General features: G+C 63.9%; 107 protein-coding genes, 1 tRNA gene, 1 other RNA gene and 2 pseudogenes (2 of these 111 only partly in view). 72 read left to right on the forward strand and 39 right to left on the reverse strand.

What is annotated here, in order from left to right; translation table 11 throughout:
• The 7 genes from murG to lpxC all read left to right on the forward strand — a co-directional run.
• A protein-coding gene (gene murG, locus AB1286_RS14870) for an undecaprenyldiphospho-muramoylpentapeptide beta-N-acetylglucosaminyltransferase (protein ID WP_430363985.1) crosses the window boundary here: on the forward strand, positions 1-1065 show its 3' portion. 42 nt of this gene lie to the left of the window's left edge; 1065 of the gene's 1107 nt are visible here — the last part of the coding sequence; its start codon lies beyond the left edge, outside the window; its stop codon occupies positions 1063-1065.
• Positions 1062-2459 (forward strand): UDP-N-acetylmuramate--L-alanine ligase, encoded by a 1398-nt coding sequence (murC, locus tag AB1286_RS14875; RefSeq protein ID WP_430363986.1) that lies wholly within the window; start codon positions 1062-1064, stop codon positions 2457-2459. The genes murG and murC overlap by 4 nt, the downstream gene beginning before the upstream one ends.
• Before the next feature lie 9 nt (positions 2460-2468).
• Positions 2469-3410 (forward strand): D-alanine--D-alanine ligase, encoded by a 942-nt coding sequence (locus AB1286_RS14880; RefSeq protein WP_430363987.1) that lies wholly within the window; start codon positions 2469-2471, stop codon positions 3408-3410.
• Between the two features lie 9 nt (positions 3411-3419).
• Positions 3420-4181: a cell division protein FtsQ/DivIB gene (locus tag AB1286_RS14885; protein ID WP_430363988.1), complete on the forward strand. Its 762-nt coding sequence runs from the start codon at positions 3420-3422 to the stop codon at positions 4179-4181.
• Positions 4182-4201: 20 nt separating this feature from the next.
• Entirely contained in the window at positions 4202-5434 is a 1233-nt protein-coding gene (gene ftsA / locus AB1286_RS14890; RefSeq protein ID WP_102643969.1) for a cell division protein FtsA, read from the forward strand.
• A gap of 150 nt (positions 5435-5584) precedes the next feature.
• Entirely contained in the window at positions 5585-6787 is a 1203-nt protein-coding gene (ftsZ, locus tag AB1286_RS14895; RefSeq protein WP_430363989.1) for a cell division protein FtsZ, read from the forward strand.
• Between the two features lie 652 nt (positions 6788-7439).
• Positions 7440-8357 (forward strand): UDP-3-O-acyl-N-acetylglucosamine deacetylase, encoded by a 918-nt coding sequence (lpxC, locus tag AB1286_RS14900; protein ID WP_430363990.1) that lies wholly within the window; start codon positions 7440-7442, stop codon positions 8355-8357.
• A 149-nt stretch (positions 8358-8506) separates the two neighbouring features.
• Here the strand turns inward: lpxC and AB1286_RS14905 are convergent, their stop codons facing one another.
• On the reverse strand, positions 8507-8989 hold the full coding sequence (locus tag AB1286_RS14905) for a DciA family protein (RefSeq protein WP_430363991.1): 483 nt from the start codon (positions 8987-8989) through the stop codon (positions 8507-8509).
• 207 nt (positions 8990-9196) lie between these two features.
• Between AB1286_RS14905 and secA the strand changes: the two genes are divergently transcribed.
• From secA to AB1286_RS14925, 4 genes are all read left to right on the forward strand, one after another.
• The gene (gene secA, locus AB1286_RS14910) at positions 9197-12022 is read left to right on the forward strand and encodes a preprotein translocase subunit SecA (RefSeq protein WP_430363992.1); all 2826 of its coding nucleotides are present in this window, start codon (positions 9197-9199) and stop codon (positions 12020-12022) included.
• A 15-nt stretch (positions 12023-12037) separates the two neighbouring features.
• Positions 12038-13285 carry a bifunctional glutamate N-acetyltransferase/amino-acid acetyltransferase ArgJ gene (argJ, locus tag AB1286_RS14915; RefSeq protein ID WP_430363993.1) on the forward strand — a complete coding sequence of 416 codons (1248 nt, stop codon included), beginning with the start codon at positions 12038-12040 and terminating at the stop codon, positions 13283-13285.
• A 100-nt stretch (positions 13286-13385) separates the two neighbouring features.
• Positions 13386-14255, forward strand: a complete 870-nt coding sequence (locus tag AB1286_RS14920) for an ATP-binding protein (protein WP_430363994.1) — start codon at positions 13386-13388, stop codon at positions 14253-14255.
• Positions 14252-14689: an NUDIX domain-containing protein gene (locus tag AB1286_RS14925; protein WP_430363995.1), complete on the forward strand. Its 438-nt coding sequence runs from the start codon at positions 14252-14254 to the stop codon at positions 14687-14689. Before AB1286_RS14920 ends, AB1286_RS14925 begins: the two co-directional genes overlap by 4 nt.
• Before the next feature lie 59 nt (positions 14690-14748).
• On the opposite strand, the gene yacG is transcribed toward AB1286_RS14925, so the two are convergent.
• From yacG to AB1286_RS14960, 7 genes are all read right to left on the reverse strand, one after another.
• Positions 14749-14940, reverse strand: a complete 192-nt coding sequence (gene yacG, locus AB1286_RS14930; protein WP_430363996.1) for a DNA gyrase inhibitor YacG — start codon at positions 14938-14940, stop codon at positions 14749-14751.
• Positions 14941-15023: 83 nt separating this feature from the next.
• Complete coding sequence (gene zapD, locus AB1286_RS14935; RefSeq protein WP_430363997.1) at positions 15024-15779, reverse strand: cell division protein ZapD; 756 nt, start codon at positions 15777-15779, stop codon at positions 15024-15026.
• A 198-nt stretch (positions 15780-15977) separates the two neighbouring features.
• Entirely contained in the window at positions 15978-16589 is a 612-nt protein-coding gene (gene coaE / locus AB1286_RS14940) for a dephospho-CoA kinase (RefSeq protein ID WP_430365074.1), read from the reverse strand.
• 5 nt (positions 16590-16594) lie between these two features.
• Positions 16595-17545, reverse strand: a complete 951-nt coding sequence (locus tag AB1286_RS14945; protein ID WP_430363998.1) for a prepilin peptidase — start codon at positions 17543-17545, stop codon at positions 16595-16597.
• A gap of 1 nt (position 17546) precedes the next feature.
• On the reverse strand, positions 17547-18626 hold the full coding sequence (locus AB1286_RS14950; protein WP_430363999.1) for a type II secretion system F family protein: 1080 nt from the start codon (positions 18624-18626) through the stop codon (positions 17547-17549).
• A complete protein-coding gene (locus tag AB1286_RS14955; RefSeq protein ID WP_430364000.1) occupies positions 18623-19840 on the reverse strand; it encodes a GspE/PulE family protein in 1218 nt (405 codons plus the stop codon). The genes AB1286_RS14950 and AB1286_RS14955 overlap by 4 nt, the downstream gene beginning before the upstream one ends.
• 114 nt (positions 19841-19954) lie before the next feature.
• Positions 19955-21247, reverse strand: a complete 1293-nt coding sequence (locus AB1286_RS14960) for an HlyC/CorC family transporter (protein WP_430364001.1) — start codon at positions 21245-21247, stop codon at positions 19955-19957.
• A gap of 253 nt (positions 21248-21500) precedes the next feature.
• Here AB1286_RS14960 and AB1286_RS14965 point away from each other — a divergent pair, with 253 nt between their 5' ends.
• Positions 21501-21779: a CopG family ribbon-helix-helix protein gene (locus AB1286_RS14965; RefSeq protein ID WP_430364002.1), complete on the forward strand. Its 279-nt coding sequence runs from the start codon at positions 21501-21503 to the stop codon at positions 21777-21779.
• Between the two features lie 26 nt (positions 21780-21805).
• Positions 21806-22060, forward strand: coding sequence for a type II toxin-antitoxin system RelE/ParE family toxin (locus tag AB1286_RS14970; RefSeq protein WP_430365075.1), 255 nt, complete (start codon positions 21806-21808; stop codon positions 22058-22060).
• 148 nt (positions 22061-22208) lie between these two features.
• Here the strand turns inward: AB1286_RS14970 and AB1286_RS14975 are convergent.
• Positions 22209-22285, reverse strand: a tRNA-Pro gene (locus tag AB1286_RS14975).
• Between the two features lie 41 nt (positions 22286-22326).
• Positions 22327-23319 carry a polyprenyl synthetase family protein gene (locus tag AB1286_RS14980; protein WP_430364003.1) on the reverse strand — a complete coding sequence of 331 codons (993 nt, stop codon included), beginning with the start codon at positions 23317-23319 and terminating at the stop codon, positions 22327-22329.
• Between the two features lie 275 nt (positions 23320-23594).
• Between AB1286_RS14980 and rplU the strand changes: the two genes are divergently transcribed.
• The 4 genes from rplU (at position 23595) to proB (ending at position 26662) form a co-directional block, all read left to right on the forward strand.
• Positions 23595-23906: a 50S ribosomal protein L21 gene (gene rplU, locus AB1286_RS14985; protein ID WP_102643954.1), complete on the forward strand. Its 312-nt coding sequence runs from the start codon at positions 23595-23597 to the stop codon at positions 23904-23906.
• A 24-nt stretch (positions 23907-23930) separates the two neighbouring features.
• Positions 23931-24194 (forward strand): 50S ribosomal protein L27, encoded by a 264-nt coding sequence (rpmA, locus tag AB1286_RS14990; RefSeq protein WP_430364004.1) that lies wholly within the window; start codon positions 23931-23933, stop codon positions 24192-24194.
• Between the two features lie 149 nt (positions 24195-24343).
• A complete protein-coding gene (gene cgtA, locus AB1286_RS14995) occupies positions 24344-25450 on the forward strand; it encodes an Obg family GTPase CgtA (RefSeq protein WP_430364005.1) in 1107 nt (368 codons plus the stop codon).
• A 93-nt stretch (positions 25451-25543) separates the two neighbouring features.
• Positions 25544-26662 (forward strand): glutamate 5-kinase, encoded by a 1119-nt coding sequence (gene proB / locus AB1286_RS15000; RefSeq protein WP_430364006.1) that lies wholly within the window; start codon positions 25544-25546, stop codon positions 26660-26662.
• 97 nt (positions 26663-26759) lie between these two features.
• Here proB and AB1286_RS15005 read toward each other — a convergent pair whose 3' ends face one another.
• Both AB1286_RS15005 and AB1286_RS15010 read right to left on the reverse strand, forming a co-directional pair.
• Positions 26760-27314 (reverse strand): CNP1-like family protein, encoded by a 555-nt coding sequence (locus AB1286_RS15005; protein WP_430364007.1) that lies wholly within the window; start codon positions 27312-27314, stop codon positions 26760-26762.
• A 109-nt stretch (positions 27315-27423) separates the two neighbouring features.
• A complete protein-coding gene (locus AB1286_RS15010) occupies positions 27424-28056 on the reverse strand; it encodes an RNA pyrophosphohydrolase (protein ID WP_430365076.1) in 633 nt (210 codons plus the stop codon).
• Between the two features lie 255 nt (positions 28057-28311).
• Here AB1286_RS15010 and AB1286_RS15015 point away from each other — a divergent pair, with 255 nt between their 5' ends.
• Positions 28312-30048: a proline--tRNA ligase gene (locus AB1286_RS15015; protein WP_430364008.1), complete on the forward strand. Its 1737-nt coding sequence runs from the start codon at positions 28312-28314 to the stop codon at positions 30046-30048.
• Between the two features lie 53 nt (positions 30049-30101).
• Here the strand turns inward: AB1286_RS15015 and AB1286_RS15020 are convergent, their stop codons facing one another.
• Both AB1286_RS15020 and ffh read right to left on the reverse strand, forming a co-directional pair.
• Complete coding sequence (locus tag AB1286_RS15020; protein WP_430364009.1) at positions 30102-30653, reverse strand: hypoxanthine-guanine phosphoribosyltransferase; 552 nt, start codon at positions 30651-30653, stop codon at positions 30102-30104.
• Positions 30654-30736: 83 nt separating this feature from the next.
• Positions 30737-32104, reverse strand: a complete 1368-nt coding sequence (gene ffh, locus AB1286_RS15025) for a signal recognition particle protein (protein WP_116137496.1) — start codon at positions 32102-32104, stop codon at positions 30737-30739.
• Between the two features lie 90 nt (positions 32105-32194).
• Here ffh and AB1286_RS15030 point away from each other — a divergent pair, with 90 nt between their 5' ends.
• The 7 genes from AB1286_RS15030 to AB1286_RS15060 all read left to right on the forward strand — a co-directional run bounded on the left by AB1286_RS15030 (position 32195) and on the right by AB1286_RS15060 (position 40708).
• Positions 32195-33097 carry a cytochrome C assembly family protein gene (locus AB1286_RS15030; RefSeq protein WP_430364010.1) on the forward strand — a complete coding sequence of 301 codons (903 nt, stop codon included), beginning with the start codon at positions 32195-32197 and terminating at the stop codon, positions 33095-33097.
• A 5-nt stretch (positions 33098-33102) separates the two neighbouring features.
• Positions 33103-33429 (forward strand): PP0621 family protein, encoded by a 327-nt coding sequence (locus AB1286_RS15035; RefSeq protein WP_430364011.1) that lies wholly within the window; start codon positions 33103-33105, stop codon positions 33427-33429.
• Entirely contained in the window at positions 33426-34013 is a 588-nt protein-coding gene (gene ampD / locus AB1286_RS15040) for a 1,6-anhydro-N-acetylmuramyl-L-alanine amidase AmpD (protein WP_430364012.1), read from the forward strand. Before AB1286_RS15035 ends, ampD begins: the two co-directional genes overlap by 4 nt.
• A gap of 511 nt (positions 34014-34524) precedes the next feature.
• The gene (locus AB1286_RS15045) at positions 34525-37521 is read left to right on the forward strand and encodes a ribonucleoside-diphosphate reductase subunit alpha (protein WP_430364013.1); all 2997 of its coding nucleotides are present in this window, start codon (positions 34525-34527) and stop codon (positions 37519-37521) included.
• Between the two features lie 872 nt (positions 37522-38393).
• Positions 38394-39620, forward strand: a complete 1227-nt coding sequence (locus tag AB1286_RS15050; protein WP_430364014.1) for a ribonucleotide-diphosphate reductase subunit beta — start codon at positions 38394-38396, stop codon at positions 39618-39620.
• A gap of 90 nt (positions 39621-39710) precedes the next feature.
• A complete protein-coding gene (locus tag AB1286_RS15055; RefSeq protein WP_430364015.1) occupies positions 39711-40064 on the forward strand; it encodes a hypothetical protein in 354 nt (117 codons plus the stop codon).
• A gap of 11 nt (positions 40065-40075) precedes the next feature.
• Positions 40076-40708 (forward strand): histone H1-like DNA-binding protein, encoded by a 633-nt coding sequence (locus AB1286_RS15060; RefSeq protein ID WP_430364016.1) that lies wholly within the window; start codon positions 40076-40078, stop codon positions 40706-40708.
• Positions 40709-40853: 145 nt separating this feature from the next.
• Here the strand turns inward: AB1286_RS15060 and AB1286_RS15065 are convergent, their stop codons facing one another.
• The 4 genes from AB1286_RS15065 to AB1286_RS15080 all read right to left on the reverse strand — a co-directional run bounded on the left by AB1286_RS15065 (position 40854) and on the right by AB1286_RS15080 (position 43488).
• Positions 40854-41330, reverse strand: a complete 477-nt coding sequence (locus AB1286_RS15065) for a glycine zipper 2TM domain-containing protein (RefSeq protein ID WP_430364017.1) — start codon at positions 41328-41330, stop codon at positions 40854-40856.
• A 22-nt stretch (positions 41331-41352) separates the two neighbouring features.
• Entirely contained in the window at positions 41353-42291 is a 939-nt protein-coding gene (locus AB1286_RS15070) for a carbohydrate kinase family protein (RefSeq protein WP_430364018.1), read from the reverse strand.
• Between the two features lie 100 nt (positions 42292-42391).
• Positions 42392-42892, reverse strand: coding sequence for a thiol peroxidase (tpx, locus tag AB1286_RS15075; RefSeq protein ID WP_430364019.1), 501 nt, complete (start codon positions 42890-42892; stop codon positions 42392-42394).
• An 83-nt stretch (positions 42893-42975) separates the two neighbouring features.
• Complete coding sequence (locus tag AB1286_RS15080) at positions 42976-43488, reverse strand: DUF3426 domain-containing protein (protein WP_430365077.1); 513 nt, start codon at positions 43486-43488, stop codon at positions 42976-42978.
• A 15-nt stretch (positions 43489-43503) separates the two neighbouring features.
• Between AB1286_RS15080 and AB1286_RS15085 the strand changes: the two genes are divergently transcribed.
• Positions 43504-43767 (forward strand): hypothetical protein, encoded by a 264-nt coding sequence (locus tag AB1286_RS15085; protein WP_430365143.1) that lies wholly within the window; start codon positions 43504-43506, stop codon positions 43765-43767.
• 972 nt (positions 43768-44739) lie between these two features.
• Here the strand turns inward: AB1286_RS15085 and AB1286_RS15090 are convergent.
• From AB1286_RS15090 to AB1286_RS15120, 7 genes and pseudogenes are all read right to left on the reverse strand, one after another.
• Positions 44740-44808: pseudogene (locus AB1286_RS15090) on the reverse strand (MJ0042-type zinc finger domain-containing protein); the annotation flags it as partial.
• Between the two features lie 85 nt (positions 44809-44893).
• Positions 44894-45796, reverse strand: coding sequence for a 50S ribosomal protein L11 methyltransferase (gene prmA / locus AB1286_RS15095; protein ID WP_430364020.1), 903 nt, complete (start codon positions 45794-45796; stop codon positions 44894-44896).
• 9 nt (positions 45797-45805) lie between these two features.
• Positions 45806-47173: an acetyl-CoA carboxylase biotin carboxylase subunit gene (gene accC / locus AB1286_RS15100; RefSeq protein WP_430364021.1), complete on the reverse strand. Its 1368-nt coding sequence runs from the start codon at positions 47171-47173 to the stop codon at positions 45806-45808.
• Between the two features lie 123 nt (positions 47174-47296).
• A complete protein-coding gene (accB, locus tag AB1286_RS15105) occupies positions 47297-47764 on the reverse strand; it encodes an acetyl-CoA carboxylase biotin carboxyl carrier protein (RefSeq protein ID WP_430364022.1) in 468 nt (155 codons plus the stop codon).
• Between the two features lie 65 nt (positions 47765-47829).
• Positions 47830-48285: a type II 3-dehydroquinate dehydratase gene (gene aroQ / locus AB1286_RS15110; RefSeq protein ID WP_430364023.1), complete on the reverse strand. Its 456-nt coding sequence runs from the start codon at positions 48283-48285 to the stop codon at positions 47830-47832.
• Between the two features lie 195 nt (positions 48286-48480).
• On the reverse strand, positions 48481-49053 hold the full coding sequence (locus tag AB1286_RS15115) for a TlpA family protein disulfide reductase (RefSeq protein WP_430364024.1): 573 nt from the start codon (positions 49051-49053) through the stop codon (positions 48481-48483).
• A 42-nt stretch (positions 49054-49095) separates the two neighbouring features.
• Positions 49096-49740 (reverse strand): UDP-N-acetylmuramate--alanine ligase, encoded by a 645-nt coding sequence (locus AB1286_RS15120; protein WP_430364025.1) that lies wholly within the window; start codon positions 49738-49740, stop codon positions 49096-49098.
• A 114-nt stretch (positions 49741-49854) separates the two neighbouring features.
• Here AB1286_RS15120 and mpl point away from each other — a divergent pair, with 114 nt between their 5' ends.
• From mpl to mtgA, 5 genes are all read left to right on the forward strand, one after another.
• Positions 49855-51291 (forward strand): UDP-N-acetylmuramate:L-alanyl-gamma-D-glutamyl-meso-diaminopimelate ligase, encoded by a 1437-nt coding sequence (gene mpl / locus AB1286_RS15125; RefSeq protein ID WP_430364026.1) that lies wholly within the window; start codon positions 49855-49857, stop codon positions 51289-51291.
• Positions 51288-51872, forward strand: a complete 585-nt coding sequence (locus AB1286_RS15130) for a YqiA/YcfP family alpha/beta fold hydrolase (RefSeq protein WP_430364027.1) — start codon at positions 51288-51290, stop codon at positions 51870-51872. Before mpl ends, AB1286_RS15130 begins: the two co-directional genes overlap by 4 nt.
• 127 nt (positions 51873-51999) lie before the next feature.
• Positions 52000-54096, forward strand: a complete 2097-nt coding sequence (locus AB1286_RS15135; RefSeq protein WP_430364028.1) for a ribonuclease catalytic domain-containing protein — start codon at positions 52000-52002, stop codon at positions 54094-54096.
• Entirely contained in the window at positions 54093-54995 is a 903-nt protein-coding gene (gene aroE / locus AB1286_RS15140) for a shikimate dehydrogenase (RefSeq protein WP_430364029.1), read from the forward strand. Before AB1286_RS15135 ends, aroE begins: the two co-directional genes overlap by 4 nt.
• Before the next feature lie 52 nt (positions 54996-55047).
• Complete coding sequence (gene mtgA / locus AB1286_RS15145; RefSeq protein WP_430364030.1) at positions 55048-55770, forward strand: monofunctional biosynthetic peptidoglycan transglycosylase; 723 nt, start codon at positions 55048-55050, stop codon at positions 55768-55770.
• A gap of 22 nt (positions 55771-55792) precedes the next feature.
• On the opposite strand, the gene AB1286_RS15150 is transcribed toward mtgA, so the two are convergent.
• Entirely contained in the window at positions 55793-56308 is a 516-nt protein-coding gene (locus AB1286_RS15150) for a cupin domain-containing protein (protein ID WP_430364031.1), read from the reverse strand.
• Positions 56309-56622: 314 nt separating this feature from the next.
• Between AB1286_RS15150 and AB1286_RS15155 the strand changes: the two genes are divergently transcribed.
• The 11 genes from AB1286_RS15155 (at position 56623) to pyrF (ending at position 67735) form a co-directional block, all read left to right on the forward strand.
• Positions 56623-57531 carry an IclR family transcriptional regulator gene (locus tag AB1286_RS15155; protein ID WP_430364032.1) on the forward strand — a complete coding sequence of 303 codons (909 nt, stop codon included), beginning with the start codon at positions 56623-56625 and terminating at the stop codon, positions 57529-57531.
• Positions 57528-58520 carry a 2-dehydro-3-deoxygalactonokinase gene (locus tag AB1286_RS15160; RefSeq protein ID WP_430364033.1) on the forward strand — a complete coding sequence of 331 codons (993 nt, stop codon included), beginning with the start codon at positions 57528-57530 and terminating at the stop codon, positions 58518-58520. The genes AB1286_RS15155 and AB1286_RS15160 overlap by 4 nt, the downstream gene beginning before the upstream one ends.
• A 59-nt stretch (positions 58521-58579) precedes the next feature.
• Complete coding sequence (locus tag AB1286_RS15165) at positions 58580-59260, forward strand: 2-dehydro-3-deoxy-6-phosphogalactonate aldolase (protein ID WP_430364034.1); 681 nt, start codon at positions 58580-58582, stop codon at positions 59258-59260.
• A complete protein-coding gene (locus AB1286_RS15170) occupies positions 59257-60036 on the forward strand; it encodes an SDR family oxidoreductase (protein ID WP_430364035.1) in 780 nt (259 codons plus the stop codon). Before AB1286_RS15165 ends, AB1286_RS15170 begins: the two co-directional genes overlap by 4 nt.
• Positions 60037-60177: 141 nt before the next feature.
• On the forward strand, positions 60178-61179 hold the full coding sequence (locus tag AB1286_RS15175) for an arabinose ABC transporter substrate-binding protein (protein ID WP_430364036.1): 1002 nt from the start codon (positions 60178-60180) through the stop codon (positions 61177-61179).
• 72 nt (positions 61180-61251) lie between these two features.
• Positions 61252-62769, forward strand: a complete 1518-nt coding sequence (araG, locus tag AB1286_RS15180) for an L-arabinose ABC transporter ATP-binding protein AraG (protein ID WP_430364037.1) — start codon at positions 61252-61254, stop codon at positions 62767-62769.
• Between the two features lie 97 nt (positions 62770-62866).
• Positions 62867-63883: an L-arabinose ABC transporter permease AraH gene (araH, locus tag AB1286_RS15185; RefSeq protein WP_430364038.1), complete on the forward strand. Its 1017-nt coding sequence runs from the start codon at positions 62867-62869 to the stop codon at positions 63881-63883.
• 73 nt (positions 63884-63956) lie between these two features.
• Positions 63957-64745 carry an SDR family NAD(P)-dependent oxidoreductase gene (locus tag AB1286_RS15190; RefSeq protein WP_430364039.1) on the forward strand — a complete coding sequence of 263 codons (789 nt, stop codon included), beginning with the start codon at positions 63957-63959 and terminating at the stop codon, positions 64743-64745.
• The gene (locus AB1286_RS15195) at positions 64742-65638 is read left to right on the forward strand and encodes an SMP-30/gluconolactonase/LRE family protein (RefSeq protein ID WP_430364040.1); all 897 of its coding nucleotides are present in this window, start codon (positions 64742-64744) and stop codon (positions 65636-65638) included. The genes AB1286_RS15190 and AB1286_RS15195 overlap by 4 nt, the downstream gene beginning before the upstream one ends.
• A gap of 117 nt (positions 65639-65755) precedes the next feature.
• Entirely contained in the window at positions 65756-66823 is a 1068-nt protein-coding gene (locus AB1286_RS15200) for an aldose 1-epimerase (RefSeq protein WP_430364041.1), read from the forward strand.
• Positions 66824-66910: 87 nt separating this feature from the next.
• The gene (pyrF, locus tag AB1286_RS15205) at positions 66911-67735 is read left to right on the forward strand and encodes an orotidine-5'-phosphate decarboxylase (protein WP_430364042.1); all 825 of its coding nucleotides are present in this window, start codon (positions 66911-66913) and stop codon (positions 67733-67735) included.
• A 31-nt stretch (positions 67736-67766) separates the two neighbouring features.
• Here the strand turns inward: pyrF and AB1286_RS15210 are convergent, their stop codons facing one another.
• Genes AB1286_RS15210 through thiL form a run of 3 tightly spaced genes read right to left on the reverse strand, consistent with a single transcriptional unit; the run spans position 67767 to position 69855 of the window.
• On the reverse strand, positions 67767-68267 hold the full coding sequence (locus AB1286_RS15210) for a CinA family protein (protein ID WP_430364043.1): 501 nt from the start codon (positions 68265-68267) through the stop codon (positions 67767-67769).
• Positions 68268-68318: 51 nt separating this feature from the next.
• A complete protein-coding gene (locus AB1286_RS15215; protein ID WP_430364044.1) occupies positions 68319-68864 on the reverse strand; it encodes a phosphatidylglycerophosphatase A family protein in 546 nt (181 codons plus the stop codon).
• Positions 68854-69855, reverse strand: coding sequence for a thiamine-phosphate kinase (gene thiL / locus AB1286_RS15220; protein WP_430364045.1), 1002 nt, complete (start codon positions 69853-69855; stop codon positions 68854-68856). The genes AB1286_RS15215 and thiL overlap by 11 nt, the downstream gene beginning before the upstream one ends.
• Before the next feature lie 162 nt (positions 69856-70017).
• Here thiL and AB1286_RS15225 point away from each other — a divergent pair, with 162 nt between their 5' ends.
• The 3 genes from AB1286_RS15225 (at position 70018) to AB1286_RS15235 (ending at position 73691) form a co-directional block, all read left to right on the forward strand.
• Positions 70018-72324: an NADP-dependent malic enzyme gene (locus AB1286_RS15225; protein ID WP_430364046.1), complete on the forward strand. Its 2307-nt coding sequence runs from the start codon at positions 70018-70020 to the stop codon at positions 72322-72324.
• A gap of 337 nt (positions 72325-72661) precedes the next feature.
• Entirely contained in the window at positions 72662-73114 is a 453-nt protein-coding gene (locus AB1286_RS15230; RefSeq protein WP_430364047.1) for a ribonuclease, read from the forward strand.
• A 16-nt stretch (positions 73115-73130) separates the two neighbouring features.
• Positions 73131-73691 (forward strand): barstar family protein, encoded by a 561-nt coding sequence (locus AB1286_RS15235; protein WP_430364048.1) that lies wholly within the window; start codon positions 73131-73133, stop codon positions 73689-73691.
• A 125-nt stretch (positions 73692-73816) separates the two neighbouring features.
• Here AB1286_RS15235 and AB1286_RS15240 read toward each other — a convergent pair whose 3' ends face one another.
• On the reverse strand, positions 73817-74557 hold the full coding sequence (locus AB1286_RS15240) for a 16S rRNA (uracil(1498)-N(3))-methyltransferase (protein ID WP_430364049.1): 741 nt from the start codon (positions 74555-74557) through the stop codon (positions 73817-73819).
• Positions 74558-74610: 53 nt separating this feature from the next.
• On the reverse strand, positions 74611-75471 hold the full coding sequence (gene speE / locus AB1286_RS15245; protein WP_430364050.1) for a polyamine aminopropyltransferase: 861 nt from the start codon (positions 75469-75471) through the stop codon (positions 74611-74613).
• A 255-nt stretch (positions 75472-75726) separates the two neighbouring features.
• Between speE and tkt the strand changes: the two genes are divergently transcribed.
• Positions 75727-77748, forward strand: a complete 2022-nt coding sequence (gene tkt, locus AB1286_RS15250) for a transketolase (RefSeq protein ID WP_430364051.1) — start codon at positions 75727-75729, stop codon at positions 77746-77748.
• Positions 77749-77874: 126 nt separating this feature from the next.
• On the forward strand, positions 77875-78885 hold the full coding sequence (gap, locus tag AB1286_RS15255; protein WP_430364052.1) for a type I glyceraldehyde-3-phosphate dehydrogenase: 1011 nt from the start codon (positions 77875-77877) through the stop codon (positions 78883-78885).
• A 119-nt stretch (positions 78886-79004) separates the two neighbouring features.
• Here the strand turns inward: gap and fur are convergent, their stop codons facing one another.
• Positions 79005-79433: a ferric iron uptake transcriptional regulator gene (fur, locus tag AB1286_RS15260; protein ID WP_116136726.1), complete on the reverse strand. Its 429-nt coding sequence runs from the start codon at positions 79431-79433 to the stop codon at positions 79005-79007.
• Between the two features lie 124 nt (positions 79434-79557).
• Between fur and AB1286_RS15265 the strand changes: the two genes are divergently transcribed.
• The 9 genes and pseudogenes from AB1286_RS15265 to AB1286_RS15305 all read left to right on the forward strand — a co-directional run bounded on the left by AB1286_RS15265 (position 79558) and on the right by AB1286_RS15305 (position 88993).
• Positions 79558-80301, forward strand: coding sequence for an outer membrane protein assembly factor BamE (locus AB1286_RS15265; RefSeq protein ID WP_430364053.1), 744 nt, complete (start codon positions 79558-79560; stop codon positions 80299-80301).
• Between the two features lie 209 nt (positions 80302-80510).
• A pseudogene (gene dapB, locus AB1286_RS15270) lies at positions 80511-81318 on the forward strand (4-hydroxy-tetrahydrodipicolinate reductase).
• A 41-nt stretch (positions 81319-81359) separates the two neighbouring features.
• Positions 81360-82106 (forward strand): MotA/TolQ/ExbB proton channel family protein, encoded by a 747-nt coding sequence (locus AB1286_RS15275; protein ID WP_430364054.1) that lies wholly within the window; start codon positions 81360-81362, stop codon positions 82104-82106.
• Between the two features lie 40 nt (positions 82107-82146).
• Positions 82147-82620 carry an ExbD/TolR family protein gene (locus tag AB1286_RS15280; protein WP_430364055.1) on the forward strand — a complete coding sequence of 158 codons (474 nt, stop codon included), beginning with the start codon at positions 82147-82149 and terminating at the stop codon, positions 82618-82620.
• A 141-nt stretch (positions 82621-82761) separates the two neighbouring features.
• The gene (leuS, locus tag AB1286_RS15285; protein WP_430364056.1) at positions 82762-85356 is read left to right on the forward strand and encodes a leucine--tRNA ligase; all 2595 of its coding nucleotides are present in this window, start codon (positions 82762-82764) and stop codon (positions 85354-85356) included.
• 55 nt (positions 85357-85411) lie between these two features.
• Positions 85412-85963 (forward strand): LPS assembly lipoprotein LptE, encoded by a 552-nt coding sequence (gene lptE, locus AB1286_RS15290; protein ID WP_430364057.1) that lies wholly within the window; start codon positions 85412-85414, stop codon positions 85961-85963.
• A gap of 34 nt (positions 85964-85997) precedes the next feature.
• On the forward strand, positions 85998-87086 hold the full coding sequence (gene holA, locus AB1286_RS15295) for a DNA polymerase III subunit delta (protein ID WP_430364058.1): 1089 nt from the start codon (positions 85998-86000) through the stop codon (positions 87084-87086).
• Between the two features lie 89 nt (positions 87087-87175).
• Positions 87176-88465: a glutamate-5-semialdehyde dehydrogenase gene (locus tag AB1286_RS15300; RefSeq protein WP_430365078.1), complete on the forward strand. Its 1290-nt coding sequence runs from the start codon at positions 87176-87178 to the stop codon at positions 88463-88465.
• A 111-nt stretch (positions 88466-88576) separates the two neighbouring features.
• Positions 88577-88993, forward strand: coding sequence for a CopD family protein (locus AB1286_RS15305; RefSeq protein WP_430364059.1), 417 nt, complete (start codon positions 88577-88579; stop codon positions 88991-88993).
• Here the strand turns inward: AB1286_RS15305 and AB1286_RS15310 are convergent.
• Complete coding sequence (locus tag AB1286_RS15310; protein WP_430364060.1) at positions 88990-89850, reverse strand: MurR/RpiR family transcriptional regulator; 861 nt, start codon at positions 89848-89850, stop codon at positions 88990-88992. The two genes, AB1286_RS15305 and AB1286_RS15310, sit on opposite strands and share 4 nt — an antisense overlap.
• Positions 89851-90132: 282 nt before the next feature.
• On the opposite strand from AB1286_RS15310, the gene edd reads away from it, so the two are divergent.
• The 4 genes from edd to AB1286_RS15330 all read left to right on the forward strand — a co-directional run bounded on the left by edd (position 90133) and on the right by AB1286_RS15330 (position 94759).
• On the forward strand, positions 90133-92010 hold the full coding sequence (gene edd, locus AB1286_RS15315; protein WP_430364061.1) for a phosphogluconate dehydratase: 1878 nt from the start codon (positions 90133-90135) through the stop codon (positions 92008-92010).
• A gap of 11 nt (positions 92011-92021) precedes the next feature.
• Positions 92022-92657 (forward strand): bifunctional 4-hydroxy-2-oxoglutarate aldolase/2-dehydro-3-deoxy-phosphogluconate aldolase, encoded by a 636-nt coding sequence (gene eda / locus AB1286_RS15320; protein WP_430364062.1) that lies wholly within the window; start codon positions 92022-92024, stop codon positions 92655-92657.
• Between the two features lie 217 nt (positions 92658-92874).
• Positions 92875-94242: a gluconate:H+ symporter gene (locus tag AB1286_RS15325; RefSeq protein WP_430364063.1), complete on the forward strand. Its 1368-nt coding sequence runs from the start codon at positions 92875-92877 to the stop codon at positions 94240-94242.
• A 19-nt stretch (positions 94243-94261) separates the two neighbouring features.
• Complete coding sequence (locus AB1286_RS15330) at positions 94262-94759, forward strand: gluconokinase (RefSeq protein WP_430364064.1); 498 nt, start codon at positions 94262-94264, stop codon at positions 94757-94759.
• A 75-nt stretch (positions 94760-94834) separates the two neighbouring features.
• Here AB1286_RS15330 and purB read toward each other — a convergent pair whose 3' ends face one another.
• Complete coding sequence (gene purB, locus AB1286_RS15335) at positions 94835-96223, reverse strand: adenylosuccinate lyase (RefSeq protein WP_430364065.1); 1389 nt, start codon at positions 96221-96223, stop codon at positions 94835-94837.
• A 130-nt stretch (positions 96224-96353) separates the two neighbouring features.
• The gene (locus AB1286_RS15340) at positions 96354-97754 is read right to left on the reverse strand and encodes an MFS transporter (RefSeq protein WP_430364066.1); all 1401 of its coding nucleotides are present in this window, start codon (positions 97752-97754) and stop codon (positions 96354-96356) included.
• A 433-nt stretch (positions 97755-98187) separates the two neighbouring features.
• Here AB1286_RS15340 and AB1286_RS15345 point away from each other — a divergent pair, with 433 nt between their 5' ends.
• From AB1286_RS15345 to AB1286_RS15355, 3 genes are all read left to right on the forward strand, one after another.
• On the forward strand, positions 98188-99147 hold the full coding sequence (locus AB1286_RS15345; RefSeq protein ID WP_430364067.1) for a LysR family transcriptional regulator: 960 nt from the start codon (positions 98188-98190) through the stop codon (positions 99145-99147).
• A gap of 168 nt (positions 99148-99315) precedes the next feature.
• Entirely contained in the window at positions 99316-100620 is a 1305-nt protein-coding gene (locus AB1286_RS15350) for a Glu/Leu/Phe/Val family dehydrogenase (protein ID WP_430364068.1), read from the forward strand.
• A gap of 192 nt (positions 100621-100812) precedes the next feature.
• Positions 100813-101538: an amino acid ABC transporter ATP-binding protein gene (locus AB1286_RS15355; RefSeq protein ID WP_430364069.1), complete on the forward strand. Its 726-nt coding sequence runs from the start codon at positions 100813-100815 to the stop codon at positions 101536-101538.
• 34 nt (positions 101539-101572) lie between these two features.
• On the opposite strand, the gene AB1286_RS15360 is transcribed toward AB1286_RS15355, so the two are convergent.
• Complete coding sequence (locus AB1286_RS15360) at positions 101573-102478, reverse strand: class II glutamine amidotransferase (RefSeq protein ID WP_430364070.1); 906 nt, start codon at positions 102476-102478, stop codon at positions 101573-101575.
• 226 nt (positions 102479-102704) lie between these two features.
• Between AB1286_RS15360 and pyrC the strand changes: the two genes are divergently transcribed.
• The 3 genes from pyrC to rnpB all read left to right on the forward strand — a co-directional run bounded on the left by pyrC (position 102705) and on the right by rnpB (position 105092).
• Complete coding sequence (gene pyrC, locus AB1286_RS15365; protein ID WP_430364071.1) at positions 102705-103775, forward strand: dihydroorotase; 1071 nt, start codon at positions 102705-102707, stop codon at positions 103773-103775.
• A gap of 28 nt (positions 103776-103803) precedes the next feature.
• The gene (locus AB1286_RS15370; RefSeq protein ID WP_430364072.1) at positions 103804-104652 is read left to right on the forward strand and encodes a DUF3025 domain-containing protein; all 849 of its coding nucleotides are present in this window, start codon (positions 103804-103806) and stop codon (positions 104650-104652) included.
• Between the two features lie 28 nt (positions 104653-104680).
• Positions 104681-105092, forward strand: an RNA gene (rnpB, locus tag AB1286_RS15375) — RNase P RNA component class A.
• A gap of 61 nt (positions 105093-105153) precedes the next feature.
• Here rnpB and AB1286_RS15380 read toward each other — a convergent pair.
• Positions 105154-105576, reverse strand: coding sequence for an OsmC family protein (locus tag AB1286_RS15380; RefSeq protein ID WP_430364073.1), 423 nt, complete (start codon positions 105574-105576; stop codon positions 105154-105156).
• Positions 105577-106118: 542 nt separating this feature from the next.
• Between AB1286_RS15380 and rplM the strand changes: the two genes are divergently transcribed.
• From rplM to erpA, 3 genes are all read left to right on the forward strand, one after another.
• Complete coding sequence (gene rplM / locus AB1286_RS15385) at positions 106119-106547, forward strand: 50S ribosomal protein L13 (RefSeq protein WP_102609495.1); 429 nt, start codon at positions 106119-106121, stop codon at positions 106545-106547.
• A gap of 11 nt (positions 106548-106558) precedes the next feature.
• Positions 106559-106951: a 30S ribosomal protein S9 gene (gene rpsI / locus AB1286_RS15390; protein ID WP_102643874.1), complete on the forward strand. Its 393-nt coding sequence runs from the start codon at positions 106559-106561 to the stop codon at positions 106949-106951.
• 240 nt (positions 106952-107191) lie between these two features.
• Complete coding sequence (gene erpA / locus AB1286_RS15395; protein WP_430364074.1) at positions 107192-107557, forward strand: iron-sulfur cluster insertion protein ErpA; 366 nt, start codon at positions 107192-107194, stop codon at positions 107555-107557.
• A 189-nt stretch (positions 107558-107746) separates the two neighbouring features.
• Here erpA and AB1286_RS15400 read toward each other — a convergent pair whose 3' ends face one another.
• Positions 107747-108943: an anhydro-N-acetylmuramic acid kinase gene (locus AB1286_RS15400; protein WP_430364075.1), complete on the reverse strand. Its 1197-nt coding sequence runs from the start codon at positions 108941-108943 to the stop codon at positions 107747-107749.
• A gap of 207 nt (positions 108944-109150) precedes the next feature.
• Here AB1286_RS15400 and tyrS point away from each other — a divergent pair, with 207 nt between their 5' ends.
• The 3 genes from tyrS to AB1286_RS15415 all read left to right on the forward strand — a co-directional run bounded on the left by tyrS (position 109151) and on the right by AB1286_RS15415 (position 111615).
• Positions 109151-110398: a tyrosine--tRNA ligase gene (tyrS, locus tag AB1286_RS15405; protein WP_430364076.1), complete on the forward strand. Its 1248-nt coding sequence runs from the start codon at positions 109151-109153 to the stop codon at positions 110396-110398.
• Positions 110399-110465: 67 nt separating this feature from the next.
• Positions 110466-110924, forward strand: coding sequence for a D-aminoacyl-tRNA deacylase (gene dtd / locus AB1286_RS15410; RefSeq protein ID WP_430364077.1), 459 nt, complete (start codon positions 110466-110468; stop codon positions 110922-110924).
• Positions 110925-110946: 22 nt separating this feature from the next.
• Positions 110947-111615 (forward strand): histidine phosphatase family protein, encoded by a 669-nt coding sequence (locus AB1286_RS15415; RefSeq protein ID WP_430364078.1) that lies wholly within the window; start codon positions 110947-110949, stop codon positions 111613-111615.
• Here AB1286_RS15415 and AB1286_RS15420 read toward each other — a convergent pair.
• Positions 111612-111716, reverse strand: the end of a protein-coding gene (locus AB1286_RS15420; protein WP_430364079.1) for an oxygenase MpaB family protein. The gene runs 837 nt beyond the window's last position; the window shows 105 of its 942 coding nt (coding positions 838-942); its start codon lies beyond the right edge, outside the window — the gene reads right to left on this strand; it ends in the stop codon at positions 111612-111614. The two genes, AB1286_RS15415 and AB1286_RS15420, sit on opposite strands and share 4 nt — an antisense overlap.

Genomic DNA, 111716 nt, shown 5'->3' on the forward strand with positions numbered 1-111716 from the left:
GGCACCGGGGGACACGTGTTCCCGGGGCTCGCGGTGGCTCACCGTATGCGCGCATGGGGCTGGCGCGTGGTTTGGCTCGGCAATCCGACCGGCATGGAAGCGTCGCTCGTGCCGAAACACGGCGTGCCGATCGAGTACGTTCGCTTCGGCGGGCTGCGCGGCAAAGGGCTCAAGACCAAGTTGATGCTGCCTTTGAACTTGCTGCGCGCATGTCTAGAAAGCGCTCGCGTGCTGAAGCGCGTCAAGCCCGATGTCGTACTCGGGATGGGCGGCTACATCACGTTCCCGGCCGGCGTCATGACGGCGCTGACCGGCCGTCCGCTCGTACTGCACGAACAGAATTCCGTCGCGGGGCTTGCCAACAAGGTGCTCGCGAAGCTCGCGCGTCGCGTGCTCGTTGCGTTCCCCGACACGCTGCCCGGGGCCGAATGGACCGGCAACCCGTTGCGCGACGAGCTTTGCCATGCACAAGAGCCCAAGGCGCGCTATGCGAGCCGCACCGGTCCGCTGCGTGTGCTTATCGTCGGCGGCAGCTTGGGCGCCGCGGCACTGAACGAGTGCGTGCCGCGCGCGCTGGCGCTGCTTGCGCCGAACGAGCGCCCGCACGTCATCCATCAAGCCGGTGCGAAGCATATCGACGCGTTGCAGGCGAACTACGCGCAAGCCGGCTTCGAACCCGGCGAGGCGCTGCGTCTCGTGCCGTTCATCGACGACATGGCCGCGGCATACGGCGAAGCCGACCTCGTGATCTGCCGCTCCGGCGCGATGACGGTGGCCGAGGTGGCCGCCGTGGGCGTGGCGGCATTGTTCGTGCCGTTCCCGTATGCGGTGGACGACCATCAAAGCACGAACGCCCAATTCTTAGCTTCGCAAAATGCGGCCGTCCTGGTGCAGCAACGCGACTTGTCGCCGGAAAACCTGGCGGAGTGGCTGCGCAGCCAGACGCGCGAGACGCTCGCCGAGATGGCCGAGCGCGCGCGCTTGCTCGCCAAGCCCGAAGCTACCGATCGCGTCGCGCAGGTATGCGCGGCGGTGGCGCTCGCGCGCCAAGAAGGAAAGTCATGAAACACATCGTCAAACATATTCACTTCGTCGGGATCGGCGGCGCCGGCATGAGCGGGATCGCCGAGGTGCTCGTCACGCTCGGCTATCGCGTCAGCGGGTCGGACCTGGCTCGTAGCGCCTCGACCGACCGCCTCGCATCGCTCGGCGCACGCATCGAGATCGGGCACGACGCCGAGCACATCGGCGACGCCGACGCCGTCGTAGTCTCCACGGCCGTACGTAGCGACAACCCCGAGGTCTTGGCAGCGCGCCGCAAGCGCGTGCCGATCGTGCCGCGCGCCGTGATGCTGGCGGAACTGATGCGTTTGAAGCAGGGCATCGCGATCGCCGGGACGCACGGCAAGACCACGACGACGAGTCTCGTGGCGAGCGTGCTCGCGGCGGGCGGGCTCGATCCGACGTTCGTGATCGGCGGGCGGCTGACGAGCGCGGGCGTCAATGCGCGCCTGGGCACGGGCGACTTCATCGTCGCCGAGGCCGACGAATCGGACGCCTCGTTCCTGAATCTGTTGCCCGTGATCGAAGTCGTCACGAACATCGACGAAGATCACATGGACACCTACGGGCACGACTTCGCCCGGCTCAAGCAGGCGTTCATCGAATTCACGCATCGGTTGCCGTTCTACGGTATCGCCGTGCTGTGCGTCGATTGCACGAACGTGCGCGAGATTCTGCCGTTTGTCTCGAAGCCGGTGATTCGTTACGGCTTCGCGCCCGATGCGCAAGTGCGTGCGATCAACGTGTTCGCGCGCGAGGGCAAGATGCATTTCACGGCGGTGCGCGAAGGCGCGACGCCGATCGACATCGTGTTGAACATGCCGGGCACGCACAACGTGCAAAACGCGCTGGCTGCGATTGCGATCGCCACCGAACTCGAGATCGCCGATGCCGACATTCAACGGGCGTTGGCCGAGTTCACCGGTGTCGGACGGCGGTTCCAGCGCTACGGCCAGATGCGCGCGGCGGAAGGCGGAACGTACACGCTGATCGATGACTACGGTCATCACCCGGTAGAGATGGCGGCGACGATCGCCGCCGCGCGCGGGGCGTTCCCAGGTCAAAGGCTCGTGCTTGCGTTCCAGCCGCATCGATATACGCGCACGCGCGATTGCTTCGAAGATTTCGTCGGCGTGCTATCGAGCGTCGACGCGCTCGTGCTGACGGAAGTGTATGCTGCCGGCGAATCGCCGATCGTTGCCGCCGACGGCAATGCGCTCGCACGCGCCGTTCGTGCGACGGGCAAGGTGGATCCGGTATTCGTCGCGACGGTCGAAGAGGTGCCGGCGGCGCTGTCGACGCTCGTGCGTGACGGCGACGTGGTGATCACGATGGGCGCGGGCTCGATCGGCACGGTGCCGGGACGCCTCGCAAACGAACTCAAGGTTAGGGATTAAAGGTCAGAGATGAGTAGCATCGATCCGAAACGTTTCGGCAAAGTGGCCGTCTTGCTCGGTGGGCAATCCGCCGAGCGCGAGGTGTCGCTCAAGTCGGGCTCGCTCGTGCTCAAGGCATTGCGCGACGCCGGTGTCGACGCCCACCCGTTCGATCCTGCCGAGCGGCCGCTGTCGGCGCTCAAGGACGAGGGCTTCGCGCGCGCGTTCATCGCGCTGCACGGCGGCTACGGCGAGAACGGCCAAATCCAGGGCGCACTCGACTTTTACGGTATCCGTTATACGGGCCCCGGCGTGCTCGGGTCTGCACTCGGCCTCGACAAATTCCGTACGAAGCTCGTCTGGCAGCAACTCGGCGTGCCCACGCCGCCGTTCGAGGCAGTGATGCGCGGCGACGACTACGCCGCGCGCGCAGCCGACATCGTCGCCAAGCTCGGCTTGCCGCTGTTCGTGAAGCCCGCGAGCGAGGGTTCGAGCGTCGCCGTCACGAAAGTGAAAACGGCCGAAGCACTGCCGGCCGCGCTTGAGGAAGCGGCGAAATTCGACAAGATCGTCGTCGTCGAAAAGAGCATCGAGGGCGGCGGCGAGTACACCGCATGCATCGCGGGCGATCTCGATTTGCCGATCATCAAGATCGTGCCGGCCGGCGAGTTCTACGACTACCACGCGAAGTACATCGCGGACGACACGCAGTACCTGATTCCCTGCGGCCTTCCCGCCGACGAAGAGAAGCGCTTGAAGGCGGTGTCGCGCCGTGCGTTCGAGGTGCTCGGCTGCACCGACTGGGGCCGGGCCGATTTCATGCTCGATGCGAACGGCAACGCCTACTTTCTCGAGGTGAATACGGCGCCGGGCATGACCGATCACTCGTTGCCCCCGAAGGCCGCGCGCGCGGTGGGCATCAGCTATCAGGACCTCGTCGTCGGCGTACTCGCCCTGACGCTTTCGGATTGAACGCCGCCCATGTGGAATAACGTACGCCAACTGAACCTCGCCGCCAACGCGCTCTATGCGCTGTGGGCGCTGGTGCTATTGGCGGCCGGCGCGTACTGGCTGATGCAACGTCCGGCGTTCGCGCTGCATACGATCGCGATCGGCGGCGACACCGAGCACATCAACGCGCCGACGGTGCGCGCAGGTGTAGTGGGGCATTTGAAGGGCAACTTCTTCACGGTCGATTTGGATAGCGCTCGGGCGGCGTTCGAGCAGATGCCGTGGGTGCGCCGCGCGAGCGTGCGGCGCGTTTGGCCCAACGCGCTCGCGGTCACGCTCGAAGAATACAAGCCGCTCGGCACGTGGGGTAGCGATCAGCTCGTCAGTGTCGACGGCGAACTGTTCACGGCGAACCAAGGCGAGCTCGATCAGGATCTGCCCGCGTTCGACGGACCGAACGGGACGGAAAAGGAAGTCGTCGCGCGCTACTTCGATTTCAAGAAGTGGCTGGCGCCGCTCGGGGCGACGCCCGACGAAGTGACGCTGTCGCCGCGCTATGCGTGGACGGTGAAGCTTTCGAACGGCACGCAGATCGAGTACGGCCGGGAGCGCAACCCGCAAACGCTCGCCGATCGCAGCCATCGGCTGAGCGCGGCTTGGGGCGCGGTCACGGCGCGTTGGGGGAACGATATCGAATACGCTGATTTGCGTTATCCGAACGGCTTTGCGATTCGCGCCGCGGGGATGCGCTTCATCAGCAATGCGACCGCGGGCAAACCCGCGGCGAAGTAATCACACGCAATGAGCACGCTATGAGTAAAGACTACAAGGATCTGCTGGTTGCCCTGGACATCGGCACGGCCAAGGTCGTCGCGGTCGTCGCCGAGTTGCGCGGCGAGGGCCACTACGAGGTGATCGGGCTCGGGCAAAGCGAATCGAAGGGTCTGAAAAAGGGCGTCGTGGTGAACATCGAGGCCACGGTGCAGTCTATTCAGCGCGCGCTCGAGGAAGCCGAGTTGATGGCCGACTGCAAGATCACGAACGTTTTCACCGGGATCGCGGGCAGCCACATTCGCAGCTTCAATTCGAGCGGCATGGTGGCGATCAAGGACAAAGAGGTGACGCAGGCCGACGTCGCTCGCGTGATCGAGACCGCGAAGGCGATCAACATCCCGACCGATCAGCAGGTACTGCACATTCTGACCCAGGAATTCATCATCGACGGGCAAGAAGATGTGCGCGAACCGATCGGGATGAGCGGCATCCGCCTCGAGGTGAAAGTGCACATCGTGACGGGCGCCGTGTCGGCCGCTCAGAACATCGTCAAGTGCGTGCGCCGTTGCGGGCTCGAGGTCAACGACCTGATCTTGCAGCCGCTCGCCTCGTCGTTGGCCGTGTTGACGGAAGACGAAAAAGAGCTGGGCGTCGTACTCGTCGACATCGGCGGCGGCACGACCGATATCGCGATCTTCAGCGAAGGCGCGATTCGCCACACCGCCGTGATTCCGATCGCGGGCGACCAGATTACGAGCGACATCGCGATGGCGTTGCGCACGCCGACGCCCGATGCCGAGGACATCAAGGTGAGCTATGGGATCGCCAAGCAGGCGCTGGCCGATCCCGACGAAATGATCGAAGTGCCGGGCCTTGGCGAACGCGGTCCGCGCACGCTTTCGCGTCAGGCGCTCGCGGCGGTGATCGAGCCGCGCGTCGAAGAGCTGTTTTCGCTCGTGCATCAAGTCGTGCGCGAGTCGGGTTATGAGGAACTCTTGAGCTCGGGGATCGTTCTGACCGGCGGTGCTTCGATGATGCCGGGCATGGTCGAACTCGGCGAAGACATTTTTCTGAAGCCGGTGCGCATCGGCGTGCCGGAATACGCGGGCGGTCTTGCCGACGTCGTGCGCAATCCGCGCTACTCGACGGCGATGGGCTTGCTCGTGGAAGGGTCGTCGCAGCGTATGCGCGGCCGCAAGGTCGCGGTGCAGGCCGGCTCGATGGGGCAGGTCTTCTCGCGAATGAAGGACTGGTTCTTGGGCAATTTTTAACGATCGAAACGGCCCAACGCGCGTCATGATTGATGCGCTTCGGGCGGGCAGTGAAAGCGCGGGTGCCGGCGGCCCGCGTGCGGCGTGGGGTTGCCCGACTCCCCGTCGAATAACGGCCGATCAGCAGGATTATTTCTTGACGGAGGCAATATGGAATTCCAGATGTTGGAAACGGAAACCAACGGCACCATCATCAAGGTGGTGGGTGTTGGCGGTGCGGGCGGCAATGCCGTCGCGCACATGATCAGCAAAGGGGTGCAAGGCGTCGATTTCGTCGTCATGAACACCGATGCGCAAGCGTTGTCGCGCTCGCGCGCGCCGAACGTGATTCAACTCGGCAACACCGGTCTCGGCGCGGGCGCAAAGCCTGAGATGGGACGTGCGGCGGCCGAAGAGGCGCGCGAGCGGATCGCCGATGCGTTGCGTGGCGCGCACATGGTGTTCATCACCGCGGGCATGGGCGGCGGCACGGGTACGGGCGCGGCGCCCGTGGTCGCGCAAATCGCCAAGGAAATGGGCATCTTGACCGTCGGCGTCGTGAGCAAGCCTTTCGAATTCGAAGGCGGCAAGCGTATGCGCGTGGCAGAAGCAGGTTCGCAGCAACTGGAGGATCACGTCGACTCGCTGATCGTCGTTCTGAACGACAAGCTGTTCGAGGTGATGGGCGATGACGCCGAGATGGACAAGTGCTTCCAGTGCGCGGACGACGTTCTGAACAACGCGGTTGCCGGCATCGCCGAAATCATCAACGTCGACGGTCTGGTGAACGTCGACTTCGAAGACGTGAAGACGGTGATGGGCGAGCAAGGCAAGGCGATGATGGGCACGGCCACGGTGGCCGGCGTCGATCGTGCCCGTCTGGCGGCCGAGCAAGCCGTGGCGAGCCCGCTGCTCGAAGGCGTCGATCTGTCGGGCGCACGCGGGGTGCTCGTGAACATCACGTCGAGCCGTTCGCTGCGTCTGTCGGAAACGCGCGAAGTGATGAACACGATCAAGAGCTATGCCGCCGAAGACGCAACGGTCATCTTCGGCGCCGTCTACGACGACGCGATGGGCGATGCGTTGCGCGTGACGGTGGTGGCGACGGGTCTCGGCCGCGCGGCGGCGAACGCGGCGAAGAAGCCGCAAGCGGCGCCGATGACGTTGCTGCGCACGGGCACCGACAACCAGCCGGTCATGCAGCATGGCTACGCGCAACCGACGCATGCGAACACAGCCGATTATGGCGCGTTCGATACGCCGGCCGTGTGGCGCAACTCGCGCGAAACGGCGGCTTCGCATGTGCAGGCGTTGCAGGAAAAGGGCGTCGACACGTACGACATCCCCGCGTTCCTGCGTAAGCAGGCCGACTAAGCGAGCGGCGCTTTCGTCCGCGCGTGCTTTGCGCGTAGACGTTGGAAGGCAACATGAACGGCAACGGCGTCAGGCGGCTTCGTCCTGTCGGACGATCGGGCGCGGCCACCACCCGTAGCGCGCAAGCTGCGCGGGTGGAACGGCTGTCGGCGCGCCCGAGACCGGGCGGCGCGGCGCGCGCGAGGACGACGAGTCCCGTGCGCGCATGCGGCCTAACGGTGTGCGACAGACGGAGTTGGCAGCGGGCAAGCCGCTAGGGCGCACCGCGTCACGCTAAGCCGAGCCGCGCGGGAAGTGGCGCCGGCGGATGCGCGGCGGGAGCGGCCGGGCGCTCGGGTCATCGCGGGCAAGATGTCCCGGGCAACGGCTTTCACTGACCCAAGCGATCGATGTCGCTTGGCGAGGAGCTTTCGCGTCGCCTGCCGGGCGTTGCGCGCGGGCAACGCGCGCCGTTTCTTTTTGTGACGGTCCGTTACGGGCCGGTGGCCGGGAATGCCTCCGTTCCGGCCGCCGGCCTTGTTTCGTCGATTGCGGTAACCGCGCGAAACAGATTGATACGTCCGGAGAAATGAACGCTTTCGCCGGATGGAGTATACTTCGCCCTATGGATTAAAAAATACCGATTGAGAATAGCAATCGAACGAACGGAATCATGTTGAAGCAACGCACCATCAAATCGATCGTCAAAACGGTTGGCATCGGCCTGCATTCGGGACGCAAGGTCGAGCTGACGCTGCGCCCGGCTGCCGCGAACACCGGCATCGTCTTCTCGCGTATCGATTTGGCCACGCCTGTGGACATTCCGGCTCGAGCGCTCTCGATCGGCGACACGCGCCTGGCCTCGGTGCTGCAAAAAGACGGCGTTCGGGTCTCGACGGTCGAGCATTTGATGTCGGCCTGCGCGGGCCTCGGCATCGACAATCTCTATGTCGACGTCACGGCCGAGGAAATTCCGATCATGGACGGCAGCGCGGCATCGTTCGTCTTCTTGATTCAATCGGCCGGCATCGAAGAGCAAAACGCGCCCAAGAAGTTCATCAAGGTCATCAAGCCGGTGGAAGTGCGCGAGGGCGACAAATTCGCGCGCCTCGATCCGTATTTCGGTTTCAAGCTCAAGTTCACGATCGATTTCAGTCACCCCGCCGTCGATAAGACCGGGCAAGCGCTCGAAGTCGATTTCGCGACCACCTCGTATGTCCGCGAGATCGCCCGCGCGCGCACATTCGGCTTCGCTCATGAAGTCGAAATGCTGCGTGAGCTCGGGTTGGCGCGCGGCGGTACGTTGGACAACGCGATCGTCCTCGACGACTACCGCATTTTGAACAACGACGGGCTTCGTTACGACGACGAGTTCGTCAAACACAAGATGCTCGATGCGATCGGCGATCTGTACGTCGTCGGCCATCCGTTGCTCGCGTCGTACACCGCATACAAATCGGGGCACGGCTTGAATAACGCGCTGCTGCGCGAATTGCTCGCCCACGAAGACGCGTACGAAGTGCTTAGCTTCGACGACGTGCGGCATGCGCCGCGCGGTTTCGGCTACGAAGCGCAGACGGCGTTCGCCTGACACGCGCCGGCGCGCAGGGCGCCAAGCTAATCGGATATGCAAAATGAGCGGCCTGCGGGCCGCTCATTGTTTTTTGGGAACCGGCATTGGGACGTCGGCGCTTTTTACCGCAGCCCCAACAGAGCATTCCCTACCCGCTCCCGGTCCGCTCAGGACTCGTCGGCCGGTTTTCCGTGACGAGCGGCCATCTTGGCGAGCGCCGCTTGCAGCGGCGAGGGAGCGAGCGAGCGGCTCAGCGCTTGCAGCGCGGCGGCGCCGGCCGGCGTCATGCGCGCTTGCTTAGGCGCGGGCGGCTCCGCCATGGGCCGGGGCCGCACTTTGAGGGCGAGCGCTCGAACCGGCCAGCCGCGCTGTTGCAGCTCCGAGAGCAGCCGCGGCTCGACCTGACGCAAACGCGCCGCCAGCGCACTGTGCGCCGCGAACAGCGTGAGCGTGCCGTCCTTGATGAACCCGGGCTCGACGTTCGTCGACAGGTAATCGGGCAGCAGTCGCGCGAGATCGCGTTCCAGCGCGGAAATCTGCTCGACGCCGGCGCGTAGGGCCGCGAACGCGTCCGTGCGGCCGAGTACTTCCGAGACGGCCTGCGGTCTGCGCGGCGCGGTAAATTTAGAAAATGACGAAAAGCGGCTCATGGCGGGATTGTACCCGGCCGGGGCAGGCCGGCGAATGCGCGCCGACACGCCGCGGACACGGTACGTTAAGGCTCGCGTGCTAAAATGCGCGATTCGAATTCACTCATGGAATAAGCCGCCGAGGCTATCCGAATCCGGGCATCCGTCGCGTCTCCCGAAGAGCCGCGCGACGCTGTCCGACCGAAGCCGCGACGCATACTCGACCCGATGACCACCGGTTTTCTCCAAAAGATCTTTGGCAGCCGCAATCAGCGTCTCGTCAAGCAGTATCAAAAGACCGTCGCGGTGATCAATGCGCTCGAGCCGCAAATCGAGCAATTGACGGACGACCAACTGCGCGCGAAGACGGATGAATTCCGCCAGCGCGTCGCGAGCGGCGAGTCGCTCGACAAGCTGTTGCCCGAAGCGTTCGCCGTCTGCCGCGAGGCAAGCCGCCGCGTGCTGAAGATGCGCCACTTCGACGTGCAGCTGATCGGGGGCATGGTGCTGCACTACGGCAAGATCGCCGAAATGCGCACGGGCGAGGGCAAGACGCTCGTCGCGACGCTGGCCGCCTACCTGAACGCGCTGTCGGGGCGCGGCGTGCACGTCGTGACGGTCAACGACTACCTGGCGCAGCGCGACGCCGAATGGATGGGCAAGCTCTACAACTTCCTCGGTTTGTCCACCGGCATCAACCTGTCGCAGATGGATCACGAGTCGAAGCAGCAGGCGTACGCAGCCGATATCACGTACGGCACGAACAACGAATTCGGCTTCGATTACTTGCGCGACAACATGGTCTATGAGACCACCGCGCGCGTGCAGCGTTCGCTGAACTTCGCGGTCGTCGACGAAGTCGACTCGATCCTTATCGACGAAGCGCGTACGCCGCTGATCATTTCGGGCCAAGCCGAAGATCATACGGAGCTGTACGTTCGAATGAACGCGCTGCCGCCGCTGCTCGAGCGTCAAATCGGCGAGGAAAAGGCCGACGGCACGGGTATCGAAAAGCCGGGCGACTACACGCTCGACGAAAAGGGTCGCCAGGTGTTCCTGACCGAATCGGGTCACGAGAAGGCCGAACGCCTGCTCGCCGAATGGGGCTTGATCGGCGAAGGCGAAAGCCTTTATGCCGCGCAAAACATCACGCTGATGCACCACGTGTACGCCGCGCTGCGCGCGCATACGCTGTTCTTCCGCGATCAGCACTATGTCGTGCAAAACGGCGAAGTCATCATCGTCGACGAATTCACGGGCCGTCTGATGCAGGGCCGCCGCTGGTCGGACGGGCTGCACCAGGCCGTCGAGGCGAAGGAACACGCGAAGATCCAGAGCGAGAATCAAACGCTCGCGTCGATCACGTTCCAGAACTACTTCCGCATGTACGGCAAGCTGTCCGGCATGACCGGCACGGCCGATACGGAAGCCTACGAATTCAACGAAATCTACGGGCTCGAGACCGTCGTTATCCCGACGAACCGTCCGCCGAAGCGGATCGACCGTCAGGATCAGATCTACAAGACGGCCAAGGAGCGCTACGACGCCGTCATCCGCGACATTCGCGAATGCTACGAGCGCAATCAGCCGGTGCTGGTCGGTACGACCTCGATCGAAAACTCCGAACTGCTGTCGGACTTGCTGACCAAAGCGGGCCTGCCGCACGAAGTGCTCAACGCGAAGCAGCACGCGCGGGAAGCGGCGATCGTCGCCGAAGCGGGGCGGCCGAAGCGCATCACGATCGCGACGAACATGGCCGGTCGCGGGACCGACATCGTGCTCGGCGGCAATGCGGAAAAGCAAGCTTCGCTGATCGAAGCCGATCCGGCGATCCCCGACGAGGAAAAGGCACGGCGAGTCCAGGCGTTGCACGACGAATGGCAGACGCTGCACGATCAAGTGAAGGCGGCAGGCGGTTTGCACATCATCGGTACCGAGCGTCACGAGTCGCGCCGGATCGATAACCAATTGCGCGGCCGTGCGGGCCGTCAGGGCGACCCGGGCTCCTCGCGTTTTTATCTGTCGCTCGAAGATCCGCTGCTGCGCATTTTCGCGGGCGATCGCGTGCGCTCGATCATGGACCGCCTGCGCATGCCCGAGGGCGAGGCGATCGAAGCGGGGATCGTCACGCGCTCGATCGAATCGGCGCAGCGCAAGGTCGAAGCGCGCAACTTCGACATTCGTAAGCAACTGCTCGAATACGACGACGTCTCGAACGATCAGCGCAAGGTCATCTATCAGCAGCGCAACGAATTGCTCGAGGCACACGACATCACCGAAACGATCACGGCGATGCGCCATGCCGTCGTCACGGATATCGTGCACGAGCATATCCCGGCGGGCAGCATCGAGGAGCAATGGAACGCGCCCGAGCTCGAGGAAGCGCTGCGTAAGGACTGGCAGCTCGACCTCGCCGTTCAGGAGATGATCAACGAATCGCAATCGCTCGATGCCGACGATATCGTCGAAGCCGTGATTACGGCGTCGGACGAAACGTATGAGGCGAAGGTCGCGCTCGTCGGTCGCGAGGCGTTCAGCGCATTCGAACGCTCGATCATGCTGCAAACGCTCGACCGCTGCTGGCGCGAGCACCTGGCCGCGCTCGATCACCTGCGCCAGGGCATCCATCTGCGCGGCTATGCGCAGCAAAACCCGAAGCAAGAGTACAAGCGCGAAGCGTTCGAGCTGTTCGAGGCGCTGCTCAATGTCGTGAAGACGGAAGTGACGCGTATCGTCATGAACGTCCAGATTCAATCGCCCGAGCAACTCGAAGAGGCCACCGAGCAGTACGAGGAGCAGGGAAGCCATCTCGAGAACGTGGAGTTCCGCCACGCGGAGTTTGCGGAAGCCGGCGCGGCGGGTGCCGCCGAGTCGACGGACGCCGCGGCGGCCGATATGGTCGGCCAGGCCATGAGCCATGGCACGCGCGCGGCTACTGCCGCCGCTTCGGCGGCCGTGGCCGGCACGAGCGGCGTGCCGAAGGTCGGCCGCAACGATCCGTGCCCGTGCGGCAGCGGCAAGAAGTACAAGCAGTGTCACGGCAAGCTCGCTTAACCGGAACTCCAGACCATGGCCGTCAACTTTCCCACGATCGATCCCGCTCAACTTCATCCGGTCCCCGGCGTGACGCTCGGCTTTGCCGAAGCGAATATCCGCAAACCGAATCGTAAGGATGTGCTCGTCATTTCCGTCGACGAAGGCGCGACGGTAGCGGGTGTGTTTACGTCGAATCGCTTTTGCGCGGCCCCGGTCACGGTCTGCCGCGAGCATTTGGCCTTGGCGCGCGAAGCGCGAGGCGCCAAGGGCATTCGCGCGCTCGTCGTCAACACGGGAAACGCGAACGCCGGCACGGGCGAGCCCGGCCTTGCGCACGCGCGCGAGACCTGCGACGAGTTGGCGCGCTTAGCCGGCATCGCGCCCGAGCAGGTGCTGCCGTTCTCGACGGGCGTGATTCTCGAACCGCTACCGATCGACCGGCTCAAGGCCGGCTTGCCGGCGGCGCTCGAGCGTCGCGCGCAGGCGCACTGGTATGAAGCGGCGCAAGCGATCATGACCACCGATACGCTGCCGAAAGCCGCCTCGGCGCAGGTGTCGATCGAGGGCCACACGGTCACGCTGACCGGCATCAGCAAGGGCGCGGGCATGATCAAGCCGAATATGGCGACGATGCTCGGCTTCCTCGCGTTCGACGCCGCACTCGCGCAAGACGTGCTCGACAAGCTCGTCAAGGACGTCGCCGATCGCTCGTTCAATTGCATCACGATCGACGGCGATACGTCGACGAACGACTCGTTCATTCTGATCGCAACGGGCAAGTCGAGCCTGCCCGCGATTACGTCGGTCGACACGCCCGCCTACGCGGCGCTGCGCGATGCCGTCGTGCGCCTCGCGCAGACGCTCGCGCAACTGATCGTGCGCGACGGCGAAGGCGCGACGAAGTTCATGACCGTGCGAGTCGAGGGCGGCACGGACGAAGCGGAGTGCCGGAAGATCGCCTATGCCATCGGGCACTCGCCGCTCGTCAAGACGGCGTTCTATGCATCCGACCCGAACCTCGGGCGAATTCTGGCCGCGATCGGCTATGCAGGCGTCGACGATCTCGATGTCGCGAAGATCGATCTGTATCTCGGCGACGTTCACGTCGCGAAGGCCGGCGGCCGTCATCCCGCTTATCGCGAGGAGGACGGGCAGCGCGTGATGAAGGAAAGCGAAATTACGATCCGCGTCTTACTCGGCCGCGGCGCCGCTCAAGCTACGATCTGGACTTGCGATCTATCGCACGACTACGTGTCGATCAACGCCGATTACCGCTCTTGATTGACGAGCGGCTGCCTTGCCGGCGGCCGCTTGCACTCCTCGATCGCTCGCCGCGCCGCGCGGTGCGCCTCGGCGCCTGGTGCTTCATCGCTCATCGCTCATGGACAAACTCGAACAGTTTTTGACGCGCGCCGAAGCGTTGCTCGGCCGTCTTGAAGGCATGCTTCCGCCGGCGGCGCCCGACGTCGATTGGTCGGCCGCCGTCGCCTTTCGTTGGCGTAAGCGGCAGGGCCGCGGCTATCTGCAACCGGTGCCTGCGATCTCGTCGATCTCCCTTGCCGACTTGCAGAATATCGATCGCCAAAAGGCCTTGATCGAGCAGAACACGCGTCAGTTCGTCGGCAAGCTGCCGGCGAACAACGTGCTGCTGACGGGCGCGCGCGGTACGGGCAAGTCGTCGTTGATCAAAGCCTGTCTAAACGCCTTCGCAAAAGACGGGTTGCGTTTGATCGAAGTCGATAAGGACGATCTGCACGACTTGGGCGACATCACCGAACTCATCGCCTCGCGGCCCGAACGGTTCATCGTGTTTTGCGACGATCTTTCGTTCGAAGAAGGCGAATCGGGCTACAAGGCATTGAAGGTCGCGCTCGACGGCTCGGTATCGGCTCAATCCGATAACGTGCTGATTTACGCGACGTCGAACCGCCGCCATTTGTTGCCCGAGTACATGAGCGACAACGAGACGTACAAGCATACGTCCGACGGCGAGATCCATCCCGGCGAGGTCGTCGAGGAGAAGATCTCGTTGTCCGAGCGCTTTGGCCTTTGGGTCAGCTTTTATCCGTTCAAGCAAGACGATTACCTGACGATCGTGGGCCACTGGCTGCGGCATTTCGGCTGTAGCGACGAGGACGTCGCGAATGCGCGCGGCGATGCGCTCGTTTGGGCGCTCGAACGCGGCTCGCGTTCGGGGCGCGTGGCTTGGCAATTTGCCCGCGATTGGTCGGGCCGCAGGACACCGGCATGACGACGAAGCCAAGCGGCGCGGACGCCGCAAATCTTTCTCCCACTGGACGGCCCGTGACGGAGGTTGCCGTCGGCGTGCTCGTTCAGCCCGATGGGCGATACCTGCTCGCGCAGCGGCCCGCCGGCAAGCCGTATGAAGGGTATTGGGAGTTTCCGGGCGGCAAGCTCGAGGCGGGCGAAACGGTCGAAGCCGCGCTGTCGCGCGAACTGCACGAGGAACTCGGCATCACGCTGACGGCCTGCCATCGGTGGCATACGCTCGAGCACGATTACCCGCACGCCTACGTGCGGCTGCATTTCTGCAAGGTGACGGCGTGGACGGGCGAGCCGCACGGCCGCGAGGGCCAAGCGTTTAGCTGGCAACGTCTACCCGTGGACGTCGCGCCGCTATTGCCCGCGGCTATTCCCGTCTTGGAATTGCTCGCCGCCGACTGACGAGCGCCGTTGGACCGACGCCGTTGGACCGATACTGGCGGGGCCGATGGGCCCGGCGGTCAGTTCAAATCGCCGTGTTTGTCGTCGTCCGAGGGCGGATCTTCGTCCGTGCCGCCGATGCGATATTTTTCATTGGCCCATGCGCCGAGATCGATCTGTTTGCATCGTTCCGAGCAGAACGGACGGAAGCGGTTTTCGGGCGTCCAGCGGACGTCTTTCCCGCAAGCGGGGCATTTGACGACGGTAACCATACTGTCAAGCGATCAAGAGTAGGCCGCCGCGCGCCGGCGCGGCAGCGACGAATGTTGCGCGTCGGAGCGGACCGCGCATTCGATCAAAGGCTGCACAGCGTCAATTGGAACGGTACGTCCACATCGACGGCTCGCGGACGCAAATCGCCATCTTGCACCGTAAAGCGCACCCACAGCATGTACTTATTGGCGCTGGCTTCGGGGATCACACGCAATTCGGGCGATACGCGTACCTGCATCAGCTGATAGGTACGGCCCGACAACATTTGCTGGTAGCTACCCTGCATCGCCATGACTTTCGACGCCTGGCCCGACTCGCGAGCGAGCCTCAGTACGATCGAGGCGGCGTCGCGCAGCGGTAGCAGCGGCGTGATCCACTTGGCGATGTCTTGCCGTCGCTGGTCGGGATGCAGTTGCTGCCATGCGTAGTACGAGGGCAGATCGAACTCGCAGGTACCGCCTGGGATGATCGCACGGCTACGAATGCTGGCGAGCCACTCGTTATCGGAAAGATGCTGACCTGTCTTGCCTTGCATTTGCGCCAGGCCCGCGAGCGTCTGCTCGATTTCGCCTAGGACCGCCTCCAAGGCGTTTTGCTCAATCCCGGGATTGCCGCGGAACGGCGCGAGGGTTTGCCGCTGCCGCTCGAGTTCCTTCATCAAGTCCGACTTCAAATCCGCGCGGCCGGTAACTTCGGCGATTTCGAACAGCGTCGTCAGCGCGACGTGGTGCTCTCGCGGGTCGTCTTGATTCAAAAAGAACGTAAAGCGCTCGAACAAATCTTCGAGACGCAGCAGTGTGCGAATTCGCTCGTTGAACGGATACTCGTAAAGAATCAAGCGGGCTCGCCCCTGACGTCGTGGGTGGTGGGATTGCAGCACATTCTAATGCCCCAGATTGGCCCCGGCAATCACGGAATCGGGCACTTTTTACTGGATTTTCGTTAGATCGAACGTCCGGCGAACGTGTACGGTCAATCGTGCTGCGCGTTCGACATCTTGGGTTAGGACGACCTTCTCACATCATTTCGCCGATGTTTAGCGCGGCGCGGCGCCTGCCAGTGCCAAATACCGTCGATGCAACGTGCGCACTTCCCGTGCCAGCTCGTCGAGCGGCTTGGCGTCGTTTACGATGACGTCGTCGGCGGCCGCGAGGCGCGCTTCGCGCGTTGCCTGGCGCGCGATGATGGCGAGGACCTGTTCGCGCGAAAAAGCATTGCGGCGCATCACGCGCGCGATTTGCGTCTCCACGTCGCAGTCGATCACGAGCACACGATCGACTCGCGAGCGCCAAGTACCCGATTCGATCAACAGCGGCACGACGACGATAACGTATGGGCCGATCGCCTCTGCGCGTTCGCGCTCGGTTTCCGAGCGGATCAGTGGGTGGGTGATCGCCTCGAGCCGGGCTCTGGCCGTGTCGTCGGAAAACACGAGCGCACGCATCTTCGCGCGATCGAGCGAGCCGTCGGGTGCGACGAATTGCGGCCCGAACGTTTGTTCGATCGGCGCGATCGCCGGACCGCCCGGCGCCGTGATGCGATGTGCGATCGCATCGGTGTCGACGATCGCGACACCGTACGTGGCGAACAGATCGGCGATTGTCGATTTGCCGCTACCGATCCCACCTGTGAGCCCCACGGCGAACATGTCTGTCATCCCCCGAGCAGATGAAAAATCGGCGTACCGGCGAACAATGTGACGACGCCGCCCAGCGCCAGGAACGGGCCGAACGGTAGCGGCTCCTCGAACCGCAAACGTCCGGACCACATGGCCAGAAGACCGGCGAGCGCCCCCGTTACCGCGGCAATCAAGACGACTTGCGGAAGAGCCGCCCAGCCGAGCCACGCGCCGAGTGCCGCCAGCAGCTTGAAGTCGCCGTAGCCCATGCCTTCGACGCCCCGGGCGAACCGGAATAGCCAGTAAATCGACCATAGGAAGACGTAGCCTGCGATAGCGCCCGCAACGGCTGCCCGCAACGTCGTGAAGCCGCCGTCGAAGTTGACGATGAGACCCGCCCACAAGAGCGGCAGTGTCAGCGCGTCCGGCAGCAAGCGGGTCTCGGCGTCGATCGCGCTCATCGCGAGTAGCGCGGCGGTGAATCCGAATGCCGCGAGCGCTTGCCCGGTGGGGCCGTAGACGACGAGCGAGGCTGCGGCGAGGGCCGCGCCGGCCACTTCGACGAGCGGATAGCGCGGGCTGATCGGCGCCCGGCACGCCGAGCAGCGGCCGCGCAGCAACAGATAGCTGAGGACGGGAATGTTTTCGTGGGCGCGGAGCACGTGTCCGCAATGCGGACAGGCGCTACGCGGCAGGCAAAGGTTATAGCGCGCCGGGAGCGCATCGCTCGGTGCGGTTTGCCCGGTCGCCTCGCTGATTTCCAAGCGCCAGGCCCGCTCCAGCATGATCGGCAAGCGGTGTGCGACCACATTGACGAAGCTGCCCACGGCTAGGCCGAACGCGACCGCGAACACGAACTGCAAGGCGGGCGGCAGGGCGCCGAACGTTGCGCCGATGCCGAGAGATAGACGCGAAATCGGGTCGCTGAAGACAGAGGCGTACACGGAAGATGGATTGAGCATGGCCGAGTGGCGAATGGGGGGCATGCTACACCACGTTGCCCAGTTCGATGACGGGTAGATAGAGGGCGATCACGAGCGCTCCGACGGCGAGCCCCAACACGATGACGATGATGGGTTCGGCACACGCGCTTGCGAGTGCGAGCTTTTCGTCGACTTCGCGTTCGGCCAGCGTCGCGCAATCGAGCAGCATCGTCTCGAGTGCGCTCGACTCCTCCGCGACTGCGATTGTCTCGACCAAAGCCGACGGAAAGCAGCCGACCCCTCGCATTGCACATGCAAGCCGTTCGCCGCGACGCAGGCGGGCTTCGATGTGTGCACTGGCACCATCGAATACCGCGTTTCCCGTCGCGCGCGAGAGGGCATGCAAGGTGTCGGCGAGTGGGATGCCTGCGGCGAGCAGCGTGCCGAGCGCGCGCGACCAACGCGCGGCGGCGGCAGCTCGTGCGAGCTGGCCCACGAACGGAATAGACAGGAGCGATCGGTCGAGCGCCGCGCGCGCTGCCGGCGAGCGCCGTATAAGCCGAAACGCGGCGAGCGACGCCGCTGCGTTTGCGGCTAGAACGAGCGGGCCCCACTTTACGACGAACGTAGACATCGTCATGACCGCGCGCGTGGGGCCCGGAAGCGTGGCACCGAAACCGTCGAAGACATGTGCAAACGTCGGCACCACGAATGCGAGTAAAGCTGCCGTCACGGCCAAGGCAAGCAGCATCACGGCACATGGATAGGCCAGGGCGGAGCGCAGTTTGCCGCGCTGGGCGCTGGCGCGTTCGCGCTGCTCGACGATGCGGGTGAGCGCGGGCGCAAGCGACCCGGTAGCCTCGCCGATGGCGGACAGCTCCCGGTAGAGCCGATCGAATTGCACCGGATAAGCGGCGAGCGCGACGGCGAATCCTTCGCCGTTCGAAATGCGCCGGGCGAGCGCGCGGGCGATGGAAGGTATGGCATCGCGCCGCTCCGAATGCGCGATCAGATCGAGCGCTTGGACCAGTGCCAGCCCGGCATGGAGCAAGCTCGCCAATTGACGCGTGAATGCCGTCACGGCGCGCGGCGTCGTTCGGCGCGATCTACGCTTGGTCAGTTGAGCAAGCGCGCCGCCGCTCATGGCGCGTCCGTGCAAGCAATGGCTTCGGCCATACTCGTCGTTCCGTCGCGCACGCGCGCAAGCGCCGACTCGCGCAACGACGTCGCGCCGTCGGCCCGTGCTTGTTCGGCAATGGCTTGTCCGCTCGCCTTCGCATTCACGAGCTCGCGCAAGGCGGACGATACCGGCATCACTTGATGTACGCCCACGCGCCCGCGATAGCCGGCGCCATGGCAAGCCGAGCAGCCGGCGGCGGCGTAGGCTGCCCAGCCCGATGCCGACTCGCGTGCGAACCCGGCTGCCTCAAGCGCGGCGCGCGACATGCGCTCCGGCGTTCGGCATGCCGGGCACAAGCGCCGCACGAGCCGCTGGGCAGTGACGAGCCGCAGCGCCGACGATAAGTTGTACGGCGCGGCGCCGATATCGATGAGGCGCCCGATTGCGCTGGGGGCGTCGTTGGTGTGCAGTGTCGCGAGCACGAGATGCCCCGTTTGCGCCGCCTTTAGTGCGACGTCGGCTGTCTCTCCATCGCGAATTTCCCCGACCATGATGACGTCCGGATCTTGCCGAAGCAGCGCGCGCAACGCCGCTGCGAACGTCAGTCCCGTTTTTTCCCGGACACTGACCTGGTTGATGCCAGCAAGCTGGATCTCCGCCGGGTCCTCGACCGTGCAGATATTGCGCGACGGCGCGTTGAGCATATGCAGGAACGCGTAAAGCGAAAGCGTTTTGCCGCTGCCGGTGGGGCCCGTGACGAGTACGAGTCCGTGCGGCGCACGAATGGCGGCTTCGACGAGCAGACGTTGCCGACCGTCGAAACCGAGCGAGGTCAGCGATAAGTCGGCCGGGAGCGCTTCGAGGCGGCGCAGCGCGAGCTTCTCCCCATGCACCGTGGGCAAGGCGCTCACACGATAGTCTTCGATCCTGCCCGGTGCGACCGCAAGCCGCAATCGACCGTCTTGCGGGACCCGTCGTTCGGCGATGTCGAGCCGCGCGAGCACTTTGACGCGCGTGACGAATGCGTCGCGCAGGGACGGCGGAACGCTGGGCATCTCGTGCAGTATCCCGTCCACGCGCAAGCGAATGCGCCAACCGTGTTCACTCGGCTCGATGTGAATGTCGGAGGCCCCGCGTGCGACCGCTTGCTCGAGGGTTGCGGCAAATAGCCGCGCGGCGGGGCCGTCGTCGGCAACGGCGGGTTCGGTGAAGGAGGGAGACGATGAGGACGCTGGCATCGAAAAGCGGCGAGACGCCGATGTGGTACACGATGCCGCAATCATTGCCCAGAGGGACTCGGCGCTCCATTCGTCCGATCGGCCAACGAGACCGATGCGGCCGGCTTCTTACGATTACGCTTGCGATTTCGCCGTGGCCCGCGTCCGCGGCTTGAAGAGCTTGACCGTGCGCACGGCCTGGTCGTCGCTCTGAAGCACTTCGAGTTGCACGTCCCCGATTTGAAGGCAGACATCGCCTTCGGGAATTTCTTCGAGCGTCTCGAGAATGAGCCCGTTCAACGTTTTGGGGCCGTCCGTCGGCAAGGCCAGTTGCAGCCAGCGGTTCAACTCGCGCAGCGGCATGCTGCCCGCGACGATGCAGTCGCCGTTCTCCGTCCAGCCCTTGCGGCTGCCGGCGCTCCGTGGGATCGACGTGGTGAACTCGCCGATCAACTCTTCGATGATGTCCTCGGGCGTGACGAGCCCTTCGAGTTCGCCGTATTCGTTGACGACGAGCGCGGTGCGATGCCGCGTTTCCTGGAAGTACTGCAACTGCTGGAATACGGGCGTGCCCGAGGGCACGAAGTAGGGATCGGTCAACAGCTCGTTCAACGTCTCGCGCGTGAGCTCCTGCTTATGCAGCGCGGCGAGCGTTTTACGCACGTGCAAGACGCCGACCACGCGATCGATGTCGCCTTGATAGACGATGAGCTTGTTGTGATAGCAGGTTTCGAGCTGGTGGAGAATGTCTTCGAACGGCGCGTCGAGATCGAGCGATTCGATTCGGCGGCGCGGAATCATGACGTCGTCGACCGAAATGTTTTCGAGGTCGAATAGATTGAGCAAGATGCTTCGGTGCTTGGTCGGCATGAAGCTGCCCGACTCGAGCACGATCGCCCGCACCTCTTCGGTGGTGAGGCGTTGCTCGCGCCCGCCCTTCGTGTTGATGTGCAGTACGTACAAGATCGCGTTGGAGAACAAGTTCACGAGCCATACGGCCGGTTTGAGCACGCGCATGAGCGGGGCGATGACGACGCTCGCGGGCAACGCGATTTTTTCGGGGTAGGTCGCGCCCACGATCTTCGGCGTGATTTCGGCGAAAACGATGATGAGGAAAGCGACGATACCCGTGGCGATCGATAGGACGAGGTTGTCGCGTCCGAACGTGCGCAGCGCGATCGACGTCGTCAGCACGGGGATGATCGTGTTCAGCAGGTTATTGCCGATGAGCACGACGCCGAGCAACTGATCGGTGCGCGCAAGCAAGCCTTGAGTCGTCTTCGCGCCGAATGCCCCCTTGTCGGCCAGGTACTTCAACCGGTGCCGGTTGAGAGCCATCATCGCCGTCTCGGAAATCGAGAAAAAGCCGGAGCAGAGGAGGAGAACGAAAACGGCGCCGATTTGCGCCCACAAGGGAATTTGGTCCACGCGTCGTGCTGAAGTGGTAATGAAAGGGATGGCAAGAATATAGCAGAGCGGGTAGGCGAGCCTCGGATGCCGGGCGGCCTTCGGCGCTGCCGGCGAAACGAAGACACAAATGCGCGGTGATGGAGCGTGCTGCGCCGGAGGAGGGCGTTTGGGTTCGCGATAGGCCGATCCAAATATTGGGGCAGCATGGACGCCGCCCGCGCTTCTGTCTATAGTAGTCTTCGGTATTACCTTTTGCTACGGAGGCCGTCTCATGGTTACGGCAACGTCCATCAAACTTGATGATGAACTGAAAGGGCGGGTTCAGCACTTGGCCGAAACTCGTCGACGTACCCCGCATTGGATCATGCGCGAAGCCATTGAGCAGTACGTCGATCGTGAGGAAAAGCGCGAGGCGTTGAACCGGGATACGCTCAAGGCGTGGGATGAATTTCAGGCAACTGGCCTGCACGCGACTGCTGAGGAAGTGGATAAGTGGCTAGCGAGCTGGGGAACTGAAAACGAACTACCGCGGCCAGAATGCCACAAGTGATCTTTGCGCCGGCGGCAATCGGGGATATGCAACGGTTGCGCGAGTTCCTGAAGTCGAAGAACCCCGACGCCGCGAGGCGAGCTGGCGAAGCGATCAGGCAGGGCGTCCAGGCTCTCGGCGCCCACCCTCGAATGGGGCGTCTCGTGGAAGATTTGCCCGAGGAATATCGGGAGTGGCCTATCGATTTCGGGGATAGTGGTTACTTGGCTCGCTACCGACTCGATGGCAGTACCGTTACGATCTTAGCCATCCGACACCAAAAGGAAGCGGGATACCGATAAACGCCGACGGCGAGGCTAAATCGCCGATTGAGGTACTTCACGACGCGCGGCAGCCATTCTGAGCTAGGGGAAATTGCCCAAACGGACCGCCAAAACAAAAACCGCCCGGCGAAGCGGGCGGTTGTGCCTTGATTGCTCAAGAAAATTCTGGTCGGGGTGAGAGGATTCGAACCTCCGGCCTCTACGTCCCGAACGTAGCGCTCTACCAGGCTAAGCTACACCCCGAATTTGACACTGCTTGGACTCTTCCGGCTAATCAGTCTCGTTTAAGACTGGCGGGCCGTCGAGTAAAAACATAATTCTAGCAGGCTTTCTTTGTAAATGGAATCGGGAAACGAAGAAATTGCTTCGGCAGCCGCTTGCGCCTCGCGCTTCGCGCATTCGAGCGTGTGATCGAGCGCGCCCGAGCTCGAGATCGCCTGGAAGATCGTCTCGAAACGGTCCGTGCCGCCCTGCTCGATCGCCTCGCGCGCGAGCGCAGATTGCTCCGGCGTGCCGCGCTCGATCAAATAGATCAGCGGCAGCGTCGGTTTGCCTTCGCGCAGATCGTCGCCCGCATTCTTGCCCATCGATTCGGCCGTGCCCGTGTAGTCGAGCCAATCGTCCATGATTTGGAACGCCGTGCCGATGCGCCGGCCGAACTCGGCGGCGGCGGCTTCCGTCTTCGCATCGGAGCCCGAGATCACGGCGCCCAATTGAGCGGCCGCCTCGAACAGCTTGGCCGTCTTGTAGCGAATGACCTGCATGTAGCGCGCTTCGTCCACATCGGCGTCGTGCATGTTGAGCAGTTGCAGCACCTCGCCTTCGGAGATGACGTTCGTCGCTTCGGCGAGAATTTCCATGATGCGCATCTTGCCGATGCCGACCATCATCTGGAACGAGCGCGAATAGAGGAAGTCGCCGACAAGCACGCTCGCGGCATTGCCGAATAGCGCATTGGCGGTTTGGCGTCCGCGCCGCAGGTCCGATTCGTCGACGACGTCGTCGTGCAGCAGCGTCGCCGTATGGATGAACTCGACGATCGCCGCGAGCTCATGCCGATGGCCGGTCGTGTCGCCGAGCGCGCGCGCGACGAGCAAGAGCAGCGCGGGGCGCAGCCGCTTGCCGCCGGCGCCGATGATGTATTCCGAGATCTGATTGATGAGCATCACCTCGGAGGCCAAACGTTGCCGAATGACGCGATTGACTTGCTCCATGTCCTCCGAAATCGGGGCGAGCAAGTTGGCGGCGCTGGGGGAAGAGGTGGCGGTCGACGACATGATGAAAAATTGGTGTGATGCCGCGGATTATAAAGGTTATGCGGCTCTCCGAGGGGGGCGGCCGGCGCGCCGGCGCTCACGCACGGGCGGGCGGCGCGCGCGGCGGACCGATCCGCGCTTTGACCGCGCCGCTAACTCCATGTATAATCACGCGTTTTCACGCACGGTGCGTGGAGAAAAGAAGCGAAGCGAAAGCAGAGCGAAGAAGCAGTAGGTAGGTTTGAAAAAAGCGTCGGCGCAAGGGTGCGTCCGGCGCACACAGAGTGAGGTTCTCAATGTACGCGGTCATAAAAACCGGCGGCAAGCAGTATAAGGTTGCTGTCGGCGAAAAATTGAAAGTAGAACAGATACCGGCAGACATTGACGCTGAAATCACGCTCGACCAGGTTCTCGCGGTAGGCGAAGGCGAATCGATTCAGTTCGGTACGCCGCTGGTGAGTGGGGCTTCCGTCAAGGCTACCGTCGTATCGCATGGGCGGCACGCCAAAGTGACGATCTTCAAGATGCGTCGCCGGAAGCACTACCAGAAGCACCAAGGTCACCGCCAGAACTATACCGAACTGCGCATCGACGCGATCAACGCGTAAGCGCACCGGTTAAGGAGCTATCAGATGGCACACAAAAAAGCAGGCGGGTCTTCCCGCAACGGCCGCGACTCCGAGTCGAAGCGCCTCGGCGTCAAGGTGTACGGCGGCCAAGCGATCAACGCCGGCGGCATTATCGTGCGCCAGCGCGGCACGCGTATGCACCCGGGCGATAACGTCGGCATGGGCAAGGACCACACGCTGTTCGCGTTGGTCGACGGCCACGTCAGGTTCACGACGAAGGGCGCCGACAAGAAGCACATGGTCACCGTCGTCCCGGCCGCGGTCTGAGATCGATCAGACACGGGAGCGACACAGCAAAAAGGCCCCGCGTAGTTGGCGGGGCCTTTTTTCTTCTGTGCGCCGGTTTTAGGCGTCGCCATGGTGCGAACGCATGAGCCAAGCGGCAAAATATCGGAAAACACGGGACGGAGCGATAGATGAAGTTCATTGACGAAGCGCGGATCGAGGTGATCGCCGGCGACGGCGGCGACGGCAGCGCGTCGATGCGCCGCGAAAAGTTCGTTCCGTTCGGTGGCCCCGACGGCGGCGATGGCGGCCGAGGGGGGAGCGTCTATGCGGTAGCCGACCGCAACATCAATACCCTCATCGACTACCGGTACGCGAAGAAGCACCAAGCGCGCAACGGCGAAAACGGCCGCGGGTCGGATTGCTACGGCAAGGGCGGCGACGACATCGTCCTGCGCATGCCGGTGGGCACGGTGATTAACGATCTCGACACCGGCGAGCTGATCGCCGATTTGACCGAACACGAGCAGCGGGTGCTGATCGCTCAAGGCGGCGCCGGCGGCCTGGGTAACTTGCATTTCAAGTCGAGCACGAACCGCGCGCCGCGTCAGAAGACCGAGGGCAAGCCCGGCGAGCGCCGGATGCTGCGCTTGGAATTGAAGGTGTTGGCCGACGTCGGCTTGCTCGGCATGCCGAACGCGGGCAAATCGACGTTCATTTCGTCGGTCTCGAACGCGAAACCGAAGATCGCCGATTACCCGTTCACGACGCTCGCTCCGAATCTCGGGGTCGTACGCGTGGGACCCAGCAAAAGCTTTGTGATCGCCGACATCCCCGGTCTCATCGAAGGCGCGGCGGAAGGCGCGGGTCTCGGGCACCAATTTTTGCGGCATTTGCAGCGCACCGGCTTGCTCCTGCATCTTGTCGACCTCGCACCGTTCGACGAAAGCGTCGATCCCGTCGCCGAGGCGAAAGCGATCGTGGCCGAATTGCGCAAATATGACGAGGCGCTGTTCCAAAAGCCGCGCTGGCTCGTGCTCAACAAGCTCGACATGATCGCCGAGGACGAGCGCGAGGCGCGCGTCGCCGATTTCCTCGCGCGGTTCGAATGGACGGGCCCGGTTTTCCAGATCTCCGCCCTGACGGGGCTCGGTTGCGAGAACCTGTGCTACGCGGTCTACGATTACCTGTCCGAGCATTCGGATGCGCATCGCGCCGAGCAGGCCGAGGATCTGGCAGCCGACGTTCGCTTTCGCGAGGGGCTGCCGTCCGGCGATACGCCCGGGCACGAGGCCTGAGCGTTTTGCCATGGGCGCCGGTCGCGGCCGACGCCCACCGCCGGCCAATTGTTGACGGCGGACTCACCGATCATTCATGGAGACTTTCGGACGATGCGCTCTGTCATCGCGGATTCGAAGCGCTTGGTTGTCAAGGTGGGATCCAGCCTCGTCACCAACGAGGGGCGCGGCCTCGATCAAGCGGCGATCGGCCGCTGGGCTGCGCAGATCGCGCAGTTGCGCGAGCGCGGCAAGGAGGTCGTGCTCGTGAGTTCGGGCGCGATCGCCGAGGGCATGCAGCGTCTGGGCTGGACCAAGCGCCCGCGTGAAATCGACGAATTGCAGGCGGCGGCCGCGGTGGGGCAAATGGGGCTCGCTCAGGTGTACGAGAGCCGCTTCGCGGAATATGGGATCCGCACGGCTCAGATTCTCCTCACGCATGCCGACTTGGCCGACAGGGAGCGGTATCTGAATGCGCGCTCGACGCTACTGACGTTGCTGCGCTTGGGCGTCGTGCCGATCATCAACGAGAACGACACGGTGGTGACCGACGAAATCAAGTTCGGCGACAACGACACGCTAGGCGCGTTGGTCGCGAACTTGATCGAAGGCGATGCGCTCATCATTCTTACCGACCAATCGGGCTTGTTCACGGCCGATCCGCGCAAGGATCCGTCGGCCGAACTCGTGCGCGAGGCCGATGCCGGTCTGCCCGAGCTCGAGGCCATGGCCGGCGGCGCCGGCTCGGCGATCGGACGTGGCGGCATGCTGACGAAAATCCTCGCCGCCAAGCGCGCGGCCGGCAGCGGCGCGAACACCGTCATCGCCAGCGGACGGGAGCCCGACGTGTTGACGCGTCTGGCCGCGGGGGAGGCAATCGGAACGCAGCTCGTCGCGCGCACGGCGCGGCTCGCGGCGCGCAAGCAATGGATGGCCGATCACCTGCAAGTGCGTGGACACGTCGTGATCGACGACGGCGCAGTGGAAAAGGTGACTGTCGGCGGCAAGAGCTTGCTGCCGATCGGCGTAGTCGACGTGCAAGGCGCGTTCGCGCGCGGCGAGGTCATCGCTTGCGTGAGCTTGACCGGGCGCGAAGTGGCACGGGGGATCACGAATTACAGCAGCGCCGAGACCAAGCTGATCCGGCGCCGCGCCAGCGCCGATATCGACTCGATCCTCGGCTACATGCTTGAGCCGGAGCTGATTCACCGCGACAATTTGGTCGTCGTCTGACGCGTCATTTTCGCGGCGATACGAATAAGGCCCGCATCCTCGTACGAGGATGCGGGCCTTTGCTTTGAGTGTGACTTGCGCGCAATGCGCGTAATCGCTACTGCTTGAGCGAGTTGGCGGTCCGATTCAATCGCATGTTGTTTACGATCGTCTTCGCGTTGCCCACCACCATCTTGCTCGTGCAGAAGTAGTCTTGATACAGCGACGCCTGATAGGCGTTCAGGTTGCCGTTTTCGATTCGCGTCCAGTCGTTAGCCACGGTCCGATCCCAACCGTCATGATCGGCGTTCAGTCCCGCATAGAGCCGCCAATCGTACGTCTCGCAGCGAATACCCTCGTAGTTGACGTTGCGCGCGCCGCTCGGGCTCGTGATGACGACGGTATAACGGACGACGCCGTCAGTGCCGACGCTGAGCGATTTGGCGTCGAGCGCATAGTGCAGCGGCGTATTGTTGGATACGTCGAACGGGATCAAATCGCGCTCGCTCGGCAGCGGCGGTAGCGACTCGACCTTGTTTTCCGTCCATTCCGACTTGCGGTCGAGCAAGTACTGGAACGTGGAGTCGTCTTTGGGATTGGTCGGCATGTGCGAGCAGCCGGCCAGGATGCCGCTGCCGGCCACGCAGGCCAGTGCGAGAACGATCGCTTTCAATGTGGGTACCTCGGTGATCGGGCACAAAGATTGGGAGACCGAATGATAGCGCCCGCGCGTACGCTCGCGCGAGCGATATCCGGGCGCGCCGCTTGCGCGGCGGATCCGGTCAGTCAGGCAGGATGAAACTCGGTGTGGAGTAGGACGAGGCGTCCGCGCCACCGCTTGACGGCGGACCGCCGGCCGCCGGCATCTGCGCCGATGGCGACATGCGCGGATAACGACCCCCGTGCTGCGGCCCGCGCGGTTGCTTTTCCGTGCGCGGTACGGCGCGGCGCAGGAAGCGCGACAGTTCCGTCAGCGCCAATTGATAGACATCCCGCTTGAACTCGATCACGGCGTCGAGCGGCACCCAATACTCGTTCCAACGCCAAGCATCGAATTCCGGGTGGTCGGTGGCGCGCAAGCAAATGTCGCAGTCGCGGCCAACCATCCGAAGCAAGAACCAGATCTGTTTCTGGCCGCGGTAGTGGCCGCGTACTTCGCGCTTGATGAACTTATCGGGCACCTCATAACGCAACCAGTCGCGCGTGCGACCGATGATCTTGACGTGCTCGGGCCGCAAGCCGGTCTCTTCGTGTAACTCCCGATACATCGCTTGCAAGGGGGTCTCGCCATATTTGATGCCCCCTTGCGGAAACTGCCAGGAATGTTCACGCAGCCGCTTGCCCCAAAACACCTCGTTGTGCGCGTTCAAGAGGATGATGCCGACGTTCGGGCGAAAGCCTTCGCGATCAAGCATACAACCACCTTCGAATCCTTTAAAATTGCTTTGATTATAAACAGATAACGAGCCTTTGGCATCGGCATGCACCATAAGGGTTCCGGACATCGCAACAATCGTGCTCCCACGCCTCGATGACTTGTCTGACGAATCGCACCGCTTCGCGTAGGCTACGACGCTCGCGCGCGCCGCGGTTCTCGCTGATGTCCTAAAATCACTCGTTCCCTTCTTTTGGCGGCTCGCTGCGGGCTGTCGCTTTTGGAAAATCCTTGAATGAAAGCCTCACGTTTCTTTATCGGCACCCTGAAGGAAGCTCCGGCGGACGCGGAAGTCGTCAGCCACAAGTTGATGTTGCGCGCAGGCATGATCCGTCGCGTGGCTGGCGGCATCTACAGCTACCTGCCCGTCGGGCTGCGCTCGATCCGCAAGGTCGAGGCGATCGTGCGCGAAGAAATGAACCGCGCCGGGGCGCTGGAACTCTTGATGCCCGCAGTGCAGCCGGCCGAGTTGTGGCAGGAGTCGGGGCGCTGGGAGCAATACGGGCCGGAGCTGCTGCGCTTTAAGGACCGCAAGCAAAGCGAGTTCGTGATCGGGCCGACGCACGAAGAAGTGGTGACGGACATCGCGCGTAATCAGATCAAGAGCTATCGCCAGATGCCGGTGAACTTCTATCAGATCCAGACGAAGTTCCGCGATGAGATTCGTCCGCGATTCGGCGTGATGCGCGGCCGCGAATTCACGATGAAGGACGCGTACTCGTTCGACAAGGATCAAGCCGGGCTACAGGAGTCGTATCAGAAGATGTTCGACGCCTACGTACGCATCTTCACGCGCATCGGGCTCGAGTTCCGCGCCGTCAACGCGGATAGTGGCTCGATCGGTGGCAATCGTTCGCAGGAGTTTCATGTGATCGCGGCGACGGGCGAGGACGATATCGCCTACTGTCCGGCGTCCGAGTTCGCGGCCAACGTCGAGGCAGCCGAGGCGCTGCCGCTTTACGCCGAGCGCGCCGCACCGCGCGAGACGATGCAAAAGACGGCGACGCCCGGCAAGGCCAAGTGCGAAGCCGTCGCCGAGCTTCTCAATATTCCGCTCGAGCGGACGATCAAGTCGATTATCCTTGCGACCGATAACGAAGGCGCCGAGCCGACGATTTGGTTGTTGATGCTGCGCGGCGATCACGACCTGAACGAAGTGAAGGTCGGCAAGCTGCCGGGGCTGGCGGGCTTTCGCTTCGCCACCGAGGCCGAGATCGTGGAATGGTTCGGCACGCCGCCGGGTTACCTCGGGCCGATCGGCACGAAGAAGCCCGTGAAGGTCGTCGCCGATCGGACCGTCGCGAACATGAGCGACTTCGTCGTCGGCTCGAACGAAGTGGATTACCACACGACGGGCGTCAACTGGGGTCGCGACCTACCGGAGCCCGAAGTAGCGGATATTCGTAACGTGCGGCCCGGCGATCCGTCGCCGGACGGCAAGGGGCAGATCGAAATTTGCCGCGGCATCGAAGTGGGGCACGTATTCCAGCTCGGGACGAAGTATTCCGAGGCGATGGGCGCGACGTTCCTCGACGAAACCGGCAAGCCGCAGCCGATGGTGATGGGCTGCTACGGCATCGGGATCACGCGGATTCTCGGCGCCGCGATCGAGCAGAACTTCGACGAGCGCGGCATCATTTGGCCTGAGGCGATCGCGCCGTTCGAGCTCGTACTGTGCCCGATGGGTTACGATCGCAGCGAAAGCGTGCGCGAGCAAACCGATAGGCTTTACGCGCAATTGAGCGAAGCCGGCGTCGACGTGATTCTCGACGATCGCGGCGAGCGCCCCGGTGTGATGTTCGCCGATTGGGAGTTGATCGGCGTGCCGCATCGCCTCGTGATCGGCGATCGCGGGCTCAAAGAAGGGAAGGTCGAGTATCAGGGCCGTCGCGATGCGGAGCCCACGCTCGTCGTCGTCGAGCAGGCGGCGGATTTCGTCTCCGAGAAAATCCGCGCCGCGCTCGCGCGCTAAGTCAGTAAGGGGCGAACCGGAAGGGCTTGCGCCGACCCAAGGGGCGGCTCGGCTCAAGCCCCTTCGGTCAGCGCGCGGATCGTCGGCAGATTGCGCCAGTAGCCCTTCGCATCCATGCCGCACCCGAAGACGTAACGGTCCGGCACTTCGAAACCGCAGAAATCGGGATGTAGCGGCTTGGCCTTCGGGATCTTTTTCTCGCAAAGCACCGCGCTCAAGAACCGCTTGGCCCCCATGGCCAGAATGCGGTCGCGGATCGCGGCCATCGTCTCGCCTTCGTCGAGGATGTCGTCGAGTACGAGCACGACACGGTCCTTGACCGATTCCGCCGGCGCCACGCGCCATTGCATGTCGGCGCTGCCCTGAGTCGTATTGCGGTAGCGCGTCAGGTGGATGTAGTCGAACTCGAGCGGAAAATCGAGATGCGGCAACAGCATGCCCGTGAAGACGGCTGCGCCGCCCATCACCGACAACAGCAACGGAAAGTCTTCGCCGATCTGCGCTCGGATGGCTTTGGCCATCCCTTCGATCGATGCGTTGACTTCGGAGGCCGAGACGATTTCCTCGGAGTGGCGAAAGATGTGAAGAGCTTCTTCGCGATTCATGGCGTTGTGCCTGCGATGACTGACTGTATACAAAAGAGTGTGAAGCGGCGCGCGCCGGCGCGCCACGGCATAAACCCCCGCGCTTAACGCATGCCCGGGAGCATGCCCTTCATGCCGCGCATCATTTTCTGCAAATTGCCGCCCTTGAGCTTCTTCATCATCGTGCGCATCTGCTCGTACTGATTGAGCATCCGGTTCACTTCCTGCACTTGCACACCCGCGCCCGCGGCGATGCGGCGCTTGCGCGTCGCTTTGATGAGTTCGGGTTTCGCGCGTTCGGCCGGCGTCATCGAGTTGATGATGCCTTCCATCCGGCGCATTTGCTTTTCGGCCTGGCTCATGTCGGCACCGGCCGCCGCTTGCTGAAACTGGGCCGGCAACTTGTCCATGAGCGTGGACAAGCCGCCCATGTTCTTCATCTGCGAAAGCTGCGCGCGGAAATCGTTCAAATCGAAATCGCCGCCTTTCTTGACCTTGTCGGCAAGCTTTTGCGCCGCTTTGACGTCGACGTTGCGCTGCGCTTCCTCCACGAGTGCGAGGATGTCGCCCATGCCGAGAATACGGTTCGCCATCCGCTCGGGGTAGAACACCTCGAGCCCGTCGAGCTTCTCGGCCACGCCGACGAACTTGATCGGCTTGCCCGTCACATGGCGCACCGATAGCGCCGCGCCGCCTCGCGAGTCGCCGTCGAGCTTGGTCAGCACGACGCCCGTCAACGGCAGGGCGTCGTTGAACGCCTTCGCGGTGTTCACGGCGTCTTGCCCGAGCATCGCGTCGACGACGAACAGTGTCTCAACGGGTTTGACCGCCGCGTGCAGCGCGGCGATCTCTTGCATCATCGCCTCGTCGATACCGAGCCGGCCGGCCGTGTCGACGATCAGGACGTCGTGATAATGGCGCTTGGCCCAGTCGAGCGCGGCAAGCGCGATGTCCACGGGCTTTTGGTTCGGCTCCGACGGGAAGAAGTCGGCGCCTACTTGCTCCGTCACGGTTTTGAGCTGTGCGATTGCGGCGGGGCGATAAACGTCGCACGAGACGGTCAGTACTTTCTTCTTGTACTTCTCGCGCAAGAGTTTCGCGAGCTTGCCCGACGTCGTAGTCTTACCCGCGCCTTGCAGACCGGCCATGAGGATCACGGCGGGCGGCGTGACGGCGAGATTGAGTTCGGCCGCTCGGCCCTCGTAATCTCCGCCGATGACGGCCGTGAGTTCCCGCTGTACGACGGAGACGAGCGCCTGTCCGGGGGACAGGCTCGATAGCACTTCTTCGCCGAGGGCCTTTTCTTTGACCTTGGCGACAAAATCGCGCACGACGGGCAGCGCCACGTCGGCTTCCAGCAGCGCGAGCCGTACTTCGCGCAGCATTTCCTGCGTGTTCGATTCGGTGAGGCGGGCTTCGCCGCGCAGCGTCTTGACGACGCGCGCCATCCGTTGGGTGAGTGTGTCGAGCATGGGGAGCCGTAGGAAGCTGGGCGGCTACTCGCCCATCGCTTCTGTATTGTCTAGCGGGGCGGGTGCGGCGGCCTAGTGTAAACTTGGAACATGGATATTGTACTGTATGCCCTGACCGCGCTCCTTTATGGGGGCCTTGCCGTCGCCGGCTGGCGTGCCCATCGCGTCGAGGGCGCCGCGTCGATGCTCTCGAGCGTGCCTCCCGTGCCCGCGCCGCGACGCGAGCCGCCGGCCGCGAGCGCGTCGCGCACGACAAGAGCGCTCCTGTTCGTCGCGCTCGCGCTGCACGGGCTCTTGCTGCATACGACGATCTTTCCGCGCGATGCGATGGTGTTCGGCTTTGCGTTCGCCCTGTCGGCCATGTTTTGGCTCGGTGCCTGTATCTATTGGATCGAGAGTTTCTTCTTCCCGCTCGAGGGGCTGGGGCTCCTCGTTCTGCCGCTCGCGTGCGTCGCCTCGCTGATGCCGCTTCTGTTCGGCGGCGTGCACGTGCTCGCCTATGCGGCCGCGCCGATGTTCAAACTGCATTTCATCATCGCGAACGTGGCCTATGGGCTGTTTGCGATCGCCGCCTTGCATGCCGTATTGATGCTGCTCGCCGAGCGCCGTCTGCATACGCTGCGCGGTGCGCTCGAAGGTGACGGCGGCGGCTGGTTCGCGGGGTGGCTCGATACGCTGCCGCCGCTGCTGACGCTCGAAAAACTGCTGTTTCGCCTGATCAGCGCCGGTTTCGTTCTGCTGACGTTGACGCTCGTATCCGGTGTGCTATTCAGCGAACAGCTGCTGGGCCGGCCTCTGACGTTCGATCACAAAACCGTGTTCGCGGTACTGTCCTGGCTTATGTTCGGGGCCTTGCTGACCGGGCGCCGGCTATCGGGTTGGCGCGGGCGGGCGGCGCTGCGTTGGGTGCTCGCTTCGTTCGCGGCCTTGCTGCTCGCTTATGTGGGTAGTCGCTTCGTCTTCGAGGTGCTGCTGCACCGTCCCGTCGTCTAATCGTCATGCGCCAAATTTTTCTTCTCGTCGTGTTCGTTTTGGCCGCCCGCTGGCTGGTTAAAACGATGCGCTCCGCTCAAACCGGCGCCGTTGGGCGCGGCGGTGGGGCACGCCCGAGCGGCCCCCGCGCCACGACCGGCGCCGCCGCGACCGGCACGGGCGCGCCCGAGCGCCGCGAGCCGCGGCAACTCGCGGAGCCGATGGTGCGATGCGCGGTTTGCGGCGTGCACGCACCGAAGAGCGATTCGTACGTCGTCGGCGCCCAGTACTTTTGCTCCGTCGATCATGCGCGGCGCCATACGGCGGCCGCGGGCGGGCGCAGCGGACGATGAGCGCGGGGTCGTTCGCCGTCGACGCCGGCGGCTGGGTGCGCGGTGCCCGCGTGCTTGCATCGCCTAACTTCGAGGCGCGTCCTCTTGGTGCGGTGCCGACGCTGCTCGTCATCCACAACATCAGCTTGCCGCCGGGCGAGTTCGGCGGCGCCGCGATCGCCGATCTTTTCCTCAATCGCCTCGATTGCGACGCTCATCCTTACTTCGACCAGCACCTGCGCGGGTTGCGCGTCTCTTCACATTTCGTGATTCGACGCGACGGCGCGCTCGAGCAGTTCGTCTCGTGCGAGGAGCGGGCGTGGCACGCGGGCGTCTCGAACTTCTTCGGGCGCGAACGTTGCAACGACTTCTCGATCGGCATCGAACTCGAAGGGGCTGACGCCAGCCCGTTCGAAGCGAGCCAATACGCGACGCTCGCCGCGCTCGTCACGGCGCTCGTCGCGCGCTATCCGATCGACGCGTTGGCCGGTCATTCCGACATCGCACCGGGTCGCAAGACCGATCCGGGACCCCACTTCGAGTGGGTCCGGTTGCAGCGCGACACTGCATTGCCGGATCGGTATTTCCCCTACCTGCGAGCCTGATCGACAACCGTTCGGCGCATGGCGGACCCCGCGAGAACGCGCGTGCCGCTTGCGTTTGCGATAAGTCCTTGTCCCGACTCGCTTAATGAAAAGTCAAGCGTTCGCCACCAAATAAACCTTTTTGAATTGGCGGTCGGCTCTACTATACTTGGTAGCAATACAACGTTATCGCACTAGATGTTGTGTCGGCGCGACGAAATGTCCGAGTGCCCGGAAGGGTATCCGAGACCGTCGAAAGCGACGTGCGAATCATGCGGGCAATGTCCCGCTAGCGTTAAAAGATGCGGGTCGAACGCCGGGTACTGCCCGGCGTTCGACCTTCGGGGGAAAAACGGGGCGTGCAAGTGCCGCTAGAACAACGACGAAGGCCATCGTCTTTTTCGACACGCGCCGCCGTGCGGCGCGTGTCGACCCGTTTTCTTTCCCGCCCCTCATCCATCGCGCTCGGGGTGGCGCGACGGTTGTTCCAATCCGCGGTTTGACCGCACATCAAAGATCAGGAGCTTTGCACATGCAAACGACCGACAACATGACGAGCCAGCACGAGGGCGCGCAGACCGGGCGCGCCGTCGGTGGGCAGGCTGCTTACGCGCAGCCGCTCGCGCCGCAGGCGACCTTCGCGGACTACAAAGTGATCCGCCGTAATGGCAGCGTCGTGTCGTTCGAGCCGTCCAAGATCGCGATCGCCGTCACGAAGGCCTTCCTGGCCGTGAACGGCGGACAAGGTGCCGCTTCCGCACGCGTGCGCGAGCTCGTCGAGCAACTGACGCAAAGCGTCGTGCGCGCACTCGTGCGCAGCCGTCCGAACGGCGGCACGTTCCACATCGAAGACATCCAAGACCAGGTCGAACTCGCGTTGATGCGCGGCGGCGAGCACAACGTCGCGCGCGCCTACGTTCTGTACCGCGAAAAGCGCAATCAAGAGCGCGGTCACGATCAGGAGACGGCGGCGCCTTCGTCCGGCCTGAACGTCGTCGACAACGGCGTCACGCGCCCGCTCGATTTGCACGCGCTCACCGCGCTGATCGAATCGGCATGCCACCAACTGGGCGATGCGGTCAGCGCTCAGCCGATCGTCGCCGAAACGATCAAGAATCTGTACGACGGCGTGCCGATGAGCCAGGTCTACGACTCGGCCATCCTCGCGGCGCGCACGATGATCGAAAAGGATCCGGCGTATAGCCAAGTGACGGCGCGCATCCTGCTGCACACGATCCGCCGCGAAATCCTCGGCGAGGAAGTGACGCAAAGCGAAATGGGCGAGCGTTACGCCGAGTACTTCCCGCAGTTCATCAAGCGCGGCGTCGAGGCTGAGCTGCTCGACGAGAAGCTGTTGCAGTACGACCTGAAGCGCCTCGGTGCGGCGCTGGAAGCCGGCCGCGACCTGCAATTTGGTTACCTCGGCCTGCAAACGTTGTACGACCGCTACTTCCTGCACGTCGAAGGCACGCGCATCGAGATGCCGCAGGCATTCTTTATGCGTGTCGCGATGGGCCTCGCCCTGAACGAGATCGACCGCGAAGCGCGCGCGATCGAGTTCTACAACGTGTTGTCGACGTTCGACTTCATGAGCTCGACGCCGACGCTGTTCAATTCGGGCACCCGCCGCTCGCAGCTCTCGTCGTGCTACTTGACGACGGTCGCCGACGATCTGGACGGCATCTACGAAGCGCTGAAGGAAAACGCGCTGCTCTCGAAGTTCGCGGGCGGCCTCGGCAACGACTGGACGCGCGTGCGCGCGCTCGGCTCGCACATCAAGGGCACGAACGGCAAGTCGCAGGGCGTCGTGCCGTTCCTGAAGGTCGTCAACGATACGGCCGTGGCCGTGAACCAAGGCGGCAAGCGCAAGGGCGCTGTCTGCGCCTATCTGGAAACGTGGCACCTCGACATCGAGGAATTCCTGGAACTGCGTAAGAACACCGGCGACGATCGCCGCCGTACGCACGACATGAATACGGCCAACTGGATCCCTGACCTGTTCATGAAGCGGGTCATGGAAGGCGGCGACTGGACGCTGTTCTCGCCGTCGACCTGCTCGGATCTGCACGACAAGTTCGGCGCGGACTTCGAAAAGGCGTACACGGCGTATGAAGAGAAGGTCGAGCGCGGCGAGATCAAGCTGTTCAAGAAGATCCCGGCGGCTCAACTCTGGCGCAAGATGCTCGGCATGCTGTTCGAGACCGGCCACCCGTGGATCACGTTCAAGGATCCGTGCAACGTGCGCTCGCCGCAGCAGCACGTGGGCGTCGTGCACTCGTCGAATCTGTGCACCGAAATCACGCTCAACACGAGCGACAACGAGATCGCCGTCTGCAATCTGGGCTCGGTGAACCTCGTCGCGCACCTCGTGAAGCAGGCCGACGGCAGCTACGCGCTCGATCAGGACAAGCTCAAGCGCACGATCAGCGTGGCGATGCGCATGCTCGACAACGTCATCGACATCAATTACTACGCCGTGGCGAAGGCGCGTAACTCGAACCTGAAGCACCGTCCGGTCGGTATGGGCATCATGGGCTTCCAGGACTGCCTGCACCTGCTGCGCGTGCCGTACGCCTCCGACGAAGCGGTCGAGTTCGCCGATCGTTCGATGGAAGCCGTTTGCTACTACGCCTACTACGCGTCGACGGAGCTGGCGGAGGAGCGCGGCCGCTACTCGAGCTACCGCGGCTCGCTGTGGGATCGCGGCATCTTGCCCCAAGACACGCTGAAGCTGCTGACCGAGGCGCGCGGCGGCTACGTCGAGGTGGATGCGTCCGAGACGATGGACTGGCCGACGCTGCGCTCGCGCATCGCGACCTACGGCATGCGCAATTCGAACTGCGTCGCGATCGCGCCGACGGCGACGATCTCGAACATCATCGGCGTCTCGGCCTGTATCGAGCCGACGTTCCAGAACCTGTACGTGAAGTCGAACCTGTCGGGCGAATTCACGGTGGTGAACGACTACCTCGTGCGCGACCTGAAGGCGCGCGGCCTGTGGGACGAGGTGATGGTGGCCGATCTGAAGTATTTCGACGGCACGCTCTCGCGCATCGACCGTGTGCCGGCCGACCTGCGCGCGATTTATGCGACGGCGTTCGAAGTGGATCCGAAGTGGCTCGTCGAAGCGGCGTCGCGCCGTCAAAAGTGGATCGACCAAGCGCAATCGCTGAACATCTATATGGCGGGCGCGTCGGGCAAGAAGCTCGACGAGGTCTACAAGCTCGCATGGCTGCGCGGTCTGAAGACGACGTACTACCTGCGTACGATGGCCGCCACGCACGTCGAGAAGTCGACGGTCGCGCACGGCGCGCTGAACGCGGTGCCGTCGGCCGACGGTGGCGCGAGCGGCGGCGGTGCGGCCGGTGGCTTCGGTGCGACGGGCGCCTCGATCGGCGGCGGTGCGGGCGGGGCGACGGGCGGACTGAACGCGGCCAGCGCGGTCGAGCAAGAGCCGCAGCCGGACGGTCCCGTCTGCATGATGCGTCCGGGAGATCCGGGCTTCGACGAATGCGAGGCTTGCCAGTAACGCACGTTGCGGCCCTTTGAGCGGGCCGCGTCGTTCGGGCCGGTGCCCTCCCGCTCTCGAGCGGATGGCACCGGCCCGTTTCTTTTTGCATACGGTCCGGTACTTGCATGCCGCTTCGCAGGTGCGCGCGAAACGCGGGTCATGCAGCCGATGCAGGTGATCGCGAGCGTGCACATATCGGCGTGTCGCATGGCGATCGAGGCGCGATGAGGACCTTCGTGAAGTGTTGTTTGCGCGCTTTTGCCGCTTTCTTCGTGCGGTCGCTCGATATACAAGATATTGGTCTGTAGCCTTGTGCTCGCACTATATTTTGTATGTTCGGCTTTGCCCGAGCGCCTCGCGATGCTACACTTTCGGTGCACGAAACAAGGCTTCGAAGCCAACTATCGACCGATGTTCGCACGTCCGCTTTTTCTCGACGCGCGCGAACGAAGCGGCGATCGCCGGCAACGATGCACGAGAGATCGACACACGCTTATCGGTGCATGCAACGTCGAGTGCCGGGCACTTGAACATCGGCGGATGAGTGAGGCGCGAAGCGTTGGCATTGTCGATGCGACGCTTGCGAATGAAGGAGAGCGCGATGCAACGGAGCCTGTCTGTTTCGGCGACTGTCGCGGTCTCCTTCGAAGCCGAGTGCGAGCATGACGCGCTCAGCGTGAAGTGTCGACGAACGACGTTTGCTGCGATCGCTTTCGACGCGAGAGCGAGTACATCGAGACGACGCTTTCGATCTTGCATGTGCGACTCAACGAACAAAGTGTTGTATCGAGGTCGCAGCGTGAATCGAAAAACAGGGATTTTCATGAGCGAGCCCTTTTATCGCTCGTGAAAAGATGGTACAAACCGATCTAAATTGATGGTGAGAATTTATGCTCAACTGGGATGACGAGACGACTGCCGTAACTCCCTCGAGCGGTTCGCAACTGAACACGTTGCGTAACCCCGCGGGGCAGGCCGTCGGAACGCAAGCAGCGGCACACGTCGCGACGCAAGCTCCGTTGGCGCAAAACATCTTCGCGGACGACTTCGTCGCATATCAACCGGCAACGCAATCCGCTGCGCAGCCGGTGGCATCCGAAGCGCGCGTGAACGTGGCCGACAAGCGAATCATCAACGGCCAGACCGACGTCAACCAACTCGTACCGTTCAAGTACAAGTGGGCGTGGGAGAAGTATCTCGCCGGCTGCGCGAACCACTGGATGCCGCAGGAAATCAACATGTCGCGCGACATCGCGCTTTGGAAGGACCCGAACGGTCTGACCGAAGACGAGCGCCGCATCGTCAAACGCAACCTCGGCTTCTTCGTGACGGCAGATTCGCTGGCCGCGAACAACATCGTGCTCGGCACCTACCGGCACATCACGGCACCCGAGTGCCGCCAGTTCCTGCTGCGTCAAGCATTCGAAGAGGCGATCCATACGCACGCCTATCAGTACATCGTGGAATCGCTGGGTCTCGACGAAGGCGAGATCTTCAATGCGTACCACGAGGTCGCCTCGATCCGCAACAAGGACGAGTTCCTGATCCCGTTCATCCATACGCTGACCGATCCGGCGTTCAAGACGGGGACGCTGGAGGCCGACCAGAAGCTGCTCAAGTCGCTGATCGTCTTCGCCTGCGTCATGGAAGGCTTGTTCTTCTACGTCGGCTTTACGCAAATTCTGGCGCTCGGCCGTCAGAACAAGATGACGGGTGCGGCGGAGCAGTATCAATACATCCTGCGCGACGAGTCGATGCACTGCAATTTCGGCATCGACCTGATCAACCAGATCAAGCTCGAGAACCCGCACCTGTGGACGCGCGAATTCCGTGAAGAGATTCGCGAGCTGTTCAAACACGCGGTCGAACTCGAGTACCGCTACGCCGAGGACACGATGCCGCGCGGCGTGCTGGGACTGAACGCGTCGATGTTCAAGAGCTACTTGCGCTTCATCTGCAACCGCCGTTGCCAGCAGATTGGGCTCGATCCGCTGTACCCGAACGAGGAGAACCCGTTCCCGTGGATGAGCGAGATGATCGACCTGAAGAAGGAACGTAACTTCTTCGAGACGCGAGTCATTGAATACCAAACCGGCGGTGCGCTGTCCTGGGAATGACACGTGCTGGCCGATGCGATGAATGAATGATTGATGGGGTGCCGCCGCGATCAACGACGCGGCGGAAAAGATAAGGAGCAAGAACGCCTAATGCAAAGCGTGCCCGGCGGCGAAACCGCCCACAAACATGACAGGCACTTTGCGAACCCTTCGGTGGGATGGGCGAACTACCCCCTGAAAAAGCCGGCGGCCTGGCCGCCGGCTTGTCACAAGCGAATATCGGGCTTGGCGAGCATCGAGTGCTTGCCTGCCGACTCGATCCGGCGTGCTGTGCCTTTGGGTACGGCACGCCTTACCGCATTCATTAGCGTAAGCGCTAGGTTTTTGCGTACGCCGATGAATAGCCCGCTTCGCAGCGCGCGCCGTCAAGCTTGTCGCCGGCGCGCAGCGGGAAGCGGGTTTGAAGAAGGGTGTAGTTCGAACTACTCATTTCCGAAAACCTGAAGGAGAAAATAATGGCAACAGCGAAGAAGAAACCCGTAGCGAAGAAAGCAGCCCCGGCCAAGAAGGCAGCAGCTCCGGCGAAGAAGGCCGCAGTGAAGAAGGTTGCTGCGAAGAAGGCAGCGCCGGCTAAGAAGGTTGCAGCCAAGAAAGTCGCAGTGAAGAAGGTTGCTGCGAAGAAGGCAGCGCCGGCCAAGAAGGCTGCGGTGAAGAAGGTTGCAGCGAAGAAGGCAGCACCGGCGAAGAAGGTCGCGGTGAAGAAGGTTGCAGCGAAGAAGGCAGCACCGGCGAAGAAGGTCGCGGTGAAGAAGGTTGCAGCCAAGAAGGCAGCGCCGGCAAAGAAGGCCGCGCCTGCTAAGAAGGCTGCCGCCAAGAAGGCCGCGCCTGCTAAGAAGGCTGCCCCTGCCGCGAAGAAGGCTGCGCCTGCTAAGAAGGCTGCCGCCAAGAAAGCTGCGCCTGCTAAGAAGGCTGCCCCTGCTGCGAAGAAGGCCGCGCCTGCTAAGAAGGCTGCCGCTAAGAAGGCCGCTGCCGCACCTGCTGCCCCTGCCGCGCCTGCTGCTGCTGCATCCACGGCACCTGCTTCGACGGTGAAGACCGCGTTGAACCCGGCTGCTGCTTGGCCGTTCCCGACGGGCAGCCGTCCGTAATAGGACGCGGTGACGAAGGCGGCGCAAGTCGCCCTCGTGGACGCCTAAATAAAAACCCCGCCACCGGTTTTGCCGGAGTGCGGGGTTTTTTTACGATCGCTGGAGAGCGAATGCCCGCGTCTGCGGGCGCTCGACCGGCGAACGCTCAGTGCGTCACGCGCGTGACGCCGGCGCTCGAGAGCAGACGGACGCGATCTCCGGCTTGGAACACTTCACCCGTTGCGGATTGCGTGATCGCGCGCAGATCGCCGTTGTCGAGTCGCACGGTGATTTCCACGCCCGAGCGTTTCGCCACGCCGTTTTCGACGGCGTTGCCGGCCACCGCGCCGGCGATGCCGCCGATGATCGCCGTTGCGATCGATCCCTTGCCGCCGCCGATCGCACTGCCGGCGACAGCGCCGAGCGCACCGCCGCCGAGGGCGCCGAGCCCGCTCGGCTGTCCGTCGTTCGACGAGATGGTGACCGCGCGTACGCTTTCGACCGTGCCGAAGCGAACCGATTCTTCACGCTGGGCCTGACCCGCCGTGTAGACGTCGGGAGAGCTGCTGTTGTACGCGCACCCCGTCATCACGACCGATCCCGCCAGCAGCGTCGCGAGTACGACCCGAGCTGATATTTTCATTGTCTGTTACTCCACAAGAGTATTACCGCAGGCTATAGCCGAAAGCCTGCTCGAACCGTTGGCCGATCTCCTCGCGGCTCGGCGCGTACGTCTGCGGCCCGGCTTGCTCGATCTTGAGCGAGCCCATCAAGCTTGCCAGCCGGCCCGTCGTGGCCCAATCGAGGCCGCGTTCGATGCCGTATAGCAGCCCGCCGCGAAACGCGTCGCCGCAACCGGTAGGATCGACGATCTTCGAAGCTTGCACGACAGGAATGTCCTCGAACTTGCCGTCATGGAAGATCCGCGCGCCGTGCTCGCCTCGCGTCACGATCAACGCTTGCACCCGCTTTGCGATCTCCTCTTGCGACCAGCCCGTCTTATTGCTGACGAGATTTGCCTCGTAGTCGTTGACTGCCACATAGGTGGCGAGTTCAATGGCGCGCCTAAGCGCCTCGCCCGAGAACAGCGGCAAACCTTGGCCCGGGTCGAATACGAACGGCACACCGGCGGCGGCGAGCTTTTCCGTATGCTGCACCATGCCGTCGTAGCCGTCGGGTGCGACGATCGCGAGCTTGATGTCTTGCGCCTCGTCGGCATGATTCAGGTGCGATTGCATCATCGCGCCCGGGTGGAAGGCGGCGATTTGGTTGTTATCGAGATCGGTGGTGATCATGGCCTGTGCCGTGTAGGCATCCGGCACCATGCGCACATGATCCGTACGCAGTCCGAGGCTCTTGATGCGATCGAAATAGAGCTGGCCGTCGATGTCTCCGAGCGTGCCCATGATGCGAGCATCGCCGCCGAGCAAGTTCAGCGAGTAGCCGATGTTGCCTGCGCAGCCGCCGAATTCGCGGCGCATCGTCGGAACGAGGAAGCTTACGTTCAGGATATGGACCTGCTCAGGGAGGATGTGCTCCTTAAAGCGGCCCTGGAAGGTCATGATGTTGTCGTATGCGAGCGAACCGCAGATCAGCGTAGCCAAGGCAGAATTCCTATGCGTAGTTTGTCGTGGGCGCGCCATACGAAAACGCCGCGCTATAGCCCAAGCGCGGCGTGCTTCGTCGGGTGGACGGCGCGATGAATTACTTCAGCGCGCTCAGCGCCGCGTCGTAGTTCGGCTCGTTCTTGATCTCGCCGACGAGTTCGGCGTGCACGACCTTGTCATTCTCGTCGACGACGACGACGGCACGCGCCGTGAGTCCGGCGAGCGGGCCCGTCTTGATGTCGACGCCGTACGCTTGCGCGAATTCGTGGCCGCGGAAGGTCGATGCGGTCACGACGTTTTCAATGCCTTCGGTCGTGCAAAAGCGCGTTGCCGCGAACGGCAGATCGCCGGAGACCACGATCACGGCCGTGTTTTGCAACTTGGCGGCCGCTTCGTTGAACTTGCGCGTCGACGTTGCGCACGTCGGCGTGTCGAGGCTCGGGACGATGTTCAGCACTTTGCGCTTGCCGGCGAAGTCGCCGAGCGCGATGGGCTTCAGATCCTTGCCGACGAGCGAAAACTCGGGCGCTTTTTGGCCGACGGACGGGAATGCGCCGCCCACTTCGATCGGGTTGCCGCCCAGCGTAACTTGACTCATATTAGCTCCGGATATTCGTTTCTGGTTGTCGCAAGTGCGAAATAGTGGGCTCGCGCGCGCGTGGCGGCTGCGCCCGGACTGCGCTACGGGTAAAAGATCTGGACGCGGAAGTTGGTCGCGATCGCATTGCCCGAATCGAGCCGTACGATCATCGTCTGCGTCGCATGGGCCGGCAGGCCGGCGGCGATCGTCGTGCCCGGGGCCACATAATCCTGCGGCCATAGGATGCGGCGGATCGCGACGTTATTTTTATCGTCGAACAGGGTTAGCTCGATCGCCGGGAAGGCGAGTGCGATGCCATATCGGTTGCGCAGCGGTACCCGCAGTTCCAAGCGGTGCGGACCGTCGACTTGACGCAGATCGGACGCCTCCACCTGCAACCCGTCGATGTCGCGCGGCGGCGAAAGGCGGCAGCCGAGTTGCGCGCATACGCGTGCGAATATCGGCTGCGATTCGGGCCAGTACACCATGACCGCTTCGCGGCGCCACCACGCGAGCTGCGCGACGAGTGCGAGTAGGAGCACGATCGATACGATGCCGCCGAGGACATACCAGATGGCTCGGCTCGGTGCCCTCGACCGTGCTTCGCGCGTCATGGCGAAATGGCGCTCTTGCTCGTCGGCGTCGGCCGGTTCCGCGAAGACCGGCGGTACGCCGGCGGCGTGAATATTCGCTTCGGCGTCGCCGAAATGGGGTTCGACGGGCACATCGGCTTGCGCTTGCAAACTCGCGCGCAGGTGAGGCTCGAGGTGAGGCTCTTCCCCGGCCGGCTGCGCCTCGTGCGGATGCCGCTCGAAATCGGATTGCGTTTCGACGGAGCCGCGGCCCGATGGCGCAGCGCCGAAGTTCGGCTCGACCTCGGGCTCGGCGGGTAGGCGCCCGTTAAAGTGCGGCTCGTCGTCGTCGAGCCAAATCGGTTCGCGAGAGGGCGCCCAAGGCGCGGCAGCCTGCTCGACACCTGCGCTTGGAGCCGGTTCGTCGGTTTTAGCGGCGGTTGCTCGAGCTGCTGCTGCTTCTTCAGCAGTTGCTTTGGCTTGTGCCGCGGCCTTGGCCTCTTCGGCGGCCCGGGCTCGCTCAGCAGCGTGAGCTTCTTCAGCGACACGCGCTTCTTCGGCAACGCGAGCCTCTTCGGCAACGCGAGCTTCTTCGGCAACGCGAGCCTCTTCGGCGGCGCGGGCTTCTTCGGCAGCGCGAGCCTCTTCGGCAACGCGAGCTTCTTCGGCGACGCGAGCTTCTTCGGCAACGCGAGCTTCTTCGGCAACGCGAGCTTCTTCGGCAACGCGAGCTTCTTCGGCAACGCGAGCCTCTTCGGCAACGCGAGCTTCTTCGGCAACGCGAGCTTCTTCGGCAGCGCGAGCTTCTTCGGCGACGCGGGCTTCTTCGGCAGTGCGAGCTTCTTCGGCAACGCGAGCTTCTTCGGCAACGCGAGCTTCTTCGGCAACGCGAGCTTCTTCGGCAACGCGAGCTTCTTCGGCAACGCGAGCTTCTTCGGCAACGCGAGCCTCTTCGGCGGCGCGGGCTTCTTCGGCAGCGCGAGCCTCTTCGGCAACGCGAGCTTCTTCGGCAACGCGAGCTTCTTCGGCGACGCGAGCTTCTTCGGCAACGCGAGCCTCTTCGGCGGCGCGGGCTTCTTCGGCAGCGCGAGCCTCTTCGGCAGCGCGAGCCTCTTCGGCAGCCCGAGCTTCGACGGCCGCCTGAGCATGAGCGTCAGTTTCGGTGTCGCGTGGCGCCTCGCCCTGCGGCGCATGTTCGGGCGTCGGCAGCCGCTCGCCCGCGTGCGGATCGAGCAGATTTTGCCGAGCGTCGAAAACTTGTTGGCAGTGTCCGCAGCGTGCGAACCCACCGGAGGCCGCGAGCATGGATTCCGGCACGCGGAAAACCGTTTCGCAGTGGGGACAGCGGGTGGCTAGAACCATGGTGAGCGGGGAAACCGGGTACGTCGATCGATAGGCGCTATTCTAATGGTTTCCCGCCGTGCCCTCGGCAGCGTCGCGGTTGCCATCACTCGACGGCGCGCTTCACGCCCGCCAAGCACACCCACCCCTCGTGCTCGCGCCAGACATCGATGTCGATCCACTGCCGATAAACGGCCGCCACTTCCTGCGCCTGCCGCGCAAGGACGCCCGACAGCGCGATGCGCCCACCCGCTTTCACCTTGGCGCTCAGCATCGAGGCCATCAGCTTGAGCGGGTTCGACAAAATGTTCGCCACGACGATGTCGAATTGTCCGGCCGGACAATCGTCGGGTAGCGCGTAGGTCACCTCGGCACGATTGCGCTCGCTATTGAGCCGAGCCGACTCGACCGCCTGCGGATCGATATCGATGCCGACAACCGGCGTCGCCCCGCACTTGCGCGCGAGGATCGCCAAAATGCCGGAGCCGCAGCCGTAATCGAGCACCGACTGACCCGGCGCGACCGATTCCTCGAGCCATTCCATACACAGCCGTGTCGTAGGATGGCTACCTGTGCCGAAGGCGAGGCCCGGATCGAGTTCAAGAATCAGCGCTTGCGGGTCCGGCGCGTCGTGCCAAGACGGCACGACCCAAATCCGTTTGCCGATCGCGATCGGCTCGAATTGCGATTGCGTGAGACGCACCCAATCTTGCTCGGGCACGTCGCGCAACGAGAAAGCCGGCGTGTCCGCCAAACCGATCGCGTTAGCTGCGGCCGCCGCCAGCACTGCGGGCTCCTGCTCGGGGGCGAGCAGGGCGACGACACGCGAATGCTGCCAGGCGGTGCGCTCGGGTGTGAGACCGGGCTCGCCGAACAAAGGCTGCTCGTCGGGCGTGTCGGCATCGGCGTCTTCCACCGATACCGATAGCGCCCCCAGTTCGATGAGCGCGTCGGACAGCGCTTCGGCTCGTGTCCGGTCGAGCTCGACGATCAATTCCCGGTAGCTCATGGTTGGCGATCAGGCCTCTTCCGGCGCGGCTTGCTGCTTTTCCGCAAGCCGATGTTCCAAGTAATGGATGCTCGTGCCGCCTTCGACGAAGCCGCCGTCGAGCATCAGTTCGCGATGCAGCGGAATGTTCGTTTGAATGCCCTCGACGACCATCTCCGACAAGGCGATGCGCATGCGGCGGATCGCTTGCTCGCGCGTCGCGCCGTAAGCGATCAGCTTGCCGATCATCGAGTCGTAGTTCGGCGGCACGAAATACCCATTGTACGCGTGCGAATCGACACGAATGCCGGGACCGCCCGGCGTATGCCACGACGTGATGCGCCCCGGCGACGGCGTGAACTTGAACGGATCTTCCGCATTGATCCGGCACTCGATTGCGTGGCCGCGGAAGACGATGTCGCGCTGGCGCATCGTGAGCTTCTCGCCGGCGGCAATCCGGATCTGTTCTTGCACGATGTCGATGCCTGTGATGAGCTCCGTCACCGGATGCTCAACCTGCACGCGCGTGTTCATTTCGATGAAGTAGAACTCGCCGTTCTCGTACAGGAATTCGAACGTGCCGGCACCGAGGTAGCCCATTTTCTTGCACGCGTCGGCGCAGCGGTCGCCGATACGTTCGATCAAGCGGCGCGCGATACCGGGCGCAGGCGCTTCCTCGATCACCTTTTGGTGGCGGCGTTGCATCGAGCAGTCGCGCTCGCCGAGCCACAGCGCGTTCTTGAACGAATCCGCGAGCACCTGGATTTCGATGTGGCGCGGGTTCTCGAGGAACTTCTCCATGTAGACCTGCGGGTTGCCGAACGCGCGCTCGGCTTCCTCTCGGGTCATGTTCACGGCGTTCACGAGCGCGGCTTCCGTATGGACGACGCGCATACCGCGCCCGCCGCCGCCGCCCGCGGCCTTGATGATGACCGGATACCCGACCGAGCGCGCGATCTTGACGATCTCTTTCGGATCGTCGGGCAGGGCGCCTTCCGAGCCGGGCACGCAAGGCACGCCCGTCTTGATCATCGTTTGCTTGGCGGAGACCTTGTCGCCCATCAGGCGAATCGTCTCGGGGCGCGGGCCGATAAAGGCGAAGCCCGACTGTTCGACGCGTTCCGCGAAGTCGGCGTTTTCCGACAGGAAGCCGTAGCCGGGGTGGATCGCTTCGGCATCGGTCACTTCGGCCGCGCTGATGAGCGCGGGCATGTTCAGGTAGCTCTGCGGCGACGGTGCCGGTCCGATACAGACGGCTTCGTCGGCCAGCTTCACGTACTTGGCGTCTTTGTCCGCGGTCGAATAGGCGACGACCGTCTTGACGCCGAGTTCGCGGCATGCGCGCTGGATGCGCAACGCAATTTCGCCGCGATTGGCAATGAGAATTTTTTCAAACATGGCGATGGTTCGACGCATTAAAGGGCTCGTGCGTCGTGGGGCCGCGAACTCTGGCGGCGCACGGCATTCGAGCTAAACGGGGTATGCCCGAGACGGCAGGTCGCGCTCGGGCCCGCTTTGCGATCAGCCGATGACGAAAAGCGGCTGGCCGTATTCGACGGCTTGGCCGTTTTCGATAAGGATTTCCTTCACGACGCCGGCCTTGTCGGCTTCAATTTCGTTGAGCAGCTTCATCGCTTCGATGATGCACAGCGTCTGGCCTTCCTTGACCGTGTCGCCCACTTGGACGAACGGCTCGGCGCCCGGCGACGGCGAGCGATAGAAGGTGCCGACCATCGGCGAGGTGATCACGTGGCCTTGTGCAACGGCGGCGGGCGCGGCGGCCGCAGCGGGGGCCTGCTCGAGGGCGCCTGCGCCCATCGCGGGAGCGGCCGACGCCAGCGGCGGCGCATACGAGGCGGACTGCTGTACGTAAACCGGCGGCGCATTCTTGACGATGCGGACTTTGCCTTCGCCTTCGGTCACTTCGAGTTCGGAAATGCCCGATTCGGAGACGAGGTCGATCAAAGTTTTCAGCTTACGTAGATCCATAGGGAATCCCCTTGTTCAATGCGTTAGGCGCCGGCTCCAGCCGACGCCGATTTGATGTTCTGAAATCAGCTGCGCGCGCTTTGCGACGCCAGCCGCTCGAGCGCGAACTCGAGTGCGTACAGATAGCCTTTCCAACCGAGCCCGCAGATGACGCCTTCGGCCAGGTCCGAAAAGTACGAGTGATGCCTGAACGGCTCTCGGCGATGCACATTCGACAGATGAATCTCGACGAACGGGATGCCGACGCCCGCCAGCGCATCGCGCAAAGCGACGCTTGTATGCGTGTAGGCGGCGGGATTGATCAAGACGAACTCGACCGCTTCCGCGCGTGCACCGTGCACGCGGTCGACGAGTTGCCCCTCGTGATTGCTCTGAAACGTAAGCAACTCGACGCCTGCTTCCTGCGCGCGAGCCACGAGCGCTCGATCGATCTGCTCCAGCGTGACGCGACCGTACACCTCGGGTTCCCGCGTACCGAGCAGGTTGAGGTTCGGGCCGTGCAGTACCAGCAATCGTCTCATGGTTCGCTTCTGTTTCCGCGGAATTGCGCGCACTTTATCGCCGTTTGTCGAAACTTGTCTAGCGTCGAATGAGAATGGGAGGGCGCGATGCGGTATTTTTTGCCGGAAATGGGCTGGAGATGTGCCTAACATCGCCCAATTCGTCGACATTTTCCCGTATTTCGATGTGATCTTCTCTTAAGCCAATTTCTGGCGTCAAAGGGCGTCGAGTGTCTTGCTCAATTCGGTCGGTGCGATTTGTCCCAATTTTGTCGACCGTACGACGCCGTTAGCGTCAATTACGACCGTAAACGGCAATGCGCCGGCGGTATTGCCGAGGCTCCGGGCGAGGTCGGCACCGCCGAAGCCGCTGACGAGAATCGGGTAGTCGACGGGGATTTTCTTTAGAAAGGTCTGTATGTTTTGTTGGGAGTCGACCCCGATCCCGACGAACTGAACGCCCTTACCCTTATAGGCATCGTGCAGCCGAACGAGCTCGGGCATCTCGGCGACGCACGGTCCGCACCACGACGCCCAAAAGTTGACGACGAGTACGTGCCCTTTGTAGGGCGCGAGCGTCTGCGGCTTCCCGTCGACGTTTTCCAAGGCGGCGTCCATCAGTTGCGCAACGGCGTCGGAGGCTGGGGCGGTGGCCTGCGGCGTTTGCGTTTGAGACGCCGCGCCTTCGGCGGGGCCGGTATCGCCGTGCAGCCATTGCCGTGCGCCGAGGCCCAGCGCTGCTGCGACGATGGCGACCGCCGCGATGGCGAATGTGGCTTTCGTATTCATCTATCTAATAGAGAGTGGAGTCGGGGTGGGGCGACGCGGCGCTCAATTGGTCAGCGGCGCCGGATCGTCGCCGGCAAGCAGCGCTTGTACGGTTTCGGCGTTCGCGCGCGGCGCACGGCCGCGGGCATCGGCACGCACGGCGCCGCGCAAGTCGTCCGTATCATATAGGGCAATATGGATGCCGACGGGCGCTTCGTCGCGTGCGCCCCGCCAGAGGAAGCTCAGCGTTTCGACGTCGCCGCGTCCCCCGAAGTGGTGCGTCTCCGAGACGTCGTACTGAACGTTCGCGTTGAGCAGATAGATCGCGACTTCCTTCGGGTTATCGCAAAATACCTGCAAGTGGATGTCGGAATGCTCGCCGGCCGTCCCGTTCAGTACGGCGCCCGTCAAATAGGGATTGAACGGCGCCAGCCGTTTCATCCACTCGAGCGCGATCTCCCGCAACCGGCGCAATACGGCCGGCTGGGTATCGCCTTGGAAGAGCGCCTGATATTCGCGGATCTCTTCTTCGATCTCATCGTTATCGGGTAGCCATTCGCCGGCGACGCGCGCTTGACCGACCACTTGCCGGGCGGCCTTGCGCTTCGCGCTGGCATAGTCGAGCCCTTCCTCCGCGATCAGGCGAGCCGCCGCCATCGCGATTTCCTCCCGCACGCGCTGCGGATCGACAAAAGATTTGCGCACCATTCGGCAATCATACTAGATCGTCCGGTCTCGCCCGCTGCGCCCGGGTGACGCGAGCGCGTCGGGTACAATAGCGGGCCTCACGCGGCTCGCCCGCCCGGCGTTCGCGTCCCCACCATGCACTCGCGGCTAGCGCGGCACGAGCAGACAGTTTCTATGCACATCCACATCCTCGGCATCTGCGGCACATTCATGGGCGGCCTCGCGGTACTCGCGCGCGGCGCAGGACATACCGTGACGGGCTGCGACGCCGGTGTCTATCCGCCGATGAGCACCCAGCTCGAGGCGCAAGGCATCACGCTCATCGAAGGCTATGGCGCCGAGCAACTCGATTTGAAGCCGGATTTGTTCGTTATCGGCAACGTCGTTTCGCGCGGCAATCCGCTCATGGAGGCCATTCTCGATCGCGGCTTGCCCTACGTATCGGGGCCGCAATGGCTTGGCGAACACGTGCTTGCGGGCAAATGGGTCCTGGCTGTCGCGGGGACGCACGGCAAAACGACGACGAGCTCGATGCTCGCGTGGCTGCTGGAGGACGCCGGACTCAATCCCGGCTTCCTGATCGGAGGCGTGCCGCTGAACTTCGGCGTATCGGCCCGGCTGACCGATTCGAATTTCTTCGTGATCGAAGCCGACGAATACGACACGGCTTTCTTCGATAAGCGTTCGAAGTTCGTTCATTACCGTCCGCGCACCGCCATTCTGAATAACCTGGAATTCGATCACGCCGACATCTTCCCCGATCTCAGTGCGATCGAGACGCAATTTCATCATCTCGTGCGTACCGTCCCCTCGATCGGCCGCCTCGTCGTCAACGGCCGCGAAGCCGCGCTCGAGCGCGTACTTGCTCGCGGCGTGTGGAGCGAGGTCGAGCGCTTCGGCGTCGAGGGCGGCTGGCATGCGTTGCCGGCGGCCGACGGCGAAGTCGTCGACGAACGCTTTGCCGCGTACTGGCGCGGCGAGCGCGTGGGTGTCGTGAACTGGCATGTGCAGGGGGAGCACAACCGGCTCAATGCGTTGGCCGCCATCGCGGCGGCGCGGCACGTCGGCGTGCCGCCGGCCCAGGCGGCGCGTTCGCTCGGCGATTTTCGCAACGTCAAGCGGCGGATGGAAGTGCGCGGCAGCGTCGACGGCGTGACCGTCTATGACGATTTTGCCCACCACCCCACGGCGATCGAAACGACGATTGCCGGTTTGCGCACGCGCGTGGGCGGCGAGCGCAACCGCATCCTGGCTGTGCTCGAGCCGCGTTCGAACACGATGAAGCTCGGCGTCATGAAGGCGCAATTGCCCAAAAGTCTCGAGGGGGCCGATCTCGCATTCGGTTACGGCGCCCTGACGGGGCGTGACGCGCTCGGCTGGGACCTTGCCGAGGCGCTCGCGCCCCTCGGCGAGAAGGCGCACGCGTTCAGCGATCTCGATGCGCTCGTTGCGGCCGTCGCGGAAGCGGCGCGGCCTGGCGACCACGTCCTCGTCATGAGCAACGGCGGATTCGGCGGCGTCCATCAGAAGTTGCTCGACGCGCTGAGCTCGCGCGCGAAAGGCGCCGCGTGATTCTTTACTTGCACGGTTTTCGTTCGTCGCCGCAATCGTTCAAGGCGCGGCTGCTGGCCGCACGCATGGCCGAACTCGGGCTTTCGGACGAGTGGCGCTGTCCGATGTTGCCGGTCTCGCCGCTCGAAGCTCTGGCCGTGGCACAGGCGCAGGTGGCGGGCGTAGCGGCCGGCGACGTGACGGTGATCGGCAGTTCGCTAGGCGGTTACTTCGCCACGTATCTCGCCGAAAAACACGGTTGGCGTGCCGTCTTGCTCAATCCTGCGGTGTTGCCGCAGCGGGATTTGTCGGCCTACTTGGGCGAGCAGCCGCTTTGGCACGGCGGCGGTAGCATCGTCGTCGAGCCGCATCATTTAACCGAGTTGCAAACGCTCGGCGTCGAGTCGATCTCGCGGCCCGGACGCTATTATTTGATCGCCGCCACGGGCGACGAAGTGCTCGATTACCGCGAGATGCTGGCTCATTATCCCGGCGTCGAGACGAAACTGATTACCGGCAGCGATCACGCGATCAGCGAATTCGCCGACTACGTCGACGATGTCCTCGCGTTTTGCGGCGTCGCCGCAGCCGGCCGTACATAGCACGGCGGCGGTGCCCGGACGCGCAAGCGGCCGTGACCGCGCCACCGAACAATATCGATCCGCGGCGGGTGCGCAGTTTGCGGCGCACACTTGCCGCGAGGGCCAAAATTCGTAACGAGAGTGTCGAGTGAACGTTTTCTTTGAGGAATCAGGCGGTTTGAAGGCGGGCAGCGTGCTGTCGCGCCAAGGCGATGCCTTGCAGGTTGAGTTGCCGGGCGGCCGGCGTACGAAAGTGCGCGCCAAGGACGTGCTGATCGAATTCGCTCAGCCGAGCGCGGCCGAGCTGTTGCAGCAAGCCGATGCGTGCGCGCAGCAGATCGATCTCGACTTTTTGTGGGAGTGCGCGCCCACCGACGAATTCCCGTTCGCGGCGCTGGCCGGCGAATATTTCGGCGAGCAATCGGGACCGGTCGAGCGCGCCGCGCTCGTGCTGCGGATGCAGGGCGCGCCCGTGTACTTCCGTCGCAAGGGGCGCGGGCAATATCAGCGAGCGCCGCAAGAGCAGTTGAAAATGGCGCTGGCGGGGCTCGAGCGCAAGCGTCAGCAGGCGCTCGTGCAGGCCGAATACGAAGAGGAACTCAAGGCCGGCCGCTTGCCCGAAGCGCTGCGCGGCAAGGCGCTCACGCTGCTCACGAAGCCCGACAAGAACACGATCGAGTACAAAGCGCTCGAAGGCGCCGCGGCGGCGCGCGGCATTTCGCAGGCGCGGCTCATGCTCGAGTGCGGCGGCGTTGCGTCCGCCCGGGCGTTGCACGAAGCGAAGTTTCTCTCCGAGTATTTCCCTCACGGCACGGGCTTCCCGGCCGTGACGCCGGGCCCCGTGCCGGACGATCTGCCGACGGCCCATGTCGAAGCATTTTCCGTCGACGACATCACGACGACCGAAATCGACGACGCATTCTCCGTCGAGCTCTTGGCCGAGGATCGCGTGCGCGTCGGTGTCCATATCGCGGCCCCGGCGCTTGGAGTCGTGCGCGGCGATGCCGTCGATGCGATCGCGCGCGCGCGTTTGTCGACCGTCTATATGCCGGGCGACAAGATCACCATGCTCCCCGACGAGGTCGTCGAGGTCTTTACGCTGAAGGAAGGCGGCCTGCGTCCCGCGCTGTCGCTCTACATCATCGTCAATCGCACCACGCAAGAGATCGTCGCCAACGAAACGCGTGCGGAACTCGTGTATGTGAAAAGCAATTTGCGCCACAACACGCTCGACGCCGAGGTGACCGAGGAAGCGCTCGCCGCGGGCAGCGGCGAGTATCCGCATAAGGAAGAGATCGCCCTTTTGTGGCCGCTCGCGCAAGCGTTGTTCGAAAAGCGGCAGGCGGCGCGCGCCGGATACGGCTTGCGGCGAGAGGTGCCGGGCAACACCGATTACAACTTCTACGTCGACGGCGAGCACGTGACCATCACGCCGCGCCGGCGCGGCTCTCCGCTCGATTTGATCGTCGCCGAACTCGCGATTCTGGCCAATTCGACGTGGGGCGCATTGCTGCACGATCACGGCGTACCGGGCATTTACCGGACGCAGCGCACGTTCGCCGCGGCCGGCCCCAAGCGCACGCGCATGCAGACGAGCGCCGCGCCGCACGAAGGGCTCGGTGTCGCGCAGTACGCGTGGAGTACGTCGCCGCTGCGCCGTTATGTCGACCTCGTCAACCAATGGCAATTGATCGCCTGTGTTCAGCATGGCGTCGCGGCCAAGCTCGTCGCACCGTTCAAACCGAAGGATGCCGATCTGTTCGCCGTCGTGCAGGGCTTCGACGATACCTATACGGCATATGCCGACCATCAGCGGCGCATGGAGTACTTCTGGTGTCTGCGCTGGCTCACGCAGGAGAACAAGAAGGAAGTCGTGGCGGCGGTGGTGAAGGGCGATCTCGTGCGCCTCGAGGACGTGCCGCTGCTGCTTCACGTGCCGGGACTCGGCGTACACGCACGCGGCACGCGCATCGTGCTCGAGGTGATGTCGGTCGATGAATTGACGGTCGAGGCATCGGTGCGGCCCATTCGCGTCCTCGATGCACCGGGAGCGAATGCGGGTGCGGCCGAGGAGGAAGAAGGCGAATTCGTGGAGTCCGCGGACGCTTCCGCCGAAAGCGAGGAGGAGGCGCGTGCGGAGGACGGCGTACCGAACGACGCGGCCGATGGCGCCGATGCAGGCGGCGGCGGGATCGACGAGAACGTGCAAGAGGGCATTACGCACCCGACACAGGTGACGCAATGAGTGCGACGAACGATCGATCGTCCGACGGCGCTCAACCGGTCGCGCCTGCTCAAGCGGGTTGGGATCTGTATGCGGTGATCGGCAATCCGATCGCGCACAGCAAGTCGCCGATTATCCATTCGCGCTTTGCCGAGCAAACCGGAGAACGCGTCGAATATCGGCGTCTGCTCGCCCCGGTCGACGGTTTTGGCGAAACCGTGCGCGCGTTCGTTGCCGCGGGCGGACGTGGGCTCAACGTGACGGTGCCGTTCAAGCTCGAAGCGTATGCGTTGGCCAACCGGCTTTCGCCGCGCGCCGCCGCGGCGGGCGCCGTCAATACGCTTCGCTTCGACAGCGACGGCATCTACGGTGAGAATACCGACGGCATCGGCCTCGTGACCGATATCGAAATCAATCTGAAGGTCCGTCTCGCCGGTGCGAGCATCTTGCTGCTCGGCGCGGGCGGCGCGGCTCGTGGCGCCGTGCTGCCGATGCTCGAGCGCGGTCCGCGCAAGTTGACCATCGTCAATCGAACGGCGGCCAAGGCCGAAGCGCTCGTCGAGGCGTTCGCGCAAGCCGCGCGCGAGGCCGGCTGTGCGTTGTCGGGCGGCGCGCCCTCGGCCGTGGAGCCGATGCCGTACGACGTCATCGTCAATGCGACGGCGGGGTCGCTGACCGCCGAAGTGCCCGAATGCGACACGCAGGCGTTCGGACCCGATACGCTCGCCTACGACATGATGTACGGCGCTCAGCCCACCGTATTCATGCAGCATGCGCAGGCGCTCGGGGCGAGGACTTCCGACGGGCTTGGCATGCTCGTCGAACAAGCGGCCGAGTCGTTCCTGGTGTGGCGCGGCGTGCGGCCCGCGAGCGCGCCGGTGCTGACCGAATTGCGCGCAATGCTGGCCGCGCAGAACTGATACGTCTCGCACGGGCGACGGCGGCGAGCGTGCGAATAGTCGAGACGCATCGATGACGAAAACGAAAAAGCGGGCGGGGAAAGGCGTCGGCGGTTGGGTGCTGTATGCCGTCGCGGTGAGCGCCTTCGCTTGGGTCGCGACGCAGGCCTATTATTTCGGGCAGATCGCCGTGTGGAGTGTCGTCGACCCGAGTTCCACGGCGTTCATGCGCGCCGATGGGTGGCGGCTCGCGCAGGATCGTCCGGATCTCGCCATCGAGCACCAGTGGGTATCGTACGATCGCATCTCCCGAAATCTGAAACGCGCGATCATTGCGTCCGAAGACGCGAACTTCGTCAACAACAACGGCTACGAGACCGACGCGATCCTACAGGCGTGGGAGAAGAACAAAAAGCGCGGCAAGATCGTGGCGGGGGGCTCGACGATCTCGCAACAGCTCGCGCGCAACTTGTTTCTCTCGCGGCAAAAGAGCTATCTGCGTAAAGGGCAGGAGCTCATCATCACCTGGATGCTCGAAACGCTGCTCGACAAAGAGCGCATCTTCGAGATCTATTTGAATTCGGTGGAGTGGGGCAACGGAGTCTATGGCGCGCAAGCGGCCGCGCGTTACTACTATCGCTCGTCCGCGGCGCAACTGACCGCTTGGCAGTCGGCGCGGCTTGCCGTCATGTTGCCGAACCCGCGCTATTTCGATCAACACCGCGCATCCCCGTATCTCTCGCAGCGCTCCGGTGTGATTGCGCGGCGCATGGGCGCCGCCGAATTGCCGCGCTAAGCGCGGCCATCGAAACTGCCGCTCAATTGTCGTCCCAATAGGGCACGCTTTCGCCTTCGCGCGAGACGAATCTGAACCCCTTCGGCTTCTCGCCGGGCGCCCCCGGAAATTCGGCAAGAATTCCGAATTTGCCCGAGTCGGGATACTCCGCGATCTCGGGCATCATCTTCGTGCTCACCGCGAGATATTTCAATTCGACGTCGCCTGTGTTCGCGATCTGGTGCGCCGTCTCGGCGCCGCCGGGCGGACAGGCGATCACGTCGCCCGCGCGAATCGGATGGACAGTGTCGCCGATGCGAACTTCACCCGCGCCTTCGAGCACGAAAAACATTTCCTCGTTGACCCGATGGTTGTGAAACGGGAATGCGCGCTTGCCGGGTGCCAGCGCCGTCACGTTGTAGCCGAGTTTTTGCGCGCCGATCCGGGGCCCGATCGCGCCCATGCGCGGCGCGTAGCGATCGCTCATCGATTCGGGTGGCGCAACGCCGGGCGGTAGCGGGGACAATTCAATGTCGGCCAAATTAATGATGGGTTTCATGAGTCGATCCTTGTAGGGACGGCGTCGGATGAGGGTCGGCATAAGTTTAGCGGCAAGCGCGCAGCTTTCGTCGAAGGCGTGCGGAGCCTTGCTGAATAAGGGGTTCAGGCCATGCGCGGGGAGCGTCGCGCATCGTGTTTCGGCCCTTCCAGATGTGACCAAGTCTCAATATATGAGCAGGCCATTCAAATGTTGGAGCATTCCTCAAGGCGTGCCTACAATTCGTCGCGAGCGGTCGAGAAGGCCGCGTGGCGAAATACCCCGATTGAAGCGATTCGAGAGCGAAGCATCTCACCCGCAAGGAGACGCGCCCGATGATTGCCCCTGAAAACGACCTGGCCCATCCGCTAACGATGGGCGACGCCCCCGAGCCCGAAGCCGGTCGCTCTGTCCCCGAGCCTTTTCCGATGTCGGGTTCGCCTCTCGAGATCAACGAGTCGCAGGCCGGCACGCAAACGCTGCTGCGCGGCCTCGCCATCATCGAAGCTTGCGCCAACGGCGCCCGCGATATGCGCGCGTTCGCCGCGGCGCTGGGCACTACGCGCAGTACGACCCACCGCCTGGTAAGCAGCCTCGTCCAAGCGCGTTATCTGCGCAGCGGTTCGAACGGCTATTTCATCGGGCCGAAACTCATCGAACTGGGCACGATCGCGCTCGAGCAAATGCCGCTGACCGCCGTGGCGCGTCCGCATCTCGAGCGCTTGTCGGACGAGACGCTCGACACGATCCACCTCGGCGTGCGCGATGGGGACGACGTCCTATACATCGACAAGATCGGGGGCAAGCGCGGGCTCGAAATGCGCTCGTGTATCGGCCATCACATGGCGCTCGCCTCGACCGGGATCGGCAAGGCCCTCATGCTCGATTCGTCGCCGCAGACTTGGGGTGTGCTTTACGACGCGGCGAAGCGCTCGGTCACCACCGAGCGCTTCAATCAAGATACGCGTCCCGACAAGCCCGTATTCATGCAACGGATGGTTCGCTATGCGGCGGGCGGCTACGCGTTCGATCTCGAGGAAAACGAGGTTTCGATTCGCTGTGTCGCCGCGCCGATTCGGGATGCCTCCGGGATGATCATCGCCGCCGTTTCCGTGGCGAGCACGGTCCCCTATATGCCGCTCGAACGCATGGATGAATTGGTGCCGATCGTGCAACGCGAAGCGCGCGCGATCTCTGAAGAACTTGGCTATGTCGCGCCCGGTGCGCGTCGCATTAAACGATGAGCGCTGTGCAAGCTTTGACCGCCCGACCGGCTTTGATCGGCCTCGACTGGGGTACGACGGCCATGCGTGCCTATCTATTCGATGCGCTCGGCAACGTCGTCGACTCGCGCGCATCGGACGAAGGGATCATGCGCTTGCCCGAGCCGGGCGGATTCGAGGCGGCGTTCGAATCGGCTTGCGGCGCGTGGCTCGCGTCGTCGCCGAACTTGCCCGTGATCGCGGCGGGTATGGTGGGTAGCGCGCAAGGCTGGTGCGAAGCGCCGTATGTCGATGTCCCGGCCGACGCCTCCGCGCTGGTTGCGGGCATCGTGGAAGTCGTCACCTCGCGAGGCGTCAGGGTGCGGATCGTGCCTGGCGTCATCGAACGCGGCGACCTCCCGAACGTCATGCGCGGCGAGGAAACGCAAATCGTCGGCGCACTCGCAAGCGACGCGATCGCCGCAGCCGCGCGGACGCTCGTGGGTCTGCCGGGCACGCACGCGAAGTGGGCCATCGTGCGCGGCGAGCGAATCGAATCGTTTCATACGTTCATGACGGGCGAGCTGTATGCGGCGCTACGCGACCATACGATTCTCGGGCGCACGATGGCCGAGCCCGTCGAACCCGACACGCAAGCCTTTTTGCGTGGCGTCACGGTGGCCAAGCATGCGCAGCGCGCCGGCCTGCTCGCGACGATCTTCAGCACACGCACGCTCGGTCTTACCGGCGCGCTGAGCAGCGAGCAGCAGCCCGATTATCTGTCGGGACTTTTGATTGGACATGAATTGAGCGGACTTGCCGCGCTGCTCGAATCGCGCGATGCGGCGCTCGCCGACGAGGCGCCGCGCCTGATCGGCAGCGCCGCGCTATGCGAGCGCTATCGGCTGGCGCTGGCCGAGTTCGGCTGTGGGCGGGCGAGCGTGGTTGAGGCCGCGGCCGAAAGCGGATTGTGGCGTATCGCGACCCAAGCGGGGCTCGTGCAGCGCCACGCGGCGGTCCGGGCAAGCTGAGTGCGGCCGATCTCGCCTCCGATGAATCGTTAGCAAGCTGAATGAATTAGGCATCCGATATGCAAACCGAATTCGATCTACCGAAGCCCTATCATCCTCATACACGTTTCATGGCCGCATTCGAGGCGTGCGCATTGATCGCGATTTTGCGCGGCATCACGCCGAGCGAGGTCGTGGCGCACGGCCAAGCGCTATACGACGCAGGGTTCCGCATCGTCGAGGTGCCGCTCAATTCGCCCGATCCGCTCGCGAGCATCGCCGCCTTGCGCAAGGTGCTGCCGGCCGATGCGATCGTCGGCGCGGGCACGGTGTTGCGGACCGCATTCGTCGAAGACGTGGCCCAGGCGGGCGGCGAACTCGTCGTCATGCCCCACGGCGACATCGAAATCATTAGGACTGCGAAGGAAAAAGGCATGGCTTGCGCACCCGGCGTGGCGACGCCGACCGAAGCGTTCGCCGCGTTGGCGAGCGGTGCCGACGTCTTGAAGATGTTCCCGGCGGAGCAGTTGGGCGCGCATGTCGTCAAAGCGTGGCGCGCGGTGATCGCAAAACGCATTCCGCTGGTGCCGGTGGGCGGCGTCACCCCGGAGAACATGCACACGCTCGTCGCCGCGGGCGCGAGCGGCTTCGGTCTCGGATCGGCGCTGTATCGGGCCGGCCAAGATGTCGATACGACCGCCGCGCATGCCCGCGCGTTTGTCGCGGCTTGGCGCGACGTGCGCGCAGGAGCGTCGCGGTGAACCGGCTGGCGGGCAAGGTCGCGATCGTCACGGGAGCCGGTCGCGGGATCGGCGAGGCGATCGCACGTGCGTTTGCCCGCGAAGGCGCCGCGACGGTGCTGGCCGAACTCGATCTCGACGCGGCGCGCCGTGTCGCCGAACGCATCGAGGCCGAGACGCCCGGGGCGCGCGTGCTGCCGGTGCAGACCGACGTAACGCGGCCGGCCTCGGTGTGCGACGCGCGCGATGCGGCAGAGCATGCGTTCGGCCCCATCGACGTGCTGGTGAACAACGCCGGCATCAATGTGTTTTGCGATCCGCTCACGATGAGCGACGACGATTGGCGGCGTTGTTTCGCCGTCGACCTCGACGGTGTTTGGAACGGTTGCAAGGCGGTACTGTCAGGCATGGTGGAGCGCGGGCGCGGCAGCATCGTCAATATCGCATCGACGCATGCGTATCAGATCATTCCGGGGTGCTTTCCGTATCCCGTCGCCAAGCACGGCGTGCTCGGTCTCACGCGCGCGCTGGGGATCGAATACGCGGCCCGGCAAGTGCGCGTCAATGCGATCGCGCCGGGCTATGTGGAGACACAGCTCACGCACGACTGGTGGAATGCGCAGCCCGATCCCATAGCCGCGCGCGCCGAGACGATGGCGTTGCAGCCGATGAAGCGCATCGCGCAACCTGAGGAGGTGGCGATGACGGCGGTGTTCCTCGCCTCGGACGAGGCACCGTTCATCAATGCGACATGCATCACGATCGATGGTGGGCGTACCGCGCTGTACCACGATTGACACGATTGACTGGAAAGATCGATTTGCTCGTTCCGCGGCAGCTTCGCGGGGCGATTCGCAAACCGGATGGCGCACTGGCCGCGTGAGCCATCCGACATAGACGAAGCGGCCGAACGCTCAATCAGACAGGAGACAAACCTCATGAAGCGCAAAATTTTCCTCACGCTCGTCGCCGCCGCGGTGACGTCGATGGTTGCAGGCGTGCCGGCCGCCCAAGCCGCCGATCCGGTCAAGATCGGCTTCCTCGTGAAGCAACCTGAGGAGCCCTGGTTCCAAGACGAATGGAAGTTTGCCGAGATGGCCGCGAAGCGGGACGGTTTTACGCTCGTGAAGATCGGCGCGACCTCGGGTGAGAAGGTGATGAGCGCGATCGACAACTTGCACGCCCAACAGGCGCAAGGTTTCATCATCTGCACGCCCGACGTGAAGCTCGGACCCGGCATCGTCGCGAAGGCGAAGGCCGACGGGTTGAAGATGATGACGGTCGACGACCGTCTCGTGGACGGCAGCGGCAAGCCGATCGCGAGCGTGCCGCACATGGGCATCTCGGCCTATAACATCGGTCAACAAGTCGGCAAGGGCATCATCGACGAAATCAAGAAGCGCGGCTGGGACATGAAGGACGTCGGCGCGATCGACGTGACCTACGAGGAATTGCCGACGGCGCATGATCGCACGCAAGGCGCAACCGACATTCTCCTCGCGTCCGGCTTCCCGAAAGCGAACGTCATCGCCGCGCCGCAAGCGAAGACCGATACGGAAAACGCGTTCAACGCCGCGAACATCGCCATCACGAAGAACCCGCAGTTCAAGCACTGGGTGGCGTACGGCCTGAACGACGAAGCCGTGCTCGGCGCCGTGCGCGCAGCCGAAAGCCGCGGCTTCAAGGCCGACAACATGATCGGCATCGGCATCGGCGGTTCGGACTCGGCGCTGAACGAATTCAAGAAGCCGCAACCCACGGGCTTCTTCGGCTCGGTCATCATCAGCCCGAAGCGCCACGGCGACGAGACGTCGGAAGATATGTACAAGTGGATCACGACGGGCAAACAGCCGCCGCTCCTGACGCTCACGACGGGGATGCTCGCCACGCGGGACAACGTAGCGAAGGTGCGTGAAGAGATGGGGCTCGCCGCGAAGTAATGCGGCGTGGCATGCCGGGCCGGTGCTCACGGGCGCCGGCCCGGATGACCCTTCAGTGCGAGGATAGGTGAGATGTCTGCAACGTTGCGATTTGACAATATCGGCAAGGTTTTTCCGGGCGTGCGCGCGCTCGACGGCGTATCGTTCGACGTCCAGGCCGGCCAAGTGCATGGCCTGATGGGCGAAAACGGCGCGGGCAAGTCGACGCTGCTCAAGATCCTTGGCGGCGAGTATCAGCCCGACTCCGGCCGCATCATGATGGACGGCAAAGAGGTGCGCTTCCCGAGCGCGGCGGCCTCGATCGCGGCGGGTGTCGCCGTGATTCACCAGGAGTTGCAGTACGTTCCCGATTTGACGGTGACGGAAAATCTGCTGCTCGGCCGGCTGCCGAGCGCATTCGGGTGGGTGAACAAGCGCGGCGCCAAACGCTTCGTGCAGGAGCGGCTTGCGCAGATGGGCGTCGATCTGGACCCCAACGCGAGACTCGGGCGGCTGTCGATCGCGCAGCGGCAGATGGTCGAAATCTGCAAGGCGCTGCTGCGCAACGCGCGCGTGATCGCGCTCGACGAGCCTACGAGTTCGCTGTCTCACCGCGAGACCGAAGTGCTCTTCAAGCTCGTACGCGAATTGCAGGCCGACGGCCGCGCGCTCATCTACATCTCGCACCGGATGGATGAGATCTACGAGCTCTGCACCGCATGCACGATCTTCCGCGACGGGCGCAAAGTGGCATCGCATCCGTCGCTCGCCGAAGTGGCGCGCGACACGATCGTCAAGGAGATGGTCGGGCGCGAAATTTCGGACATTTACGGTTACCGCGCGCGCCGGCAAGGCGAGGTGCGGCTTGCGGTCGATGCGCTCGAAGGTCACGGGTTATCCGCGCCTGCGAGCTTTTCGGTGCGGGCGGGCGAAATCGTCGGCTTCTTTGGGCTCGTCGGCGCGGGGCGCAGCGAATTGATGCGGCTCGTGTACGGCGCCGAGAAACCGCGCGGCGGACAGCTCACGCTCGACGGCGCGCGAGCCGACGTGAAAAGTCCCGGTCATGCGATTCGCAAGGGCATCGTGCTGTGTCCCGAAGACCGTAAGGAAGAGGGCATCGTCGCGATGGCGTCGGTGGCCGAAAACATCAACATCAGTTGCCGTCGCCACGATCTGCGCGCGGGTCTCTTTCTCAATCGCAAGAAAGAGTCGGAAACGGCGGACCGCTTCATCAAGCTGCTCAAGATCAAGACGCCGAATCGCCGGCAAAAGATTCGCCTGCTCTCCGGCGGCAATCAGCAGAAGGCGATTTTGTCGCGTTGGCTCGCGGAACCCGATTTGAAGGTCGTCATTCTCGACGAGCCCACGCGCGGAATCGATGTCGGCGCGAAGCACGAGATCTATAACGTCATCTACGAGCTGGCCGAACGCGGCTGCGCGGTGGTGATGGTGTCGTCCGAACTGCCGGAGGTACTGGGCGTCGCGGATCGCATCGTCGTTATGCGCGAAGGGCGAATCTCGGGCGAACTCGCGCGCAGCGAGGCGAGCGAACCCGCGCTCTTGGAACTGGCGCTGCCGCAGGGCGGACGCGCGGCACGCGAGGCGGCATAAAGCGCTCGGCGTCGAACTCGGCGCGAGCGCAATAAGAGCCGGACACGGAACGGATGCAACGAAAACCCGTCGCGAACGACGGTGAAGGAGTCAGGACATGCAAGCAAGAGAAAACCTCGTCGAGGCAGGCGCCAAGCGCGCGGCCGAAGCGTTGATCCCGCAGCCGAACGATCGGCAAAAGTGGTGGCAGCAGGTCACCGAGTACAGCCTCATTTTGATTTTCGCCGTCATGTTCGTGACGACGTCGCTGACCGTCGATCACTTCTTCTCGATCGACAACATGCTCGGCTTGGCGCTGTCGGTCTCGCAGATCGGCATGGTGGCTTGCACGATGATGTTCTGTCTCGCGTCGCGCGACTTCGACTTGTCCGTGGGCTCCACGGTCGCATTCGCGGGCGTGCTGTGCGCGATGGTGCTCAACGCGACGAACAATACGTTCCTCGCGATCGTGGCAGCGGTTGCGGCCGGCTCCGTGATCGGCTGGGTCAACGGCGCCGTCATCGCCTACCTGCGTATCAACGCGCTGATCACGACGCTCGCGACGATGGAAATCGTGCGCGGTCTGGGCTTCATCGTCTCGCATGGGCAAGCCGTGGGCGTGTCCTCGGACACGTTCATCGCGCTCGGCGGACTGACGATGTTCGGCGTCTCGCTGCCGATCTGGGTCACGCTGATCTGCTTCATCGTGTTCGGCGTCCTGCTCAATCAAACGGTATACGGCCGCAATACGCTCGCGATCGGCGGCAACCCGGAGGCTTCGCGCCTCGCCGGGATCAACGTCGAGCGCACGCGCGTCGTGATCTTCTTGGTTCAAGGCGCGGTGACGGCGTTGGCCGGCGTGATTCTCGCGTCGCGCATCACGTCGGGCCAGCCTAACGCAGCGGAAGGCTTCGAGCTGAACGTGATCTCGGCCTGCGTGCTCGGCGGCGTATCGCTGCTCGGCGGCCGGGCGACGATCTCGGGCGTCGTGATCGGCGTGCTCATCATGGGCACGGTCGAGAACGTCATGAACCTGCTCAATATCGACGCGTTCTATCAATACCTCGTACGCGGTGCGATCCTGCTCGCGGCCGTGCTGCTCGATCAGCTCAAGAATCGCGGCTCGCGCGATTGATCGATTGAACGATGGTGGCGTTCCGAGCCCGCGCATCGAAGGCGGGCTTTCGCTCTAACGGAGAAAATTCACGATGTCGCTTCCGGATCATCCGCAACTAGGCCCCTATGCGCGCTACCCGAGCCTCGTCGGCCGAACCGTGTTCATCACGGGCGGCGCGACCGGCATCGGTGCGTCGTTCGTTCAGCACTTCGCGTTGCAAGGCGCACGCGTGGCGTTTTGCGATATCGACACGAGCGCGGGGCAAGCGCTGGCCGACGCGCTCGGCGACGCGCGCGAAAAGCCGCTCTTTCTCACCTGCGACGTGACCGATATCGAGGCGCTGCGCGGCGCGATCGCCGATGCGCAAAGCGCGCTGGGCCCGATCAACGTACTCGTCAATAACGCGGCCAACGACGTACGCCATGCGCTGGCCGACGTTACGCCCGCCTCTTTCGATGCCGGCATCGCCGTCAATTTGCGGCACCAGTTCTTCGCCGCGCAAGCGGTCGTCGAGGACATGAAGCGTGCGGGCGGCGGCTCGATCATCAATCTGGGCTCGATCAGTTGGATGCTCAAGCAAGGCGGCATGCCGGTCTATTTGACGTCGAAGGCCGCGATTCAAGGTCTCACGCACGCGCTGGCGCGCGACCTCGGCCCATTCGGCATCCGCGTGAATGCGCTCGTGCCCGGCTGGGTCCTGACCGAGAAGCAGCGCAAGCTGTGGCTCGACGAAGCGGGCAAGCGCGCATTGAAGGAAGGGCAGTGCCTCGACGGCGAACTGATGCCCGAGGATCTCGCACGCATGGCGCTGTTTTTGGCGGCTGACGATAGCCGCATGGTGACGGCGCAGGAATTCATCGTCGACGGAGGTTGGGCATGAACGCCCCGCGCTTCGATGCGACGCTGGCCGTACCGGCGCAATGCGCGTTGGGCGAGGGGGCGACGTGGTGCTCGCGCTCGGGGCGCTTTTATTGGACCGACATCGAAGGCGCCTGCCTTTATCGCTTCGACCCGAGCACCGGCGAGCGGACGAGTTGGTCGATGCCTGAGCGGTTGGCAACGTTTGCCTTGTGCGCCGATCCCCAATACCTGCTGCTCGGCCTCGCGACGTGTCTCGCGTTCTTCGATTCTACGACGCATGAGATCCGGTCGATCGTCGAAGTCGAGCCCGGGCTCCCCACGCGCCTGAACGACGGACGCTGCGACCGGCAAGGACGCTTCGTCTTCGGTACGAAATACGAGGGGACGGGCGGCGACGTGGTGGGCGGCTTTTACCGGCTCGATCACGATTTGTCGCTCACGCGGTTGCCGTTGCCGACGCCGGCCATCTCTAACAGCATCGGTTTCAGCCCCGACGGCACGACGATGTACTTTTGCGACTCGCCTTCGCGCGAGATTCTCGCGTGCGACTACGGCGCTGACGGGACTGTCGGCGGCGTTCGCGTCTTCGCGCGGTTGACCGATGCCGACGGCGTGCCGGACGGATCGACGGTCGATGCCGAGGGTGGGCTCTGGAATGCGCAGTGGGGCGGCAGCCGCCTCGTGCGTTACGGGGCCGACGGCGTCGAGACCGAGCGGGTGAGCGTGCCGGTGAGCCAGCCGAGCTGCGTCGCGCTGGGCGGCCCGGAGTTGGGCACGCTTTATGTGACGACTGCGCGCGTCGAACTCGATGCGGCTGCGCTCGAGGCGCAACCGGAAGCGGGCGGCATCTTCGCGGCGCCGAGTGCGCGGCGCGGATTGCCCGAGCCGGTGTTTCAGGGGCGGTGGCGGTAAACCCGGAGGATCTGGATTAAACCGAACGTATCGCCAAGGGTCAAAGGCGGCAAAGACACGCCTTCGCATATCGCCATGCCGGCGTTGCCGGCCCGGCGCCTCTCGACGGAGTCGATCATGAGCGCAGCCAATACCGATGCCCTCGCCGCGCGTGCGTCCGACACGGGCCGATCACGTGCCGATACGCGCAACACGCGCGCGCAAACGCGCAATGCGAAGCTGGCCGCGATCGTCCAGCCGGTCCGCCCGGGGCCGGGCACGTCGGCGATCGCACGCGGCGGCGCCGACGCGGCTCGGCGCGCCGAGTTGACTCTCGCCAACGAACATTTGCGTGTCGATTTGGCGCCATCGCAAGGCGGCGGCATGACGCGCTTCGATTGGCACGGCGACGGCAATGCGCCGACGCCGATTTTCCGCGGGCGCGATGCGGCACGCGACGAGGTCGATCCGAATGCGCTCGCTTGCTATCCGCTCGTGCCGTTTTCGAATCGGATCGGCGGCGCGCGTTTTCAGTTCGAGGGGCGTGAGGTGGCGGTGCCCCGCAATCGTGCCGACGAGCGGTTACCGATTCACGGCGACGGCTGGCTGCGGGCTTGGCGCGTCGCGGAGCGCGGCGATACGCACGCGACGCTCGTGCTCGAGCGCGAACGGGCCAAGCCGCATGCCTATCGCGCAACGCTGCGTTATGCGCTCGATGCGGCGACGCTAAATGTGACCCTCTCCGTCGAAAACGCCGGGCGCGACCCATTGCCGTTCGGGCTCGGCTTGCATCCGTTTCTCGCGCGCGACGCCGATACGCGGCTGTCCGCCGCCGCGAGCGGCCTTTGGCTGTCCGGGGACGACTGGTTGCCCAAGCGCCACGTGCCGGTGCCGCCGGCATGGGTCTTCGGCGTAGCGTATCCGCTACCCGATGCGCTCGTGAACCACGCGTTCACGCAATGGAGCGGTAAAGCCTCGGTGGTCTGGCCGAGCAGGCGTCTGTCGCTGACGATCCAAGCGGACGCCGATTACTACGTGCTCTACACGCCGCCCGGCGAAGATTTTTTTTGCTTCGAACCGGTCGATCATCCGATTAACGCGGTCAATCTGCCGGGCGGTGCATGCGAGCATGGGATGACCGTGCTTGCACCGGGCGAGCGCCTGACGCGCGAGTTCCGCTTCACGGTCGAGCCGGTGGGGCGGTAGCCGGGAAGGCGAGAGAGGCGCTAGCCGTGACACCGACCGGTTAAAATACGCATCCTTCTCGCCATCGGCGCGCGCGCCATCTTCGTCATGTCCAGCTCTTACTCGTTCGTTCGCTCGCTCCACGATGCCTGGCAGCGCACGAACTCGCTTCTGTGCGTCGGCCTCGACCCCGAGCCGTCGCGTTTTCCCGGCGCGTTCGCGGGGCGCGCCGACAAGATCTTCGAATTTTGCCGCGACATCGTCGATGCGACGGCGCCGTTCGCCAGCGCATTCAAGCCGCAGATCGCTTATTTCGCCGCACATCGCGCCGAGGACCAACTCGAGGCGTTGATCGCGCACGTTCACGAGAAACATCCGGGGTTGCCCGTGATTCTGGACGCCAAGCGCGGCGACATCGGCACTACGGCCGAGCAGTACGCGCGCGAGGCATTCGAGCGCTATCGGGCCGATGCCGTGACGGTCAACCCCTACATGGGTTTCGATTCGATCGAACCGTACCTGGCGCATGAAGGCAAAGGCGTGATCGTGCTCTGCCGTACCTCGAACCCCGGCGGCTCCGATTTGCAATTCCTCGAAACGGGCGGCCGGCCGCTTTATCAGGTAGTCGCTTCGCTCGCCGCCGAGAAATGGAACGCAAGCGGACAGCTGAGCTTGGTCGTCGGTGCGACGTTCCCGAAGGAAATCGAGGTCGTGCGCGGCATCGTCGGCGATATGCCGCTTCTGATTCCGGGCATCGGCGCGCAGGGCGGAGATGTCGAAGCGACGGTGCGCGCCGGGCGCACCGCGGCGGGAGAGGGCATGATGATCAACTCGTCGCGTGCGATTCTCTATGCGGGCAAGGACGAGAACTTCGCGCGCGAGGCCGCGCGCGTCGCGCAAGAAACGCGCGACAAGATCAACGCCTATCGGTGAACGCCGCCGACGACGGGCGCGGGGCCTCGTCTCAGCGCTCGTTTTCGTCGATATGCTTGAGCAGGCCGCGCAGCGCGTGCGCGGCGGCTTGAGCGCGGATCTGTTCGCGATCGCCCTTGAAGACGACCGTTTCGGCCGACGTTTCGAGGCGATTGCTCCAAGCGAAGCACACCATGCCCACCGGCTTGGTTTCCGTGCCGCCGCCCGGGCCCGCGACGCCCGTGGTGGCGAGCGACACCTGCGCGCGGCTATTGCGCAGCGCACCTTCCGCCATCGCACGCGCGACGTTCTCGCTGACGGCCCCGTGCTTGTCGATGAGCTCGGCCGGCACGCCGATCATTTCCGTTTTCGCTTGATTCGAGTAGGTCACGAAGCCGCGCTCGAACCATCCGCTGCTGCCCGAGATATCGGTGACGGCGGTAGCGATCATGCCGCCCGTGCACGACTCGGCGGTCGCAAGTAGCAGGCGCATCTCGCGCAACTTGTTGCCGACGCGTACGGCGAGTTGATGAACGACGGAATCGGTGGGCATTGCGAGGCTCTCGGCTGGGCGAAGGTTGCGTGGCGCCGGTTGACCCGGCGATCAGAACGTCATGCGCCACAAGGCGATGACGAGCAGCGAGAAGAAAGCGGCGACCAGATCGTCGAGCATGATGCCGAAGCCGCCTTTGACGCGGCGATCGAAGAAGCGGATCGGCGGCGGCTTGACCATGTCGAAGAATCGGAAGACGACGAACGCCCCGAGTTGGCCGGCGAACGTTTCGGGCGTGACGAAAACGAGCACGAGCCAAAACGCGACGATTTCGTCCCAAACCACGGGGGAGGGATCGTCCATGCCGAGCTTACGCGCGGTGAATCCGGTCATGTAAATGCCGGCGATGAAGCCGACGACGATAAGCGCGGCCCATTCGATGACGGTCAGGCGCCCGTTGAGCGCGGCGAACGAAGCCCAGGCGAACAATGTTCCCACGGTGCCCGGCATGATGGGCGAGAGCCCGCTGCCGAAACCGAGCGAGAACCAATGCAGCGGGTGCGAAAGCATGAAGCGCGCGGTTGCGCGGCGCTTCGTGCGCGGCGCGTTGGCGACGGCGGGGGACGGGCCGCCGGGAAGCAGAGGATCAGGTTGCATCGAAATGGTCGAAGCCGTGCAGCGTCAAGGAAAGCGGGGCGTGAGCGCCGTCGTGCCATGCAATGGTCGGCTCGTCGGTCGCATGACGCAGGGCGCTAATTGTACCGATCCGCGTCACCGCGACGTTCGCGCGTCCGCCGGCATCGGCGATGGCCTCGCGCGCGTGCGGCGGCGCGGTGAACAGGAGCTCGTAGTCGTCTCCGCCGGCCAGCGTGCAGCGCCGCTGCGCATCGAGCGGCAGCTTGCGCAGCGTGCTCGAGCGCGGAATCGCGTCGACGTCGATCGACGCGCTCACGTTCGAGCGTTCGAGGATATGGCGCAAGTCTCCAGCCAGGCCGTCCGATACGTCGAGCGCCGAATGAGCGAGGCCACGTAGCGCGAGACCGAGTGCGATCCGCGGCTCGGGCTGCTCGAGCGCATGGCGCAGCGACGCCTCGTCGCTCGCGTCGAACAGGCCCGCGGGCCATTCGCCGCGCAAGACGCCGAGCCCCGCCCGCGCGTCGCCGAGCGTGCCCGACACCCAGATGTCGTCGCCGCCTCGCGCGCCGTCGCGGCGCAGCGCGGCGTGCGCGGGCACATCGCCGAAAATCGTCACGCACAAGTTCAACGGTCCGCGCGTCGTATCGCCGCCGATCAGCTCGCAGCCGAATCGGTCCGCGAGTGCGAACAAGCCGTCGGCGAACGCTTCGAGCCAGGCTTCGTGCGGCGTCTCCAGCGCGAGCGACAGCGTGAACGCGCGCGGCTTGGCGCCCATCGCGGCGAGGTCGGACAGGTTCACGGCCAGCGTCTTGTGGCCGAGCGCCCGCGGATCGACGTCGGGCAGGAAATGGCGGCCTTCGACTAGCATATCCGTCGAAACGGCCAGCATCTCACCCGCATCCGGTGCGATCAAGGCACAGTCGTCGCCGATCCCGAGCGCGGCGCTAGCCGGACTCAGGCGTGCGCGCCGCGCGAAGAAGCGCTCGATCAGGGCGAACTCGGAAAGGGGCATAAATAGGTGCGGTCAAGGTGAGCGATTGCGACGACGCGGGAGTGCCCGGCACACCCGTCCGGACGGACCAGGCAGTCGGGGGCGGTGGCGAATGGCGCTACAATGCGTCGAACACTCATTCTAATCCGCGTAACACCCAAACAGACTGGACTCACGAACCTCATGTCTACGAATCCCGCTGCCGCCAAGGCGAAGCTGCGCGAAGCCGCGCTCGATTATCACGAATTTCCGTCGCCCGGCAAGATCGCCATCGCGCCGACGAAACAGATGATCAACCAGCGCGATCTAGCGCTAGCGTATTCGCCCGGGGTCGCCTTCGCTTGCGAGGAAATCGTCGAGAATCCGCTGAACGCGGCACGCTTCACGGCACGCAGCAATTTGGTCGGCGTCGTGACCAACGGCACCGCGGTGCTCGGCCTCGGCAACATCGGTCCGCTGGCGTCGAAGCCGGTGATGGAAGGCAAGGCCGTGCTGTTCAAGAAGTTTGCCGGCATCGACGTCTTCGACATCGAGTTGAACGAATCCGATCCGCACAAGCTCGTCGACGTCATCGCCGCGCTCGAACCCACGTTCGGCGGGATCAATTTGGAAGATATCAAGGCGCCCGACTGCTTCATCGTGGAGCGCGAGTGCCGCAAGCGGATGAAGATCCCCGTCTTCCACGACGACCAGCACGGTACGGCCATCGTGGTGGCGGCCGCCGTCACGAACGGCCTGAAGGTCGTCGGCAAGGACATCGCGAAGGTCAAGCTCGTCGCCTCGGGCGCCGGCGCGGCCGCGCTTGCATGTCTGGATTTGCTGGTCGACTTGGGCTTGCCGATCGAAAACATCTTGGTGACGGACTTGGCCGGCGTGGTCTACAAAGGCCGCACCGAGTTGATGGACCCCGACAAGGAGCGTTTTGCACGCGAAACGTCGGGGCGTACCCTCGCCGAGGTGATCGAAGGCGCGGATATTTTCCTCGGCTTGTCGGCGGGCGGTGTGCTCAAGCCCGAGATGGTCAAGGGGATGGCGGCCAAGCCGCTGATCCTGGCGCTTGCCAACCCGACGCCGGAAATCTTGCCGGAGCTTGCGCTGGAAGTGCGGCCGGACGCCGTGCTCGCGACGGGGCGTACCGATTACCCGAATCAGGTCAACAACGTCCTGTGCTTCCCGTTCATCTTCCGTGGCGCGCTCGACGCCGGCGCGACGACGGTCACGCGTGAAATGGAAATCGCGGCGGTCAATGCAATCGCCGAGCTCGCGCGGCAAGAGCAAAGCGACATCGTCGCGACAGCCTACGGTATCCAGGATCTGTCGTTCGGACCGGAATATTTGATTCCGAAGCCGTTCGATCCGCGTCTGATCGTGAAGATCGCACCGGCCGTCGCCCAAGCCGCGATGGATTGCGGTGTCGCGACGCGGCCGATCGAGGACATGGACGCGTACAAGCAGCATTTGCAGCAGTTCGTCTACCACAGCGGTACGACGATGAAGCCGATCTTCCAGCAGGCGCGTAGCGTCGAGCCGGGCAAGAAGCGCATCGTGTTCGCCGAAGGCGAGGAAGAGCGCGTGCTGCGCGCCGTGCAGATCGTCGTCGACGAAAAACTCGCCAAGCCGATCTTGATCGGCCGCCCGGCGGTGATCGAGCATCGCATCGAGCGCTATGGGCTGCGGCTTACGCCGGGTGTCGATTTCACGGTTGTGAACACCGAGCATGACGAGCGTTATCGCGATTTTTGGCAGACCTACTACAAGATGATGTGCCGCAAGGGCATCAGCCAGCAGTTGGCGAAGGTCGAGATGCGCCGGCGCACCACGCTGATCGGCTCGATGCTCGTCAAGAAGGGCGAGGCCGACGGCATGATTTGCGGCACGATCTCCACGCCGCATCGCCATTTGCACTTCATCAATCAAGTGATCGGCAAACGCGAGGGTTGCACGGTGTTCGGGGCAATGAACGGTCTCGTGCTGCCCGGCCGTCAGATCTTCCTCGTCGATACGCACGTCAACGTCGATCCGACGCCTGCCGAATTGGCCGAAATCACGATCATGGCGGCCGAAGAAGTGCGCCGCTTCGGTATCGAGCCGAAGGTTGCACTCGTCTCGCATTCGAATTTCGGTACGAGCAACGCGCCCTCGGCGCAAAAGATGCGCGATACGCTCGAGTTGATCCGCGAACGTGCGCCCGATTTGCAGGTGGACGGCGAGATGCACGGCGACGTCGCACTCGACCCGGCGCTGCGCCGGGAGGTGTTGCCGGAATCGACGCTCGAAGGCGAGGCGAACTTGCTCGTGCTGCCGAACATCGATGCGGCGAACATCGCCTACAACCTGCTCAAGACCGCCGCGGGCAACAATATCGCGATCGGGCCGATCTTGCTTGGCGCGGCCAAGCCCGTGCACGTGCTCACCGAATCGGCGACGGTGCGACGCATCGTCAACATGACGGCCTTGCTCGTGGCCGACGTGAGCGCGGCAGGGCGCTAACGCGCTCGATCGGGGCGGCAAAGAAAAAACGGCGTGCCCGTTGCGGGCACGCCGGGGGCGAAAAGAGAGGCTGCCGCCCCAAATGCGTGAAACGACGATTTCCGATCGCCGCGGCGAGGAGGCAAAGACTCGCCGCACCGGTTACCGTCGGACCGGATCTTATCTTGCGGTGGGTGAAAATTTATCTTGAGCAAGATAAATAGGACCATCGGAAATCCCGCAAAACGCAGCTAAACCTTTCATTTTCCACACAAAGATTGCGTCCGAGGGCCGTTAGGGATACCCTTACACTTTTCGTGGTCGTTCACTTTCGATCGAGCAGCAGGAACTCTGGCCGATGACACGCGCGGGAACACGCGAACGAGCAGCTCAGTGGCTTCGTCACGGTGCTATCGCGGCCTTCGTGGCCGTAGCCGGTTGGTCCGGCATTGGCCTGCCCGGCGGGCCGGTCGCTCCGCCCGTGGCGTTGGCGCGCGAGGTGCCGAGTTCGTCGGCGGGCGCGGCAGGCACGATCGAGCCGACGCAATTGCCGCCCGAGGCGCAAGCCACCTTGAAGCTGATCGCAGCCGGCGGCCCCTATCCGTACGCAAAGGACGGCGTCGTGTTCGGCAATTTCGAGCGGATGCTGCCACCGCACCGGCGCGGTTACTACCATGAGTACACGGTCCCCACGCCGCGAGCGAGAAATCGCGGCGCGCGCCGCATCGTTTGCGGCGGGCCCCCGGGGCGGACCGATAACTGCTTTTATTCAGACGACCACTACAACAGTTTCAAACGCATTGTTGAATGACATTGGGATGAACGGCATGAGCGACAACGTCTACGCGCACGAAACCGCAGTCGCGACGGATCTGTTCGCGGCCGGCGACGGCAATCTTTTTCAGCGCGTCATGCAACTGCGCATGACCGAGCACGGTCAGGGCGCCGAGGGCGACGCGGCATCCCGGCATTCACCGAGCGAGGAGCCCATGAGCCTTTTCGCGACCGTGCGACCGAACATCGTCCAATCGATCCGGGCGTTTCGCGTCCAAGATCTCGCCGACGAAGCAGCGCGGCTCGAGCAGCACTTCCTTTTTGCCTATTGCGGGCAAGCTGCCTCGAAGCAGGAAGTGCTGGAAACGATCGCCACGTCGTTCCTGTTTCCGAAGCATTTCGGCAAGAACTACGACGCGCTCTACGATTGCCTGACGGATCTAGTGCATAAGGCCGGCGCGCAGCCTGGCTTCGTCATCGTTCTCGAAGGGCTGCCGATCGCGCAAAAATTCGACAAGGAAGGGCGCGAAACGCTGCTCGACGTGTTCCGCGAAGCGGCCGAGTTCTGGGCCGAGCGCAAGGTCGCGTTCCGCGTGTTCTATTCGTTTGCCTGATCGCCGGTAGGCCCATGGCGCGCGACCGTGCGTCCGCGCCGCCGCTTTCGCGTTCATCATCGGGCCCGCCTTTGCGCGGGCCTGTGTGTTTCTTACTTGCTTCACCGCCGCATGCGGGCCGCGTTTCACCATCCGCCCCAGCGCGCGGCGAGGGCGGCCAGCACCGCCATCCCGGCCGTCTCCGTACGCAATACGCGCGGCCCTAGCGAGAGCGCGGCAAATCCGTGCGCGAGCGCCGCCTCTTCTTCCTCCGGTGCCAGCCCACCCTCCGGTCCGATCAGCAAGACAACGCCGGTTGGCGGGGGCGAGACAGGCAAGGATGCGAACGCCGTCTCAGCGCGCGGCGAGAGCATGAGGCGCATCGCACCGCCTTCGGCCGGCGCGGGCAATGCCTCCAGCCATTTCGACAAATCGCAAGCGGGATCGACCTCGGGAACGCGATTGCGCCCGCACTGCTCGCAGGCCGCTCGCACGATGCCTTGCCAGTGCGCATGCCGACGGCTCGCACGTTCGCCCGACAGTCGCACCACCGATCGGGCCGTTACGAGCGGCGTGACTTGGGTGACCCCGAGCTCCACGGCTTTTTCGATAAGCCAGTCCATTTTGTCGCCGCCGGCGACCCCTTGAGCAAGCGTGATGCGATACGGCGGCTCCGCCTCGACGGACTCGAACGCCCCGATCCGCGCCACTGCGCTGCGCCGGCCGATCTCGACGAGTTCGGCCTCGTGCTGACCGCCGCGACCGTTGAACAGCGTCAGCGAATCGCCTGCCGCGAGGCGCAGCACTTGGACATGACGAGCGACCTCGTCGGGCAACGCGAGCACGTCCCCGGGCGCAAAGGGAGAATCGACGAAAAAGCGGGGCATAAAGCGGCGTTCGTAAATCGGTGAAAAAGCGTCGGTGAAAAAGCGGTGGGCCGTCAGCCCAAAACGGCGCGGATGGCGCGCGGTAGGGCGAACAGCGCCGGGTGCAGCGCGGCGTCATAGTAGCGCAAGCCGTCGATACCGCGGGCCGTGAGCCGCTCGTCGATGTCGTGTTTGAACAGCGAGGCGGCGTCGAGCGTGTCGCTCGCCAGTGCCATGAGCCAGAGCGATCCGTATAGCGGTACGAATGCGGACATCACGTGCACCATCGAAAAGCGTTCGCGCAACCCGCGTACGAGCGCGCCGGCCCGCTCGAGATGAAATTGGGCGGAACCGAGATGCATCGACAACATCGCCCGCGGCGCCAACACCGATTTCAACCGTTCGTAAAACGGGGCCGTGTAGAGTGCCGAGGCGGGCGAGTCTGGCGGCGTCAAGTCGAATACGACGAGATCGAACCGTTCAGTCGTCGTCTCGACGAAACGGGCGGCGTCGCCGATAACCAGTTGGACGCGCGGATCGTCGAGCGCGCCGTGATGCACGTCCTGCAAATGTTCGCGTGCCATGCTGACGACGGCCGCGTCGAGTTCGGCCACGACGATCCGCTCGATGCTCGGGTGCGCGAGCAGTTGCCTCGCCGCGCCCCCATCGCCGCCGCCGAGCACGAGCGCCTTGCGCGGCGCCGGATGAGCGAGCGCCGCGGGATGCACCATGCACTCGTGATAGACGAATTCGTCGCCCACCGAGGTCATCGGGCGCGCATCGAGCGTAAACAGTAGCCCGAGCTGCGCGGTATCCCACACCTCGATGCGCTGGTACGGCGAATCGACCTGCGCCACGGGGCGTGCATCGGGGAAACCGTAGACGGCGCCGGGCGCGGGATGAAAAAGAAGGGGCGGATCGGTCGGGGAAGACACGGCGAGATGGGTGCTTGCAATCGGGTCGCAATGCTCGAATTATAGAACCGCGCTAGGGGCCACCCGGATTGCATTGGCCGGTGCGGTTCGGCAAGCGGACGGGCGCCATCTGTTAGAATGGCACGCTTTGCAGCCTGTCCGTTTGCTCCCTTCGTGTCGCGCCGCGGCAGGTGCCCCGCCCGCGCGGGCGGCGGTCGAATACGAGCAGCGGTCCATTGCGCGCCACGCTTTCTCGACTCGTTCTCCGGACTCGACATGACGACCTCGTCTCCCGCTTCCACCGCTCTCATGGCGAACGCGATCCGCGCGCTCGCTATGGATGCCGTCCAACAAGCGAACTCAGGCCATCCCGGCATGCCGATGGGCATGGCTGAAATCGCCGTCGCCCTTTGGGCGCGACATCTGAAGCACAACCCGCTCGACCCGCATTGGGCCGACCGCGACCGTTTCGTGCTGTCGAACGGCCACGGCTCGATGCTGCTTTATTCGTTGCTGCACTTGACCGGCTACGATCTGCCGCTCGCGGAGCTCAAGAACTTCCGTCAATTGCATTCGAAGACGCCGGGCCACCCCGAATACGGCATCACGCCGGGCGTCGAGACGACCACGGGCCCGCTGGGTCAAGGTCTCGCGAACGCCGTCGGCATGGCGTTGGCGGAATCGCTGCTCGCCGCCGAGTTCAACAAGGCGGACGCCAAGATCGTCGATCACCACACCTACGTGTTCCTCGGCGACGGCTGCTTGATGGAAGGCATTTCGCACGAAGCCTGCTCGCTCGCGGGCACGCTCAAGCTGAACAAGCTGATTGCGCTCTACGACGATAACGGGATCTCGATCGACGGCCACGTCGAATATTGGTTTGCCGACGATACGCCCAAGCGCTTCGAGGCTTACGGCTGGAACGTCATCCGCCATGTGGACGGGCACGACGTGCAAGCCATCGATGCGGCGATCGCCGAAGCCAAGCGCGCGAACAAGCCCACGCTGATCTGCTGCAAGACGGTGATCGGCAAGGGCGCGCCCACGAAGGCGGGCGGCCATGATGCGCACGGCGCACCGCTCGGCGCGCAGGAAATCGCGGCGACGCGCGAAGCGATCGGCTGGAAGTGGGAGCCGTTCGTCATTCCGGAAGAAGTCTATGCGGCATGGGACGCGAAGGAAGCGGGCGCGGCGCGCGAAGCGCAGTGGAACGACGCGTTCGCGCAATACCGTGCCAAGTATCCGCAAGAGGCGGCCGAATTCGAGCGCCGCGCAAGCGGCAAGCTGCCCGCCGATTGGGCGGCGAAGGCGCAAGCGATCATCGCCGGTGCGAACGAGCGGGCCGAGACGGTCGCCACGCGCAAAGCATCCCAGCAAACGATCGAAGGCCTCGCCGCGGCGCTGCCCGAGTTGCTCGGCGGCTCGGCCGACCTGACGGGCTCCAATCTCACGAACTGGAAGGCGAGCAAGCCCGTGCGCACGGGCGAGCACGGCATCGAGTGGGGCAACCACATCAATTACGGCGTGCGCGAATTCGGTATGAGCGCCGCGATCAACGGCATCGCGCTGCACGGCGGCTATAAGGCGTTCGGCGGCACGTTCCTGACGTTCTCCGATTACAGCCGCAACGCGCTGCGCGTTGCCGCGTTGATGAAGTCGCCTTCGATCTTCGTGTTCACGCACGATTCGATCGGTCTCGGCGAAGACGGTCCGACGCACCAGTCCGTCGAACACGTCGCCAGCCTGCGCCTGATTCCAAACCTGCACGTCTGGCGCCCGTGCGACACGGTCGAAACGGCGGTGGCCTGGACGCAGGCGATCGAATATCAAGGTCCCTCGTGCCTGATTTTCAGCCGCCAGAACCTGCCGTTCGCGCCGCGTAGCGATGCGCAGATCGCCAACGTCGCCAAAGGCGGCTATGTGCTGCGCGATTGGAACGACGAAATCGTCGCGCGCAAGATCATTCTGATTGCGACGGGCTCGGAGATCGAACTCGCGCTGAACGCCGTCGAGCCGCTCGCGCAGCAGGGCATCGCGGCACGGGTCGTCTCGATGCCGGCGACGAGCGTGTTCGACCGCCAGGACGCCGAGTACCGCGAGCGCGTGCTGCCCAAGGGCGTGCGCCGCGTGGCCATCGAAGCCGGCGTGACCGACTTCTGGCGCAAGTACGTCGGTCTCGAGGGCGGCGTGATCGGGATCGATACGTTCGGCGAATCGGCCCCGGCCGGTGTCCTATTCAAGCATTTCGGCTTTACCGTGGAGCACGTTGTCGCAGCGGCCAAAGCGGCGCTCGAGTAACGATAGACTCGCGGGAAGACGCAATACGGCTTCCCGATGCATCGCGAACGCGGCCCTCGCTTCGCCATGCGCCGGGAGGCATGAGGTACGACGGTTTTTTTCAGCCCCAATATCAGGAGAACCATCATGACGGTACGCGTTGCAATCAACGGGTATGGCCGGATCGGCCGCAACACCCTGCGTGCGTTCTACGAGAGCGGCAAGAAACACGATCTACAGATCGTCGCGATCAACGACCTCGGCGACGCGAAGACGAACGCCCATCTGACGAAGTACGACACGGCGCACGGCCCGTTCCCGGGTGACGTGGCAGTCGAGGGCGAAAACCTCGTCGTCAACGGCGACAAGATCCGCGTGCTGGCGAACCGTAACCCGGCCGAGCTGCCCTGGGGCGAACTCGGCGTGGACGTCGTGATGGAGTGCACGGGCTTTTTCACGTCGAAGGAAAAGGCGAGCGCGCACTTGGCCGGCGGTGCGAAGAAGGTCCTGATCTCGGCGCCGGGCGGCAAAGATGTCGACGCGACGATCGTCTACGGCGTGAACCACAACCAGCTCAAGGCCGAGCACACGGTGATCTCGAACGCATCGTGCACGACGAACTGCCTCGCGCCGCTCGTCAAGCCGCTGAACGACAAGATCGGCCTCGAATCGGGCCTGATGACGACGGTGCACGCGTACACGAACGACCAAGTGCTGACGGACGTCTATCACGAAGACCTGCGCCGTGCGCGTTCGGCCACGCATAGCCAGATCCCGACGAAGACGGGCGCGGCCGCAGCGATCGGCCTCGTGCTGCCGGAACTGGCCGGCAAGCTCGACGGCTACGCGATTCGCGTCCCGACGATCAACGTGTCGATCGTCGATTTGTCGTTCATCGCCAAGCGCGACACGACGGTCGAGGAAATCAACGCGATCATGAAGGAAGCCGCCGAAGGCGAACTGAAGGGCATCCTCGGCTACAACACGGCGCCGCTCGTTTCGATCGACTTCAACCACAACCCGGCATCGTCGACGTTCGACGCAACGCTCACGAAGGTGGCCGGCCGTCTCGTGAAGGTGTCGAGCTGGTACGACAACGAGTGGGGCTTCTCGAACCGCATGTTGGACACGGCTATCGCGCTCGCGACGGCCAAGTAAATCGGCAGCCTCGAGCCCGTCCGCGCACGCGGGGGCGGGTTCTCGAGCGTCGAAACGACAAGAGCCGCCCGAGGGCGGCTCTTGTCGTTTGCGCACGCGTCAGCGCGCCTACATGAGTGTCAGTGCTTGCGATGCGGACACGCTTCCTTGGTGCAAACACCGTAGAGCGCTAGCGCGTGCTCCTGTAACTTAAAGCCGCGTTCTTCCGCGATTTTTTGCTGGCGCTTTTCGATCTCGGGATCGAAGAACTCCTCGACGCGTCCGCAGTCGATGCATACGAGGTGATCGTGATGCGAACCTTCATTCAGTTCGAACACGGCCTTACCCGATTCGAAATTGCTGCGCGAGAGCAGGCCGGCCTGCTCGAATTGCGTCAAGACGCGATAGACCGTGGCGAGGCCGATATCGAGTTCTTCGTTCAGCAGGTTCCGGTAGACGTCTTCAGCGGTCAAATGCCGAACGGCGCTACGTTGAAAAATTTCGAGGATTTTGAGGCGCGGTAGGGTCGCCTTTAGCCCGATGTTTTTGAGATCGGTAGGATTGGTCATGGCTAGGCATCCCTAGAGTACAATGCACGATTCGAATAGTAATGGCTTTTTGCCGTTCTGGTCATCTTCGGTGAAACTCGCGCGGTCCGGTGCAAGGCAAAAAAGGGCCCGCACGGTGAGTGAAATGAGTCCAAATTTTCTTATGAAGCGCGGGGGGAGTCACGTGCGCAAGCTGTTGATCGCTGCCTCGACGGTTGCGCTCGTTGCGGGATGTTCGACCTACGACAGCCTCACGCAGCGCGTCGCTCAGAGCATTACGCCGTATCGCATCACCATTGTGCAGGGCAACTTCGTCTCGAAGGAAGCGGCCGCGAAGATGCACGTCGGTATGAGTCGCGACGAGGTCAAGGCCGTACTCGGTACGCCGTTGCTGACCGATATGTTCCATGACGAGCGGTGGGACTACGTCTTTTACTTCAAGCGCGGCTCCACGGCTGTCGTGCAGCAGCGCGATTTCGTCGTCAACTTCCAAGGCGACCATGTCGTGAGCTGGGCGGGCGGCGAGGATCTGCCGTCCGAACTCGAATTGCTGGCCGACATCGACGGCGACAAGCTCGGCAAGAAGGCGAAAGCGAAGGCTGCTGCTGCGGCGGCGGCGGCAAGCGCGGCTTCGAGTTCCGCGGCGCAGGCCGCGGCGGCCGAACCGAGCAGCGAGGCGGCCGAGGCGGCCAATACTCAGGCCGCACAGGCGGCGAACCGCGCGACGAATCAGGTGCCGGCCGTATCGGCAAAGCCCGCGGTGCGTTCCGGTGCGCCCTCGCCGTCGGGCGGTGTACAGAGCGCGACGCCGCAATTTCAGTTCCACCGCGAACCGCAGCCGTCGTCGACGGACAACGCCAACCCGGTGGGCCCGGCTGGTACGCAATGAGCCCCGGCGGTCCGAGCGAATGGCGGGCGCGTATGTCGATTGCGCGCTGCCGATTTCGCTCTCCGATGGGCCGCTGACGCCGCCTCGGGCTGTGAACGAGCTTTGCGGGCGGGCCGTGCGCAAGTCGCGCCGCCCGCCTTTGTCTTTTGCGAGGCGCTAATAAGCATGAGCGCCGCGGGCCGCCGGCCCGTCATTGAAAAGGGATATGTATGTCGCCGACGAAAATCGCCATCGCGGGCGCATCGGGCCGGATGGGCCGGATGCTGATCGAAGCCGTTCTGAACGATCCCGACACGACGCTCGCCGGCGCGCTCGATCGCGCGGGTTCGCCGCAGCTCGGCGAGGATGCGGGCGCATTCCTCGGGCAGCACACGGGCGTCGCGTTGACCGACGATTTGGACGGGGGTCCTCGCGGGCGCCGATTGCCTGATCGATTTCACGCGCCCCGAAGGCACGATGGCGCACATCGAGGCGGCCTTGCGCCATGGCAAGAAGCTCGTGATCGGCACGACCGGCTTCGCCGATGATCAGCGCGAGGCGATCCGCGCGGCGGCGCAGCGAATCGGCATCGTCTTCGCGGCGAATATGAGCGTCGGCGTGAACGTCACGCTCAAGCTGCTCGAATTCGCCGCTCGCCATTTCGCGACCGGCTACGACATTGAAATCATCGAGGCGCACCATCGCCATAAGGTCGATGCGCCTTCCGGCACGGCGCTCGCGATGGGCGAGGCGATCGCGGGCGCGCTCGGCCGCGATTTGAAGCAGTGCGCGGTCTATGGGCGCCATGGCGTAACCGGCGAACGCGATCCGTCGACGATCGGTTTTTCGGCGATTCGCGGCGGCGACATCGTCGGCGATCACACGGTACTCTTTGCCGGTACGGGCGAGCGCATCGAGATCACGCACAAGTCGGCGAGCCGCGTGTCGTACGCGCAAGGTGCGGTGCGGGCCGCGCGCTTCCTAGGCGAGCGCGGCGCCGGTTTGTACGACATGCAGGACGTGCTCGGTCTGCGCTGATCCGGGTCGCGCTGCGCTTTCGTTCTGGGATTCGGATTCGCATGCAAAACACAGGCATCGTTCACTATTTGCAAGCAGGCGACGCGCTGACGCACGGCGTCGCTTATGTGCTGCTGGCCATGTCGATCGCGAGCTGGTGTTTTGTGATCCTGAAGGGCTGGATGCTCACGCGGGCGAAACGCCAGGGGCCGCGCGCCATCGCGCTGTTTTGGCAATCGGCCAGCCTATCCGAGGGCGTGCTCGCGTTGCGCGCCGCCGACCGCGAGGGCATCTTCGTTCCGCTCGCGCAGGCCGCGTTGGCCGCGGCCGAGGTCCACGCGCCGTCCGCGATGCTCGCGCGCGTCGAGCGAGGCGAACGCGTGCTGCGTGCGTTGCGCGAGGCGCTGCTTGCCTCGCAGCGCCGGATCGAGTTCGGCCAGGTGCTGCTCGCGTCGGTGGGCAGTACGGCGCCGTTCGTCGGCTTGCTCGGTACCGTCTGGGGTATCTATCACGCGCTCGGCAGTATTGCCGCGAGCGGGCAGGCGATGATCGAAAATGTCGCGGGGCCGGTGGGCGAGGCGCTCATCATGACGGCCTTCGGCCTGGTCGTCGCCATTCCCGCGGTACTCGCCTATAACGTGCTCGGCCGGATGCAGCGGCAGCTCGCGGAGGAACTCGACGGCTTCGCGCACGATCTTCACGCCTATGTCTGCGCTCCCGATGCGGACCGCTCCCATGCAAACGGCGTTGTCCTCGGCACTTCGCCCTCGAGCACGCGAACTGACGAGGTCGTGCGCACGGCGCGTTGATTCGGCCGCACCGGGCGATCCAAGCGAGGAGACGAAGAGCATGGCATTCGGCGGTTTCGACAAAGAGCGCTCGGCCGCGCCGATGGCCGATATCAACATGACGCCGTTGATCGACGTCATGCTCGTTTTGCTCGTGATCTTCATCATCACGGCGCCGCTGCTCACCCACGCGATTCGGCTCGACTTGCCCAAGGTGGCATCCGGGGCCGCGCCGCAAACACCGCAAACCATCACGCTGTCGATCGACGATGCGGGCCGGTTTTATTGGGATGGGCAACCGCTCGCGTTCGATGCGGTCAATGCTCGTCTACAACAAGCGGGCAAGGCCGCGCAGCCGCCCGAGCTTCATCTACGCGCCTCGCGCGCCACGCGCTACGACGTGATCGCGCAAGTGATGGGCGCCGCGCAACAGGCGGGGCTCGATCGCATCGGCTTCGTGACCGAGCCGCCGCCGCCCGGCGCGCGCCCGGGTGCGCACGCCGTCCCGGCTTCGCCGGCCGCCAAGCAGCCGTAACGGCAAGCGCCTAAACGCAGCGGTTCGCGCTCGCCTGGGCGGTATAATCGACGCTTTCCCCATTTGCGGGGAACCATGCATTTCCCGTATCGCCGCGCCCGCGTTGCTACGCGCCACGACAGCCTAGCCTGAACCACCGCCATGCAAGAGAAATATTTACCCGCCGACATCGAAGCCGCCACCCAGGCACAATGGCGCGCGTCTGACGCCTATCGTACGGCCGAAGTCGCCGGCAAGCCCAAGTTCTATTGCGTCTCGATGCTGCCGTATCCGTCGGGCAAGCTGCACATGGGGCACGTGCGCAACTACACGATCAACGACGTCATGTACCGTTATCTGCGGATGAACGGCTACAACGTGTTGATGCCGATGGGATGGGACGCCTTCGGCATGCCGGCCGAAAACGCGGCGATGGCCAACGGCGCGCCCCCGGCCAAGTGGACCTACGAGAACATCGCCTACATGAAGGGGCAGATGCAGTCGATCGGCCTCGCAATCGACTGGTCGCGTGAGGTCGCCACCTGCGATCCGAAGTACTACAAGTGGAATCAGTGGCTGTTCTTGAAGATGCTCGAGAAGGGCATCGTCTATAAGAAGACGGGCACGGTGAACTGGGACCCGATCGATCAAACGGTGCTCGCGAACGAGCAAGTCATCGACGGGCGCGGCTGGCGCTCGGGCGCGCTCGTCGAGAAGCGCGAGATCCCGATGTACTACATGCGTATCACGCAGTACGCCGACGAGCTGCTGAACGACTTGGACGGTCTCGGCTGGCCCGAGCGCGTCAAGGTGATGCAGCAGAACTGGATCGGCAAGAGCTTCGGCGTCAACTTCGGTTTCCCCTACGAACTCGACGGCGAGCAAACGCTGCTGCGCGTGTTCACGACGCGCGCCGACACGATCATGGGCGTCACGTTCTGCGCGATCGCAGCCGAGCATCCGTTGGCTGCGCGCCTGGCCGAGGGCAAGCCCGAGTTGCAGGCGTTCATCGACGAATGCCGGCAAGGCGGCGTGGCCGAGGCCGACATCGCCACGATGGAAAAGAAGGGCATGCCCACCGGCTTTTACGTCACGCATCCGCTTACGCAGGCGCGCGTCGAAGTGTGGGTCGGCAATTACGTGCTGATGAACTACGGCGAAGGCGCCGTCATGGGCGTGCCCGCGCACGACGAGCGCGATTTCGCATTCGCGAAGAAATACGGTTTGCCGATCAAGCAAGTGATCGCGAAGGAAGGCTGCGACTATTCGCTCGATGCATGGCAAGCGTGGTATGGCGAGAAGGAAGGCGTCGTCTGCATCGAAAGCGGCCGCTATGACGGTATGGGCTACGAGCAGGCCGTCGATGCCGTCTCGGCCGACCTGAAGGCGTTGGGCGTCGGCGACAAGCAAGTCACGTGGCGTCTGCGCGATTGGGGTATCTCGCGCCAGCGCTACTGGGGCACGCCGATTCCGATCATCCACTGCGCCGCTTGCGGCGACGTACCGGTGCCCGAAAAGGATCTGCCCGTCGTGCTGCCCGAGGATCTCGTGCCGGACGGCACGGGCAACCCGCTCGCGAAGTCGGCGGCGTTCCTGAACTGCGCGTGTCCGAAGTGCGGCGCGCCCGCTAAGCGCGAAACGGACACGATGGACACGTTCGTCGATTCGTCCTGGTACTTCTCGCGCTATACGTGCCCGGACGCCGAGACGATGGTCGACGCGCGTACCGAGTATTGGATGCCGATGGATCAATACATCGGCGGTATCGAACATGCGATCTTGCACTTGCTCTATTCGCGCTTCTGGACGAAGGTGATGCGCGACATGGGGCTCGTTAAGTTCGGCGAGCCGGCCAAGAATCTGCTCACGCAGGGCATGGTGCTGAACGAAACGTTCTATCGCGAAGACCCGTCGGGCAAGAAGACGTGGTACAACCCGGCCGACGTGACGGTCGAGCACGACGACAAGGGCCGCCCGGTGGGTGCGACGCTGAACGGCGACGGACAACCGGTGGTGCTCGGCGGCGTCGAGAAGATGTCGAAGTCCAAGAACAACGGCGTCGACCCGCAAGTGCTCATCGATCAGTACGGCGCGGATACGGCGCGCTTGTTTACGATGTTCGCCGCGCCGCCTGAGCAGCAGCTCGAATGGTCGGGCTCGGGCGTCGAGGGGGCGAGCCGCTTCTTGCGCCGCGTCTGGGCGTTCGGGCATGCGAATCAAGCCGCGCTCGCCGCACGCGAAACGTTCGATGCGGCCGAGCTCGCGCAAGCCGATAAGACGCTGCGCCGCGAGATCTACAGCGTACTCAAGCAGGCCGATTTCGACTATCAGCGCTTGCAGTACAACACCGTCGTTTCGGCCGCGATGAAGATGCTCAACGCGCTAGAGGACGCCAAGCAGGCGTGCCCGGGCGTGCTGCGCGAGTGCTATGGCGTGTTGCTGCGCGTGCTGTACCCGGTCGTGCCGCACGTGACGTTTGCGCTGTGGGATGCCCTCGATTTCACGGGCGAGTTTGGCTCGCTGCTCGACGCGCCGTGGCCGAAGGTCGACGAAAAAGCGCTCGAGCAAGCCGAGATCGAACTGGTATTGCAGGTCAACGGCAAGGTTCGCGGCGCGCTGACGCTCGCCAAGGATGCGCCGCGCGAAGCGATCGAAGCAGCGGCCGTTGCGCACGAGATGTTCCAGCGGTTCAGCGAAGGCAAGAGCCCCAAGAAGATCATCGTCGTGCCGGGCCGCCTCGTGAACGTCGTCGTCTGACGGCGCAGCGCGCGAAGGCGATAAGGCCTTCGCGCGATTCAATCAAGGAGTCAATGTGATTCGCCGATCGTTCTTAGCGCTCGTATGCGGCACGACGTTGCTGGCCGCTTGCGGGTTTCAGCTGCGCGGCCAGCAAAACTATGCCTTCAAGCGGCTTGCGATCGTGGGCGCACCGCCCGTCGTCGCCGCGCGCCTCACGCGCATGATCGAGGGCGGCAGCGATACGGTCGTCGTGAAATCGACGGCGACCGCCGATGCCGTTTTGTCGCTGAGCGAAGGGCGCGGTCAGTCGGTGCTGACGCTCAATTCGGCCGGCGCCGCCGAGGAATACGCGCTGACCTATTCGCTGGCCTATACGCTGACCGGCGCGGATGGCGCGTTGCTGATTCCGCAGAGCGCGATCCAGCTGAACCGGGCGATGACGTACTCGACAGCGTACGCACAGGCGAAGGCGCAGGAGACCGATATCCTGTACGCCGACATGCAAAACGATGCGGTGGATCAACTGACGCGCCGTCTTGCAACCGTTCATTCGCTGCATCCGACGCCGAGCGAGCAGACGCCGGGCGTCGCGCCGCGTGCGCCGTTGCCGCCGCCGCCGCTCTGATCCACATACCCCGCTCACGCACGGTTTTTTGCTTATGCAATTGCGACTGGATGCACTCGACGCCCATTTGACGAAAGGCCTCTCCGGCTTGTATGTCGTCTACGGCGACGAGCATTTGCTGGCGCAGGAAGCGTGCGACCGCATCCGCGCGGCCGCGCGCGCAGCCGGCTTCACCGAGCGCAACGTCTTTACGGTCGAGCGCAGCTTCGATTGGAGTTCGCTCTTGGGGGCGACGCAATCCATGTCGCTGTTCGGCGATCGTCAATTGATCGAGTTGCGCATCCCGTCGGGCAAGCCCGGCAAGGAAGGCGCCGATGCGCTCAAGTCGCTCGCCGCGGCCGACAATCCCGATGTATTGACGCTCGTCACGCTGCCGCGGCTCGACGCTGCGACGCAAAAATCGGCATGGTTTACGGCGCTGGCCGAGCGGGGCGTGTCGTTGCGGATCGATCCGATCGAACGCGCGCAGTTGCCGGCTTGGGTGGGGCAGCGGTTGGCGTTGCAACGCCAGCGTGTCGCGCCGGGCGAAGAGGGCCGGCGCGCGCTGCAATTCATCGCGGAGCGCGTCGAGGGCAATCTACTGGCCGCGCACCAAGAAATTCAAAAGTTGGGCTTGCTTTATCCCGAAGGCGTATTGACGTTCGAGCAGGTCCATGACGCGGTGCTCAACGTTGCGCGCTACGACGTCTTTAAGCTGAACGAGGCGATGCTGGCCGGCGACGTAGGCCGGCTATCGCGGATGCTCGACGGACTGAAGGGCGAAGGCGAAGCCGCGGTGCTCGTGCTGTGGGCGCTCACCGAAGAGTTGCGGACGCTGCTCAAGATCAAGCGCGGCGCGGCGGCCGGCAAGCCGCTGGCGATGCTGCTGCGCGAGAATCGCGTGTGGGGTCCGCGCGAGCGGCTCGTTGCGCCCGCGCTCGCGCGCGTGACTGAGCCGCTGCTCGAGGAAGGTCTTGCGCTTGCCGCGGCACTCGATCGTCAGGTGAAAGGCTTGACGGGTAGCGCACCGGGCAGCCGGCGGCGCGCGGCCTTGCCGCCCGATCCCTGGGAAGGCATGTTCGAGCTCGCCGCCCTCGTCGCCGCACCGGCCAAGCGCGGCGCCGCACGCGCGAGCGGCGCCTGACGGCTTAGAATCGAAGCGTCGGCATTGCCGTCATCGCGAACACTTTGCACTTAGCATCCGCGCCGCGTGCGCGACGAACGAGAATCATGATGGATATCGACCAGTACATGACCGCCATCGGCCGCCGCGCGCGCGGCGCCTCGCGTGCGATGGCACGGGCCGCGACGGCCGCCAAGAACGACGCGCTTCACGCCATCGCCCATGCGATCGAGCGCGAGCAAGCGGCGTTGAAGGACGCGAACGCACTCGACGTGGCCAAGGCCCGCGAGAAAGGCATGGATGCGGCGTTCGTCGATCGTTTGACGCTGTCGGATAAGGCGCTCAAAACGATGATCGAAGGGTTGCGCCAAGTCGCTTCGCTACCCGATCCGATCGGCGAAATCGATAATCTCAAATATCGCCCGAGCGGCATCCAAGTGGGGCGCATGCGCGTACCGCTCGGCGTCATCGGCATCATCTACGAGTCGCGCCCGAACGTCACGATCGACGCGGCGGCGCTGTGTTTGAAGTCGGGCAACGCGGCGATTTTGCGCGGTGGCTCGGAAGCGCTCGCGTCGAACACCGCGCTTGCTGCGCTGATCGGCGAGGGACTGGCGGCGGCCGGTCTGCCGCGCGACGCCGTGCAGGTGGTCGAAACGGCCGACCGCGCTGCCGTCGGCAAGCTCGCGACGATGACCGAATACGTCGATGTGATCGTGCCGCGCGGCGGCAAGAGCCTCATCGCACGGCTCATCGAGGAAGCGCGCGTCCCGATGATCAAGCACCTCGACGGCATTTGCCATGTGTACGTCGACGACCGCGCCGACCTATGCAAAGCGCTGGCCGTTTGCGATAACGCGAAGACGCATCGCTACGGTACCTGCAATACGATGGAGACGCTGCTCGTCGCACGGGGCATCGCCCACGCCGCGCTGCCGCCGCTCGCGCGCGTGTATCGCGACAAGGGCGTCGAGCTGCGCGTCGATGCGCAGGCGCGCGCAGCGCTCGAAGCGGCACCTTGGGACAGCGACGCGCCGGCGCTCGCGCTCGTCGACGCGACCGAGGAAGATTGGCGCACCGAATATCTCGCACCGGTGCTCGCGATCAAGGTCGTCGACGGCATCGATGCGGCGATCGAGCATATCAATACCTACGGCTCCGCCCATACCGATGCGATTGTGACCGAAGACCACGATCGCGCAATGCGCTTCCTGCGCGAAGTCGATTCGGCCAGCGTCATGGTCAATGCTTCGACACGCTTCGCCGACGGCTTCGAATACGGGCTCGGCGCCGAGATCGGCATCTCGAACGACAAGCTGCATGCGCGCGGTCCCGTGGGACTCGAAGGGCTCACCTCGCTCAAATACGTCGTGCTGGGGCACGGCGAAGTGCGGCAATAAGCGCCGGGTAAGACGCTGGTTGCCGGGGCGCGGCATACGCGCCGGTACTATGCCGATCGCACCGATACGAACCGATACGAACTAACGATAACGGACGACGTAACCTTACCGATGCTCTGGCTCAAAACCTTTCACATCGTTTTCGTGGCCTCTTGGTTTGCAGGCCTGTTCTACCTGCCCCGCATCTTCGTCAATCTCGCCATGGAGTCGGAGGCTGCCGCCGTGGCGCGGCTTCTGACGATGGCGCGCAAGCTTTACCGCTTCATGTCGGTCATCGCCGTCGTGGCGCTCGCTTGCGGGCTCGGCTTGTGGCTCGGTTACGGTATCGGGCAAGGACAAGGTTGGATGCACGCCAAGCTCGGCGTCGTCCTCTTGCTGATCGGCTATCACGCCTACTGCGGCCGCCTACTGGCGGCGTTCGAGCGCGGCGAGAATCGCCGCTCCGACCGGTGGTACCGCTTCTTCAACGAGCTGCCGGTGCTCGGCCTCATCGCGGCGGTCGCGCTCGTCGTCGTCAAACCGTTCTAATCGAACTCTTCTTCACGCGGCGGCGCTTCGATTCGCCGCTGCGTGATCGCCTTCTTGGCTCGGCCGAGTTTATCGACGAGGTCCGGCCCGCGCGCAAGCGCGACGCCGACGGCGAGGATGTCGCCGATGGCCAGATGCGAGACGCGCGAGGTCATCGGCGAAAAAATATCCGTTTCTTCCGCGACGTTCGCGACGAGGCTCACGGTCGCAAGCTGCGCGAGCGGCGAGTTGCTGTGCGTGATCGCGATGACCTTCGCGCCGCACGCAAGCGCTGAGCGCGCAGCCTCGACGATGTCGCGCGTGCGGCCCGTGTTCGAAATCGTCACGACGACATCCGATTCGCCGAGCAGCGCCGCCGACATCGTGTAGGTGTGCGGATCCGCATAGGCGACGCTCGGGATCCCCAGCCGGAAAAATTTGTGCTGGATGTCTTGCGCCGCGATGCCGGAGCCGCCCGCGCCGTAGAACTCGATGCGCGATGCGCGCGAGAGCAGCTCGATCGCCTTGGCCACGCTATGCGCCGACAGGCTATTTCTGACCTCGATGAGCGCTCCGATCGTCCGATCGAACACCTTGGCGACGACGCCCGGTGCCGGCTCGTCCGGGCGCACGTCGCGATAGACGGACGGCAGCCCCGGCGCGATGCTCTGCGCGAGCCGGATTTTGAATTCGCGAAAACCGCCGCAGCCGAGCGCTTGGCAAAACCGGGCGATCGTCGGCTGGCTCACGCCGGCGCGTTGCGCAAGCTCGGTCATCGCCAAGTCGAGTACTTCGCGAGGGGTGTCGAGCACGTAGTCGGCGAGTTTGCGTTCGGACGGGCGCAACTGCGCGCGCATCGATTCGATTCGGGCAAGCATGTCTGAAAGGCCCGCCAAGCGGGTGTATCGTGTTCTATCGATGGCAGCAGTATGACGCTGTGCTTGTAGAAAATCTACATGTATTTGCTACCGATGTGCCGTGCCAGGTCGGCGGGGTGCGGTAGTGTGGGAAAGCGTAAATGCCGCAATCGCTATCGACCAGCATTGCTGGGATGTAGTTTTTCTACTAAACTTGCTCCGCAAAAATCGCGTTGAGCAGCTCGCACTGCATGCGCGCCACCCGTTCGGCGTTAGCGCCGTCTTTCAGGAGGAGCGTTTCCCATGGTTTCGCCGCACCGCACGCTGACCGAAGTCACTCGCCGTATCGTGGAGCGCAGCCGCCCCACGCGCCTTGCCTATCTCGCACGAATCGATGCCGCGCAAGGGCGATTCCCGGCTCGAGGCGCGCTGTCCTGTGCCAACCTCGCTCACGGCTTCGCCGGTCTGGAAGGCAACGAGAAGATCGCCATCAAGGCGATGCGAGAGCCGAACATCGGCATCGTTTCGTCTTACAACGAGATGCTCTCGGCGCATGCGCCTTACAAGGACTTTCCTGAAATCATCAAGCGCGCCGCCCGTGAAAACGGCGGCATCGCGCAATTCGCGGGCGGCGTGCCGGCGATGTGCGACGGGATTACGCAGGGCAACGCCGGCATGGAGTTGTCGCTCTTTTCCCGCGAAGTGATCGCGATGAGCACGGCGGTCGCGCTGACGCACAACATGTTCGATGCAGCCTTGTGTCTCGGCGTGTGCGACAAGATCGTTCCCGGCTTGCTGATCGGCGCGCTTCAATTCGGGCATCTGCCGACGATCTTCGTGCCGGCGGGTCCGATGACGAGTGGGCTCTCGAACGACGAAAAGGCGAAGATCCGGCAGCAGTTCGCCACAGGCCAAGTGGGCCGCGATGCGCTGCTCGAAGCTGAATCGGCCGCCTATCACGGGCACGGCACGTGCACGTTCTACGGCACCGCCAACAGCAACCAAATGCTCATGGAAGTCATGGGGCTGCACCTGCCGGGCTCTGCGTTCGTTCACCCGCACACGCCGCTGCGCGATGCATTGACGGCGGCGGCAGCGCGCCGCGTCCTCGAGTTGACCGTCGAGCGCGGCGCGTACACGCCGATCGGCCATGTCGTCGACGAAAAAGCGGTCGTCAACGGTATCGCGGCCCTCTTGGCGACGGGCGGATCGACGAACCATACGCTGCACCTCGTGGCGATCGCGCGCGCGGCCGGCATCATCATCGATTGGGACGACTTCGACGCGCTGTCGCAGGCGGTCCCGCTGCTCGCGAAGATCTACCCGAACGGCAAAGCCGACGTGAACCACTATCACGCGGCGGGCGGCATGGCGTTCTTGATCCGCAATCTGCTCGAAGGCGGCTTGCTGCACGAGGATGTCCTCACGGTCATGGGCAAGGGACTTACGCGCTACACGGAAGAACCCAAGCTCATCGATGGCCAACTCGCCTGGGTACCGGGGCCTGATCAAAGCGGCGATTCGAAGGTGTTGCGGCCGATCGGCGAGCCGTTTCAACCCGACGGCGGCCTGCGGCTCATGCAGGGCAAGCTTGGCCGCGGCGTCATCAAGATTTCGGCCGTCGCCTCCGAACACCGCAGCGTGCGCGCGCCCGCACTCGTCTTCGATTCGCAGGAAGCCGTGCAAGCGGCCTTCGACAAGGGTGAGCTCAAGCGCGATTTCGTTGCTGTAGTGCGCTTCCAAGGCGCGCGGGCGAACGGTATGCCCGAATTGCACCGGTTGACGCCGCTTTTGGGCGTGCTGCAAGACCAAGGCTTTCACGTGGCGCTCGTCACCGACGGACGGATGTCCGGCGCATCGGGCAAGGTGCCCGCCGTCATTCACGTGTCGCCCGAGGCGCTGCTCTCGGGCCCGCTCGGCAAGGTGCGCGATGGCGACACCATCGTGATCGACGCCGAGCGCGGCATCCTCGATGTCGAAATCGAGACCGATCAATGGAACGCGCGGGCCGTCGAAGCGCCCAAGCATCAAGCTGAAAACGAAGTCGGCTTCGGCCGCGAATTGTTCGGTGTCTTTCGAGCGGCCGCCGCACCGGCCGAGATGGGCGCCTCGGTGTTCGGCCCGCTGCCTACGATCGCGGGCGAGCCGGCCGAGCACCCGAACCATGCAACGAAACACTAAAGGAGTCCGGCATGAAAAAGGTTGAAGATATCGTCCGCCTCGGTCCTGTGATCCCGGTGCTGGCCTTCGAAACGGTAGCGCAGGGCGAGCACGTTTCGCGCGCGCTTCACGCGGGCGGCGTCAACGTGCTCGAGATTACGCTGCGCACGCCGGCAGGGATCGGCGCCATCGAGCGCGCGGCGCAGCTGTCGCCCGATATCGTCGTCGGGGTCGGTACGATCACGAAGCCCGAGCACTGTGCGCAGGCCAAAAAGGCCGGTGCCCAATTCGGCGTATCGCCGGGCCTGACCAAGGACATCCACCAAGCCGCTCAGGACGCCGGCTTGCCGTTGCTGCCCGGTGTCATGACGCCGAGCGACATCTTGCTGGCGCTCGAACTCGGCTACGAGACGGTGAAGTTCTTCCCGGCCCAACAGGCAGGCGGCATCCCGATGCTGCAAGCGCTGTACGGTCCGTTCCCGGCGCTCAAGTTCTGCCCGACGGGCGGCATCACCACCGAGACGGCGCCGAGCTTTCTCGCGCTGCCCAACGTCGTCTGCGTCGGCGGTTCGTGGCTCACGCCGAAGGCCGCACTGGCCGCCGAGAACTGGGATGAGGTGACGCGTCTCGCCCGAGCCGCATCGGAACTCGCCGCCCATCAGCATTGATGCACCGCGCCGCGCGCCGGCCACGGCCGGAGCCCGGCGGCGTATGCCGCGCCGTCACCGATGCGAATCGTGACGGCGCGCGCGTTGATGAAACCGGTTTTGTCCGCAACTTCGTCGCCGTTTAGAATGCAGCGACGGCGTGCCGGCGACCACAACGTCGGCACGCGAGTCTTTCTCCCTCGTTTTGAAGCTTCAGAACAAGTAAAGGAGACTTTCTATGGGATCGGTCCACGGCGGCCTTCTGCTGCTTTACGCGGTAATCGCGATCGCGGCGCTCATCTTGCTGATCGCGCGGTATAAGGTCTATCCGTTTCTGGTCCTCATCGTCGTTTCCTTACTGCTCGGGTTGGCCGCCGGCATGCCTGCGGGCCAGATCGTGAAGTCGTTCGAAACCGGCAACGGCGGTACGCTCGGGCATATCGCGATCGTGGTGGGTCTCGGTACGATGCTCGGCAAGATGATGGCCGAGTCCGGCGGCGCGGAGCAGGTTGCGACCACGCTCATACGCTGGTTCGGCGAAAAGCAGATCCATTGGGCTATGTTGTTCGTGGCGATCATCGTCGGCCTGCCCGTTTTCTTCGAAGTGGGCTTCGTCCTGCTCGTGCCGATCGCCTTCAACGTGGCCAAACGTACCGGCAAGTCGCTGCTGTTGATCGGCTTGCCGATGGTGGCGGGCCTGTCCGTCGTGCACGGCTTGATTCCGCCGCATCCGGCCGCGCTGCTGGCCGTGCAAGCCTACGGCGCCGACATCGGCAAGACGATTGCCTATGGGCTGATCGTCGGCATTCCCACCGCGATCGTCGCGGGTCCCTTGTTCGCGCTGCTCGTGCATCGCTATGTGAAGCTGCCCGAGCATAATCCGCTCGCGGCGCAGTTCGTCGAATCGGGCGATAAAGACGCCCAAGGCCGGCGCGATTTGCCGAGCTTCGGTGCCACCTTGTTCACCATCTTGCTGCCCGTGATCTTGATGCTGGTGGGCAGTTGGGCCGATCTCGTGTTCGCGCCCAAGTCGGTGCCGAGCGAATTGCTGCACTTCGTCGGCAATTCGGACGTTGCGCTCTTGATTGCGGTCATCGTCAGCTTCTGGACGTTCGGCGCGCAGCGCGGCTTTACGCGTGAACAAATCCAAAAGTTCTGCGGCGACTGCCTTGCGCCGATCGCCGGCATTACGCTGATCGTCGGCGCGGGCGGCGGATTCGGCGGCGTGCTGCGCGATAGCGGCATCTCTCAGCAGATCGTTGCCGTCGCCACGCAAGCGCATTTGTCGCCGTTGCTGTTCGGCTGGTTCGTGGCCGCGTTGATTCGATTGGCCACAGGCTCGGCCACCGTTGCGATGACGACCGCCTGCGGCATCGTCGCGCCGATCGCCAAGGCCGGCGCGATTCATGTTCAGCCCGAATTGCTCGTGCTGGCGACGGGTGCCGGCTCGCTGATCTTCTCGCACGTGAACGACGGCGGCTTTTGGCTGATCAAGGAGTATTTCGGCATGACGGTCGGGCAGACCTTCAAGACCTGGTCGCTATGCGAGACGATCATCTCGCTGCTGGGCCTCGGCTTGACTTTCGCGCTCGCTGCGGTTTTTTAGTGCCCTAATTGGAACGGCAATGATTGTGATCGTGATGGGTGTTTCAGGCGCCGGTAAGACATTGATCGGCGAGATGCTCGCCGAGCGTCTGAGTTGCAGCTTCGTCGACGGCGACGTGTTTCATAGCGCGGCGAACAAGGAAAAGATGGCGAAAGGGATCGCGCTGACCGATGTCGATCGAGAGCCGTGGCTCGCCGCCATTCGCGCAGCGATCGAAGAGACCGTGCATGCACGGCAATCGCTCGTCGTCGGTTGCTCGTCGCTGAAGCGCGCTTATCGGGACGTACTGCGAGGCGGCGCGCAAGGCGACCGCAATGTGCGCTTTGTCTATTTGAAGGGTTCGTTCGACGTGCTCAAGGAGCGCCTTGCCACGCGCGGCCGGCATTTCTTCAATCCGTCGCTGCTGCGCAGTCAACTCGAGACGCTCGAGGAGCCGGGCGAGGACGAGGCCATCACGGTTAGCATCGAGCTATCGCCGCAAGCCATCGTCGACGAGGTCGCGCCGAAGCTGCATTAGCCGTCGCGCGCGGACATAAAAAAACGCGCCGTCGTTCGACGGCGCGTCTCATGCAATCTGACGTGAACGGGGCGGTTAAGCGATCCGCTTGGCCAATTCGACGGCCTTGCCCGTGTACGACGCGGGCGTCATCGCCATCAACAGCGCCTTTGCGTCGTCGGGAATGGCCAGCTTGGCGATGAATTCTTGCAGCGCCGCGCGCGTGATGCCCTTGCCGCGTGTGAGCTCCTTGAGCTGCTCGTACGGATTTTCGATGCCGAAGCGGCGCATGACCGTCTGCACAGGCTCGGCCAGCACTTCCCAGCATCCGTCGAGATCTTCGTTCAGGCGAGCCGGATTCACCTCGAGCTTGTCCAGGCCGCGGATCAGCGCGTCATAGGCGAGCAGCGAATAGCCGAGTGCGACGCCCATGTTGCGCAGGACCGTCGAATCGGTCAGATCGCGCTGCCAGCGCGAGACCGGCAGCTTGTCGGCCAGATGGCGCAGCGTGGCATTCGCGAGGCCCAGATTGCCTTCCGAGTTTTCGAAGTCGATCGGATTGACCTTGTGCGGCATCGTCGACGAGCCGATTTCGCCGGCCTTCGTCTTTTGCTTGAAGTAGCCGAGCGAGATGTAGCCCCAGACGTCGCGGTCGAGATCGAGCAGGATCGTATTGGCGCGCGCGCAAGCGTCGAACAGCTCGGCCATATAGTCGTGCGGCTCGATCTGAATCGTGTACGGATTGAACGTGAGCTTCAGTCGCTGTTCGATGACGTTGCGCGAGAAGGCTTCCCAATCGAAGTTCGGGTAAGCCGACAAATGCGCGTTGTAGTTGCCCACCGCGCCGTTCATCTTGCCGAGGATTTCGACTTTGGCGATCCGTTCGATCGCGCGGGCGAGGCGGGCGGCGACGTTCGCGATTTCCTTGCCGAGCGTCGTCGGGCTGGCCGGCTGACCGTGCGTGCGCGAGAGCATCGGCTGCTCGGCGTGCGTATGGGCCAGTGCGACCAGGCGGCTTTGCACCGAACGCAGGGCCGGCAGAATCACGTGCTCGCGAGCACCCGCGAGCATGAGGCCGTGCGACGTGTTGTTGATGTCTTCCGAGGTGCAGGCGAAGTGAATGAACTCGCTCGCGCGCTCGAGTTCGGCTTGGCCCTTGACGGATTCCTTGAGCCAGTACTCCACGGCCTTGACGTCGTGGTTCGTGACGCGCTCGATTTCCTTGATGCGCGCGGCGTCATGCGCCGAGAAGCGCGCGACGAGATCGAGCAGGAATTTTTCGGCCGCTTCCGAAAAGCGCGGGATTTCCGCGAAGCCGGCTTGCGAGAGCGCAATGAGCCAATGGACTTCGACGGTCACGCGATGACGCATGAATGCGGCTTCGGAGAGCCAGTCGCGCAGCGCTTCGGTCTTGGCCGCATAGCGGCCGTCGAGCGGCGAGAGGGCGGTGAGGGCAAACAGCGTATCGGCGCGGGTATCGGACATGATCGTCATCGCGCTCGGGGCGCGGGTTCGGGTGCAGAGGGAGAACCCGCGATTTTACCACCGCCGAGGCCGTGCTTAGCGGCGCACTGCCTCGGCCTCTCGGCCTATGTGATGCCGGCCACGCCGAGCGTCATTCGCCGGCCGCGGCCGCGTGGGGAACATGCGCCGCCGGTGCGGCTTCGATCGCTGCGCCGGCCGGGCTAGCCCAGACCAGCCATTGCGCCCGCAGCGCGAGGATCGCGAGGCACGCGCAAGCTGCGAGTGCACCGAACGTCGCGAAGCCCATTTGGTAGCTGCCCGTACTTTCTTTGGCGATGCCCATGACCACGGGCAAATAGAAGCCGCCGATGCCGCCGGCCGCGCCGATCACGCCCGAGAGCAGACCCGTTTTGCCTTTCCAGCGATGCGGCACGAGCTGAAACGTGGCGCCGTTGCCCAAGCCGAACGCGAGGTACAGGCACACGAGAATGGCGATGCCGCCGCCGAGCGGCGGCATCCAGGCGGCGAAGAGGAGATCGGCGGCCGAGATCGCGGCCAACAGCCCGGTCAGTGCGCGTACGCCCGTGACACGGTCGGCCACGTAGCCGCCCACCGGCCGCACGATCGCGCCGAGGAACGCGAGCAGCGACATGAACAAGCCCGCTTCCAGCTTCGGCATTTGATAGAGCGTCGTGAGCAGCAGCGTGACGTATGACGACATGCCGACGAAACCGCCGAACGTAATGCTGTAGACGAGCATCATGACCCACGTATCGCGTTCGGCGAGCACTGCGCGATAGCGGGCGGGCAACAGCGCGATGGCGCCGGCGGCGCCGAGCACCGGCAACAGCAGCACGCCGGTGCGGCCGGAACCGAATACGCCCGCATGAACCGCCAGGACGAGCACGATCAGGCCCGCGAAGATCGTCGCGAAGCCGGCGAGGGCACGCCCGACGCTTCCCGCCTTTTCGCCGCGGTCGTCGCCCCAAGCGAATAGGGCGAGGCCGGCGATCGCGAGCAGCGGCAGCGCGGCCGCCGCCGCATATTGCCAGCCGAGCGCATCGGCGACATGCGGGAACAGGAAGCCGTCGAGCACCGCACCGATATTGCCGGCGGCGGCCAAACCCAGCACGAGGCCCTGAACCTTCGGCGGATAGCTGCTGCCGGCCATCGGCAGCGCGACCGCGAAGCTCGCCCCGCCCACGCCTAGAAACACGCCGAGCACGAGCAAAAGCGTATAGGAGGGCGTTGCGGGAATGAGCGGCAGGACGATCGTCGGCACGGCCGAAAGCAGTACGCCCATCAGCGCGACGCGGCGTCCGTTCGTCGACTGATAGAGGTTGCCGAGCGCCACGCGCAGAATCGCCGCGGACAGCACGGGCACCGCGACGAGAAAACCTTGCTGCGCGGCCGTCATCGCAATGCTCTTACCGATGAACGGAGCGAGCGGTCCGTATAGGACCCAGACGGTGAAGCCGGTGTCGAAGTATAGAAAGCACGCGAGGAGCGAGCGCCAGTTGCCGCTCCGTAGCGCTTGTTGCAAGTTCTTCATGGTCGTCCTCGCGTCGGATGAATCGTGATGGGCGTTGGTGCCGGCGGCCCTTGCCGGGCCGCGCGACGGCTCGCCAACGCAAGCCCTATGCCATCGGTGCCTCCCGGGTTCGGCCCGATGTCCGCAACGCTAAGCCCCGCTTGCGATTGCGGCATTTGCGATGCATTTTTGTCTGAAGTCATGCCGGCGCCCGCCCGTTCGTTCGCGGTGCCGACGAACGCACCTGCATCGCGCGGTCGGCACCGGGGATGTGCCCCGCGCGCGCCGATGGTGCGATGCACCAACGTTGCCACGACAAGGCCCGCCGTGGGTGCCCCTTGCGTCACCGTGCCGCGCGGCACGAACGCCGTGCGGGCAGCGACTGGGGGTACCGGGGGCCGCCCGGTACAATGCGGGCGTCGTTCATCGATCGGCCGCACGGCCCACGCCCCGCATGGAACTGAAATGGCTTGAAGACTTCGTATCGCTCGCTGAGACGCGCAGCTTCAGCCGTTCGGCCGAATTGCGGCATGTGACGCAGCCCGCGTTTTCCCGTCGCATCCAAGCGCTGGAGGCATGGCTCGGCACCGAGCTCATCGACCGGTCGGTCTATCCGACCCGGCTCACGCAAGCGGGGGAAGTGTTCCGCGAACAGGCGCTGGCGATGTTGTCGCATATGCACGAGTCGCGCATCTTGCTGCGCGGGCATGCCGGCGTGCCCGGCGCCACGATCGAATTCGCCGTGCCGCATACGCTGTCGCTGACCTACTTTCCACAATGGCTACAGCGTATCGAGGCCCATATGGGCTCGATCCATACACGGCTGCGCGCGTTGAACGTGCACGATGCCGTCCTGTCTCTGGTCGAGGGCGGCTGCGATCTCGTGATGGCCTACCATCATCCCAGCCATCCCGTGGCGCTCGATCCGGGGCGCTACGACATGCTCACGCTCGGCTTCGAGCCGATCAGCCCGTTTTCGGCGCCGACCCGCGCGGGCCGCGCGCGCTACCTCTTGCCGGGCACGCCCGATGCACCCGTTCCGTATCTGTCGTACACGCCGAATGCGTACCTCGGGCGTATGACCGAAGTGATCGTGGCGAATGCACCGGAGCGGCTCTGTCTGGATCGCGTCTACGAGACCGATATGGCCGAGGCGCTCAAGGCGATGGCGCTCGCCGGACACGGCATCGCCTTCTTGCCCCACAGCGCGGTCGAAGACGCCGTGGCCGCCGGCGAGCTGATTCGGCTCGACCGTACCGCTTCGCGCGGATTGGCCGCCGAACGCTTCACGTTGACGATGGAAATCCGCTTGTATCGCGACAAGCTCGCGAGCAACGCCGACGATCCGCGCCAAGAGCTCGTACGCCGGTTATGGCAGGTCGTCGCCGGCGAGCTCGGCGTGACCCAAGCGTAGCGAACGGCGCGCGGCGCACCCTTGCGGCGTAAGGCGGGGCGCCGCGCCGGGTGCAGGCCGTTATCCGAAGGTTATGCAAGAAATGCATAACGGGATGACCAAACGGCATTGGATTTCAAAAAGCCCTTTTTCGACAATGGCGCACATTCAGTGACCGTTGGAGTGTCCATGTCCTCGCAATTGCAGTCCACCACGTCTGCACAATCGATCCCCTCGTACTTGCATGCCGACGATCTCGGCCCCTGGGGAAACTATCTGCGTCAAGTCGATCGCGTCGCGCCGTACCTCGGTTCGTCGTCGCGTTGGCTCGAAACACTCAAGCGTCCGAAGCGCATTCTCATTGTCGACGTGCCTATCGAACTCGATAACGGCACCGTTGCGCACTTCGAAGGCTATCGCGTTCAGCACAACGTCTCGCGCGGTCCCGGCAAGGGCGGCGTGCGTTACCACCAAGACGTGACGCTCTCGGAAGTGATGGCGCTGTCCGCATGGATGTCGGTGAAGAATGCCGCTGTGAACGTGCCGTACGGCGGGGCGAAGGGCGGTATCCGCGTCGACCCGCGCAAGCTTTCGCGCGGCGAGCTCGAGCGCGTCACGCGCCGCTACACGAGCGAGATCGGCATCATCATCGGACCGAATACGGACATTCCCGCGCCTGACGTCAACACGAACGAGCAGATCATGGCGTGGATGATGGACACGTACTCGATGAACCAGGGCCAAACGGCCACGGGCGTCGTGACGGGTAAGCCGATCGCGCTGGGCGGCTCGCTGGGCCGCCGCGAAGCGACGGGCCGCGGCGTGTTCGTCGTCGGCACGGAAGCGGCGCGCCGCGTGGGCCTCGAGATTCAAGGCGCGCGTATCGCGGTGCAAGGCTTCGGCAATGTCGGCGGTATCGCTGCGCGTCTGTTCGAAGAAGCGGGCGCCAAGGTTGTCGCCGTGCAAGATCACAGCGGTTCGCTCTACAAGTCGAGCGGCATCGATACGAACGCGTTGCTCCAGCACGTGGCGAACACGGGCGGCGTGGGCGGCTTCACGGGCGCCGATCCGCTCGCGAACGACGAGTTCTGGACGATCGAAAGCGACATCCTCATCCCCGCTGCGCTCGAAAACCAGATCACGGAAAAGAACGCGGGCAAGATCAAGACGAAGATCATCGTCGAAGGCGCGAACGGCCCGACGACGACGGCGGCCGACGACATCTTGCACGACAAGGGCGTATTGATCATCCCCGACGTCGTGGCCAATGCGGGCGGCGTGACGGTTTCGTACTTCGAGTGGGTGCAAGACTTCTCGAGCTTCTTCTGGACCGAGGACGAAATCAACCAGCGTCTCGAGCGCGTGATGCGCGAAGCGTTCAATGCCGTGTGGCAAGTCGCGAGCGAGAACAAGGTGTCGATGCGCACGGCGGCGTTCATCGTCGCATGTAAGCGGATTTTGATGGCGCGCGAAATGCGCGGCCTGTATCCCTGATTCCCTATTCGCCACAAGCGAAACGGGTTTGACTTGCCGGCGCGCCCCTCACGGCGTATCCGGCTTCCCCTGGACGGGCGGCATCGAAAAGATGTCGCCCGTTTTTCGTATGCGGCGAGGCCGCGTATCATGCGAAGGCTTCGCCGGTTCGAGCAACGGGCGGCGAGCGTTTTCAGCAAAGGGATCACGGGAATGATTTCGATCAAGCACGTTTCGAAGTGGTACGGCACGTTTCAAGTGCTGTCCGATTGCACGACGGAAGTCGCGAAAGGCGAAGTGGTCGTCGTCTGCGGGCCGTCGGGCTCGGGTAAGTCGACCTTGATCAAGACCGTGAACGGCCTCGAGTCGTTTCAGGAAGGCGAGATCGTCGTCGATGGCCAATCGCTGCGCGATGCCCAGACGAATCTGTCGAAGTTGCGCTCGAAGGTGGGCATGGTGTTCCAGCACTTCGAATTGTTTCCGCATCTGTCGATCATGGAGAACCTCACGCTCGCGCAATTGAAGGTCCTCGGCCGCTCGAAGGACGAGGCGCTCGACAAAGGCTTGGCGCTGCTCGATCGCGTGGGACTGAAAGCGCAGGCCGACAAGTTTCCCGCGCAGTTGTCGGGCGGTCAGCAGCAGCGTGTGGCGATCGCGCGGGCGCTGTCGATGGATCCGGTGGCGATGCTATTCGACGAGCCTACGTCCGCGCTCGATCCCGAGATGATCAACGAAGTGCTCGACGTGATGGTCGAGTTGGCGCAAGAAGGCATGACGATGATGTGCGTGACCCATGAAATGGGTTTCGCGAAGAAAGTCGCGCACCGCGTCATCTTCATGGATCGCGGAGCGATCGTCGAGGACGACCGCAAAGAGGCCTTTTTCGAGAATCCGAAGTCCGATCGCGCGAAAGAATTTCTCGCGAAGATTCTGCACTGAACGCGCGGCCGAGCGGCCGCGCTGCTCGGCGAATTTACGATTCGAAGGCCGCGATGTCGTCGGCGTCCGCGCTGGACGCCGCGAGCGGCGCGCGCATCGAGGCCGAGGCACTTGGATCGCAGGCCGGATTGCGCGCTTTTTCGAGCACGCTCGCCGGCACCGGAATATGCGTTCGCGCCGTGACCTCGCCGTCTTGGAACATCAATAGATCGCCCGGTGCGAACGCCGTCCAGATTTCGTCGTCGGTGAGCGGCTGCGTGGCGATGACGGCGACGCGATCCTCGGGCGTCGTGTACTGCGCGAAATCGATCGACATATCGGCGTCGATCAAATGCGCCGTCGAAAACGGCCAGCGCCGCACGATGTAGTGCAGGTGCGTCGAGCAATGCGCGAAGAGGGCCTGGCCGTTCGACATCAAGAAATTGAACACACCGTAGTTCGTGACCTCGCGCGTGAGTGCGGCGAGCGCATCGAAGAGCTCTTGCAGCGGCGGCTGCGCACCGGGAAACGCGCGACGCAAACCTTGCATCAATGCGCAATATGCGAGTTCGCTGTCGGTCGTGCCGACCGGCTGGTATACGCCGGTTATCTCGGGCCGGTACGCTTGTAAATCGCCGTTATGCGCAAAGATCCAATGCCGGCCCCAGAGCTCCCGCATGAACGGATGGCAATTCTCGAGCAGGATATGGCCTTGGGTCGCCTTACGGATATGCGCGATCGTGTTCTTCGATTTGATGGGATAGCGTTTGACCATCTCCGCGATCGGCGACGTGGCCGACGATTGATGATCGATGAACAACCGACAGGCTTTGTCTTCGAAGAAGGCGATGCCCCAGCCGTCCGCATGATGATCGGTGATGCCGCCGCGGGCGGCGAAGCCCGTGAAGGAGAACGTGACGTCCGTCGGCGCGGCGCAGTTCATTCCGAGGAGTTGGCACATTTTACGGCTGGTGGTGCGTGTGAATGGGCGGGTACGCATGGCGAACCCGCTACAATATGTTTTTTTGAAGCATATACCGAGCCGCCGGCCGAAAAAAGCGAAATCCGCGAGCGTAACGGTGCGGCCGTTGCGGTTTTTCCACGATGGCGCTCGGCTTGCTACATATTTGTTTCCACTTCTCGTTGCCGCGCGGGTTACCCGTTAGGCCTCTAGCCAGATTTTCGCCATGAACGCTTCCGATTCCGCCGCGGGTGCTTGCGCCTCGCTGACCTTGGCCCGTCCCGACGATTGGCACTTGCATTTGCGCGACGGCGAGATGCTGAGCGCCGTGTTGCCGCATACCGTTCGCCAGTTCGGGCGCGCGATCGTCATGCCGAACCTGAAGCCGCCCGTCACCACGGTGGATGCGGCGCGCGCCTATCGCGACCGCATTCTCGCGGCGCTGCCGATCGGCGCGAAGTTCGAGCCGTTGATGACGTTGTATTTGACCGACAACACGCCGCCCGACGAAATCCGGCGTGCGCGCGAGAGTGGCTTCGTGCACGGCGTGAAGCTTTATCCGGCGGGCGCGACGACCAATTCCGATTTCGGCGTGACCGATCTGTCGAAATGCGCGAAGACGCTCGAGACGATGCAAGCAGTCGGCATGCCGTTGCTCGTGCACGGCGAGGTGACGGATTCGACGATCGATTTGTTCGACCGCGAAAAGGTCTTCATCGATCGCGTGATGACGCCGCTGCGCCGTGATTTCCCGGCGCTGAAGGTCGTGTTCGAACACATCACGACGAAGGACGCGGCGCAATATGTGCGCGACGAAGGCGCGCCGGCCGGGCTTTTGGGGGCGACGATCACCGCGCACCACTTGCTCTACAACCGCAACGCGATCTTTCAGGGCGGGATTCGCCCGCACTATTACTGCCTGCCGGTGCTCAAGCGGGAAACGCACCGCGTCGCGCTCGTCGAGGCGGCGACCTCCGGCAATCCGCGCTTCTTCCTCGGCACCGACAGCGCGCCGCACCCGAAGGGCCTGAAGGAGCACGCGTGCGGTTGCGCAGGCTGCTACACGGCGCTGCATGCGCTCGAGCTGTATGCGGAAGCGTTCGACAATGCGGGCGCGCTGGATAAGCTGGAAGGCTTCGCGAGTTTCTTCGGGCCCGATTTTTACGGCCTGCCGCGCAGCAGCGAACGCGTCACGCTCTTGCGCGAGTCCTGGACGCTGCCGGCCGAGATCCTTGCCGGCGAAGCCACCGTGGTACCGCTGCGCGGGGGAGAGGCGATCGGTTGGCGGCTCGCCTAAGACGGACGTAGGCGGCGGGCACGGCACGATGCTGCAAGAATCCTCGGGTGTCCTCGACGGCGGTTTGTCGATCCCCCGCCTTGACCGAATCGATTGGTCGGCACCTTGGCTGGTCCCTTACTCGTCGCGTGGCAGCCGCTGGTGCGACCGAGTGCAAGCGGATCCGGCCGATTATGTCCGGATGCTCGCGCGGCAGGCCGGCGACGCGGGATACGTGACGGGCGAGGGCCGCCCGCTTTCGTTCATCGAACAGTCGGAACTGCCGCATAGCGTCGCCTATGAAGCGCATATCGCTCAAACAGGGGGCGTGCCGACGCGCCGCAACCTGCACGATTTCTTCAATGCGCTCGTATGGTTCACGTATCCGGGCGTGAAGGCAACGCTCAATGCTCGCCAAGCGAGAGCGATCGATCGAAGCGGGGTGGGCGCTGCGCGCGGGGCCGAACGCGACTTCCTCACGCTGTTCGACGAAAACGCGCTGCTCTTCGTTTGCTCGGATCCGTCCTTGGGCGCCGCGCTGAAAGCGTTCGAGTGGCGGCGTCTGTTTCTCGACGAGCGTACGGCATGGGGCGAGCGCTGCGAGGTGCGGGTGTTCGGCCATGCGCTGCTCGAAAAGCTGATCTCACCTTATAAGGCCTGCACGGGCCACGCTTGGATCGTCGCGGCGCCGCCCGAATATTTCGCCTGGGCCGACGAGCGCCGGCAGGCTTGGCTCGATCGCACGGTCGCAGCCTCGCTCGAACACAGTGTCCTCGACGCCGGCCGTTACGCACCGCTGCCTGTGCTGGGCGTCCCCGGATTTTGGCCCGCCAATGTCGATCCGCTCTTTTACGACGACCCGCAGGTGTTTCGCGCGGGGCGGCGCCGGCCGCGTTGAGGCGAGCGATGGTAAACTGCGCGTCAGCAAAGTAGGCCAGGCAGTCGCGGCTTTCCCGGTTCGCGCCGGGAAGGGCGAGGAAAGTCCGGACTCCATAGGGCAGGGTGATGGCTAACGGCCATCCGTGGTGACACGCGGAACAGGGCAACAGAGAGCAAACCGCCGATGGCCCGGCGCAAGCCGGGATCAGGTAAGGGTGAAACGGTGCGGTAAGAGCGCACCGCGTCTGCGGCGACGTAGACGGCACGGTAACCTCCACCCGGAGCAATTCCAAATAGGCAGGCACGCGTCTTCGGATGCAGGGCGGGGCCCCCGTCTTGCCTGCGGGTAGGAAGCTTGAGCGCGTCAGCAATGGCGCGTCTAGAGGAATGGCTGCCACGGTTGCGGTGCCGCAAGGCATCGCAACCGCACAGAATCCGGCTTACCGGCCTGCTTTGCTTTTCACTTCATCTCGCCCATCTCACCGTTATACCCATCGACGATGGGCCGCCGCCCAACGGTTTAGGCCTCGACGATATCGAACGAATGCGTGAGTTCGGCCGTCTTGGCGATCATGATCGAGGCCGAGCAGTACTTGTCGTGCGATAGGTTGATCGCGCGCTCGACCGTGGCCGGGTTCAAATTCTTGCCGGTCACCGTAAAGTGGAAATGGATCTTCGTGAATACCTTGGGGTCTTCGCTCGCGCGCTCGGCCTTCAGCGTCACGGAACAGCCCGCGATCTCCTGCCGGCTCTTTTTCAAAATCATGACGACGTCGTAGGCCGTGCATCCGCCGGTGCCGAGCAGCACCATCTCCATCGGCCGCGGCGCCAGATTGCGTCCGCCGCCTTCCGGCGCGCCGTCCATCATCGCCAAATGACCACTGCCCGTCTCGGCGGCGAAGGCCATGCCATCCGCGCCCATCCAGCTCACTTTGCATTCCATCGCGCAACTCCCGCTTTCTCGTGTTGATGTTCGTTGGATTGGCATTGTAGCCCCGGGGTCGGAGGCGGCGCGTTCGCGCTGAGCGTCACGTTGCATATCACATTATGAGATCTGTTTTCGCTATGCAAATTTTCTTGCCTAGCGGCGCTTCGCTCTGTACAATGCGTTTCATTGATTGTCGCTCTCGACAATCTCCGCATGTCTCCTCCACCCTCCTCCTTAGGTGGATTAAGCCCGAGCCTAGAGTTCGGGCTTTTTTTTGCCTCGGCGCTGCGCGGCCCGCCCCACGCCGCATAGAGCGGCGCGGCCCCGCGGCCCAATTCATAGGACGAATTCGCGAAGATCGGAGCAGCGCCCTTTGGTGCTCCGTCTCGGCCGAGGTGAGAACGCCTTTGACGTGCGCTGTCAAATTCCTTTATAATTCAGGGTTTTCCGCATCCATGCCCGCGGAAGAAGAACAGGGAGAGCCTGCACGGTGCCTCGATGCGCCAACCTAAGCAGGAAAAATACGTAGAAGGGCAGATCAATTTTTTGGATCGATCATGAAGACGTTTTCCGCCAAAGCCGAAGAGGTGACGCGCGAATGGTACGTGATTGACGCGACGGATAAGGTTCTCGGCCGTGTCGCCAGCGAAGTGGCACGCCGTCTTCGCGGCAAGCATAAGCCTGAGTTCACCCCGCACGTCGACACCGGTGATTTCATCATCGTTATCAACGCCGGCAAGTTGAAGGTCACGGGCAACAAGACCACCGACAAGAAGTACTACCGTCACTCGGGCTACCCGGGCGGCATCTACGAAACGACGTTCGGCAAGATGCAAGAGCGCTTCCCGGGCCGTGCGCTCGAGAAGGCGGTCAAGGGCATGCTGCCGAAGGGCCCGCTCGGCTACGCGATGATCAAGAAGCTGAAGGTCTACGCTGAAGCCACGCATCCGCATTCGGCTCAACAGCCGAAGGCGCTCGAGATCTAAGGGGAGCCCACATGATCGGTAACTGGAACTACGGTACGGGCCGCCGCAAAAGCGCCGTCGCTCGTGTCTTCATCAAGGCAGGCAAGGGCGACATCGTCGTCAACGGCAAGCCCATCGCTGATTACTTCTCGCGCGAAACGTCGCTGATGATCGTGCGTCAGCCGCTGGAACTCACGAACCACGCCACGACGTTCGACATCAAAGTCAACGTGTCGGGCGGCGGTGAAACGGGTCAAGCGGGTGCCGTTCGCCACGGCATCACGCGCGCGCTGATGGACTACGACGCAACGCTGAAGCCGGCTCTGTCGAACGCTGGCTTCGTTACGCGTGACGCTCGTGAAGTCGAACGTAAGAAGGTCGGCTTCCACAAGGCACGTCGCCGGAAGCAATTCTCGAAGCGTTAATCGTTTCGACGCGCACCGCTTACCGAGCGGTGCGCCGCCGAAAAGCCGCCGTTGCATGCGCACGGCGGCTTTTCGTTTTTTCCGGGCGGCTCGCCTCGATGCGAAACGACCGGTCTACCGCTGGCGACCGGCGCCGCGTGCTCGAGAACCCATTGCATTCATAGGGTTACCGAAGACGGACAGAGCACGAGTTGGCGAAGGGCCATACAATAGCGCTAGAAGCTTTTTTGGAGAGTTCGAATGAACGCCGTCACCGATACCCCCGTGACCGAAATGCCGAGCCCGTTCGTCTTTACCGACGCCGCGGCTGACAAAGTGAAACAACTGATCGACGAAGAAGGCAACCCCGAACTGAAGCTGCGCGTGTTCGTGCAAGGCGGCGGCTGCTCGGGCTTCCAGTACGGTTTTACGTTCGACGAAGCGGTCAACGAAGACGACACCGTCATGAACAAGGGCGGCGTGCAACTGTTGATCGATTCGATGAGCTACCAGTATTTGGTCGGCGCCGAAATCGACTACAAGGACGACATCAACGGCGCCCAGTTCGTCATCAAAAACCCGAATGCTTCGACGACTTGCGGTTGCGGCTCGTCGTTCTCGGTTTGATGCGTCGTTAAGCGGTGCGATGCGCGCGGGTTAAGCCGCGCCGTATCGATCGTTCGCCTTATCGCATCGAGCAAACGGGGCCATGGCCCCGTTTTCTATTGCTGCTGCCAGGCCTCGCGGCCGGTGGCGACTAAACGACTAGACGACTAAGCGGCTGCGCAGCCCAGCGCCGCCAGCGCACAGCCGCGTTCAGCGCGGGTAAATGGCGCCCAATACGCGTTCTCCGGCTGCCCCCGTCACCGACGGCAAGTTGCCGGCGACGCGTTCGGTGCAGCGCATGGCGAGCCATGCGAACGCCAATGCTTCGACATGGTGCGGCGGTACGCCGAGCGCTTCGGTCGTCATGACCGGCACGCCGCTCACGCCGCTGCGCTCGAGCGCATATTCGAGCGCCTTCAGCAGTTCCGGGTTGCGCGCACCGCCGCCGCAGACGTAGACGGCCCGGCACCCGGGCGCATGCCGTTCGATTTCGCGCGCGATGCTGACGGCAGTCAATGCGGCGAGCGTCGCTTGCACATCCGCGGGGGCGAGCGCCTCGAAGCCGGCCAATTTGGCATCGAGCCACTTGTCGTTGAACAAATCGCGGCCGGTGCTCTTTGGCGGGGCCTGGCCGAAAAACGGTTCGTCGAGCAAAACGTTCAGCAGCGCCTGATGAACGGTGCCGCTCGCGGCAAAGCGGCCACCCTCGTCGTAGGGCGTGCCGAGATGACGTCGCGCCCATTCGTCGAGGAGCACGTTCGCGGGGCCGCAATCGAACCCACGGACCGCTTGACCGTCGCTGCTGCCGCCCGTGTCTCGTTCGTCGCGGCTCGACACCCGCAGGTGCGCAGGCGGCAGCACGGTGATATTGCTGATCCCGCCGAGATTGCAGACGACGCGCGTTTCGTCCTGCGCCCCGAACACCTGCGCATGAAACGCCGGGACGAGCGGGGCGCCTTGCCCGCCGGCCGCGACGTCGCGGCTGCGAAAATCGGCGACTACATCGATATGCGTCATTTCCGCGAGCAGCGCGGGATTATTGATCTGCCGCGTGTAGCCCTTTTCCGGGCGGTGGCGCACCGTTTGCCCGTGCACGCCGATCGCGCGTACGCGCGTGGGGGCCATGTTCGCGCTGCGAAGCAGTTCGTGGCAGCAGACCGCGTAGCGGGCCGCGAGCGCGGATGCGGCCAGCGCCTCGCGCTCGATTTCGTTCTCGCCCGGGTGTTGCAGGGCGAAGAGCGCGTCGCGCAGCCCGTCTGCGAAGCCGACGAAAGCGTCGGCCAGTACGCGCGGGGGCGCGTCCGCCTGAAACTCGACGGCGATGCCGTCGACGCCGTCCATGCTCGTACCCGACATCAGCCCGAAATACACGCCGTCGGCACCGTTTTGAGTCGCGCTTGCAGCCAATTCTTGCTCCTCGTAGGGATTGCGGGCAAAGCTTGGGCCCTAAGCCAAACAAGTGCGGCAAGCGCGTGCGCGCCTGCTCGCCGGACCGATTATCCGCGAGAACGGGCCGACGCGCTAAGGGCGGCACGAACGCGTCAGTCGCCGCGCCAGATATGGGACAATTGCATCTTTTGCACCATCCGCCAGCCGGATCAACCGATCTCAACAATGAGCACCGAGTCCACGTCCAAGCCCGCCTCGCCGTTTCCGATCACGGACGAGGTGCGCCACGCGCTCGCCGTCGCCAAGCGCGGCGCCGATGAACTGCTGATCGAAGAGGAATTCGCACAGAAGCTCGCCCGCAGCGCGGCGACGGGCACGCCGCTGCGAATCAAGCTAGGCCTCGACCCGACCGCACCCGATATCCACGTCGGGCATACGGTCGTGCTCAATAAGATGCGCCAGCTTCAGGATCTCGGCCATACGGTTATCTTCCTGATCGGCGACTTCACGTCGCTGATCGGCGATCCGTCCGGGCGCAACGCCACGCGTCCCCCGCTCACGCGCGAGCAGATCGAATCGAACGCCAAGACGTACTTCGAGCAGGCCGCGCTCGTGCTCGATCGCGAGAAAACCGAAATCCGCTACAACAGCGAATGGTCGATGCCGCTCGGCGCCGACGGCATGATCAAGCTCGCGTCGCGCTACACGGTGGCGCGTATTCTCGAGCGGGAAGACTTCACGAAACGCTTCCAAGGCGGCGTACCGATCTCGATCCACGAGTTTCTCTACCCACTGATGCAAGGGTACGACTCGGTCGCGCTGAACGCCGATTTGGAATTGGGCGGCACGGACCAGAAGTTCAACTTGCTGGTCGGCCGCGAGCTGCAAAAGCAATACGGCCAAGAGCAGCAGTGCATCTTGACCATGCCGCTGCTCGAAGGGCTCGACGGCGTCGAGAAGATGTCGAAGTCGAAGAACAACTACATCGGCATCAGCGAAAAGCCGACCGATATGTTCGGCAAGCTCATGAGCATCTCCGATGTGCTCATGTGGCGCTACTTCGAACTGCTGTCGTTCCGCAGCCTCGATGAAATCGCGCACTTCCGGCGCGAGGCGCAAGAAGGACGCAATCCGCGCGACTTCAAGGTGCTGCTTGCACAGGAAATCGTCGCACGATTCCACTCGCAGGCGGATGCCGAGCGCGCGCTCGACGATTTCAATCACCGTGCGAAAGGCGGCGTGCCCGACGACATCCCTTCGGTCACGCTCGCCGGCGCGCCGCTCGCGATCGGCCAGTTGCTCAAGCAGGCGGGGCTCGCCGCATCGACGAGCGAAGCGCTGCGCAACGTCGAGCAAGGCGGCGTGCGCATCGACGGCACGGCGATCTCGGACAAGGGCTTGAAGGTCGAGGCCGGCGAATACGTCGTGCAGGTCGGCAAACGCCGATTCGCGCGCGTGACGCTAACGGCGTAAGGGGGCGGCTCGTGCCCTCGCGTTTTTCGAACACGCCTGCTCGCGCTAAACGCTGCGGGGCGCGTCGGTGATCGCGCTCATTCAGCGAGTCGCGCAGGCGAGCGTGCGCGTGGGTGAGCGCGTCACGGGCGAAATCGGGCCCGGGTTGCTCGCGCTTGTATGCGCCGAGCGCGGCGATACGCAGGCGAGCGCCGATAAGCTGCTGGCGAAGGTGCTCGGTTATCGCGTGTTCAGCGACGCGGCGGGCAAGATGAACCTGCCGATATCGAACATCGACGGGGCAGGGCGTGCGGGCGGGTTGCTGCTCGTTTCTCAATTCACGCTCGCGGCCGATACGATGAGCGGCCTGCGGCCGAGCTTTACGCCCGCGGCGGCACCCGAAGAGGGCGAGCGTTTGTTCGATTACTTCGTGGCGTCGGCTCGCGCGCGCCATCCGATCGTCGAAACGGGCGAGTTCGGGGCGATGATGCAAGTGTCGCTCGTCAACGACGGCCCCGTGACCTTCTGGTTGCAGACGCGCCCCTGAACCTTTTTTCGATTCGCTGCCGATGCCGACGCAAGTTCTTTTCATCCGACATGGCGAGACGCCTTGGAACCGCGTGAAGCGGATCCAAGGACATATCGACATTGCCCTGGCCGATACCGGCATCGAGCAGGCGCGGCGTTTGGCCGAGCGGTTCGTGCGCGAAGCGCGCGAAGGGATGCGGCTCGACGCGATCTACTCGAGCGATTTGCAGCGCGCACAGCAAACGGCGCAGCCTACGGCTGACGCACTCGGCATCGTGCCGCATCTCATGCAAACCCTGCGCGAGCGCGCTTACGGCATTTTCCAAGGACATGACAGCCAAGAAATCGCCAGCCGCTACCCGGACGACTACGCACACTGGCAAACACGCGATCCAGGCTTCGCGCCTGCCGGCGGAGAGTCCGTGCGAACGTTCTATCACCGGATCGTGCATGCGGTGGCCGGGATCGTCGCTAAGCACCCGGGCGGCCGTATCGCCTGCGTGACGCACGGTGGCGTTCTAGATTGCATCTACCGATATGCGCAAGGTCTCGCACTCGATGCGCCGCGTACTTATCCGTTGCTCAATACGAGTATCAATCGCGTCGAATTCGACGAAGCGGGCGTCGCGACCGTGCTCGAATGGGCCGACGTCGCGCATTTGAACGGCGCGAGCGATGACGATGGTTTGGCGAAGGCGACCGGCCGTTAAGCGTCGCGACCCGCGCTGACGCGCCGTCGTGCGCGTTTCGAAACAGCGTTCACGTGCGCCCATCGAACGAGTGGACCCACCACGCGTACGCCGGGTCGAGC

It is taken from the genome of Trinickia sp. NRRL B-1857, assembly GCF_050470685.1.
In the GTDB taxonomy this organism is placed as follows: domain Bacteria; phylum Pseudomonadota; class Gammaproteobacteria; order Burkholderiales; family Burkholderiaceae; genus Trinickia.

What these genes read in the sequence shown, in the direction of transcription:
- AB1286_RS15115 (WP_430364024.1), bottom strand. Translation starts at nt 49,053, where the DNA reads ATGAATACGAAAGCCACATTCGCCATCGCGGCGGTCGCCATCGTCGCA.
- AB1286_RS15015 (WP_430364008.1), top strand. Translation starts at nt 28,312, where the DNA reads ATGAAAGCCTCACGTTTCTTTATCGGCACCCTGAAGGAAGCTCCGGCG.
- AB1286_RS15020 (WP_430364009.1), bottom strand. Translation starts at nt 30,653, where the DNA reads ATGAATCGCGAAGAAGCTCTTCACATCTTTCGCCACTCCGAGGAAATC.
- AB1286_RS15345 (WP_430364067.1), top strand. Translation starts at nt 98,188, where the DNA reads ATGGAACTGAAATGGCTTGAAGACTTCGTATCGCTCGCTGAGACGCGC.
- AB1286_RS15195 (WP_430364040.1), top strand. Translation starts at nt 64,742, where the DNA reads ATGAACGCCCCGCGCTTCGATGCGACGCTGGCCGTACCGGCGCAATGC.
- tkt (WP_430364051.1), top strand. Translation starts at nt 75,727, where the DNA reads ATGACGACCTCGTCTCCCGCTTCCACCGCTCTCATGGCGAACGCGATC.
- murC (WP_430363986.1), top strand. Translation starts at nt 1,062, where the DNA reads ATGAAACACATCGTCAAACATATTCACTTCGTCGGGATCGGCGGCGCC.
- AB1286_RS14880 (WP_430363987.1), top strand. Translation starts at nt 2,469, where the DNA reads ATGAGTAGCATCGATCCGAAACGTTTCGGCAAAGTGGCCGTCTTGCTC.
- proB (WP_430364006.1), top strand. Translation starts at nt 25,544, where the DNA reads ATGCGCTCTGTCATCGCGGATTCGAAGCGCTTGGTTGTCAAGGTGGGA.
- AB1286_RS15225 (WP_430364046.1), top strand. Translation starts at nt 70,018, where the DNA reads ATGTCTACGAATCCCGCTGCCGCCAAGGCGAAGCTGCGCGAAGCCGCG.
- AB1286_RS14885 (WP_430363988.1), top strand. Translation starts at nt 3,420, where the DNA reads ATGTGGAATAACGTACGCCAACTGAACCTCGCCGCCAACGCGCTCTAT.
- AB1286_RS15055 (WP_430364015.1), top strand. Translation starts at nt 39,711, where the DNA reads ATGCAAAGCGTGCCCGGCGGCGAAACCGCCCACAAACATGACAGGCAC.
- araH (WP_430364038.1), top strand. Translation starts at nt 62,867, where the DNA reads ATGCAAGCAAGAGAAAACCTCGTCGAGGCAGGCGCCAAGCGCGCGGCC.
- ftsZ (WP_430363989.1), top strand. Translation starts at nt 5,585, where the DNA reads ATGGAATTCCAGATGTTGGAAACGGAAACCAACGGCACCATCATCAAG.
- AB1286_RS15200 (WP_430364041.1), top strand. Translation starts at nt 65,756, where the DNA reads ATGAGCGCAGCCAATACCGATGCCCTCGCCGCGCGTGCGTCCGACACG.
- AB1286_RS14920 (WP_430363994.1), top strand. Translation starts at nt 13,386, where the DNA reads ATGGACAAACTCGAACAGTTTTTGACGCGCGCCGAAGCGTTGCTCGGC.
- AB1286_RS15300 (WP_430365078.1), top strand. Translation starts at nt 87,176, where the DNA reads ATGGATATCGACCAGTACATGACCGCCATCGGCCGCCGCGCGCGCGGC.
- AB1286_RS15210 (WP_430364043.1), bottom strand. Translation starts at nt 68,267, where the DNA reads ATGCCCACCGATTCCGTCGTTCATCAACTCGCCGTACGCGTCGGCAAC.
- AB1286_RS15235 (WP_430364048.1), top strand. Translation starts at nt 73,131, where the DNA reads ATGAGCGACAACGTCTACGCGCACGAAACCGCAGTCGCGACGGATCTG.
- AB1286_RS15120 (WP_430364025.1), bottom strand. Translation starts at nt 49,740, where the DNA reads ATGGTGCGCAAATCTTTTGTCGATCCGCAGCGCGTGCGGGAGGAAATC.
- ffh (WP_116137496.1), bottom strand. Translation starts at nt 32,104, where the DNA reads ATGCTCGACACACTCACCCAACGGATGGCGCGCGTCGTCAAGACGCTG.
- mtgA (WP_430364030.1), top strand. Translation starts at nt 55,048, where the DNA reads ATGACGAAAACGAAAAAGCGGGCGGGGAAAGGCGTCGGCGGTTGGGTG.
- AB1286_RS15360 (WP_430364070.1), bottom strand. Translation starts at nt 102,478, where the DNA reads ATGTGCCAACTCCTCGGAATGAACTGCGCCGCGCCGACGGACGTCACG.
- argJ (WP_430363993.1), top strand. Translation starts at nt 12,038, where the DNA reads ATGGCCGTCAACTTTCCCACGATCGATCCCGCTCAACTTCATCCGGTC.
- pyrF (WP_430364042.1), top strand. Translation starts at nt 66,911, where the DNA reads ATGTCCAGCTCTTACTCGTTCGTTCGCTCGCTCCACGATGCCTGGCAG.
- AB1286_RS15340 (WP_430364066.1), bottom strand. Translation starts at nt 97,754, where the DNA reads ATGAAGAACTTGCAACAAGCGCTACGGAGCGGCAACTGGCGCTCGCTC.
- AB1286_RS15035 (WP_430364011.1), top strand. Translation starts at nt 33,103, where the DNA reads ATGCGCCAAATTTTTCTTCTCGTCGTGTTCGTTTTGGCCGCCCGCTGG.
- AB1286_RS15305 (WP_430364059.1), top strand. Translation starts at nt 88,577, where the DNA reads ATGCTCTGGCTCAAAACCTTTCACATCGTTTTCGTGGCCTCTTGGTTT.
- rpsI (WP_102643874.1), top strand. Translation starts at nt 106,559, where the DNA reads ATGATCGGTAACTGGAACTACGGTACGGGCCGCCGCAAAAGCGCCGTC.
- AB1286_RS14925 (WP_430363995.1), top strand. Translation starts at nt 14,252, where the DNA reads ATGACGACGAAGCCAAGCGGCGCGGACGCCGCAAATCTTTCTCCCACT.
- AB1286_RS15370 (WP_430364072.1), top strand. Translation starts at nt 103,804, where the DNA reads ATGCTGCAAGAATCCTCGGGTGTCCTCGACGGCGGTTTGTCGATCCCC.
- AB1286_RS15150 (WP_430364031.1), bottom strand. Translation starts at nt 56,308, where the DNA reads ATGAAACCCATCATTAATTTGGCCGACATTGAATTGTCCCCGCTACCG.
- pyrC (WP_430364071.1), top strand. Translation starts at nt 102,705, where the DNA reads ATGAACGCTTCCGATTCCGCCGCGGGTGCTTGCGCCTCGCTGACCTTG.
- AB1286_RS15175 (WP_430364036.1), top strand. Translation starts at nt 60,178, where the DNA reads ATGAAGCGCAAAATTTTCCTCACGCTCGTCGCCGCCGCGGTGACGTCG.
- fur (WP_116136726.1), bottom strand. Translation starts at nt 79,433, where the DNA reads ATGACCAATCCTACCGATCTCAAAAACATCGGGCTAAAGGCGACCCTA.
- AB1286_RS14955 (WP_430364000.1), bottom strand. Translation starts at nt 19,840, where the DNA reads ATGCCAGCGTCCTCATCGTCTCCCTCCTTCACCGAACCCGCCGTTGCC.
- AB1286_RS15230 (WP_430364047.1), top strand. Translation starts at nt 72,662, where the DNA reads ATGACACGCGCGGGAACACGCGAACGAGCAGCTCAGTGGCTTCGTCAC.
- thiL (WP_430364045.1), bottom strand. Translation starts at nt 69,855, where the DNA reads ATGCCCCTTTCCGAGTTCGCCCTGATCGAGCGCTTCTTCGCGCGGCGC.
- cgtA (WP_430364005.1), top strand. Translation starts at nt 24,344, where the DNA reads ATGAAGTTCATTGACGAAGCGCGGATCGAGGTGATCGCCGGCGACGGC.
- tyrS (WP_430364076.1), top strand. Translation starts at nt 109,151, where the DNA reads ATGAGCACCGAGTCCACGTCCAAGCCCGCCTCGCCGTTTCCGATCACG.
- AB1286_RS15190 (WP_430364039.1), top strand. Translation starts at nt 63,957, where the DNA reads ATGTCGCTTCCGGATCATCCGCAACTAGGCCCCTATGCGCGCTACCCG.
- AB1286_RS15355 (WP_430364069.1), top strand. Translation starts at nt 100,813, where the DNA reads ATGATTTCGATCAAGCACGTTTCGAAGTGGTACGGCACGTTTCAAGTG.
- yacG (WP_430363996.1), bottom strand. Translation starts at nt 14,940, where the DNA reads ATGGTTACCGTCGTCAAATGCCCCGCTTGCGGGAAAGACGTCCGCTGG.
- AB1286_RS15280 (WP_430364055.1), top strand. Translation starts at nt 82,147, where the DNA reads ATGGCATTCGGCGGTTTCGACAAAGAGCGCTCGGCCGCGCCGATGGCC.
- AB1286_RS15065 (WP_430364017.1), bottom strand. Translation starts at nt 41,330, where the DNA reads ATGAAAATATCAGCTCGGGTCGTACTCGCGACGCTGCTGGCGGGATCG.
- AB1286_RS15060 (WP_430364016.1), top strand. Translation starts at nt 40,076, where the DNA reads ATGGCAACAGCGAAGAAGAAACCCGTAGCGAAGAAAGCAGCCCCGGCC.
- araG (WP_430364037.1), top strand. Translation starts at nt 61,252, where the DNA reads ATGTCTGCAACGTTGCGATTTGACAATATCGGCAAGGTTTTTCCGGGC.
- erpA (WP_430364074.1), top strand. Translation starts at nt 107,192, where the DNA reads ATGAACGCCGTCACCGATACCCCCGTGACCGAAATGCCGAGCCCGTTC.
- AB1286_RS15415 (WP_430364078.1), top strand. Translation starts at nt 110,947, where the DNA reads ATGCCGACGCAAGTTCTTTTCATCCGACATGGCGAGACGCCTTGGAAC.
- secA (WP_430363992.1), top strand. Translation starts at nt 9,197, where the DNA reads ATGACCACCGGTTTTCTCCAAAAGATCTTTGGCAGCCGCAATCAGCGT.
- AB1286_RS15350 (WP_430364068.1), top strand. Translation starts at nt 99,316, where the DNA reads ATGTCCTCGCAATTGCAGTCCACCACGTCTGCACAATCGATCCCCTCG.
- mpl (WP_430364026.1), top strand. Translation starts at nt 49,855, where the DNA reads ATGCACTCGCGGCTAGCGCGGCACGAGCAGACAGTTTCTATGCACATC.
- accB (WP_430364022.1), bottom strand. Translation starts at nt 47,764, where the DNA reads ATGGATCTACGTAAGCTGAAAACTTTGATCGACCTCGTCTCCGAATCG.
- AB1286_RS14970 (WP_430365075.1), top strand. Translation starts at nt 21,806, where the DNA reads ATGCAACGGTTGCGCGAGTTCCTGAAGTCGAAGAACCCCGACGCCGCG.
- AB1286_RS14965 (WP_430364002.1), top strand. Translation starts at nt 21,501, where the DNA reads ATGGTTACGGCAACGTCCATCAAACTTGATGATGAACTGAAAGGGCGG.
- AB1286_RS15215 (WP_430364044.1), bottom strand. Translation starts at nt 68,864, where the DNA reads ATGCAACCTGATCCTCTGCTTCCCGGCGGCCCGTCCCCCGCCGTCGCC.
- AB1286_RS15275 (WP_430364054.1), top strand. Translation starts at nt 81,360, where the DNA reads ATGCAAAACACAGGCATCGTTCACTATTTGCAAGCAGGCGACGCGCTG.
- tpx (WP_430364019.1), bottom strand. Translation starts at nt 42,892, where the DNA reads ATGAGTCAAGTTACGCTGGGCGGCAACCCGATCGAAGTGGGCGGCGCA.
- eda (WP_430364062.1), top strand. Translation starts at nt 92,022, where the DNA reads ATGAAAAAGGTTGAAGATATCGTCCGCCTCGGTCCTGTGATCCCGGTG.
- ftsA (WP_102643969.1), top strand. Translation starts at nt 4,202, where the DNA reads ATGAGTAAAGACTACAAGGATCTGCTGGTTGCCCTGGACATCGGCACG.
- accC (WP_430364021.1), bottom strand. Translation starts at nt 47,173, where the DNA reads ATGTTTGAAAAAATTCTCATTGCCAATCGCGGCGAAATTGCGTTGCGC.
- AB1286_RS15325 (WP_430364063.1), top strand. Translation starts at nt 92,875, where the DNA reads ATGGGATCGGTCCACGGCGGCCTTCTGCTGCTTTACGCGGTAATCGCG.
- edd (WP_430364061.1), top strand. Translation starts at nt 90,133, where the DNA reads ATGGTTTCGCCGCACCGCACGCTGACCGAAGTCACTCGCCGTATCGTG.
- AB1286_RS15265 (WP_430364053.1), top strand. Translation starts at nt 79,558, where the DNA reads ATGAGTCCAAATTTTCTTATGAAGCGCGGGGGGAGTCACGTGCGCAAG.
- holA (WP_430364058.1), top strand. Translation starts at nt 85,998, where the DNA reads ATGCAATTGCGACTGGATGCACTCGACGCCCATTTGACGAAAGGCCTC.
- AB1286_RS15160 (WP_430364033.1), top strand. Translation starts at nt 57,528, where the DNA reads ATGAGCGCTGTGCAAGCTTTGACCGCCCGACCGGCTTTGATCGGCCTC.
- AB1286_RS15080 (WP_430365077.1), bottom strand. Translation starts at nt 43,488, where the DNA reads ATGACGCGCGAAGCACGGTCGAGGGCACCGAGCCGAGCCATCTGGTAT.
- AB1286_RS15330 (WP_430364064.1), top strand. Translation starts at nt 94,262, where the DNA reads ATGATTGTGATCGTGATGGGTGTTTCAGGCGCCGGTAAGACATTGATC.
- gap (WP_430364052.1), top strand. Translation starts at nt 77,875, where the DNA reads ATGACGGTACGCGTTGCAATCAACGGGTATGGCCGGATCGGCCGCAAC.
- lpxC (WP_430363990.1), top strand. Translation starts at nt 7,440, where the DNA reads ATGTTGAAGCAACGCACCATCAAATCGATCGTCAAAACGGTTGGCATC.
- AB1286_RS14945 (WP_430363998.1), bottom strand. Translation starts at nt 17,545, where the DNA reads ATGCCCCCCATTCGCCACTCGGCCATGCTCAATCCATCTTCCGTGTAC.
- AB1286_RS15240 (WP_430364049.1), bottom strand. Translation starts at nt 74,557, where the DNA reads ATGCCCCGCTTTTTCGTCGATTCTCCCTTTGCGCCCGGGGACGTGCTC.
- aroQ (WP_430364023.1), bottom strand. Translation starts at nt 48,285, where the DNA reads ATGAGACGATTGCTGGTACTGCACGGCCCGAACCTCAACCTGCTCGGT.
- coaE (WP_430365074.1), bottom strand. Translation starts at nt 16,589, where the DNA reads ATGTTCGCCGTGGGGCTCACAGGTGGGATCGGTAGCGGCAAATCGACA.
- AB1286_RS14905 (WP_430363991.1), bottom strand. Translation starts at nt 8,989, where the DNA reads ATGAGCCGCTTTTCGTCATTTTCTAAATTTACCGCGCCGCGCAGACCG.
- aroE (WP_430364029.1), top strand. Translation starts at nt 54,093, where the DNA reads ATGAGTGCGACGAACGATCGATCGTCCGACGGCGCTCAACCGGTCGCG.
- rpmA (WP_430364004.1), top strand. Translation starts at nt 23,931, where the DNA reads ATGGCACACAAAAAAGCAGGCGGGTCTTCCCGCAACGGCCGCGACTCC.
- AB1286_RS14980 (WP_430364003.1), bottom strand. Translation starts at nt 23,319, where the DNA reads ATGTCGTCGACCGCCACCTCTTCCCCCAGCGCCGCCAACTTGCTCGCC.
- rplU (WP_102643954.1), top strand. Translation starts at nt 23,595, where the DNA reads ATGTACGCGGTCATAAAAACCGGCGGCAAGCAGTATAAGGTTGCTGTC.
- AB1286_RS15310 (WP_430364060.1), bottom strand. Translation starts at nt 89,850, where the DNA reads ATGCTTGCCCGAATCGAATCGATGCGCGCGCAGTTGCGCCCGTCCGAA.
- prmA (WP_430364020.1), bottom strand. Translation starts at nt 45,796, where the DNA reads ATGAGCTACCGGGAATTGATCGTCGAGCTCGACCGGACACGAGCCGAA.
- leuS (WP_430364056.1), top strand. Translation starts at nt 82,762, where the DNA reads ATGCAAGAGAAATATTTACCCGCCGACATCGAAGCCGCCACCCAGGCA.
- AB1286_RS15030 (WP_430364010.1), top strand. Translation starts at nt 32,195, where the DNA reads ATGGATATTGTACTGTATGCCCTGACCGCGCTCCTTTATGGGGGCCTT.
- ampD (WP_430364012.1), top strand. Translation starts at nt 33,426, where the DNA reads ATGAGCGCGGGGTCGTTCGCCGTCGACGCCGGCGGCTGGGTGCGCGGT.
- AB1286_RS15165 (WP_430364034.1), top strand. Translation starts at nt 58,580, where the DNA reads ATGCAAACCGAATTCGATCTACCGAAGCCCTATCATCCTCATACACGT.
- AB1286_RS15045 (WP_430364013.1), top strand. Translation starts at nt 34,525, where the DNA reads ATGCAAACGACCGACAACATGACGAGCCAGCACGAGGGCGCGCAGACC.
- purB (WP_430364065.1), bottom strand. Translation starts at nt 96,223, where the DNA reads ATGTCCGATACCCGCGCCGATACGCTGTTTGCCCTCACCGCCCTCTCG.
- AB1286_RS14950 (WP_430363999.1), bottom strand. Translation starts at nt 18,626, where the DNA reads ATGAGCGGCGGCGCGCTTGCTCAACTGACCAAGCGTAGATCGCGCCGA.
- rplM (WP_102609495.1), top strand. Translation starts at nt 106,119, where the DNA reads ATGAAGACGTTTTCCGCCAAAGCCGAAGAGGTGACGCGCGAATGGTAC.
- AB1286_RS15010 (WP_430365076.1), bottom strand. Translation starts at nt 28,056, where the DNA reads ATGCTTGATCGCGAAGGCTTTCGCCCGAACGTCGGCATCATCCTCTTG.
- AB1286_RS15155 (WP_430364032.1), top strand. Translation starts at nt 56,623, where the DNA reads ATGATTGCCCCTGAAAACGACCTGGCCCATCCGCTAACGATGGGCGAC.
- AB1286_RS15380 (WP_430364073.1), bottom strand. Translation starts at nt 105,576, where the DNA reads ATGGAATGCAAAGTGAGCTGGATGGGCGCGGATGGCATGGCCTTCGCC.
- AB1286_RS15050 (WP_430364014.1), top strand. Translation starts at nt 38,394, where the DNA reads ATGCTCAACTGGGATGACGAGACGACTGCCGTAACTCCCTCGAGCGGT.